The sequence below is a fragment of the Paracoccus alcaliphilus genome (assembly GCF_028553725.1).
In the GTDB taxonomy this organism is placed as follows: domain Bacteria; phylum Pseudomonadota; class Alphaproteobacteria; order Rhodobacterales; family Rhodobacteraceae; genus Paracoccus; species Paracoccus alcaliphilus.
This window is the reverse complement of the sequence record NZ_CP067126.1, coordinates 172760-288102: the sequence shown is the minus strand read 5'-3', so window position 1 is coordinate 288102 and position 115343 is coordinate 172760. Positions and strand designations below refer to the sequence as shown.

Genomic DNA, 115343 nt, shown 5'->3' with positions numbered 1-115343 from the left:
AGGAACATCTGGCCGAAGGCGCAATCCTTGACAGCGTGTTCGTGAACCAATGACGGTTTCGGCCCCCCTTGCCAGCAATGTCCCGGTGCGCGCCAAGCGCGTGCTGCCGGGCTTTGGCCTGACCATGGGCGTGACGCTCAGCTATCTGGGCATCATCGTCCTGCTGCCGGTGATCGCGCTGGTGCTGAAGGGGGCCGAGATCGGGCCGCAGCGTTTCATGCAGATCATCACCGCGCCGCGCACCCTTGCGGCGCTGCAACTGACGCTGCTGGCCGCCACCATCGCCACGATCTTCAACGCGCTTTACGGCTTGCTGATGGCGTGGGTGCTGGTGCGCTATGAGTTTCCGGGCAAACGGCTGCTGGATGCGCTGATGGATGTGCCCTTCGCGCTGCCGACGGCGGTGGCCGGTCTGGCGCTGACGGCGCTGTTTGCCGCGAACGGGTGGTATGGGGCGCTGCTGACGCCGCTTGGCATCAATGTCGTCTATACGATCTGGGGCGTGGCGCTGGCCATGTCCTTCACCTCGATCCCCTTCGTGGTGCGCACGGTGCAGCCGATCCTGGAAGACATGGACCCGCAATATGAGGAGGCCGCGATCACCCTTGGCGCGACCCGCTGGACGATCTTCCGCCGCGTGGTCCTGCCTGCGATCCTGCCCGCATGGCTGGTCGGCATCACCCTGTCCTTCGCCCGTTCACTGGGAGAGTTCGGGGCGGTCGTCTTCATCGCCGGCAACCTGCCGATGAAGACCGAGATCGCCTCGCTGCTGGCCGTCATCCGGCTGGAGGAATACGACTATAACGGTGCCGCCGCGATTGCGCTGGTGCTGCTGGTGATCGCGCTGGTGCTGCTGGCGGCGTCCGGTCTGTTGCAGGCGCGGGCGCAACGGTATCAGGGGAAATCGGCATGAGGCCCGCCGCAGCCCCCGGCGCGCTGGCGCCACGCCCCGACCGCCGCGCAGCTCAAGCACTGATTGGTGCCGCCGTCGCGCTGACGCTGGTGGCGCTGGTGGTGCCGCTGGTCTATATTTTTTATCGCGCGTTCTCAGCCGGTTCACAGGCGTTCTTCAACAATATTCTGGATCCAAACACGCTGCATGCGATCATGCTGACGGCGATGGTGGCGCTGCTGACCGTGCCGTTCAACCTGATTTTCGGCGTGGCGGCGGCATGGGCGATTGCGCGTTTCCGCTTTCGCGGGCGCAGGCTGCTGCTGGTGCTGATCGAGATTCCGTTCTCGATCTCTCCGATCATCGCCGGGATCTGCTATCTGCTGCTGTATGGCCGGCAGGGGCTGATGGGGTCGTGGCTGATGGCCAATGACATCCAGATCCCGTTCGCGCTGCCGGGGATCGTGATGGTGACGATGTTCGTCACCTCGCCCTTCGTGGTGCGCGAAGTGCTGCCGCTGATGCAGGCGCAGGGGTCCGAGCAGGAACAGGCCGCCGTCACCCTTGGCGCCAGCGGCTGGCAGGTGTTCCGCCGCGTGACCCTGCCCAATATCCGGTGGGCGCTGCTTTATGGTGCGGTCTTGTGCACCGCGCGGGCGGTGGGCGAATTCGGCGGGGTCTCGGTCGTGTCGGGGTCGATCCGAGGTCAGACCAACACGCTGCCCCTTCAGATCGAGCTGCTGTTCAACGACCTCAACATCGCCGGAGCCTTTGCCGCCGCCTCGACCCTGACGGTGATCGCGCTGGTGGTGATGGTACTGAAAACCGTCATGGAATCGCAGCGCGGCTAGGGGCGCGTCATTCCTTCGTTACGTCACCGCCTTAACAGGGCGGCATCGGCATGTTGCACATGATCGACCGCGGTGAAGAGGACAGCAAGATCATTGCCGAGGCCTGGCGCGCGCAGGACAGCCAGACCCCCAGCGCCAACTGACGACAGCCGTTCCGGGCGTTGTGACATCGCCCGGTCGCCGCATTTCGGGTTGTGATCCTTCCCCTGTCTATTTATGTTATGTTATATCATAATTGGATGGTGGAAAGGAGACGACAATGACGGATGACAGGCTTCCGGTGACGGTGCTGTCCGGCTTTCTGGGGGCGGGCAAGACGACGCTGCTGAACCATCTGCTGAACAACCGCCTCGGACTGCGCATCGCGGTGATCGTCAATGATATGTCCGAGGTGAATATCGACGCCGACCTGATTGATGCGGGCAGCCGGATGAACCGGGGCACGGAAACGCTGGTCGAGATGTCGAACGGCTGCATCTGCTGCACCCTGCGCGAGGATCTTCTGGTCGAGGTGCGCAAGCTGGCCGAGGCGGGGCGCTTCGATTACCTGCTGATCGAATCCTCGGGCATATCCGAACCGCTGCCGGTGGCCGCGACCTTCGAATTCACCGATGCCGATGGTCGCAGCCTGTCGGATGTGGCGCGGCTGGACACGATGGCGACGGTGGTCGATTGCGTCAACCTGCACAGTCACTTCGGCGGGCAGGGGGGTGATGCCGGGCTGATCGGATTGCTGACCGAACAGATCGAGTTTGCCGATGTGGTGATCCTGAACAAGAGCGGCGATGCCTCTGCATCCCAGCGCGACGCGGCCCGCAAGATCATTCGCAGCCTGAACGCCGATGCCCGCCTGATCGAAACCGACTTTGCCCGCGTCTCCGCGGACCGGATCCTTGATACCGGGCTGTTCGATTTCGACCGCGCGCACAGCCATCCGATGTGGGCCAAAGAGTTGTATGACCACGCCAGCCACACCCCCGAGACCGAAGAATATGGCGTCTCGTCCTTCGTCTATCGCGCCCGCCGCCCGTTCGAGCCGCGCAAGATCCATGACCTGCTGGGCGATACACTGCCCGGTGTGATCCGCGCCAAGGGCCATTTCTGGATCGCGACGCGGCCTGACTGGGTGGCCGAATTCTCGCTGGCGGGGGCGCTGGCCAGCGTCCGGCCACTGGGGCGCTGGTGGGCGTCGATCCCGCAGGATCACTGGCCGCGCCACGACGGCGCCCGCGCCTTTCTGGACCGCAACTGGGCCGAGCCCTGGGGCGACCGGCGGCAGGAACTGGTCTTCATCGGCAGCGGCATGGACGAAGATACGCTGCGCGCCCGGCTGGATGCCTGCCTGATCCTTGATGAACAGGTGGATGATCCGCAGCAATGGGGCGGGTTGACGGACCCCTTCCCTGAATGGCGCCCCGAGGCCGCATGAGCCGCGCGGTGGAACCCCGCGCCGGGGGCAATCTGGGCGCGACCCCTCAGCCTGCCCGGCGTCGGCGTGGTTGTCCGATGGCACGTTATGACGCGCTGCCGCCGCCTCTGCGGCAATGGTTGACACAGGCGGCGCTGCCTTGGTCGCCCTCGTCCTGCCGCCGGTTGTGGCGGCAGGCACTGGCGGCGGGGGCCTCGCCCGATGAGGCGATCGAGCGGTTGAACCGCGCGGAACAGGCGGCGCTGAGGCGCGCGGTCTAGGCCCCCGCCACCGGCTGGATACGGCGCAGGCGCAGGGCGTTGGTCAGCACGAAGACGCTGGACAGCGCCATCGCTCCTGCCGCCAGCATCGGCGACAGCATCATGCCGTTCACGGGATAGAGCAGCCCCGCCGCCACCGGGATCAGCGCGGTGTTATAGCCGAAGGCCCAGAACAGGTTCTGGCGGATATTGCGCATCGTTGCCCGGCTGATCTGAAAGGCGCTGGCCACCGCGCCCAGACCGGAACCCATCAGCACCACATCCGCGCTCTCGATGGCGACATCGGTGCCGGTGCCGATGGCGATGCCGATATCGGCGCTGGCAAGGGCCGGGGCGTCGTTGATGCCGTCGCCGACAAAGGCCACCGGCCCATGCGATTGCAGGCGGCGGATCGCCTCGACCTTGCCGTCGGGCATGACATCGGCCACGACCTCTGTGATCTGCAACTGGCGGGCCACGGCGTCGGCGGTGCGCTGCCCGTCGCCGGTCAGCATCGCCACCCTGATCCCCTGCGCGTGCAGATCGGCGATGGCGGCGCGGGCGCTGTCCTTGATCGGGTCGGACACTGCGATCACCGCCGCGATCCGCCCGTCCTGCGCGGCAAACAGCGCCGTATGCCCGTCTGCCGCCAGCGCGGCGGCGCGGTCGCCAAGCGGGCCGGTCTCGATCCCCTCGCGCTCCATCAACCGGCCTGCGCCGATCAGGATGTCATGGCCATCGACCGTCGCCCGCACGCCCAGCCCGGTTAGCGACTGGAAGCCTTCGGGCGTGGCGGAGATCAGCCCCTCGGCCCTTGCGCCCTCGACCACGGCGCGGGCGATGGGATGTTCTGAACGATCCTCGACCCCCGCGATCCGGGCCAGCAGCGCGTCGCGGTCGATGCCGGGGACGGTCTCGAAACCGGTCAGCGTCGGTCGGCCCTCGGTCAGTGTGCCGGTCTTGTCCAGCGCCACGGTGACCACGCCCTGCAGCGATTGCAGCGCGTCGCCGCGACGGAACAGCACCCCCAGATCGGCGGCCCGGCCAGTGCCGACCATGATCGAGACCGGAGTCGCCAGCCCCATCGCGCAGGGGCAGGCGATGATCAGCACCGCCACCCCGGCGACCAGCGCATGGGTCAGGCGCGGCTCGGGGCCCAGGATCAGCCAGACCGCCACGGTCAGCACCGCCACCACCAGCACCGCAGGCACGAAATACATGGTGATGCGGTTGACGAGCTCCTGAATCGGCAGCCGCGCGCCCTGCGCCTCTTCGACCATGCGGATGATCTGCGACAGGACCGTATCCGCGCCGATCCGCGTGGCGCGAAAGACCAGCGCGCCATTGCCGTTCACCGTGCCGCCGGTCACTTCGGCGCCCTTGGCCTTGTCCACCGGCACCGGCTCGCCCGTAATCATGCTTTCATCTACCCATGACTGCCCCGATACCACCACCCCGTCCACGGCGATCTTTTCGCCGGGGCGGACATGGATCAAATCGCCGGTGACGATCCGGTCGATGGGAAGTTCGGTCGTGTCGCCACCCCGTTCCACCCGCGCCGTGCGCGGACGCAGGCCGACCAGCCGGGCGATGGCGGCGCCGGTGCGGCCCTTGGCGCGCGCCTCGATAAAGCGGCCCAGCAGGATCAGAACGACGATAACCGCCGCCGCCTCGTAATAGACGGCACGGCTGGATTCGGGCAGCAGACCCGGCAAAAAGGTCGCGACGACCGAGAAACCCCATGCCGCCGCCGTCCCGATGGCGACCAGAGAATTCATGTCCGGCGCGCCGCGAAACAGCGCCGGGAACCCCTTGGCATAGAAGCGCCGCCCCGGCCCGATCAGAACCAGCGTGGTCAGGACAAATTGCAGCAGCCAAGAGGTCTGCGTGCCGATGTTATGTGCGATCCAGTGATGCAGGGTAGGGATCAAATGCCCGCCCATCTCGATCACGAAAACCGGCAGGGCAAGGATCGAACCAATGACAAGATCGCGGCGTAATTCATTGATTTCACGCGTGTTCCGATCATCTGCGGGCTGATGCCCCCCGGCCTGATGGGGATGGGCGGGATAACCCGCCTGCGTCACCACCTGCGCCAGATCCGCCGCGCTGACCGTATCCAGATGGCTGACCACCGCCCGGTTCGAGGCCAGATTGACAGTCGCCGACAGCACGCCCGGACTGGCCCGCAGCGCCTTTTCCACCCGCCCCACACAAGAGGCGCAGCTCATATCCGCGATATCCAGCGTGGTCTCGGCCAGCCGCGCGGGATAGCCGCTGCGGTCCAGCACCTGCGCCACATCATCGGCGGCAATGCTGCCGTCGTGATGCAGGGTGGCGGTTTCGGTGGCCAGATTGACCTCGGCCCCGGTCACGCCCGGCATGGCCTTCAGCGCCTTTTCCACCCGGCCAACGCAAGAGGCGCAACTCATCCCCTCGATACCAAGTTGCATGGATTGGTCGGTCATGGCGGTCTCCGGTCGCTTCATCAGGTCTTGGCATCTCAGATAGGGGCTCCAGTAACGGGAGGGTAAAGGGGTCGGCGCAAAAAATCCTTGCCGAAGCTGAAAATCCTTGACCCTCCAGCGGCTGGACACCCCATCTGGGCAGAAGAAACGCAAGAGCTGAGGACGATATGAGCGACAATTCCCAAGCCACATTCACCATTGCCGACATGACCTGCGGCCATTGCGAAAAGACGCTGCGCGCGGCCTTTGCCGAGGCGATGCCGGGGGCCAAGGTCAGCATCGACCTGCCCGCCCATCGCCTGACCGTCACCGGCGATACCGCCCGCGCGCGCGAGGTCATTATCGGCGCGGGCTATACCCCGGAAGCGGCCTAGCCCCGCAGATTGCGCCAGACCACCAGCGCCGCATCGCTGAGATCGCCAAGGCGCGCCATCAGATGCTCTCGCTCGGGCAGGGCGCCGCTTTGCGGATCGGCGGCATCGAGGCGAGTCAGCAGGCGCTCGATCCGCCGGCGGTGGGTGCCGGTCAGGACCTGCAACGGATCGGCCAGCAGCCCCGCAAATGTCGTCACGACCGAGGCGATCAGCGTCAGAACCGTTCCCGTCAGCAGCAGTTGCATCCACGATTGCCGGACCGGAAAGGCGCCATACCACAGCCGGCCAAGGCCGCGACCCAGCGCGAAATCGTCGATCGCCTGATTTTGCGCCCGCATCTCGGCCACCGGCCCGGCCAGCGAAATCACCCCCGGCGTGGCCAGTTCGAACATGGAAAACCCGGCCAGCAGCACCAGCGCCGAGGTCGTCATTTCGGCCACCGCATTGCGCGTGCCAGCGTAATCGGCGACCGCCCGCGCGACCGTTTCGGGCGGGGCGGCGACCCCTGCGCCCTTGCTGTCCAGATCGGCGATAAAGCGGTTCAGGTCGGATTCCACCTGCCGGGCGATGTTCGATGTCAGAAATATCTGCCGCGCGCCCAGCCATGCCGCCGCCCGCCGCAAACGCACCAGATTGAGCAGCCCGGCGATCATCCGCACCAGCAGATACAGCGGCGACAACGCGACATTCAGCGGCGCGCGCAGCAGGTCCAGCCCCAGCGCATGGCGATGCAGCCGCAGCGATCCCAGCGGGCCGAAACGCGCCCGGACAAAGCGGCGGATCCCGGCCCGGCGCATCACCGAGACCGGATCGCGCGCCGGAGTAATCAGGGCGCCGGGAATCTGCGTCATCAGGCCCCGTTCAGATCGCGGGCACGGTCACGCAGCACGAATTTCTGCACCTTGCCGGTCGAGGTCTTGGGCAGTTCCGTGAACACCACCGATTTGGGCACCTTGAAGCCGGCCATATTGCTGCGGCAGAAATCGATGACCTCGGCCTCGGTCAGATCGGCGCCGGGTTTCAGCGTGACGAAGGCGCAGGGGGTTTCGCCCCAGCGTTCATCCGGGCGCGCCACCACCGCCGCCTCGAGGATCAGGGGGTGGCGATACAGCACGTCCTCGACCTCGACCGAAGAGATGTTCTCGCCCCCGGAAATGATGATGTCCTTGGATCGGTCCTTGATCTCGACATAGCCGTCCGGGTGCATCACCCCCAGATCGCCCGAGGCGAACCAACCGCCCCGGAATGCCTTGGCCGTCGCGCTGGGGTTTTTAATATAGCCCTTCATCACGTTGTTTCCACGCATGAAAATTTCGCCAATGGTCTGGCCGTCGGCGGGCACGGGATCGAGGGTATCGGGGTCGGCCACCATCAACCCCTCCAGCGCCAGATAGCGCACGCCCTGCCGCGATTTCAGCCGGGCGCGTTCGTCGCCGGTGATTCCGTCCCATTTCGGCTGCCACGCGCTGACGACCGAGGGGCCATAGGTCTCGGTCAACCCGTAAACCTGCGTTACCTCGACGCCCATCGCCTCCATATTGCCGATCACGGCGGCGGGGGGCGGGGCGCCTGCGGTCATCACCTTCACCTCGTGGGTAAAGTCCTTCAATTCGTCGGGCGCATTGACCAGCATGTTCAGCACCACCGGGGCGCCGCAGAAATGGGTCACCTTTTCATCGCGGATCAGCTGGAAGATCGGCTCGGCCCGGACGGCGCGCAGGCAGACGCACAGTCCCGCATTGGCGGCAATCGTCCAGGGAAAGCACCAGCCGTTGCAGTGAAACATCGGCAGCGTCCACAGATAGCGCGCGTGATGCGGCATCCCCCAGGTCAGGATATTACCCAGGGCGTTCAGCGCCGCGCCGCGATGGTGATAGACGACGCCCTTGGGATCACCCGTCGTGCCCGAGGTATAGTTCAGGCTGATCGCGTCCCATTCATCACCGGGCAGCGACCACTCAAAAGCCGCATCGCCCTCGGCCACCAGCTCGTCATAGGTCACCCGCCCGACGCGCGGCGCATCGGGCAGGGCGGGGTCGAGAATATCGACCACCAGCATGTCGGGGCGATGCGCGATCCTGATCGCCCGTTCCGCCATCTCGGCGAATTCGGGATCGACGATCAGCACCCTGGCCTCGGCATGGTTCAGGATGAAAGCCACGGTTTCGGCATCCAGCCGGGTGTTGATCGTATTCAGCACCGCCTGCGCCATCGGCACGGCGAAATGCAGCTCGAACATCTCGGGGATATTGGCGGCGATGACCGAGACGGTATCGCCCTTGCCGATCCCGCGACGGCTCAGGGCCGAGGCGATGGCGCGGCAGCGATCATAGGTTTCGGCCCAGTCGCGCCGCACATCGCCGTAAACCACCGCGGGCAGGTCGGGATAGACCGCGGCCGTGCGCGCGATGAAGGACAGGGGCGACAGCTGCACGAAATTTGCGGCGTTCTGATCCAGCCCGATGTCATAGATGTTTGCCCCGGCGCTCATTGCCATACCTCCGGCTCCGCTGTTTCGCTGTGGCGTCAGGATGGCCACGACAGCGGGCGAAGGTCAATCCGGCTTGCCCGTGCTGCGATGCCGCCCGATGGGCAGCATCATCGGACGGTCCGAGACCGGATCGGTGATGATCCGGCTGTCCAGCCCGAAGACATGGCGGATATTGGCCTCGGTCAGCACCGTTTCCGGGGTGCCGCTGACATGCAGCCTGCCATCGGCCATCGCGACCAGAAAATCGGCATAGCGGGCGGCAAGGTTCAGGTCATGCAGCACCATGACGATGGTGGTGCCGCGCGAACGGTTCAGGTCGGTCAGCAGGTCCAGCACCTCGACCTGATGGCTGATGTCCAGAAATGTCGTCGGCTCGTCCAGCAGCAACAGATCGGTCTGCTGGGCCAGCGCCATCGCGATCCAGACCCGCTGGCGCTGACCGCCCGACAGCTCGTCCACCGGACGTTCGGCCAGCGCGGTGGTGCGGGTGGCCTCCAGCGCGGCGGCGACGGCCTCGTCATCCTTGCGGCTCCAGCGCGACAGCATGCCGTGATGGGGGTGGCGGCCCCGGCTGACCAGATCGGCGACAGTGATGCCTTCGGGGGCGACGGGCGATTGCGGCAACAGCCCCAGTACCTGCGCCAGCCGCCGTGGCGGGGTGCGGTGGATCGACCTGCCATCCAGCAGCACCTGCCCCCGGCGCGGCGACAGCAACCGCGACAGGCTGCGCAGCAAGGTCGATTTACCGCAGGCATTCGCGCCGACAATGGCGGTGATCCGGCCCGGTGGCACTGTCAGATCCAGCCCGTTCAGGACCGCGCGGTCGCCATAGCCCGCCGACAGATCGCTGGCGGTCAGGATATGGGCGGGCAGGGAGCGGGTGTTCATCACAGGCCTCGGTTGCGATTGCTGCGGATCAGCAGGAAAATCAGATAGGGCGCCCCCAGCGCGCCGGTCACCACCCCCACGGGATAGCGCCCGGGCAACAGGAACTGCCCCACATAGTCGCCCAGCAGCACCAGCACCGCGCCGACCAGCGCCGCAGGCAGCAGCAGCGATCCGTCGCGCCCCAGCAGCCGCGCGGCGATGGGACCGGACAGGAAGGCGACAAAGGCGATGGGTCCGGTCACGGCGGTCGCCACCGCGATCATGCCGACGGCGGCGACAATGACCACGATCCGCAGCCGCCCGACCCGCACCCCCAGCGCGGCGGCCATGTCATCGCCCAGCCGCAGCGCCTCCAGATCGCGGGCGCGGGCCAGCAGCAGCAGGCCCAGAACCCCCAGCGACAGCAGCAGCGGCAGCGCCTGATCCAGCCTTGCGCCGTTCAGGCTGCCGGTCAGCCAGCGCATGGCCTCTTGCAGGTCCCAGGCGGGGGCGCGCGACAGGATATAGGAAATCACGCTGTCCAGCATCGACGACACCGCGATGCCGACAAGGATCAGCCGCGCCCCGGCCACCCCGTTACGAAAGGCCAGCCCATAGATCGCCAGCGCCACGCCCAGTCCCGCCAGAACCCCAAAGACCGATACCAGCGGACCATCCAGAGACAGCACGACAATGGCAAAGACCGCCGCCGCGCTGGCGCCGGAACTGATGCCGATGATGTCGGGACTGGCCAGCGGGTTGCGCAGCATGATCTGGAAGGCCGCGCCCGCCATGCCGAAACCCGCGCCCGCCAGCAGCGCCAGCACCGCGCGCGGCAGGCGCAGCTGGCCGACGGTAAAGCTGGCGCCCTCGACCGGCTGGCCCAGCAGCACGCGGATCACATCGCCGGGCGGGGTCAGGCTTTGCCCCAGCATCAGCGTCAGCGCAAAGCCCGCCGCCAGAATGGCCAGCAGCAGCCCGATCAGCCGATGCCGCCGCCGCAGGCGGTGGCGGCGGCTGGCGGCGATGGCCCCGGCGGTGATATGGGTCGCGCTTGTCACAGTTCCCGCACCCTTTGACGGCGGACGATCCAGATGAAGAACGGCGCGCCGATGATGGCGGTGACGATGCCCACGTCCAGCTCGGCCGGGCGGGCGGCAATGCGGCCCAGAATATCGGCGGCCAGCAGCAGGCAGGCCCCGGCAAGACCCGAGAAGGGCAGCAGCCAGCGGTGATCGACCCCCACCAGCAGCCGGCACATATGCGGCACGACCAGCCCGACAAAGCCGATCGGCCCGCAGACCGCCGTGGTCGCACCACATAACAGGATCGCCCCCAGCGCCGCCATGGCGCGGGCAAGGGCCACGCGCTCTCCCAGACCGGCGGCCAGTTCATCCCCCAGCGCCAGCGAGTTCAGCCGCCGCGCCGACAGCAGCGCCAGCGCAAACCCCGCCGCCAGAAACGGCAGCACATGAGAGATGGCGTCGAAGGTCGCCCCGCCGACGCCGCCGATCTGCCACGAGCGCACGCCGCCCGCGATATCGCTGCGCGGCAGCACCACCGCGATCACCAGCGACGAGAACGCCACCGAGGTCGCCGCTCCGGCCAGCGTCAGCTTCAGCGGCGTCGCCCGTTCGCGCCCCAGCGAGGCGATGGTATAGACAAAGACCGCCGACAGCCCCGCGCCCAGAACCGCCGTCCAGACATAGGCCTGCGCGGAGGAGATACCGAACCACACGATCCCCACCACCACCGCCAGCGAGGCCCCCATATTCACCCCAAGGATGCCCGGATCGGCCAGCGGATTGCGCGTCACACCCTGCATCACCGCGCCCGCCAGTCCCAGACCCGCCCCCGCCAGCATCGCCAGGGCGGTGCGCGGAATGCGGGTCGCGACCGCCGCCTGCCCGATACTGTCGCGCGCGCCAGCAAGTCCCGCGATCACATCCTGCCAGCCGACCGGACGCGCGCCGATCCGGACGGACAGCATGCACAGCAGCGCCAGACCGGCGACCAGCGCGGCCAGCCACAGCGGCCTGAACCGGCCCGAACCTGCTGCGTGGCGCAGGCTCATTCGCTGTTGTTGGCCGCGCGGGCCAGCAGGGCGACGTAGTCCTTCAGCACCCATGAAATCGCCAGCGGGGTCGGATTGGCGGCGGTGCCAAGCGGGTCGCGGCCCAGCATCACGATGGCGTCGTTCTGAACGGCGGGCATATGCGACATCAGCGGATCGGCCTGCATCGCCTGCAACAGACTGTCCGAGCCATAGGTGACGACGATATCCACATCGTCGAAGGCGTCGATCCTCTCGGCGCTGATCTGGCCCGAGAACTGCCCGCCATCCGAGGCGTCCAGCACGCTTTGCGGCGCCTTCAGCCCCAGATCGGCAAAGAATTTCACCCGCGTGTCATGGACGGTATAGAAGCTGACGGTGCTGAGATTGGTCGTGTCCAGATGGGTGACGAACATCGCCGTGCGGCCCTGCAAGGCGGGATGGGCGGCGGTGGCCTCGTCGATTTCGGCCTCGATCCGGTCGATCAGCGCCTCGCCCTCGGCCTGCATCCCCAGCCCGGCACTGTTCAGGCGGATCATCTGCCGCCAGTCGGTCGCCCATGCCGCATCGGGATAGGCCACCACCGGCGCGATCTGGCTGAGCGTTTCGTAATCCGCCCGGCTGAGACCGGAATAGGCCGCAAGGATCACATCGGGCCGGGTCGCCGCGACCGCCTCGAAATCGATGCCGTCGCCCTCGTCGAACAGGGCAGGGGGTTCGGCCCCCAGTTCCTGCAGCCGCGCGGCCACCCAGGGCAGCAGCCCGTCGCCATCGTCATCGCCGAAATTCGCGGCGGCAAAGCCGACCGGAACCACGCCAAGCGCCAGCGGCACCTCGTGATTGGCCCATGACACCGTCGCCACCCGTTCCGGTCTGGCCGGAATGACGGTGGTGCCAAGCGCATGTTCGACGGTGACGGGAAAGCCGGGCTCCTGAGCCATGGCGGCGCAGGCGGCCAGCGCGGCGGCACCGAAGGCAAGGGCGGCGAGGGGACGGACAGACAGCAGCATCGGACGGGTTCTCCATGTCGCTTTTGGCGCGGCTTTCCAGTTTCGCCCCTTGGCGTCAACCCTGCAGGGCAGGTCCGGGGCAGGGGGACGATCAAGTTTCCGCGCTATCCGACAAAAACCGTAGGATTCTTCAATACAATCCCCGCCCGGCAGGCTAGGAGGCGCGTCAAAGGACGCCGGCCACCGATGCCGCCTTACGCGACATGTCAACCTTGTGGAACCCGATTCATGTTCAGGGAAAGAAAACGCGGCCGGGTCGGCCTTCATGCCGTCCTGCTGGGATGCTCGGCCCTGGTGGCCGTCGTGCCGACCGGCCTGATGGCGCAGCAGGACACCACCATGCTGTCGCCCATCATGGTCGAGGGCATCGCCGGCGATGACGACCGCCGCAGCATCGTCGCGACCCGCAGCACCGCGGGCAGCAAGATGGAGGCCGATATTCTGGATATCCCGGCTTCGGTCTCGGTCATCACCTCGCGGGAAATCCAGCGCCGCGGCGCCGACACGGTCGAGCAGGTGCTGCAATACAGCGCCGGGGTGGTCACCGACATGTATGGTTCGGACGACCGTTTCGACATCTTCAAGGTCCGTGGTCTGGATGCCTATACCTATCGCGACGGGCTGACCCTTGGCCGCGCCTTCGGATCGGTGCGCGAAGAGGCCTATGCCTTTGAGCGGGTCGAGGTGCTCCGGGGCGCGAACTCGACCGCCTTCGGCATCTCGGACCCCGGCGGCATGGTCAATTACGTCACCAAGCGCCCCCGCGACGAACGCTTTGGAGAGGTCTATGCGACCGGCGGATCGTTCAACCGGGCCGAGGTCGGCTTTGATTTCGGCGACCGGCTGAACAGCGACGGCTCGCTGACATGGCGCCTGACCGGCAAGCTGCGCGATGCGGATGGCGAATATGACCATTCCCGCGACGACCAGAAATTCCTGATGGGCGGCCTGACATGGCGTCCCGACGATGCCACCAGTCTGACCCTCGTCGTCGATCATCTGGACAGCGACGGCGTACCCACCAGCGGCGGCCATCCGATGGGTCTGGATTTCGACCGCGAAACCTTCTTCGGAGAGCCGGATTTCTTCTATCGCTCGGTCGAACGCAGCACCGCCAGCCTGATGTTCGAACATGATTTCGGCGGCGGGCTCAGCTTCAGTTCGAACGCGCGTTACAGCGATGCCGATACCGGGCAGGGCTATGCCTATATCTCGGCCACGCCCACCGACGGCTCGACGCTGGCAAAGCGCAGCTTCATCCGCAACAGCGGCTGGGCCCGGGCCTTCATTGCCGATGCGCGGCTGCAATATGACACGCAGTTTCAGGGCATCGCCAGCCGGACGCTGATCGGCATCGAATATCGCGACGCAAGGTCGGAATCCGAAAGCTTCTATGGCGCCAGCTCGGCAGGTGTCGGCGAGGGGATCGACTGGACCAACCCGATCTATACCGGCGCGCCGGATGACATTCCGCAAACCGGCCATTCCCGCAGCGATCAGGAAACGAAATCCGTCTATGTCCAGCAGGAACTGACCTTCGAGCGGCTGATCGCCTCGGCCGGGATCAGGCATGACTGGATCGACACCACTCAGACGAACCTGATGGCGGGCACCGCCGACAGTGGTGATGTCAGCGAAACCACCGGCCGTTTCGCCCTGACCTACAAGATCACGCCCGAGATTTCGGCCTTTGCCAGCTATGCCGAGTCGGTGGTGCCCGCCGCGCTGACCGTCGAGCCCGAGCGTGGCAAGCAATATGAGCTTGGCGTCAAATACCAGCCCGCCGGTTCGAACACGCTGCTGACGGCGGCAATCTATGATCTGACCAAACACAACATCACCCGCACCAATCCGCAGACCCAATTGCCCGAAACGATTGGCGAGGTTCGGGTGCGTGGTCTGGATATCGAAGCGAAAGCGGAACTGGCTGACAATATCAGCCTGACGGCGGCCTATGCCTATATGGACAGCGAGGTCGTCGAAAGCGGCACCACCGACATCAATGGCAATCGCCTGTCGCTGGTCCCGAAACATGTCGCCTCGGTCTGGGTGGATTACACGCTGGCGGGCAACGGCATGCGCGGCGACATGACCTTTGGTCTGGGCGCGCGCTTCAACGGCCAGCTTTACGCCGAGGACGCCAACAACTTCTCGATCGGCGGCAATACGATCTTCGACGCCGCCTACAGCTATCAGGTCAACGACAATACCCAGCTGTCGCTGAATGTCAGCAACCTGTTTGATCGGGAATATGTGGCCTATACCGGCTGGGGCGCGGATTTCTATAACCCCGGTCGCGAGGTTTCCGCCACCCTGCGCCGGACGTGGTGATCGCCGGTCCCGCGCCCCGACGGGTCACGCCAGCAGCCGCGCACGCCGCCACGCGGCTGGGGTTTCGCCAGTGATCTGACGGAAGGTTCGGGTCAGATGCGCCTGATCGGAAAATCCCAGCTGGGCGGCAATGTCGGCCAGCGACAGATCGCCCTCGACCAGCAGGGTCTGGACCCTCTCGATCCGCTGGCCCAGCTGCCATTGCAGGGGCGTCTTGCCCGTCGTCTTCTTGAAGGCATGGGCAAACCAGCTTTCCGACAACCCCACCGTCCGGGCCATTTCGGCCACGCTTAACCTGCGGTCGTTGCGGCTGGCCAGCCGGGCATCCAGCCGCTTCATCTGCGCCGCCGTCAGCCCGCCCTGACAATGGTCGGGGTTTCGGTCCGGGATCTCCAGCAGGCCCGAGGCAATGCTGCCCACCAGGTTTTCGGCAAAGACCGCATGGCGCGCGGGTGCCACCACCTCGTTGACCAGCAACCCGGCAAGGGTCTCGATGGGATCCACATCCTCGATCTCGACGGGACGGCGCAGGGCGGTCAGCGCCGCCGATCTGCCCACCGAAGGCGACAGAAAGCGCAGCAACCGGTCCTGATGGATATGCAGATCCAGATGCGAGAAACGGTGCCGCAGATGGGTCCGCGTCCACAGCGGCACCCCCGCCGGAACATAGATCGCCCGCGTCATCGGCCGACAGTCCCGGCCGATCCCGTCGCTGCGGTTCGACATGCGGATATGCGACGAAACATCGTTGAAAAACAGCATGATACGAGGGTCAGGTGACAGGTAATAGCCGGTCGCACCGGTATCCGCCTGCGCCTCCCAGAACACGCTGACCAGACCGTCCAGCCCGCGCCACTGAACCGGCGCTGTCCGCTGGATTCCCTCGGTATAGCACGTCATCGAATGCCGATAACTCATGGTTGCAAGCCCCATTTGTCGGTTGGATGCGTGATTGCATACCTGCCCGACGCTATCCGCGCGGCTACAAGCCTGCGCCGTCAGGTTCTGGGGAGCGATCCACGACGACGGATATTGCGTGATCCGCCGGTGATTTGCAATCCTGATGCGGATGGCTTCCGCCGCCGCGCAGAAATGCCATAGCCGCCGCCACAAAGGCGCAGGCCGCAAGCAGTGCTTGCAGATGATGCAAACCCGGCGTAACCGAAGGGGATCATTTTGCGAATCCCGACATGGCAGCCCCAGCACAACGGCCACTTCTTGGCATTCTTTTGAAATGCGGCAGCGTCACCGTGTTCACGGCAATGGCGGCGCTGGTCAAGGTGACCTCGGATGGCGGGCTGGGCGTGCCGCCGGGGCAGCAGGTGTTTTTCCGCTCGTTCTTTGCGCTGCCTGTGATCCTGCTGTGGCTGGCCGCGCGGGGTCAGCTGCGCGTCGGGCTGAAGACCCATCGCCCGATGGGCCATTTCTATCGCGGCATCGTTGGCACCACATCCATGGCGCTGGGTTTCTGGGCACTGGCGCTGCTGCCATTCCCCGAGGTGACCGCCATCGGCTATGCCGCGCCGCTGCTGGTGGTGATCTTCGCAGCGATGTTTCTGGGCGAGGATGTGCGCATCTTTCGCCTCGGCATGGTCGGGCTGGGGCTGACCGGCGTGCTGATCGTGCTGTCGCCGCAACTGGGGACCTCTGGCGCGCAAGACCCGCTGCGCACCCTTGGCGCGATCCTGGCGCTTGGCGCGGCCTGCTGCGCGGCGCTGGCACAGATATTCGTGCGCAAGCTGGTGCAGGAAGAGAGGATCTCGGCCATCGTCTTCTGGTTCTCGGTCACATCAACGGTTCTGGGGCTGGCAACGCTGCCATTCGGCTGGGTGCTGCCCGACCCGCAAACGGCGGCGCTGCTGGTGATGACCGGATTTCTGGGCGGGCTGGGACAGATCCTGCTGACCTCGGCCTATCGCTTTGCCGATGCCTCGCTGGTGGCGCCGTTCGAATATTCCTCGATGGTTCTCGCGCTGCTGATCGGCTGGTTCATCTTCGGCGAAGCCCCCACCAGAGTGGTCGTGACCGGCGCGACACTGGTGATCCTTGCCGGTATCCTGATCATATGGCGCGAACGGCAGTTGGGGATCGAACGCACCCGCCAACGCAAGGCCATGACGCCGCAAGGGTGACGGCAGACAAGAATATTCCATAATCTTAGTTATTTGCGATAATCAACCAGCAAGCGATCTCATATCGAACAACTGAAATAATGGCCATTCGGGTGAACCGACGGCCAAAAAGAAGCCATTTCGTCCGTTTCGGCGACCATTGGTTGGCCAAATGTTTGCCATTGGACCGTCGACCTGATCGACGTTGATATATTTCAAGAACTTACAAGCAAGGCCGACTTCTCGCTCTCCCCTACCAACCGGAGGCCGAGGCCAGTGCGAAACTCGAGCCGCCCGATTGACGCAGTGGGAACATTTCAGCAACACTTCAGGCACTGACCAGCGATAGCCTCGTAGCACTGGCTGGCCAGCTACAATGTCGTCGCTGCTGCGTCGGAGAATCTTTTGTTCCCTGAACGGCAGTTTATGCTGAAAGATCCGCTGAAGATGCTATCCCGCTCTATCGACTCACTCGCTCCGGCTGCCGAGCAGTTGCCGCCATCCCTTCACGGCTACTCAAAGGTCACAACAGCCCGTGCATCGATCGTCGAAACGCATTTCGGGCGCATTCTCGCCTTGCTTTGCGCATTCTCGCCTTGCTCCAATGATCTCGCACACGCGATCGTCCTTGAGGCCTGGCAGCCCTGCCTTTCCATGCAAGGGTTTCCTGCGCTTTGGGGAGTTCTGATGAATGATCCCCGCCTCGGGCGCCGCCCTGTGTTGACACCGCGACTGCTGGTGATTGACCGATCTGCTGGCTGGGCCCGCAGCTTGCAGGGCTTGATCCGTCTGGGTCTGTTGGATGTCACCGAGAACTGACCCGGCATTTTCACCAAGATCTGACCCGCCCGGTTGTTATGTTTTCTGGTTCATGCTGGTGTCAATGCTGGTGTCTCCTTTCGTTTCTTCTTCGCCGTCTCGGAACTGGCCTTGAAGCGATAGCTGTCATTTCCGGTCTCGAGGATATGGCAGCGGTGGGTGAGACGATCGAGCAGCGCGGTGGTCATCTTGGCATCACCGAAGACGTTGGCCCACTCACTGAAGCTCAGGTTGGTGGTGATGATGACGCTGGCGCGCTCGTAGAGTTTGCTGAGAAGATGAAACAGCAGCGCACCGCCCGAGGCGCTGAAAGGCAGGTATCCCAGCTCGTCGAGGATCACCAATTCGGTCTTCACCAGTGCATCTGCGATCTTTCCGGTCTTTCCCTGCGCCTTTTCCTGTTCCAGCGCATTCACCAGCTCGACGGTCGAGAAGAAGCGCACGCGTTTGCGGTGATGCTCGATGGCCTGGACGCCGAGGGCGGTCGGCGACACCCGCTTGCTGTGCTCGACATAGCCATCGAAGACCGTGGGCAGCGGCATCAGCGCAGGCTTCTCGGCCTCCCAGACATCGGCGATGCTGCCGGGCAGGCTGCCATGCGCAGTCTCGGCCCACAGCGCCTTGCAGCGCTGTTCCAGCCACTGGTTCAGCGCATCGAGATCCGGGAAGGCGGGCATCACCTGCCAGAGCCGGTGGCGCGCATCACGCACGTTCTTCTCGACCTGGCCTTTCTCCCACCCCGCCGCCGGGTTGCAGAAGTCGGGCTCGAAGACATAGTGGCTGGTCATGGAGAGGAACCGCGCATTCACATCGCGCTTCTTGCCCACGCCCACGCGGTCCACCGCCGTCTTCATGTTGTCGTAGATCCCGCGGCCAGGCACGCCCTCAAAGACCCGGAATGCATGCAAATGCGCATCGAACAGCATCTCGTGGGTCTGGAGCAGATAGGCCCTGACGAGGAACGCCCGGCTGACGGTTTACGTCGGAGGCCAGAAACTTCAGGTTGGTGCGGTCCATCCAGGTTTTGAAGGTGTCACTGCGCGCGAATGGCTGGCCGCGAGGCGCGAACTGCGAGGGGCGGACCCGCAGCGCAAGATCCATGATCGCCAGATTGTCCTGCAAGCTGTCGATGTGATCCGTAAGCGTAGCACATCCGCGACGACCCTTACGGGTCTGATCGCCGAAGATTGGTCTTCGGCCCGGATCAAACAGGAAGAGGATCGGCTGTTTATCGGCTTCGATATGACCGCCAATCGGCAGACGCCGCGCGCTGCCTCCGATGGGTTCGGCCAGGTGATCCCCGATCAGGACTGTGACGATGATACCGCCATGGCCATTGCCAGCCGCCCTGCCCCGACCCGGACAACTGTGCCCCCTGCGGCCACTCCTGTCGTCACCACCCCTGACACGCCCGGCAACATGCCGCAGTCGAAACCCTGGAAGTTCACGGAGTAATCCCATGCCCAGCCCCGCTCAATAGTCGGTTCTGAACAACGCGATTATGCCGCGCCCTGCATCTGAAGTGGTCTGTTAACGACCACGATGATGCCGAGGATTAAGCGGATGACGAAGGCCCAAAAGGCCCTGATATGGGCGAGGATCTTGCGGATGTTGTGGCCGCAGGCGCAGAGCACGGCGAAGATGGCATCACCAATCCTGCCCTTGAGGGGGCATCTGGCCAATCTGCCGTCTGATTTCATATGGCCGATCTCGGGCTCGATGGCGCTGCGCCGTTTGAGGAGCTTCGCCAGCGCCGGGGTGATACCGCGCCGCTGGCCGCTGATCAGGACGCGGGTGGTCTCGATGCCATGCCCGCGATAGCCGCGGTCGACCAGGGCGAGTGTGGGCCTCGTATCGGTCAGGATTTCGACCTGTTCGAGGGCCGGTGCCAGGGTGTGGCCGTCATAGGGATTGCCGGGAAAGCTGCGGGCGCCAACTATGAGGCCGCCAACAAGGGTCGTGGCGAGGCTGACCTTGGTGCCAAACTCGTATCGCACCCGTGCCTTGCCTTTGGAGATGCAATCGACCTCGGGCTCGTGCAGGGAATAGACCTTGTCGCGGCTCTTTGGTCCCTGTTCCAGCAGGCGGCCGACCAGCCAGAGGGCGTCCACAACCCTCTCGCGCAGGGGGCTTTGCGGGATGTCCTGCAGGTGCCGGCGCAGATCGCGACGCACCCGGCCGACATGGCCCTTGAGTTGGCGCAGCGCCTTGCGCATGCGTTTGAACTGGCGGGCATGGGCGTAGCGCCCGACCTGGATCGCCAGCCGCGGTGCAAGACGGGCATAGCTCTGGCGCAGTTCGATCCCGGCCCTCTTCGCCAGACCAACCAGCAGGGCGCGGGCCCGCTCGTAGAGCCGGGCGTCCGTCGGATGGGCGATGTTCTTTTCCATGACCGTCGTATCGACCACCACCCGTTTCAGGACCTTGTCGGTGATCGTCCCGGAACTGCGGCCAGCCTCGATCGTCTTGGTCAACAGCCATTCCACGCGTTCGGCGTGGCCTTGAACCAGTGGCGGCTCACGCCTCACTCACCGATCCTCTTGCGCCAGCGCACCAGCGATGACGGATCAATAGGCGGGCGATGCTGAAAGAAGGTCTCGCCGGTGAAATGCTGGTAGTAGGGGTTCTCGACCCAACGGGCGACCACCGCCTCGTCCGACAGCTTGAACGCATGCTGCAGATACATCAGCCCGGCGATCAGACGCGGAGAAGTCGCCGGGCGCCCCGTCGCCGAGGGGAAGAACCCGGCCCATTCCCGCTCGAAGAACTCCCAGTCGATCAGCGCCGCGAGCTTCACCAACTCGTGGCGCGGATCGATCATATCCACCAGCCTGGGGCGCAGAAGATCATCCTGTTCGGCGGTCCGGAAATGGGGCTTCATTGGCGATCACAAATTGCAGGGTTTCTGCGTCAAGATTACAAAATCCTGCAAGAAAACACCAACAAAACTGCAGGATGATCACGCAATATCAACGCGTTCCGCGTTGGTCAGAGTCGACTCAATAGTGACCATTCCGGCCCCTTTTTTGACCATATATACAATCATTTAATGGCCATTACCACGGCTTGATCTGAACAAAATCATTTGATTTCAATTTATTGACGGAATCCGGCCGACCGTCGCCTGCGGTTGCGATTCGTCATCCGGCCGCGGACCTTACCCGTTGATCGTCCGGATACTGACCGGTAAGGTCGCCGCAATCTCATTTGGAGCGATAGGAACGGCCTGAAGCTCGCCAGACCTCCGCAGTTTCCCGACCACCGCGTTTCCGCCGGAATGCGCCGCTTCTCCGAACGGCGGAGCCATGTCTCGAAGGTCGATACGATGTCGCAATATGAAATCCCTCCAGGCCCTGGACAAGATACCCCTGAGGCCCAGGCGCCATCACGGCCCTGCCCGGCCCGGATTCCCGCTCACACCCGCTCACACCCACTGAGCCGGACGTCGGCCTCGCACCCCTGTCCAGAGCCATCCCTCCCTGCTCGGCCGGTTTCCGGCTGCTGGCGCCGCTTTGCCGAAAGGAGTCCCCATGTCCCGCATCCCGTTTATGGGGCCCGTTTTTTCAATCCGAACGAGTGCCGGGTCGAACTCGATCTTGCCGTAGAGGCGCGCATCCAATGAATATCCTGATCACGGCCGACCTACACGTTGACCTCTGGGCTCACGCCGGGCACGATCCGTTTTCCGGGATCGTGCCGGTGTTGCGTGGTCTCGACGCGCTGATCACCGCGGGCGATCTGGCCAACGATCCGCATCGGAATTGGCCCTAGGCGCTGTCTCGGCTCGGGCGGCTGGTGCCGCCCGCGCGGATCTGGGTTATTCCCGATAACCATGACTATATGGCGCCACGCTCGACGACACGACCCTGGTCCGGATCGCGCAGGCTGCCGGGGTGAGCTTTGCCCAGAAGCGGGTTCTGACCTTCGGCAACTGTCGGCTGCTGTGCTGCACGCTCTGAACCGACTTTGCACTGCTGGGCGATCCGGACACGGCGATGAAATGTGCGGCGCGGGCAATGCCTGATTACGGCCGGATCCGCAGCGCCAGTGGGGAGTTCATCACGTCCGAAGATATCGTCGCGATTCACTTCGATCACCTGTCTTGGCTCACGCGGAAGATTGCCAGGCCCTGGCCGGGACAGGTCGCCATTTTCACTCATCACGCCCCAGGCGCGGCGGTCTCTGGTCATGCTTCCGCCCTCTGCCCGGCTTTCGCCTCGGATCTTGTTGGCTGGATCGAGGCGCACCGGCCCGACTACTGGTTCTGATCTCCTTTTCGTCGAAGATCAGCAGACTGCAAATCATAGCTTATGTCAGTGCCCAAAAAATCGGGGGGTAGCTCAATGGCCAGGAATGGCGGTGAAAATGGACAAGCCTTGAAAATCGCAAAATACATAAAGTAAAATCAATATCTTAGTTTATTCTTCACATCAAAAATGGTCACTATTTCGTGGTGACGACATAGAATTGTCACCTCTGTCTTGGTGGCTGTCGGCCGAGTTGGCGCGGTGGCTTCTGAGAGGCTAGGTGGTGGACCAATCGCGCTCTGAACCGTGTATTGTCTTTGGAAAAGCCCGACGCAAGCCGGGCTTTTCCCTTGCGACTTACCCCTCGGTCTTTTCGCTGATCTTGTCCTGCGTCCGGGTCAGGAAATCCGAGGCGTCATGGCGTTCCCACAGCTGTTCGGCAGGCTTGCCCGAGGTCTTGTTGACCATGATCCCGCGCCGAACGGCGGGACGTGCGGCGATCTCGTCATACCAGCGACGCACATTCCCGTAGATCCCGGCGTCAAGGAAGGTCGCCGCATCGCCATAGGCCTTGCCCGCGATCAACTGCCCGTACCAGGGCCAGGTCGCCATATCGGCGATGGAATATTCCTCGCCCGCCATGAAACGGTGGTCGGCCAGATGCCGGTTAAGCACATCAAGCTGCCGCTTCACCTCCATCGTGTAACGGTCGATGGCATATTCGATCCTGACCGGCGCATAGGCGTAGAAATGCCCGAAACCGCCGCCAAGGAAGGGCGCCGAACCCATCTGCCAGAACAGCCAGTTCAGTGCCTCGGTCCGTGCAGCGGGATCACGCGGCAGGAAGGCGCCGAACTTCTCGGCCAGATAGACGAGGATCGAGCCGGATTCGAACACCCGCCGCGGTGGCGTGACCGAATGATCCATCAGCGCCGGGATCTTGGAATTAGGGTTCGCCGCCACGAAACCGCTGCCGAACTGGTCGCCTTCACCGATGCGGATCAGCCACGCATCGTATTCGGCATCGAACCCGGCCTCCAGCAGCTCCTCCAGCATGATCGTGACCTTCTGCCCGTTGGGCGTGGCCAGTGAATAAAGCTGCAGGGGATGCTGACCGACCGGCAGGTCCTTGTCATGGGTCGGCCCGGCGATGGGGCGGTTGATGCTGGCGAACTCGCCGCCGTTGTCTTTTTCCCATTTCCAGACCTTGGGCGGGGTATAGTCGTCTTTCATGTCATCTCCTGTCGCTGTCTGATCTCAAGATGTGGGGGATGGTGCCGAACATCAACCGCCGCACGGCTCGGGCCAACCATGCTGTCCTGCTTTTCGGGATATGCATCAGCCTCGGCCTGGGGAACAATGAGCGCGGGAGGAACTGGACATGACATCCGACATCTACATCGTTGGCAGTGGCCACACGAAATTCGGCCGCCTGCAGGAAACGCTCGAAGAACTGATTGTCGCCGCCGCACAAGAGGCGATCACCGAGGCCGGGATCGACCCGGCCGAGATCGACGCGGTGTTTCTGGGGCATTTCAACTCGGGCCTTGTGCCGGACGGTTTCGCCTCGTCGCTGATCCATCAGGCCCATCCCGCCCTGCGGTTCAAGCCTGCTGCGCGTTGCGAGAATGCCTGCGCCTCGGGCGCGGCGGCGATCCATGCCGGGCTGAACATGATCCGTGCCAAAGGCGCGCGCAACGTGCTGGTGGTGGGGGCCGAAAAGATGACCCATCGCAGCACGGCGGATGTGACCACGGCCCTTGCCGGGGCCGGCTATCAGAACGATCCGGGCGAGGCCGCGCTGAGCTTTCCGCAGGTATTCGCGCTCGCGGCGCAGGCCTATGCCGGGCGATATGCCGATCCGCTGGACGCGATGGCCCGTATTGCCGCCAAGAACCACACCAATGCGATGAAGAACCCGCTGGCGCAGATGCACAAGCCATTAAGCTATGAATTCTGCCGTGAGGTCAGTGAGAAGAACCCGCTGATCGCACCGCCGCTGCGGCTCTCGGATTGCTCGTTGGTGACGGATGGCGCCGCCGCCGTGGTCCTGACATCCCAGCCGTCGGCGGCCCGGCGCGTCCGGATTGCCGCAGCCGGGCATGTCTCGGATTACCTGCCGATGGGCCGCCGTGAATTCATCGCCTTCGAAGGGCCAGAGAGGGCGATCCGGCAGGCTTATGAGGTTGCCGGGATCACCGTCGGCGATCTGGACTTCGCCGAGGTGCATGACTGCTTCACCCCGGCCGAACTGCTGATCTATGAGGCGATGGGCCTGACGCCCAGGGGACAAGGCGCGCGCGCCATCGAGGATGGCACGGTGATGGCCGATGGCCGGACCCCGGTGAATCTCTCGGGAGGTCTGAAGGCCAAGGGTCATCCGGTGGGCGCGACGGGCGTATCCATGCACGCGCTGGCGTTTCGGCAACTGACCGGACAGGCAGGGGACATGCAGCGCAAGGGCGCCGAATGGGGCCTGACCTTCAATATGGGGGGCGCGGCGGTCGCCAACTATGCCACTGTGCTGCAAGCGGTGGGGATCTGATGAATGAACATTGCGAACTGGCGTTACCGGACGGTGGCCGTCTGGCCGAGGGATCGTAAAGCGCCGCGATCGAGTCGATGTCGAATGCCTTTCCGATCAGGGTGGCGTCCAATGCCCGGGCAGATAATGCCGTTCCCGTTCACCACGCCCTTCACCTTCAGTGCAGGGCTGCTTGGGCGCCTCTTGATTGTCGGCGTCAAGACCCCCGCCCTACGCCGCGAAAAGGCGGTGCGGATGCTGGCGGCACAGCGCCCATCCCGCCGACGGTTTCTCGCTTGGCTATAGCGATGATTGGAACGCGACCGAAGCCATGATCGCCCGCGCCGGGCTGCTGCGGCCGATCCAGCCTCTGCCCGCACCGGCGATGCGGCAGCTTGCCGCCGCGCTTGAAGGATTGCCTGATGAAGCCTGCCAATAATGCCGCCGCGTATCGGGCCGCATACGCGCCTTCCCTGCCCGGCCGCCAGCGGCGGGCAAACCGCAGACGGCAAAGCGGAGCCGCTTGACGCTGTCGCCCGTGGGTTGTGCAGAGGTCACGCGGCGGTCGCCGCAGTCATGGTCCAATGGACAGACCGCAGACCAGCCCCTCGCGACACCTTGATTGCGACGAGGCAGAACCTCCGTCGGCATCAATCCGGTCGATACCGTTTCGCACCCCGCATCGTGGCCGGATTTGACCACATGCCGCCCATCCCGAAACCGTGATCTTTCTGCATCATATTTCATGACACGCAATCACGAATGGCTTGCGGAAGGGGTTACACAGGCCTAACCGCCAGCCAATCACCCAGGAAGGTGCGGGCGAATCCGTATCGACTCAGGCAGCCTTTTCGAACTCGCCAAGAGGTTTGCCATGTCTTCCAAGTTTCCGCCCCGTTCCGGCAAGGGGCGCAATCTGCGCGCCGTATTGCTGACGCTGACCGCCCTCAGCACCCCCGTAATGGCCCATGCCCAGACAGAGTTCGATGCAGAACCTGTCGTTCTGGACGAGATTTTGGTGACCTCGGCCTCGTCGATCGCAACTTCGGTTCAGGATGCGCCCGCCTCGATCACCGTGATCGATCAGGAAAAGATCCAGGCCAGCGGCGCCCGCGATGTCCGTGACGTTCTGCGCACGGTGCCGGGGCTGAACCTGACCCGCGGCAATGACGGCAATTCCAACGTGTCATTCCGCGGACTGGCCAACAGCCGGACCCTGACGCTGATCGACGGCAAGCGGATCAATGGCCGCAATACCTTTTCGCGCCATTATCAGGGCGACCTGCAGATCGTTCCGGTCGATGCCATCGAGCGGATCGAGATCGTGCGCGGCCCCATGTCCACCCTCTATGGCTCGGACGCCATGGGCGGCGTGATCAACATCATCACCAAGAAGGCCACCGATATCTGGTCCGGCTCGGTCACCACGGATTTCGGCTTTGGCGATGAAAGCTCGACCGCCGACAGCCGCTCGATTTCGGCCTATATCTCGGGGCCGCTGGCGCAGAACCTCAGCCTTTCGGCCTGGGCCAAGCTGTCGGAAATCGATTCCCCCGATCCCTATGGCTATACCGAAAGCCGTGGCGAGCTGATCCCGCAATACGGCTCGAACGGCACCCGCACCACGACGCTGGGTGCGCGGCTGACCTGGACCCCGCTGGACGGGCAGGAATGGGGGTTCGAAGCACAGACCTCGATCGACGACTATCTGGCGGAAGACGGCGACCATGACACGAACGAGGTCAGCAAGGAAAGCATTGCGCTGACCAATGACTGGCAGATCGGCGGGGGTTCGCTGTCCAGCTATCTTCGTTATGAAAATGCCGACAACAAGTCGTGGAACTCGACGGACGGCATCTGGAACGAGGCCATCGATTACGAAACCGTCACGCTGGAGTCGCGCTATACCGCGCAAACCAATGTCGGCGGACGGGTGCTGGACTATACGGTGGGCGGCCTGATCTCGCGCGAGGAACTGAACGATCCCAACACCTCGACCGAGGTGATCGCAGGTTCGGTCAACGCCTCGGCGCTGTATGCCGAGGGCCGTCTGCAGGTGAACGATGCGCTCAGCCTGACCGGCGGGCTGCGGCTGGATCATCACGAGCGTTACGGCAATCACCTCACGCCGCGGATCTATGCGAACTATGATTTCGGCAATGGGCTGATGCTGTAGGCGGGCTATTCGCAGGCCTTCGTCGCACCCGATCTGCGCAGCCTGAACCCGAACTATCAGATGGGATCGCGCGGCAATGGCTGCAAACCCTATCAGGGGTCATGCACGATCATCGGCAACCCGGATCTGGACCCCGAGACCTCGGACAACTTCGAGATCGGCCTGAACTATCAGGGCCAGAACACCAGCTGGGAAGTGACCGCGTTCTATAACGACGTGGACAACATGCTGAGCGCGCGGCGTACCGGCGATCTGACCGAGGACGGCACGCCGATCTTCCAGCGCGACAACTTCGATTATGGCAAGACCGCCGGGATCGAGGCCGGGTTCGAACATTACATCAACGACGACCTGATCTGGACCACCTCGGCGACCCATATCGCCAAGTCCGAGTTCAAATACGGCGATTTCGATACCGCCTATCCGATGGCGACGACGCCGAAATGGAACGTCACCACGGGTCTGGCATGGCAGGCGACGGATCAGTTGAACCTGTCGGGTCAGGTGACCTATGTCGGCAAACAGGCGGGCTATGTGGTCGAGGACGGCCTGGTCGTGGGCGATGGCGAGCAGGCCTCGGTTCCGGCCGGTCAGAACAGCAAGGCCTATTATCTGGTCAATGTCGCGGCGGCCTATGACCTGAATGGCAGCACGACGCTGCATGCAGGGATCGACAACCTGTTCAACGACCAGCCCGAGGCCGACGTTGCCTATCGCGAAAACGGTCGTCTGTTCAAACTGGGCCTGACCACCCGTTTCTAAGCGGATCACCCCGCAAATCAGGCCCGCCCCGCAGATGACGGGACGGGCCGACCATCCTTCATCAGCTTCCCCCGCGCGCGAGGCCGAGTTCAACCCGTCCCCAAACGATCCGGCAAACCCGGGGCGTGTGTGGATACCCCCGGTTTGGCAAGCTAAATCTTCGGTTTGTCGGCGGGGTCTTCGATCGGACGTGTGTCAGGCCTCTCAGCGTGGCCTTCCACGACGCCACGGGCCGGTATGCTGTTCGGAAGGCTGGGTTCACATCGGTTCAGAGAGCTGCATGCGCTCGAGCCCCGGGACTGAATCTTCCTGCCTTGAACTTCGAAGTCCGTGTCGCCTACTCCTCGTCGATCGCTCACCCCGGCCTTTCGGCCATGCCGTGCCGTCGCCCCTTTCCGGGCTCGGGTCACGCCATTCTGTAATCCTGTTCTTTTGTCGTCAGCGCCCAGATCATCCGGGCCATCTTGTTCGCCAGCGCAACGGCCGCGACCATCTTCGGTTTGCGCATCACCAGCGCGGCCAGCCAACGGTTCGCGCTGCCCCCCTTGCGGACAACCCAGCGGATCACACTCATGGCACCGACGATCAGCAGGCGGCGGATATCGGTCTGCCCCATTTTGCTGACCGAACCCAGTCTGGTTTTTCCACCCGTCGACCTCTGTTTCGGCACCAGGCCGAGCCAAGCGGCAAAATTGCGCCCACTGTCGAACGTGGCAAGATCCGGTGCGAATGCCGCAACAGCTCCGGCGGTGACCGGGCCGATCCCGGGGATGGTGCACAGCCGACGAAGTTGCGTATCTGTCCTTGATGCGGCCTCGAGTTCTTCCGCCAGTCGTCCGATCACCTCTGTCAACCTCGCGATCTGCTCGACGTAGATCGCGCCCATCTCCCGAACATGGCCTGGCACATCGCTGGCCGGATCTGCCAGTGCATTCTCCAGAACCTTCAGGCTCGCGGGCCCCTTCGGCGCCACCAGCCCGAACTCGGCCAGATGTCCGCGGAGGGCGTTGATGAGCTGCGTGCGCTGCCGCACCAGACATTGATGCGTCCGAAACGCCACTGCGCGGCCCTGCGTCTCGGCACTCTTCACGGCCACGAACCGCATGGTCGGGCGCGACGCGGCCTCGGCGATGGCTTCGGCATCCGCCTTGTCGTTTTTCTGTCGTTTCACGAACGGTTTCACATACACCGCTGGCACCAGACGCACCTCGTGACCGTGGGACTGCGCCACCCGGCCCCAGTAATGCGACGTGGCGCAGGCCTCCATCGCCACCACGCAGGCCGACTGTTCGGCAAGGAGATTCGTCAGACGGGTCCGCGACAGCACACGGTTATATAGAACCGCCCCGTCCAGCCCGATCGCGCAGACCTGGAAACTGCCCTTCGCCAAGTCGATCGCCAACATGCTGATCGTTGTCATCATTGATGTGCCCTCCGTTCGGTTTCGATGCAACCATCATGGCATAAGAGATGCCGATGGGTGGGGGCATCCACCGCATCAGTTCAGAGCCGTATAACCCGATTCGCCCCATGCAAGCAGCACACAGGCCGACGCCAGTTCGGCGGGCTGCCGGTGACGGAAGCATGTGGACTGATCGGTACGCTTGTTTGTCGCCGGCGTTTGTCAGCATTTTGAGTTCATACGAAAACCATGACGCGCCGTTGGATGGGCCGACCTGCTGCGAACTGCCGATCCACCAGATCCCGCGACTGAACTGCTGATCTGGACAGGTCCGTAGTTTTACCTATATATGCGCCGCATGTGGACAAGCATCAAAACGATTGTCGGCGGGAACACCGTGCCACACGATTGGACGGTTTGCCGCGATGGTGTCCCGGTTGGACGTGTCTATTACTCCAAGCAGGACGCCGGTGTCGGTTCGTGGTTCTGGGAGGTCTGGAACTCTCCGGGCGCTTCCGGGCAGGCATGGACCGAAGAGGCTGCCATCAACGCAGTCAAGGAAAACGTCTCACGCGACGAAGCAGAGCCAGCCTGACTGCGCCAAGCGATGCCGGGGGGCGGCCATCTGTGGCCCCTCGGCCAATGACCCCTTGCTTTCCGTCGGGGGTGGTCCCATATGGGGCTGATGATAGAAATAAGCTGGGGCAAACCCCTCACACTCGTCGCCGAAAATGGTGACACCGTACAAATCTCGACAATCGAACAGGCGAAATACTGGCTGCGCAAGCGCTGGCCGGTCGTGGATGACGCGCGCCACAGCGCGGTCGCAGCCATCCAGGGCGCGATGGAATGCATGTTGCCGGTTCAGGCCGCACGCCGCGCCTTTCTTGTGGCGGCACAGACCGCCGGGTTCAAACCCCTTTTGAAGGCGGCCTGACGCCGGGCGGCTCGCGCGGATGTGTTCGGGCGGGCCGCAATTCGCAGGAACATGCGGGGGATCTTCTTGTTGGGGGCGTGCGAAAGCCCACTAAACGCCAACAGGAGGAAAGAATGTTCGTGAAACTCTCATCTTCATATGTGGCTGCCACCGCAGCGGCGGCGCTGATGATCGGCTCTGCCGCGTTCGGTCAGACGGCGGTCGGGGGTCAGGATATATCCGACGCCGATCTGCCCGCCGTGACCGAGCATTGTGAAACTCTGGCGACCGGCGCAGATGCCAGCGTCGATCCCGGCTCGGGCAATCCGGACGCCGAGGATACCGAGATGTCCACAATGGAAGCCACGCCTGACGACACGATGCCGACCGACGGCACCGAGGGCAATGCCGATGCGGATGCCGCCGAGATCATGCCCGACACGGCAGAGGCCACCGATGGCGCGGACGGGGCTGACGGCAATGTCGATGCCGATGGCTTCACCGGCATAAACCTTCAGGACATCACGCTGGAAGATTGTGAAGCCGCCGGGCTGATCTGAACCGGCCAGTGATCTGCGACGATCCGCGGCGGCGAAGGTGCATCCTGCCCTTCGCCGCCGTCTGTTATGCTGGCTTACCGTCTGCCCATCACGAAGCCGTCAATAAGTTTCTACGCCGCGTCACGTCAATGTGACGGTGGTGTAACAAATATACAACGCCCCTGAATGGAGGCTTTCCTGAGCTTCTGGATTGTCCGATCCGGCGGGCCTAGGTCGGGCTTCTGATGAATGAAGGAGACTATCCATGAAAACTGTTGTGTTGTCGGTCGCCGCATCCTTGGCCGCCACCGCGTCCTTTGCGGGTGGCTATGTTGCGCCGGTGGTCGAGCCGGCCCCCGTGATCTCGCCGGTCGCACCTGTGGAAGTGGGCACCGACTGGAGCGGCTTCTATGCCGGTCTGCAATATGGTGTGGGCAATGCCGAATTTTCCGGTTCCGGCGACGAAGACGATTTCGATTATGACAGCTATGGCGTTCATGCCGGTTATCTGCACGACTTCGGCCGGTTCATCCTTGGCGGCGAACTGGATTACAACAAGGTCGAACTGGATGACGTCGATGTCGATGGCGACCTGATCCGCCTGCGGGGCCGCGCCGGTTACGATATGGGCAGGTTCCAGCCCTATGTGACGCTTGGCGTTGCGCGTATTTCGGCCGATGGCGAAGGCCTCGATATTTCGGAAACCGGGATCACCTATGGCGTCGGCGCCGAATATCTGGTGCATGAGCGTTTCTCGGTCGGACTGGAATACAGCCGCAACGATTTCTCGGATATCGTCGAGAGCGAATCCGGCAGCGTCGATCTGGACACGGATCTGGTGCAGGTCCGGGCGACCTATCGCTTCTGATCCTTTCACGATCGCATGACAAAAGGAAACGCGGACCGGCGACGGTCCGCGTTTCTTGTTTGACGACAGGGTCCCCGGTTCGGGACGATCCGGTCACGGGATCAAAAGACGCCCACCAGATAGAGAACGATAATCAGCACCACCGGCACCCCGAGAAACCATGCGATAAGTCCCTTCATGGGATTTCCTTTCGATTGAACATGCAAGGTAAGTCGGCAGCTGGCCCGGAAGTTCCGCATCCCATGTGGCGATTTCGCGCATCCATATTCGCCGATTCGGCGTTACATCAATGAAAGCGAACGGAATCCACGGGGAAAGACCGGCATGGAACAGCGCGAAAGCAAGGTGGCGATCACCCGGGGGCTGCTGAGCAAATGTCCCTGCTGCGGCGATGGGCGCCTGTTTCACGGCTATTTGCAGGTCTGCCCGGAATGCGAGGCCTGCGGCACGGCGCTGGGGCGCTATCCCGCCGCTGACGGCCCGGCCTTCTTTACCATGACCATCGTGCTGCTGCTGTTGATCCCGCTGATCGGCTTTACCTGGATCCTGTTCCGGCCAAGCCCGCTGATGCTGCTGATCATCGTCGGGCTGATCACGATCCTGCTGACGCTGGTGCTGCTGCGCCTCGTGAAGGGGGCGTTCGTCGGCTATCTCTGGGCCAAGGATGAGCAGGACCGGGGCGCCTGATCGCGCCCATCACCGGCACGCCGGGGGCTAATATTCTCTTACGGTGCGGTTCGGGAAACAGAACCTGCCACATTCCTGCCCTTCTTTGGAATCGCCATCGTGCCGGGTTCCGGTTAAAACACGACCTGAGAACTCGTGATATGAGGAACGCCATGACCCAACGGATCGCCGGATTTCCCGCGTCACTGAATGCGCTGGCCGCGACGGCCATGCGGCGGATCGCGCGCGGGGCCGGATCGCGATGTCGGGACGCGCTGACCCGCACCGCCTGACGACACCCCTTCCCCTTTGCTGTCCGTGATGAACCCGCCTGCGGGACCGGACAGGCATATCCTGAAAAGACGGAGACAGACATGACCCGCAAGATCAGACTTGGCGCGTTCCTGCCCGGCGGCGGGCAGCATATCGCCTCGTGGCGCCACCCCGATCAGCCCGCCGATGGCGCGGTCAGTTTCGAATTCCACAAGCAACTGGCGCAGACCGCCGAACGCGGATTGTTCGATGCCTATTTTCTGGCCGACGGGCTGGCGACGTCGATCGGGGGCACGTCCGAGGGTGGCCCGGCCCGTGTCGCCGGGTTCGAGCCGGTGACGCTGTTTGCCGCGCTGGCGCCGCTGACCACACATCTGGGCTTTATCGCCACGGCCTCGACCACCTATGAGGAACCGTTCAACACCGCGCGCAAATTCGCCTCGCTCGACCTGATCTCGCAGGGGCGCGCGGGCTGGAACGTCGTCACCACCGCGACCGAGGCGGCGGCGCGGAACTTCAACCTTGACCAGCAGCATCCGCACGCCTTCCGCTATCGCCGCGCGGCCGAGCATATCGAGGTGGTGCGCAAGCTGTGGGAAAGCTTCGAGGACGACGCCTTCATCCGCGACAAGGACAGCGGCGAATTTCTGGACCATGACAAGCTGCACCCCGCCGATCATCGCGGCGAACATTTCAAGGTCGCGGGGCCGCTGAACGTGTCGCGCTCGCCGCAGGGCCATCCGGTGATCGTGCAGGCGGGCCAGTCCGAGGACGGTCGCGCCCTTGCCGCCGCCAGTGCCGAGGTGATCTTTACCGCCCATCAGCGGCTGGATACGGCGCAGGAATTCTATCGCGACATCAAGCGCCGGGCGGCGGCGAACGGGCGCGATCCCGATCATGTGCTGGTCATGCCGGGCGTGTCGCCCTTTGTCGGCCGGACCGAGGACGAGGCGCGCGAGAAATACGAGGCGCTGACATCGCTGATCCGCGACAAGGACGGGGTGGCCCTGCTGAACGGGCTGTGCGGCGGCACGCTGGATCTGACCGGCTATGACCTTGACGCGCCGCTGCCGCCCGCGCCCCCGACCGAGGGCATGAAATCGCGTCAGGCGCTGATCCGGCAGATCGCGGATGAAAACAACTTCACCATCCGCGAGCTGTTCCGCTGGATCGCCTCGGCGCGCGGGCATTACACCATCGTGGGTTCCGCCACCCGGATCGCCGACATGCTTCAGGAATGGTTCGAGAACGAGGCCGCCGACGGCTTCAACATCCTGCCGCCGTGGCTGCCGACCGGGCTGGAGGATTTCGTCGATCTGGTCATCCCGGAACTGCAACGCCGTGGCCTGTTCCGCACCGGATACGAGGGCCGGACGCTGCGCGAAAATCTGGGCCTGCCCTTCCCCGTGAACAGCCACACGCTTGCGCGCGCCGCAGCGCAGGCAGCGGAGTAACCGCGATGAGCATCGAGACAATCGACACGGTGGCGCGGCGCAAGCCCCCGCGCCTGCCCGCCCTGCCGCGCGAACGTCTGCTGGGACTGGCATCGCGTTACGGTCTGGTCGCGGTGTTTCTGGTCCTGTGGCAGTTCTCGGGGCGGCTGGGCTGGGTCAGCCCGGCGGTGTTCCCACCGCTGGACCAGATATTCGCCGCGCTGTGGCAGGGCCTGTCCAGCGGTGCGCTGCTGGACGATATCGGCATCAGCCTGCAACGCGCGGGCATCGCCTTTGCCGCTGCCGTGGCCCTTGGTATTCCGCTGGGGCTGCTGATGGGGCAGCTGCCCTGGGCGGAACGGGCGCTGGACCCGATCCTGCAACTGTTCCGGCAGACCTCGGCGCTGGCGCTTTACCCCGTGTTCATCCTGCTGCTGGGTCTGGGCGAGGCCTCCAAGGTTTTCGTGATCTTCTGGGCGACGCTGTTTCCGATCCTGCTGGCCACCATCGGCGGCGTCAAAGAAGTGGACCAGAAGCTGATCGAGATGGCCCGCAGCTATGGCGCGAACCATCTGGCGACGTTTCGCCGCGTGATCCTGCCTGCCTCGGTCCCGTCGATCTTTGTCGGGCTGCGGCTGTCGGCCACCACCGCGCTGCTGCTGCTGATCGCGGCCGAGATGATCGGCGCCAACAAGGGGCTGGGGTTTCAGGTGATGAATGCGCAGTACAACTTTCAGATCCCGGCCATGTTCGCGGCGATCTTCCTGCTGGCCTTTCTGGGGCTTGCCGCCAATGCCCTGCTGGTCGCGTTGCAGCGCCGCCTGTGCCGCTGGTCGCTGACCGACCGCTGACCCCCATATTCAAGGACAAGACCGATGAAACACGTTCTGATTTCGCTGGCCCTTTCGACCGCGCTGACCGCGCCGGCATGGGCCGAAGATGTGGTGATGCGCCATATGCCCAGTCACGGTGGCATCAGCGCCCATGAACTGGCGCAGGAACTGGGCTGGTTCGAGGGCACCGGCATCACCTTGCAGGACCGGGGCTATGCCTCGGGCGGGCCGGAATCGCTGATGGCGCTGGCCGGTGGCGCGATCGAGATCGGCAGCGCCGCGACGGCTGCGGTGCTGAATGCCATCATCGGCGGCAATGACTTCATCGCCGCCTATCCCACGCAGGGCATCAACGAGCAGGTGCAGTCGATCTTCTATGTGCTGGAGGACAGCCCGATCCACAGCATCGAGGACCTGGCCGGCAAGACCGTCGCGGTGAACACGCTGGGGGCGCATCTGGATTACACCGTGCGTGAGGCGCTGCATCAGCGCGAGCTGCCCGAAAACGCCGCTAATCTGGTGACCGTTCCGGGGCCACAACTGGAACAGGTGCTGCGGTCCAATCAGGTCGATGTCGCCGCCTTCGGATACTGGCAGACCACCTTCGAGGGCGCGGCGCGGCAGAATGGCGGGTTGCGCGCCGTGTTCGGCGATACCGATGTTCTGGGCGATATTGCGGGCGGCTTTGCCGTGCTGCGCGGCGACTGGGTCGAGGCCCATCCCGAAGCCGCGCGGACCTTTGTCGAGACTTCGGCCCGGGCGCTGGACTATGCCCGCGAAAACCCCGAGGAAACGCGCGAGATCATCGCCCGCGTGCTGGAGAAACGCGGCGAGAACCCCGAGGTCGCGCAGTATTTCGCAGGCTATGGCGTGCGCGAGGGCGGGCTGGCCGTGGACCGCGACCTGCAATTCTGGATCGACGTGCTGGTGCGCGAGGGCAAGCTGGCCGAGGGCAGGCTGAACCCGCGCGACATCCTGTTGATCTCGCAGGACGAGGTGGCCTCGAAATGACCGCGACCGACATTCTTCAGGGAGAGGTCGCGCTGCGCAACCTCTCGAAATCCTACAGTCTGAACGGCCAGTCCCTGCCGGTGCTGCGCAACCTGTCGCTGAACATCCGCGGCGGAGAGGCGCTGGCGATCGTCGGCCCCTCGGGCTGCGGCAAGACCACGCTGCTGCGGCTGCTGGCCGGGCTGGAGCCCGCCGATGGCGGACAGGTTCTGATCGACGGGCAAGAGGTCTCGGGCGTCGGCACCGAACGCGCGGTGATCTTTCAGGAACCGCGCCTGCTGCCCTGGCTGAGCGTGCGCGACAATATCGGCTTCGGGCTGGAACTGCGAGGCCAGCCGCGCAGCGCGGCGCGAGAGCGGGCGGAACGCTTTATCCGGCTGGTCGGGCTGGCGGGGTTCGAGGATGCCTGGCCGCGGCAACTGTCCGGCGGTATGGCGCAGCGTGTCGGCATTGCCCGCGCGCTGGCCGTTCAGCCCGAAATCCTGCTGCTGGACGAACCTTTCGGCGCACTGGACGCCATGACCAAGCTGACCATGCAAGAGGAACTGACCCGCATCTGGCAAGAGCAGGCCGTGACCATGGTGTTGGTCACCCATGATCTGGAAGAGGCGATCTTTCTGGCCGACCGGGTGCTGGTCATGTCGCGCGACCGCAGCGCCCCGCGCCTGATCGACATCGCCCTGCCCCGTCCCCGCGACCGCAGCCACCCCGATTTTGTGGATATGCGCCGCCAGCTGATGGCGCAATTCGGCCTGCATTGAACGGCATGGGAAAGCCTGTCCTCTGGCCCGTGGGCTGCGGGGAATATCCTGCTCTGATCCGGGGCGGCTTTGGAATGGTCTCTGGCGACATGGCTGCAATAGTGGGCCCGCGCCAGAAGTGACGCCGCAACGACAACAGCAAGAACGGAGCGCCGGCGAATGCTGATGCAACAGGACACAAGGCTGCGGGCCGGGGGACGGCTCGCCGATGGGCCTGCGGATGATCTGCTGATCTGTTCCTTTCACACGACGGATGATTACTATTCGCAGGCGGCGGCGCGCTTGCGGCAATCGCTGGACCGGCTGTCCATCCGCCACCGCATCGCCCCGGTCGAAAAGGCCCCGGACGAGGAATGGCCCGAGATCTGCCGCCGCAAGGTGCCCTTCCTGCATTCGGTCTGTCTGGCCAATCCGCGCAGCAAGGTCTTCTGGATCGATGTGGATTGCGATATCGATTATCTGCCCGGCTTCATTGCGGGGTTTTCGGCCGATATCATCGGTTTTCAGCGCGGTTTCGGCCATCCGCTGCGGATCGGCTATGCCAGCAGCGCCCGCTTCTGGGAGCCGTGCTTCTGGGGCATCAACACCACCCCCGCCGCCCGCGCCTATATCGCCGATGCGAATGCGGCCTGCACCGCCATGACCATCCGCGCCACCGACGATTACTTCTTCGAGGAGGCGTGGCGCAAGAATGCCGACCGGCTCAGCTTTCAGGTGATCCCTTCGGCGATGCTGCTGGGCCGGGCGGATCGTCCCGATACCGGGCAGAAACCGTTCTTCTATTTCGGAACCAGCGGCAATGTCGCCACCTATAAGGGCGTGGCCGCGCAGCACAAACGCAACGGGCAACCCGCGCAGGCGGCATCCACGTCGCCCTCGCGCGGCAGGGTGCTGGCACTGAATGCCGCACGCCAGATTCAGGGCGCCCTGCCCGCCCCCATCGCCCGGCCGCTGCGGCAGCTTTCGGACCGGATCGGCGTGACCGAGTTCCTGTCGCCCTCGCTGCCCACCGCGCCGCAACTGTCGGCGCGCAGCATCTATCACATCATCCACGACGCGCGGCAGGGCCGGTCGGATATGGTGGCCAGGCGGTTGCAGGACATATCGTCGCGACGGCTGCTGTCGGCCACCGATCAGGCGATCATCTCGGCCGCCGATGCCTATCTGGATTATGCCGATACGGGTGAGGGCGACCCGCTGCGGCTGATGTGGTGGGACAAGCCCTATCCCGGCAATTTCGGCGACTGGCTGTCACCGCTGATCCTGTCCACCGCCACCGGCAGGCCGGTCAGGTTCCAGCCCCCCGATCAGCCGCAGGCATGGCCGCATCTGGTCGCGGTGGGGTCGATCGGGCGGTTCGCGCAGGCCAGCTCGATCCTGTTCGGAACCGGGGTCAGCCGCAGCGATGCAGCCCTGCCGCCCGATGCAACCTATGTGTCGCTGCGCGGCCCCTATTCGGCGCAGGCAGTGGCCGAAGCGGGCGGCCCGAAGGTGCAGCGTTTCGGCGACCCCGCCGCGATCCTGCCCCGGCTGATCCCCTTCGCCCGCCCGGCCCGGACCAATGGCCGGATCGCGCTGGTCCGCCATTTCGCCCATCGCGGCATATCGCTGCGCCTGCCCGAGCATGTCGATGAATATCCGGTGCTGCGATCCGGCAGGCAGCAGATCGAGCAGCTGATCGGCACGCTGATGGAATATGATGCGGTGCTGACCAGCGCGATGCATGTCAACATCATCTGTCAGGCCTATGGCATCCCCGTCGGCCTGATCAGTTTCGAGGGTTTCGAGGACGCGGTGCATGGCGATCAGATCAAGTATCGCGACTATGCGGCGGGCGTCGGCCTGCCTGAACGGTTGCCCCTGCCCATCGACCACGACCTGCGCCACCGCGATCTGGACGCCCTGATCGGCGACGACCGCATTCCCGTGCAGGCAATGACCGAGATCGAAAGCGCGATGCGCGATGCGCTGGCCGCCTATGATCTGGCTTTCAACGAACGTCGCCAGAAACTGGCAAGGCGGCAGGCATGAAGGATCTGGAGGTTCCGCAGCCGGTCCGTTCGGCCAATCCGCGTATCCCGCCGCCGGTCGGCCGGTCGGGCTGGAAATCGCGCCATACGCTGATGGTGCTGGGCTTTGTGCTGATGTGCCTGCTGCCCTCGGCGCTGATCACCGGCTATATGTTCCTGATCGCCAGGGATCAGTATGTGTCCGAGGTCTCTTTCGTGGTGCGCGATGACGAGACGCCGAATCTTGGGCTGCTGGCCGGGCTGGGGCTGTCTTCGGTGGGCAATACCACCACCGACGCCAAGATCCTGTATGAATATCTGCGCAGCCCCAATTTCGTCGCCCGCACCGATGACCAGCTTGACCTGCGCGCGATCTTTACCCGCGTCAGCGGCGATCCGGTCTTTGCGCTGAGGCAGGGCGCCACGCTGGAGCAGCTGGTCGATTACTGGCGCCGCATGGTCACGATCAGCGTCGATTCCGCCACCGGCATGATCGGGATCGAGATCCGCGCCTTCGATCCCGACGACGCCCACCGCATCGCGCAGGCCATCCATGCCGGGGCCGGACAACTGGTCAATGATGTGTCCGACAAGGCACGGGTCAATTCGCTGCGCTATGCCGAGAACGACCTGCAAAAGACCGAGGACCGTCTGGCCGAGGCGCGCATCGCCATCGCCCGCTTTCGCGACCGTCACAAGCTGATCGACCCCGAGGCGGCGGTGAACATCAACTCTGCCGTGATCGCGTCGCTGTCGCAGGAACTGACCGAGGCGATGCTGCAACTGGAGACCCTGCGCGAACAGGGTTCTGCCGATGTGCGCGTGGCGCAGGCCGAGACCCGTGTGAACATCCTGCGTCGCCGGATCGAGACGGAACAGCAAAGCTATGTCGGCGCCGAGATGGGCGATGTCAGCTTCAGCACCGTCATCGACGAATACACCACGCGGGCGCTGGATCTGGAACTGGCCGAGAAAAGCTACAGCCTCGCGCTGGCCGGGGTCGAGGCCGCGCGCTCCAAGGCCGAGCAGGACAGCCGCTATCTGGCGACCTATGTGGAACCGACCCGGGCGGAAACCGCGACAAGACCGCGACGGCTGATGATCTCGCTGCTGGCGGTCGGGTTCATCTTCATCGGCTGGCTCAGCGTGGTTCTGATCGGCTACAGCAATCGCGACCGTTACTGATGATCCGGCTGGAGAACCTGTCCAAAAGCTTTACCGTCAGCGGCCGCACCACGGTCGTGGCCCGCAACGTAAGCGTGACATTCCCCAGCCGCGAGGCCATCGGCCTGCTGGGTCACAACGGCGCCGGCAAATCGACGTTGCTGCGGATGATCGCAGGCGTCGTGCGCCCCGATCGTGGCCGGATCGTCACCACCGGCAGCGTCTCGTGGCCGGTCGGTTTCGCGGGCAGCTTCCATCCCGATCTGACCGGCGCGCAGAACACCCGATTCATCGCCCGCGTCTATGACGCCGATGCCGAACGGCTGCTGCAATTCGTCGCCCATTTTTCCGATCTGGGCCATCATTTCCACCTGCCCTTTCGCAACTATTCGTCCGGGATGCGGTCGCGGCTGGCCTTTGGCGTGTCGATGGGGATCCATTTCGACACCTATCTGGTCGATGAGGTCACATCGGTCGGCGACGGTTATTTCCGTGAAAAGAGCAAGGCCTATTTCCGCAACCGGCTGCTGAACAGCGGCACGATCATGGTGTCCCATTCGATGAGCATGATCCGCGCCATCTGCACCTCGGCCGCGGTGCTGCATCAGGGGCGGCTGCGCTATTTCACCGATGTCGATGAGGCCATCGCCACGCATCAGGCGAATATGGGCGTTTCCAGCGATGAGGATGACGATGAATGAACCCATCACCCGCCGCCACCCGCTGAGCCGCGCCCCCGGACTGCGCACCCTGTCGGCGCTGATCCTGCGCGAGATGTCCACCTCTTACGGCAGATCGCCGGGCGGCTTTTTGTGGACCATTCTTGAGCCGGTGGGCGGGATCGCGCTGCTGACGGTGATCTTTTCGCTGGCGGTGCGGGTGCCGCCGATGGGCGACAGCTTTGCGCTGTTCTATGCCACCGGGCTGCTGCCCTTTCTGATGTTTCTGGATATCAGCCGCAAGATCGCGCAATCGCTGTCTTTTTCCAAGCAGCTGCTGTTCTATCCCGGCGTCACCTTCGTCGATGCCATTTTCGCGCGCTTCATCCTGGCCTGCATCGTTCACGCCATCGTCTTTGCCGTCGTGCTGTGGGGGATCATCCTTTACGACAATGTCGATCTGATCCTTGATCTGCCGGGGGTCGTGCGGGCCTTCATCATGGCGGCGGGGCTGGGGCTGGGGGTCGGCTGCCTCAACTGTTTCCTGATGCGGCGCTTTCCGCTTTGGGCGAATATCTGGGCCATCGTGACGCGCCCGCTGTTTCTGGTGTCCTGTATCTTCATCCCCTTCGATGCCGTGCCCGAAAGCTTTCGCGATGTCCTGTGGTTCAATCCGCTGGTCCATATCGTCGGCACCAATCGCGCGGCCTTCTATTCCACCTATCGCGCCGAATATGTGCAGCCGGTCTATGTGGCGCTGTTCGCGGCGGTGGTGTTCGGGGCGGGACTGGCGCTACTGTTCAAGTGGCACCGTGATCTGGCGCTGCGCTGAGGTCTCAGTGCCGCGCCAGCGCCGGTTGCGGCTGATGCCGCGACAGACCGGCCGCAATCATCGGCGTGGCCTGCGCCTTTTCCTCCAGCCAGTCGCGGATCAGCTTGCCGCCGGGCCAGGGTCCGAAACCCGAGGCGACATTGATATGCCCCACATGGCCAAGATCCAGCAGATCCGCGCCCCAGCGCCCGGCCAGATATCCGGCCTGCGCGAAGGTCATCCACGGATCGTCATGGCTGGCCACGACCACGGCGGGAATGTCAAAGCGGCTTTCGGGCAGCGGGTCAAACCGGCTCAGCCGTTCCGAACTGGCGGGGTTGGCGGGCGCGACCAGCATCGCCGCGCCGATCCGCAGATCGGGCCAGCGCGCCAGCATCCTTGCGATCAGCACCGACCCCAGCGAATGGCCCACCAGAATACTGCCGGGATGGCGCAGGATCATCCCGGCCAGCTTCGCCTCGTCGCGTTCGGGCGCGGGGCGGTGCGGATCGTCGAACTCGACCATGATCGCATTCGGATCGGTTCTGGCCCACCAGTCTTGCCAGTGGGGCGTGGCAGAGCCGTCAAGGCCGGGCACAATAATCGTCGTCGTCATGGCGTTTTCCTTTCCTTCGCCCATTAAGACTACCAATCCGGTCGTGTATTGTACTTCCGTTCTTGCCGATCCGATTGGAAGGATCTTCTCGGCACGCGCCATGCGGGATGAGATATGCAGCCATCGGTCCCGGACGCGCCGGGGTTGATTCGGTGCGGCGGTGTCGCCCGACCTATGCCAGATCGGCCATCGGCATCAGCGCGCCAGGATGGCCCACGACCTGCATCGCGATCTCGTGCCCGCGCCGGACCGCCTGCTCCGCCGGGGCGCCCGTCAGCCGCGCCGCCAGATAGCCGCCGTTGAAGCTGTCGCCCGCCCCGGTCGTGTCCACCGGCTTCACCCGTTCCATCGCGGGCAGGCGGCGGATGGTGCCGCCCTCGGCCAGAACCATCTCGGCCCCGCCATTCTTGACCAGCACCTCTGACGCGCCAAGCGCCAGATAGCGTTCCGCCGTCGCCTCGACCGAGGCATCGCCGAACCATTGCGCCTCGTCGTCATGGCTGGGCAGCACGATATCGGCCAGCCGCGCGGTTTCAGTCGTGGCGCGGCACATCGCATCGCCGTCCGGCCACAGGCGCGGACGCAGGTTCGGGTCGAACACCACCTGCCTGCCCTTTGCCCGCGCCCCCGACAGCGCGGCCCAAAGGTTCGCGCGCCCGGCATCATCCAGAATCCCGATGGTGATCCCCGAGACATAGATCACATCCGCATCTGCCAGCGCGCCCTTCAGCCATGCCGGATCGTCGGCCAGCGTGCGGGCGGCGGAATTGTCGCGCCAATAGGTAAAGCTGCGCTCGCCGTCCTGAAGCTCGATCATGTAAAGCCCCGGCACGCGCGAGGGGTGGCGCCGGATCCCGCCGGTCCCGATCCCAGCCCCGGCGATGAAGCGCAGCATCCGCTCGGACAGGGGATCGTTGCCGATTGCGGTCAGATAATCCACGGTCCAGTCGGCAGGCAGCAGCGCGCGCGCATACCATGCGGTGTTCAGCGTATCGCCCGCAAAGCCGCTGCGCCACAGATCCGCGCCTGCGCCCGACAGCTCGACCATGCATTCGCCAATGGAAACCAGCTTCATAGGACCCCCCCGGTGTTTTGCGCCGTTCTGGGCCAAGCGGCGGGATGACGCAAGCCCGTCATCCACCCTTTGGCGGGGTCAGGTCACAGCCCCGCCCGCCCATACCAGACCCGCGCCCGGGGCTGGGCGCACAAAACCGGCCGGGGCGGGGTCTCGGACGCCTCGAACGCCGCCACCATCCGCGCCAGCCTGTTTTCGCTGGCCGCGATCAACGAACGATAGCGGCGATTGCTGAACCCCCAGGCAGAGGATTCCAGCCCATCAGCGTGATCGACAAGGAATGGCAGGGTCGTGACCACGCGCATCCGAGGCATCGCCTCCAGATGCCGGTCGATCGGCACGCCCTGCCGCGCGGGCGACCAGCTGGCCAGCCAGTCCAGCGCGCGCGGGCTGAAGATGTTGAACACCATGCCGGTGGTCCGGTTCAGATGCACGAAGGTCTGCCCCCGGAAACGCTGCACCGCCGTCACGCGATAGCTGGCGTCGATATCTGTCGAAAGCCCGGAGAAAACATCCCAGCCGGTCTGGTCCAGATAGGCCAGAACGCCCTCCAGCCGGTCCTCGAAATCGCTGCCGGCGATCAGGTCGTCCTCGCACAGGATGGCGCGCCCGGCGCGGGCCGCAAGGCAGGCACGGGCCATCGTGCGAAAGCCGACCCCCGCCCCGATCCATCCCGGATTGCGGCGGATACCGGCGACCAGCCGAAAGCCGGGCAGATCCTGTTGCAGAAAGAACCCCTGCCGCAGCGGCGTCTCTGGCAGGCTGAGGCACAGGCGCGGCACCTTCGGCAACTGGTGCAGATCCGCAAGGCGGCGCCAGTCGGCATCGTCTGCGCCGATGGTCCCGGTGGCCAGCAGAAAGCGGTACAGATCGCGGCGCAGGGTCTTGCGCCCGATCAGGAACAGCTTGCCCGCCGGGATGCCCAGATCCAGCCACCGGGCCAGCCGGTCCTGCCGCGTCTCGATGATGGAGTGGCAGCGCCCGGCCTGACGCAGCAGCGCGACGGGATCGCCGACCGGGCGCGAGAGGACCAGAATGTCATCATGGCCAAAGTCGCGCCCGCTCAGATCCGGGTCGATATGGAAGCGGCTGCGACGGCTTGGCAGCAACCGCAAGGCGGTCTCGGACAGGCGGGGATGCCCCAGCGCGCTTAATGCCGCGCCCAGATCCGTCGCGACACCGCCGTGACCTGCGATCCAGACATTGCGGGTGATCGCCGTGACCTGCGGCTGGCTGACCCGCCGCTTGCGATAGCGCAGGCGCGACCACAACCCGCGACAGCCCTCCTGCCCCACGATCTGCCGCAACCGGCGCAGCGCCGTGACAGAGCCACCCGTGGCCAGTCCCTTTCCCGTCGCAACCGACATCCTAGAACGAGGTCGGACGGCCCCTGCCCGTTTGCCCCGTCTCGGGCGCCGGAATGCTCCACCCGTCGGCATCGCGTTGCCGGGGGCGGGACAGGCGGATGACGGCCTCCAGCTGCGCGATCTCGGGCGTGGACCAGCCGTGGCGGATCAGCCGCCGCCGGTCGTCCTCGGCCACATGACCGGGGCGCAGGATCAGCAGCCACGCATATTCCAGCGCCGCCGCGACCCGGTCGCCAAGCCGTTCCTTCAGCCGGTCGGGGCAGCGATAGCGGGCCTGCCCGGCACCGATGATGCGCTCGGCCTCGGACAGGGCGGCGCGGGTCAGGTCACCCCCTGACATGAAGCCACCCGCATCGTCGCGAACCGCATCATCCTGCGCCAGCAGTGCCCGGCTTTGGGCCAGCAGCCCGCCATCCCCCGCCAGCGTGGCCGCAAGGGCGGCGATCAGGCGGCGTTCCCACAGGCTGAAGGTGCCGGGACGGGCGGGCGACAGCAGATCAGCGGCGCCCGGCCCATCCGCTTGCGGCGCCGCACGACCGGCCACCACCTTGCGGATCAATTGCCCCAGCACACCCAGAGACCAGACCGGCGCGGCATTGCTGTCGCGCGCCGCGATGTCCAGAGCCATGCCGACCGGGAAACCGGCCATCCCCGCCGACGCCATCGAATATGCCGAATCCAGACGATTTCCTTGCATGGGCTTCCCCTTTTCTCCGTATCCCCGCACAGCATGTGCAGAGAGCTGATCCGGGAACCCTAACAAATCACGATGGAATAGGTCGTTTTAAATAGTTAACGGCGGGAGAACAGCTTTCTGTTCCGCCGCCGTCAGGGGAATGGTTGTTCTGCGCCGTCGCTGCCGGGCGAATCCCTTGCGCGATCAGGCCCCGACCCGCACCAGCTTCGCGATCCGGCGGGCAAGGGCAGCGGTCTGGACGCGGATATCGGGGATCGCCGTGATCTCCCAGAAGGCCGCGCGGGACACCGGGCCGATGGCCAGAATCCGCGACGAAGCCCGGTCTGCCGCGTCGATCAGCTGGCATGTCGCGTTGACCTGCAAACCGATGCGCAATTCATCGACCCGCGCCCGGCCGCTGGCCAGCAGATCGGCAATCAGCGGCGTGGCGTTATATTCGGGATCGTTGCGGATGCCTCGACAGTCGATGATCCTGGCGGCCTCGATCACGGATTCGTCGGTCTGGCCGTGGGGACGGATATATGCGCGCAGCAAGCCGTTTTCGCCACGCTCGGCCCGCAGGAAGGCGCCGCGGCGATGGGTCAGCTTGCCGCTGGCGACGGCATCGGCGATCCGCCGGTCCGAGGCGGCGGGAATCCGGTGCCGATGAACATCCCACCACGACACCAGATGGCGCAGAAAGCGCGCGCGTTTCTCGACCGGCATCACCTGCCAGATGGCCGAGACATGCGGGCGCAACCCGTCGATCACATCGCGCCATGTGCCGCCATCCGCTTCGACCCGCGCGATCCGGCCCCGCAACCAGCGCAGCAACTGGCTGAGCGGCTGATCCACCGGGATCTCGTCCAGCCGGATCGGGTCGGGCCGGGTCGGCGCATGGGGCCGGGGCAGTTGCCCCCGGCGCGACAGGGTTGTGATCGGGCCGCGATGGCCCGATTTCATCAGCGACAGCACCTGATCGACCATGGACAGGCCCGAGCCGATGATCAGCACCCCCGCATCGGGGTCAAGCCCGCAGACGCCCTCCCACGCCCCGGTCAGCAGCCCGGCCGGATCGGGCCGGGGCAGGACATGGCCGGTCGCCAGAACCGCGATCTGCGCCCCGATCACATCGCCGCCCTCCAGATGGGCCAGCACGCCGTCGGGTCGTTCCTCGATGCGGATGCATTTGCGCCGCAGGCAGGTCAGGCGCCGCTCTTCCTCGGCCAGCGACCACGGACGCAGCAGGTCGGACAGATAGGCGCCGTAGGTCGCGCGGCTGACGAAGGAGTGTTCATCCAGCCCTCTGCCCTCGCTGCGGCCCTGCAACCAGCGGTGAAAGTGGAACGGATCCTCGGGAAAGGCGCTCATGTTATGGACGCGGGTGTTCAGCAGATGGTCCGGGTCGCGGGTCGAATAGGCCAGACCGCAGCCCAGCAGATTGGCCGATTCCAGGATCGTGACGCGCAGTTTCTTATGGGCCGACAGCAGATGCGTGGCCATCAGCACGCCGCTGGCGCCGCCGCCGACGATCAGGATATGCCCGGCATCGTCGCCGGTCGGCAAGGCAGAGGTGAATACGGGATGCTGGCTCATCATCGGCTCCGCGATCTGGTGGACGCGGGCTATACTCTAGCCGAATGGTCGAGATTTTATATTCCAAATCATGCCCGCAACCGAGAAAATTTTTCCCGCTTCACGGAAATTCCATGACCGCTGTTCCCGGATCGGGTGGGGTCAGTCGGTCGGCGCGGCGCACTCGGGCAGGTTCAGCAACTGATACAACAGCCCCTGCCGCGCGGTGATATCCGCCAGCGTATAGCGGTCCAGAACCGCCAGAAACGCCTCGGTCGCCTCGGCAAAGATCGAGGGCAGCGAACAGCCCGGCGTCAGCACACAGCCCTGACAATCGACCAGCCGGATATCGCCCTCGGTATGGCGCACCAACCCGCCAAGCGAGATCTGATCCGCCGCCCGCGCCAGCCGCAGCCCCCCGTGACGGCCCCGGACCGTCTCGACAAATCCTGCGTGGCCAAGGCTTTGCACGATCTTCATCAGGTGGTTCTGAGAGATCCCATAGACCCCGGCGATCTGCCGGATCGAGACCAGACCATCGCCGGGCCGGGCCAGATAGATCATCACGCGCAGGGCATAATCGGTATGGCGGGTCAGCTTCATTTTGTCACATTAGATGCATTTTGTTTGCATGTATAGATCGACCATAATACATGCAGCACAAATGCATGTATGAAAGAGGAACGCCATGTCCACACAGCTGTCCGCCTCGACGATCGAACTGGTCAAAGCGACCGTGCCCGCACTGGCCGCGCATGGGCCGCAGATCACCGAAGTCATGTATCGCCGGCTGTTTCAGGACGATCACATCGCGCGGCTGTTCAATCAGGCGAACCAGAAAAGCGGCGCGCAGCGATTCGCGCTGGCCTCGGCGGTGCTGGCCTATGCCGAGAACATCGACAATCTGGCCGCGCTGACCACCACCGTCGAACGCATCGCGCAGAAACATGTCGGCTATGCCATCCTGCCCGAACATTATCCCTATGTCGCCGACGCCCTGCTGGGCGCGATCAAGGAGGTTCTGGGCGATGCCGCGACCCCGGAAATCCTGGCCGCATGGGGCGAGGCCTATTGGTTCCTGGCCGAGATCCTGAAGGCGCGCGAAGTGGAAATCCGTCAGGACATCTCGGCCCAGCCCGGCGGCTGGACCGACTGGCGCCGCTTCACGATCACCGAGCGGCGCGCAGAAAGCGACACGATCATGTCCTTCACCCTGCGCCCCGAGGACGGCAGCCGCGTCATCGCCCACCTGCCCGGCCAATATCTGACGCTGCGTTTCGACACGGCGGGCCTGCCGGGCGTCATCCGCAACTATTCGATCTCTTGCGGGCCGAATACCGACCATTACCGCATCACCGTCAAGCGCGAGCCGCAGGGCGAGGTCTCGCCCTTTCTGCATGACAAGGCGCTGACTGGCACGGTGCTGGAATGCACGCCGCCTGCGGGCGATTTCCACCTGCCCATCGCGCCGGAACGTCCCGTCGTGCTGCTGTCGGGCGGTGTCGGGCTGACGCCGATGGTCAGCATGCTGGAAGAGATCGTGACCAGCCACCCGAACCTGCCAGTCTATTACGTCCACGGCACCACCAGCCGCGACACCCATGCGCTGGACATCCAGATCCGCCATCTGGCGCGGCGTCACGGCAAGGCCACCGTCGCCACCTTCTATGAACAGCCCGATCCGGCAGGCAATGCCCGCGAAGGGTTCATCACGCTGGACTGGTTGCAGGAAAACGTACCGCTGGCCGATGCCGATATCTATCTGTGCGGGCCCAAGCCCTTCCTGCGCCATTTCGTGCTGGCGCTGACCAATGCGGGCGTGTCCCCCGCGCGCATCCACTATGAATTCTTCGGCCCGGCGGACGAGACGCTGGCTGCGTGAACCACCACCGGGCGGGGTCGTCCCGCCCGCCTTTCAGGGGGCGAGGATGAGCCAGACGCATCGCTATCAGGGACCGGCCTTTTTCAGCCACGGCTTTCGCCCCTTCTTTCTGCTGTCGGCCCTGTGGGCAGGTCTGGCGATGCTGATCTGGATCGCGATGCTGGGCGGGCGGGCCGTCCTGCCGGTCGCCTTTGATCCGTTCAGCTGGCATGCGCATGAATTCCTCTATGGCTATCTTGGCGGCGTGATCGGCGGCTTCGTTCTGACCGCCGTGCCGAACTGGACCTCGCGCCCGGCGCTGGCAGGGATGCCGCTGGCGGGGCTGGTCGCGCTGTGGCTGCTGGGCCGGGGGGCGGTCGCGGTCTCGGGCCTGCTGGACTGGCGCCTGGTGATGCTGGCGGATCTGGGGCTGGGCATCGCGCTTTGTGCCTATCTGGCGCGGGAAATCCTGCGCGGCCAGCATTGGCGCAACCTGCCGGTGCTGCTGCTGATCGCGCTGCTCACCGCCAGCAATGCGCTGTTCCATCTGGACGCGAGCGATGGCGGCCCCGCCTTCGAGGGGATCGGGCTGCGCCTTGGCCTTGCCGCGGCGGTGGCGCTGATCTCGCTGATCGGGGGGCGCATCATCCCGACCTTCACCCGCAACTGGCTGGCCAAACGCGACGCGGACCGCCCGCCTGCCGCCTTCGGGCGCGGCGATGCGGTGGTGCTGGCGCTGACGATCCTGGCGTTGCTGTGTTTCATCATCCAGCCGCAATCTGCGCCGACCAGTTGGCTGATGCTGGCGGGGGGCGCGGCGCATCTGTGGCGCCTGTCGCGCTGGCGGGGGCTTGCCACCCTGCCCGAGCCTTTGCTGTGGGTGCTGCATCTGGCCTATGGCCTGCTGGCGCTTGGCTTCTGGGCCGAGGCCGCCGCCGGCTTTGGCTGGATCGCGCCTGCCGCCGGGCGTCATGTCTGGCTGGCCGGGGCCATCGGGTTGATGACGCTGGCGGTGATGACCCGCGCCAGTCTGGGCCATACGGGCCGCGCGCTGCATGCGGGCGGCGGCACCACGGCGCTGTATCTGGCGCTGGCGGGCTCGGTCGTGGCGCGGCTGCTGGCAGGGGTCTGGCCCGGCCAGCTCTGGGTCCTGCATTTGTCGGGCACGCTGTGGCTGCTTGCGTTCTTCGGCTTTGCGCTGCTCTATCTGCCGGTGCTGACCCAACCCCGGCCCGCGACGGCCTGAGGGTTACGCCGCGGGCAGCCCGGCGGCGCTGACGGTCAGTTTCGCGATCTGCCGCAGCAGACCCACCCGGGCCGAGCTGCGACGCCAGACCATGCCGATGGTCCGGCTGGGGGCGGGCTGGTCGCGAAACGGCACGAAGCGCAGCTTATCACCTTGCGACAGCGGCCCGCAGGTCGCCAGTTTCGGCAGCAGCGTGACCCCCATTCCCGCCGCCACCATCTGCCGCAGGGTTTCCAGACTGGTCGTGCGAAAGCCGGTGATCTCGTCCGCGCCCCAGCGGTGACACAGGCTGAGCGCCTGATCGCGCAGGCAATGGCCGTCCTCCAGCAGCATCAGTTGCTGGCCCGACAGATCATCGACAGAGATCGTCTGTTGTCGGGCCAACGGGTGATCGCAGGGGGCAGCCAGCAAAAAGGGTTCCTGAAACAGCGGTGTCACCTGCAAGGCGGGATCGCGAACCGGCAGCGCCAGCAGCGCGGCATCCAGCCCACCCGCGCGCAGCCGGTCCAGCAGCAGTTCGGATTTCTCCTCGAGCAGTTGCAGTTGCAGTCCCGGAAAGCGCCCGCCGATCAGCGGCACCAGCAAGGGCAGCAGATAGGGCCCCAGCGTCGGAAACACCCCCAGACGCAGCCGCCCTGCCCCGCTTTTGCGATGCCGGACCGAGATATCGACGATGTCCTGAACCCCGTTCAGCACCTCGCGCGCGCGGGCGACGATTTCCTCGCCCACCGGGGTCAGCACGGTCTGGCGCGGGTTGCGTTCGACCAGCGTGACGCCCAGTTTTTCCTCCAGCTTGCGGATCTGGGTGGACAGGGTCGGCTGACTGACGCCGCAGACCTCGGCCGCGCGGTGGAAATTCCCCAGCCGCGCCAGTTCGACCAGATATTGCAATTCGCGAAGGGTCATGGCGTCCGTTCAAAGCATCCGAAAGGATGCCCTTACAACGGAACCGCCCGCCCCGGAATGGGGCGGGTTGGCGCAGCAGGCAGATCAGGCCGCCTGTTCGTCGGGCAGGCTGGTGCGGATCAGGTGATCGAAGGCCGCCAGCGAGGCTTTCGCCCCCTCGCCCATCGCGATCACGATCTGCTTGTAGGGCGTCGTCGTGCAGTCGCCCGCCGCGAACACGCCCGGGATCGAGGTCGCACCATGATCGTCCACCCGGATTTCGCCGCGCGGAGTCAGGTCCAGCGCATCCTTCAGCCAGTCGGTATTGGGCAGAAGGCCGATCTGGACGAAAATGCCGCTCAGCGCGATCTCATGCGCCTCGTCGGTGGCGCGGTCGATATAGGCCAACCCGGTGACCTTCGCGCCATCGCCCCTGACCTCGGTCGTGCGGGCATTGGTGATGATGCGCACGTTCTTCAGGCTGCGCAGCTTGCGCTGCAACACATCGTCGGCCCGCAGGTTGCGGTCATATTCGATCAGCGTCACATCGGCCACGACGCCGGCCAGATCGATGGCCGCCTCGACGCCCGAATTGCCGCCACCGATCACCGCGACGGATTTGCCCTTGAACAGCGGGCCGTCGCAATGCGGGCAATAGGTTACGCCCTTGTTGCGGTATTCCTGCTCGCCCGGGACCCCGATGGAACGCCAGCGCGCGCCGGTGGACAGGATCACGCTGCGCGCGGTCAGCGTCGCGCCGCTTTCCAGCCCGACATGGATCAGATCGCCCTGACGCGACAGCGACGCGGCGATTTGCAGCGTCATGATGTCCACGTCATATTCGCGGATGTGGTTCTCCAAAGCCTGCGCCAGCTTCGGCCCTTCGGTCTGCGGGACCGAGATCAGGTTCTCGATCGACATGGTGTCCAGCACCTGACCGCCCAGACGCTCGGTCACGATGCCGGTGCGGATGCCCTTGCGCGCGGCATAGATCGCCGCCGCAGCACCGCCCGGACCACCGCCCACGACCAGCACGTCGAAGGCCTTCTTGGCGGCCAGCTTTTCGGCCTCTTTCGCGGCCGCGCCGGTGTCGATCTTCGACAGGATCTCTTCCAGCCCCATGCGGCCCTGACCGAAGACCTTGCCGTTCAGATAGATGGTCGGAACCGACATGACCTGCCGCGTCTCGACCTCGGCGCGGAAGTCCGAACCGTCGATGGCCACATGCCGGATGCGCGGGTTCAGCACCGCCATCAGGTTCAGCGCCTGCACCACATCGGGGCAGTTCTGGCAGGATTGCGAGAAATAGGTCTCGAAGGTGAAATCGCCGTTCAGCCCCTCGATCTGTTCCAGGATCTCGCGCTCGGCCTTGGGCGGGTGACCACCCACCTGCAGCAGCGCCAGCACCAGCGAGGTGAATTCATGCCCCATCGGCAGCCCCGCGAAACGCAGCGAGATATCCTGCCCCGGACTGGTCAGCGCGAAAGACGGGCGGCGTGCGTCGGTGCCATCCTCGCCCACCGAAACCCTGTCCGACAGTTCCGCAATCTCGTGCAGCATCGCGACCATTTCCGCCGATTTCGGCGTGTCATTGACCGAGGCGGTGATGACAACCGGGCGGGTCAGCCGCTCCAGATAGGATCTCAGCTGGGTTTTCAGATTGGCGTCAAGCATGGGAGGACTCCTTGAAACGGGACGTATCCCCTGCGCCTGGCAGCAAGCGCAGGGGACGGGCCGGTTTCCCGGCCACGGCTTCGCATCCGGGCGAAATCGTCAAACAAACACCGGGACATGGGCCGCAAGCAGCCCGCGCACGGACACGAAAACGAGATCAGATCTTGCCGACCAGCTCCAGCGAGGGGGCCAACGTCTGTTCGCCTTCCTGCCACTTGGCGGGGCAGACCTCGCCCGGATGGGCGCGGACATATTGCGCGGCCTTGATCTTGCGGACCAGATCCTCGGCATTGCGGCCGATGCCTTCGGCGGTGATTTCCATCGCCTGAATGACGCCATCGGGATCGACGATGAAGGTGGCGCGATCGGCCAGACCTTCCTCTTCGCGCATCGCGTCGAAGTTGCGGGTGATGATGCCCACCGGATCACCGATCATTGCATATTGGATCTTGCCGATGGTGTCCGAGGAATCATGCCACGCCTTGTGGGTGAAATGCGTATCGGTCGAGACCGAGAACACCTCGACGCCCAGTCGTTGCAATTCGTCGTAATGGTCGGCGACGTCGCCCAGTTCGGTCGGGCAGACAAAGGTGAAGTCGGCGGGATAGAAGAAGAAGACCGCCCATTTGCCAGCGATATCCGCGCTGGTCACGTCGATGAACTTGCCTTGTTTGAAGGCCTTTGCGGTAAAGGGTTTGATCTTGGTGTTGATCAGGGCCATCGGTTCCATCCTTCGCTGATTTCCGTTGTCGGCCCGGACGACTCGGGAGGTCCGGGCTGCTGCGTTGCAGAATAGATGCTGCAACTGCGAAGGTGAAATAGATCGGAGGCGGCGATTCGATAGGCTGCGCCTATCAGATTGCGGCGATCAGAACCGCATCCCCAGACCGGCGCCGATGGCCAGTTGCGATCCGGCGTCATGGCCCACGCGGCCATCCATGAAGACCCAGCCCGACGCATCGGGTGCCAGCTGCATTTCCGCCGACAGCCCGATCCGCCCGAACGAGTCATCGGCGCCGACCAGCGCCAGTTCCCGCTGGGTGCCCAGACTGTCGGTCAGGGTGATCCGGTCGGCGCGGCCATCGGCCAGTTCGCGCACATAGGCGGCCCGGGCCGACAGGGTCACAGACCTGCCGGACAGCTCCAGCTGCTGGCTGACCTGCCCGCCCAGATGCAGCTCCAGGCTTTCGAAATCCTGTTCGTCGAAATGCATGGCGCGGCGGTCACTGCCGGATTCGCCGAAGCCTGCGACGCGGGTGCGGTTGTAATCCAGCCCCAGAACCGGCCCATAGCGCAGCCCGCCCGGCGTGGTGAAATCATAGCCGCCCTCGACCCGCGCCCCCAGCGAATAGGCGTCGGTGTCGAAATCGAAATCGCGGCGCAGGATCTCGGTCCCCAGACCCGAGGTCATGGCAAAGCTGCGCGTGCCCGACAGCCCGGTCTTGGCAAAGCTGGCGCTGGCCACGGCCCACACGGCATCGCGCTGCCATGCCATGTCCAGCCCGATGCCGACGCCCCGCGCCTCCATGTCGCCGCCCGCCTCGGGGTCGTCGCCACTGTGCTGCGAGGTGATCGTCGCGCCAAAGCTGAGGTTTTCGTCCAGCTGATAGAAACCGCCCGCAAAAACCGACAGCGCGCTGCCGCCATCGGTGGCAAAGGTGGAACTGTCCCGCGGCAGGGCCAGCCCCTGAACCGCGATGGTCGGGGTCAGGCGACCGATCTCGCCCGGTTGCGCCAGCCGGGCACGCGCGCCCTGCGCCATGCGGTCGGCCAGCTCGTTCTGCTGGCGGATTACCAGATCGCCCATCAGCGCCGCGCCGCGCGCAGCATCCGCCGCCGAGGCGATCAGGTCGGCGCCGGTTTCCTCGACCAGCAGCCGGGTCAGCAGCAGCGCATAGTCATGCAGCCGGTCGGGAATGCGATCCTCGCCAAAGGCGGCGGTCAGCACGTCCCAGCGGTCCAGTTCGGGATCATGCCAGGTCATGCCCCCGGGAATGGCCGGATTATCGGTCTGTTGATAGCCGTCCAGATCGCCCAGCTCCCAATTCGTCGCCTCCAGCCACAGGATCGGAATGTCCAGATCCTGAAACGGCGCGGCATCCGAACAACAGCCGGTATCGGCGGGATAATGCGGGTTCAGACCGGGGTTGGATTTCAGCTCTATATCCAGCTCGTCGGCGATGGCGTGGATGCGGGTCCAGAAGGATTTCAGGTCGGGATTGTCCAGATGGTTGGTGCCTGCATGGGCATACATGAAATCTCCGGTAATCAGGCTGTCGATATTGATCATCCCGGCGATATTGCCGCGCTCGGCCCCGGTCATGGTCTCGACATAGTGGCGGCTGCCCAGCAGGCCGATCTCTTCTGCGCCAAAGCCTGCAAAGACCAGCCCGGTGTCGGTCTCCAGCCCCGACATATGGGCCGCAAGCTCGGTCAGGACAGCAGCGCCCGAGCCGTTGTCATCGACGCCTTGCAGATCCTCAAAGCTGCCCGCCGTGTCGAAATGCGCGCCGACGACGATGAAGTCGTCGCTTTGGCCCGGCATCTGCACCAGCAGGTTATGCGACGGCCCGCGTGAGGTGTCGAATTCCTGCCGCGTGACCTGATCGCCGCCGAAACCCAGCCGCGTCGCCATGTAGTCGCTTCTGTGGTTGCCGCCCGTAGTGCAAGAAGCTTTTAACCCTATTAGCGCGTGATCGAGTGCGAACTTCTGTTAGGCCTTTATGATGCGGCGTTTCCAGAAGCCGCGGGCCGGGATGGTGATCAGCAGATTGGATCCAAATCTGACCTTCGAGCTCATTGCTCGTAGCGACTAGCTGGTTTTCCCAATCCAGATCTGTTCGATCATTTTGCCCACTCAGGTCGTCGTCTTCTCACACTCCCCTCGGCACCGGCCCTAGCGGTTCGACATGAGCATCATGCCATGACCGCCATTGCCGGATCTCTGTAATCTTTATTCGTTGTCAGCATCGCCCAGATCTGGCGTGCCATCTTATTGGCGAGCGCGATCGCGACCAGCATCTTGGGTTTGCGCATCAACATGCGTGACAGCCAGCTACCCTCTACAATGGTGCGCTGTCCAGGCCAGTTCAGTCGCGACATTGCGCCGATGATCAACAGGCGCCGGATATCGGCCTGACCAGCCTTGGTCATGCGACCAAGGCGCTCCTTGCCTCCGGAAGAATGTTGCCGAGGCACAAGGCCCAACCAAGCCGCAAAGTTGCGCCCAGTTTTAAAGTCCGCCATGTCGGGACCGAACGCTTCGACTGCAACAGCCGTCAGCGGTCCAACACCCGGCATCGTCTGGAGCCGGCGTGCTCTGTCTGACTGGGCAGCCAGCGCCTTGAGCTTCGTGGTGCGCGCAATGATACGCGCGGTTTTCTCTGCGATCTGCACGAGTAAGTCCAAGCACTCTTCCCGGATCAGTGCATGCAAGTCGCCGGTCTCATCCTGCACAAACGCCGTCATGCGAGCGAGGTGGGACATGCCGATTGGAAACACATGGCCATGCTCATAAAGGAGCGCCCGCAACGCATTCACATCTGCGGTCCGCTGATGCACCAGGCGTTCCCGGGCACGGAAAACGGCCGCGCAAGACTGCTGCTCGACTGTCTTGGGCTCCACGAAACGCATCTCAGGCTGGCGTGCCGCAATGACAATCGCCTCGGCATCAGCCGCATCATTTTTCTGCCGCTTCACAAAGGGGTGCACGTATTGCGGTGCGATAAGCTTTACCTCGTGCCCCGAAGCTTCCATCTCACGGGCCCAAAAATGCGCGCTGCCGCATGCCTCGAAAATTACCATGCTGGGCTCTTGCTGCGCCATGAATGCGGGGAATTGCTTCCGAGTCAGCTTCTTGCGGAACTGGACCTCCCCCGTTCGAAGGGCACCATGAACTTGGAAAACTACCTTTGCCAGATCAACCCCGATCATCATATTCTTCATCTCGCCGTCCTCCTCTGCCCGTGGCGTTGAACACCACGACCCTGGCACATTGCGATGCCGTCTAGGGAGGGCGGCAACCACTCCATCTGGCCTCGGGGAAAACCGTGCTGCCGGTAAAGCGGCCCGGATGGTCGAACACCAGAACCTCCAGCGTTTCATGGGCATAATCGCCAAAGCCGCCGGACATGGCCGGGGCGGCCAGCAGCGCCGAGGATGCCAGAAGGGTGGCAAGGCGTGATCGCATGATAAGCTTCCCTGTTGGTCTGAATGCAGTGGAAACCCCGGACAGGGCAGACCCACGATTGCAGCTTTGGCGCGCGATGCAAGGCGCAGGGGATCACCCGCCGGGCGACGGGCGGCAAATTGCCCATCACGCGCGCCCCGCGCCCATTGGCAGGCAAATGCCGATCCCGGTTGCCGGGCCCAGGGGCAGGGTTGCAAAGCCGATAGGCGGATGCTCACATGCAGATGATGCAATTTAATCTTTGACCCCGTTTCCCGCGATCAGCGGCCAGACGACCCAAAGCCGCATCACGGCCCTGACGGCCCGCCCGGATCGCCGGACCCGCCGCCACCGCGTTGCGATGCGCCAAGGCAGGGAGGAACGCATGAACACGATATTGCGCAGCTTTCTGGACAGGTTCATCGGCAGGGGCGACCTGACCGTTATCGACAGCCGCGGCACTGCGCACCGGCTGGGCGACGGCAGCGGTGCCAGCGTGGTGCTGCGCTTCAACTCGGCGCAGGCGGAACGCGCTGTGGCACTGAACCCGGCGCTGAAACTGGGCGAAAGCTTCATGGAGGGCGAACTCGATATTCTTCAGGGCTCGATCTATGACCTGATCATGCTGGCCTATGAAAATGCCGGGCCGGAACTGATGCCGGCCTTCTGGATGAAGGCGTTCGAAAAGATGCGCATCGCGAAACGGCGCTTGCAGCAGATGAATACCCGGCTGCGGGCGCGCGGCAACGTGAAACGGCATTATGATTTGTCGGCACAGCTTTACCGCATGTTCCTCGATCCCGACATGCAATATTCCTGCGCCTATTTCGCTGACGCGGATATGCCCTTGGCGCAGGCGCAACTGCTGAAAAAGCGTCACATCGCCGCCAAACTGCTGCTGCGCGACGGGATGGATGTGGTCGATATCGGCTGCGGCTGGGGCGGCATGGGGCTGTATCTGTCGCAGGTCGCCGGGGCGAGGGTGACGGGAGTCACGCTGTCGGATGAACAACTGGCCGTGGCGCGGGACCGGGTGGCGCGCGAAGGCATGGAGGATCGGGTCGATTTCCGCCTTCAGGATTACCGCGACATTTCCGAGACCTTCGACCGGATCGTCTCGGTCGGCATGTTCGAGCATGTCGGCATCAATCATTACGACCGGTTCTTCCGCAAATCCGCCTCGATGCTGCGCCGCGACGGGGTGATGCTCTTGCACAGCATCGGCCGGGTCGAACCGCCGGGCGCGACCAATCCCTTTCTGCAACGGTACATCTTTCCCGGCGGCTATATCCCGGCCCTGTCCGAAGTCATGCGCTCGGTCGAGAAATCCGGCCTGATCGCCACCGATATCGAGATTCTGCGCATCCATTACGCCGAAACCCTGCGTCACTGGCGGCTGGCCTTCATGGCGCATCGCGACAAGGCGCTGGCGCTTTATGACGAGGCGTTCTGCCGGATGTGGGAGTTCTATCTGGCCGGCTGCGAGGCGTCGTTCCGCGAGGGCAGCGTGGTCGTGTTCCAGATCCAGCTGGCGCACCGGCTGGACGCGGTGCCGATCACCCGCGACTATATCCCCGCCGAGGAACAACGGCTGGAACGGCTGGAGGGTCAGCGCGGCATCCCCGGCCCGGCATGGCCCACCGAGGGCCGCTTCCCCCACATCGCGTCGCCATGAATCGGGGCGCGCGCAAGCGGGTCGGCTGATCAGTCGGCAGGATCGGCGGCTTCGGGCTCCTCGGCCTCCGGTTCGGCGGGTTCTTCCGCTGGCTCTGGCGTAATCACCACCAGATCGACGGCCGGGGCGGCACCCGCCGCGCGCAGTTCATCCAGCACACGCGGCAGCAGTTCCGCCGCCGGACTGGCCGCAGGCGCCGCCGCGACCGAGGCCAGCGCCACATCAGATGCCAGCGCCGCCAGCAGATAGGGCTGTCCCCCCTCGGCCATGCCGACCGAGATGCCGAAACGGTCGCGCCCGTCATCGTCCCGCGTGGCCTGCGCCGTCAGATCATAGACGGCCCCATCCGGCGCGACCAGAAACAGCCACAGATTGCGTGCGGCCATGCCCGAGACCTCGCCTCGGATCTGGAACGCCTGCCCGCCGCCCTGCACATCCACCGACAATGCGGGTGCCGCGGCGGGGCGTCCGCTGATCTGGCGCAGGAAATCCACGGCGGGGCATTGCGCCTGCGCCACCTGCTGACTGACAAGCGATGGCCGGGTGCCGAACTGCGCCTCATAGGCGGCCAGCAGGGCAGAACCATCCACCGGCCCTGCCCCCACCGTCGCGATCATCCCGGCATTGGCGCCGCGTTCGATGCGATAAGCCAGGGTGCAATCGGGCAGGCTCTGGCTGGCCAGAAACCCCTCGCGCGTGGTCTCGTCGCGTTCGGCCAGCGCGGCGACGGGGGGCGGATCGGGGACTTCGGCCACGGGTTCGGGCCGATCCGGGCGCAGCGCCAGAAAGGCACCGGTGGCGATGGCCAGCACCGCGACGACCGCACCCCCGGCGATCCAGCGGCCCCGACCGGAAGGCCGCGGCGGATCAGAGGCCGGCATGGCGGGCATGGGCTGCGCGGCAAAGGGGCTGTCCGATTGCGTCACCGGATCGGCGGCAATGACCGTCGGCCCGGCCCCGGTATCATCAGGTGCAGGGGCCGAGGCGGACCACAAGGGCAGCCGATACTGCGCGGGCAGATGCAGCGGGTCCTCGATCATCCGCAGCACCTGCGCCATGTCGCGGGGGCGGCGCTGCGGATCGGGTTCCAGCATATGTTGCAGCAGCGGAAACAGCCGGTGCGACAGTCCGCCCAGATCCGGGATCGCCTGCCGCGCGGTCGAGGCGCTGATGACCGAATCCCCCATCGCCAGCGGCTTGCCACGCGCCACCATCGCGATCAGCAGCGCCAGCCCATAGACATCGGTCCACGGCCCGATATCGCCGCCCCAATGGCCCAGCTGCTCGGGCGCGATATATTTGAACTTGCCTGCGAAACGCCCCGCCAGCCCGTCGCCAAGCTCGGTCGAGCGGGCGATGCCGAAGTCGATCAGCACGGCCTCATCCACGCGCTCGTCGCGCAAAATGACGTTGTCGGGCGACAGGTCGCGATGGGTGACGCCGCTGGCATGGGCGCGGCCCAGCCCGGCGGCAAGGCGGCGCATCAGCGCCAGCGCGGCGTGATCGTCAAGCGGGCCATCCTCGTTGACGCGGGTGCCCAGATGGCGGCCCTCGACGAATTCCATGATCAGGCAATAGCGGCCCAGCCCGTTATCCAGAACGAAGTTGTGATAACGCACGATGGCATCGTCGCGCAGTTGCACCAGCACCCGGGCCTCGCGCCGGAACAGGTCCAGCACCGCGGCATCCTGCGCCAGATCGGGCAGGATCACCTTCACCGCCACCGGGTCGCCGGTAAAGACGTTCTCGGCCCGATAGACCTCGCCCATGCCGCCGACGCTGACCAGCGAATTGATGCGGTAATTGTTGTTGATCAGCGTGCCGGGCTGGACCAGACGCACCGCCGCCCCGCCCTGGGTCTGCGGCTGATCGCCGATCAGCGTCGGGTCGGCAGGCGCAGCGGGGGTATCGGACGGCGCGGTTTCCGGGCCGATCACGGTGCGGTCGGGAATGTCGGCAGAGGGCTGGTCAGCGATCACCGTGCGGTCGGGCGGGGGTTCCTTGCCTTCATGGTCGGGATCGGAGGTCACAACTCGTCATCCTCGGGCGGCAGCACGGCCTCGCAATCGACGACGATGACGCTGACATTGTCATGCGCCCCGCGCGCCAGCGTCTCGCCGATCAGCCGCGCGGCGATATCGGCGGCGGGCGCGGCCAGCGACAGTTCCAGCGCCAGATCCTGATCGCCCAGATGCTCGGTCAGCCCGTCCGAGCAGATCAGCAGCCGGTCACCCGGACGGACCGTGCCGCTGACCAGTTCGGGGCGCGGCTCGGGGCCGATGCCGATGGCGCGGGTGATGACGTTGCGACGCGCCGCGACGCGGGCCTCTGCCTCGGTCATGGCACCGGCGGCGACCATCTGCGCCACCTCGCTGTGATCGCGGGTCAGCGGTGTCAGCGCCTTGTCGCGCCACAGATAGATGCGGCTGTCCCCCGCCCAGATACAGGTCAGTTCTGCGCCGTGGATCAGCAGAACGGCAATGGTCGCGCCGACGGTGGCCAGCCCGTTCTGTTCGGCATGGGACAGGATGTGGTGATGGGCGCGGTCCAGCCGCTCCAGCACACGCGCGCGCTGATCCTGCGCGCTGACCGGCACCCCAAGCGAGGCCAGCTCATCCACGATCAGCCCGCTGGCGACATCGCCCGCGGCGTGCCCGCCCATCCCGTCGGCCACGGCCCAGATGCCCAGTTCCGGCAGCGAAATCAGGCTGTCCTCGTTATGCGCGCGCACCCGCCCCTTGTCGGTCAGCGCGCCCACATGAAAGCTGAAGGTCAGATCCGTTCCCGTCACGCCGTTCCTCCATCGAGATTTCCGGTCGGGGCGAAGGTGCCGCCGCCACCGATCAGCCAGCCCATCTCGGACGCGCCGGGCCAGCCCTGACAGGACAACAGGCCCGAAGGCCCCTGTTCACCATTCGCGAACCACCAATAGCTGCGCCCGGATGTGGCGTGCAGGTGGTCGGCCTCGCGCAGTTGACCCAACAGCGCCTCGACCGGCAATTGCGGGTTCACCGCCCAGAAGGTCGGCCAGTCGGGCGCGGGCTGATCGGGCGGCGCGGGCAGTTCCGCGCGCAGACGCGAGGCCGCATCGCGGGGATCGAAATGTCTGGCCTCGGCCAGCGCATCGATGGCCCGCCGCGCGGCCTGATGGAAATCCTGCCCCGGCTCCAGCACCGGACTGCCCCCGCCCGATTGCAGCACCAGCAGCGGAAACCGCCGCCCGGCCCGGTCACGCGAGGGCGCCCAGACACCGCGCAAAGGCGCACCGCCGATCAACCCCGCACCGATCCAGAAACCCAAATTCGGCGCGGCATCGAAAGCCGCCTGCCAGCCATCGCCCGCCGCTGCGCGCCAATCGCCCAGCACCGCCTGCAACCAGTCGCCAAGCGTGGCAAAGACCGCCTCGGGCAGGCCCGCCGCGATGAAATCGCCAAAGCCCGGATGCTTGCCATAGAGCCCCGCCTCACCGGTCGTCAGTCGATGCTCTGTGGACATTCGAACTCTCTGATCTCGGACATGGTGAAGGGGTTGGTGACGGCGTTGACGGTGAAGTCATAGGTGATGTTGCGCCCGCCCAGAACGAAGGTCGCGCGCAGCACGTCGCCGCGCTGTTCCTTATAGGTCGCCGCGTCCAGAAACTGCATGAAGGTCCATGAACTGCCTTCGAACCGCATCACCGATTCCCGTTGCAGGGGCGGTGACAGTTGCAGGATCGTGGAACGCCCCTCGCCCGGCCAGACCACGGTGCGCGACAGCGATCCGGTTGCGGTCTGCACCACCGCGTCATTGATCGCCAGAACCGCCGCCTGAACGGACGGATGGGCATCGACCTGCGCCACCGTGATCTCGACCGAGGGGCTGCTGCCGCCGCCCGCGAAAAAGGCGCGGCGGATCATCTCGGCCCGCTCGAACTGTTTCAGGGTGGCGGTGGACAGGCGGCTGGTCATTTCCTTGTCCGCTCGCCATGCCAGCCCTTCCGGGCTGCGCTCGACATAGGGTTCCAGATATTCGGTGAAATAGCGGTCCATCTCTCCGCCCGGCCCGAAAAAGCGCGAGAAATTGTCGATGGACAGGCTGCGCGAGGCATTGGTGAAGGGATAGGCCGAGGTGATCGTGTCGCGGCAGAAAAAGCTGATGCGGTCGGTCAGCGCGCGGTTCATCACCTCGATACTGGCATCCGACGCGCCGGATCGGAAATCGCCTTCGGCCCGTGTGACCATCCGCGCCAGCGGATCGGGCAGTTGCGAATTATACTGCGTCAGCCGGTTCAGCAGCGTCGGCAGCTCGGCCGCCGACTGGTCGGGGTTATGTTCGGCCAGCCGCAGATTTTCCCAGATCAGCCCCAGATTGCCCAGCAGCGTATCGACCGGACGCTGGCCCGGCTCTCCCTCGGCCAGCATATGCCAGTTCTCGAACGCTTTCGAGATCGCGTCGATGGGCGCGGTGACGCTGTTGGTCTGCTCGCCGCCCCCGCCGCCGCCGCTGCCCGCGCGCAGGGCATTCGCCCCACCCTGCTGCGCGGCGGCATCCAGCAGGATCCGCTGCACCCCGCTGGAGCGTGACTGAACCCGAGAGGCCAGCTGCTGACCAATGGCCCCGGCCACACCGCCGGCGCCGCCTTCATCGCTTTCGCCCTCGGCCTCCAGATCCACGCCTTCCAATTGCTCGTATTCGCGCGACAGGCGGGTCTGGGCCGAGACCTCGCGCACCAGCACCAGAATGGGCGAGGCCGAGGCCGAGGCCGCATTGCCAAGCGCCGCATATTGCGGCTTGTCGGCAACCATCGAATTCAGCGTCAGATTGTCCAGCAAGCCATTCCACGCGCCGATGAATTCGCTGCGATAGCGTTCCAGCAGATCGCGGTCCAGACGGGCCAGCCGCCCCTCGATCTCGGTCGTGTTGGCCAGTTCGCCCAGCACCCACTGATCGCGGCGCAATTCATCGCCGACAACGGCAAGCTGGTCATAGAAATAGGACCAGAAGCCCTCATAGGTATAAAGCCCCGGCACCACCAGCGCCCCCAGATCCGACCCGTCGCGGGTGGCAAAGACCTGAGCGGCGGCGCCCCCGCCCACGGCGGATTCAAGGCGCCAGTCGTCCAGCCCGCGCGCAATCGCGCCGTCCATGATGATGGCATAGGCCTGTTCGTCCAGCGGCAGCTGCGCGATGGCGGCGCGGGCGCGTTCGACCGTCGCCTGATCCAGATCCACCAGCAATTGCCGGTTGTCGTCCAGCCGCAGCATCGCCGTCAGATGCGCCTTCAACTGGTCGATCATGTCCAGCCCGGTGCGGCCCGGATATTCCTGCCGCCACGCCTGCTCGAACCATGCCAGAATGGCGTCGTCGTCGGTGGTGTCGCCCTGCTTGCCCAGCAGCAGATAGACCTTCAGCGCCCGATAGATATCGGTCATCTCTCCGGCGGCGATGGTCTGGGGGATGCGCCGTTCAAGGTCCAGCACCAGACGCGGGCGCAGCATCCGCTCCAGCGCCTCGGCATAGGATTCGGTCGCGACCCGGTTCAGCCGTTCGCGCTGACCAAGGCCCAGACCCTCCCAGAAGCTGGCCTGTTCGCTGTCGCCGTAACCCGCAGGCATCGACGACACCATGTTCAGCAGCGGCACCACCGGGCGCAGATCGGTGTCGGTGATGACCTCGCGGTCCAGTTCCTCGGCGGCGGCGCGCTGATAGGCGGCGGTCTGCGCCTCGGCCATGCGCACCAGTTGCAGGTTTTTCCAATAGGAATAACCCAGCGCCGCCGCGCCCCCCAGCGTCGCCACGATGATCGCACTCAGCGCGACGGTGCGGATTGCCAGCGCACGGCGGACGGCCTTCTGGTCCTGCGACACCCAGCCCTGTTCGGGAATCACCACGCCGCGCAGCAGGTCATGGATGAAATAGCTTTTCCCCTTGCCCGACATGAACGCGGCCTGAAAGCCCGGCCCCAGCACCGCATCGGGCTGCTGGATCGCGCCCAGCACCTGATCCACCGGCGTGCCCTCTTGCGTGCCCGAGGTGAAATAGAAGCCGCGCAGGATCGCGTTGGTCTTGTAGCGCGTCGGCTCGAACACCCGGCGCAGAAAACCCGAGACATTGTCGCGCAGAATCGCCATCTGCCCCGGCAGCCCGAAGATCGCGATGCGGGCCACGCCGTCGGGTTCCTCGGACAGGCGGTCGATGATCTCGTCGGACAGGCGCGACACCAGCCGGTCGAATTCCTGCGGCACGGCCTCGTGGGTGATGGCCTTGCGGTCCTTGGTCTGGAAGGTCACGCCCCAGACCAGCTTGCGCCGGTTCAGGCTGAAACTGGCGAAATATTCACGGAAACCGGCGATCAGGTCGGCCTTGGTAAACATGACATAGACCGGAAAGTCGATCTTCAGCTGTTCGTGCAACTCGGCCAGACGGGCGCGGACGGTCTCGGCATGGGCGGCCAGCGTCGCGGGGTCGTCCCGCATCATGTCCTCGACCGAGAAGGACAGGATCACGCCGTTGATCGGACGGTTCGGGCGGCTGCGTTTCAGCAGACCAAGGAAGGCGTCCCAACTGGCCTTGTCGGCCACCACATCGCTGTCCTGCGTGGTATAGCGGCCCGCGGTGTCGATCAGCACCGCATCCTCGGCGAACCAGAAATCCATGTTCCGCGTGCCGCCAAATCCCGAGATCGCCTGACTTTGCGCCAGCGGAAATTCCAGCCCGGAATTGGCCAGCGCGGTGGTCTTGCCCGCGCCGGGGGGGCCGATGATCACATACCACGGCAGATCGTAAAGCGAGGCCGCGCCGCCCGATTTCTTCAGCACGGCCAGCGCCTCGGTCATCTTTTCGGCCAGCAGCTTGCCGTCGCCTTCGGGCTCGGGCGGGATCAGCGCATCCTCGATCTGGCGGGCGGCCCGGACGCGGCGGCGCCAGCGCACCAGCAACACGGTCAGGAACACACCCAGAATGACGCCGATGATCGCCAGCCGCAGCCACAGTCCGGCCAGCGGCGCCCATCCCGTCATCGGGCCGCCGAACCAGACCGCCAGACACAGAGCCAGCAGCCCGAGGATCGTCACCGTCCAGCGCCACCATCCGTGGCGGCTCCAGCGAGGGGTCGGAACATAAAGGCCAAGCAGTCTCAATTCGCGGTCTCCGTGCTGTCCGGCGCCTGACCCTCGGGGTTCGGGATCAACTCGCGCTGATCCGCCCCACTCGCCTGACCCGGGGCCGACTGGTTCGCCGCCTCCCCATAGGTGCCCTCGCGCGCCAGCAGGATCTCGACCCGGCGGTTTTCGGCCCGGCCTTCCTCGGTGGCGTTTTCGGCCACCGGCTGATCTTCGCCCCGCCCTTCGATGGTGACGCGCCCCGCATCGGACAGCAGCGGCGACAGCACGCCCGCCACGCTTTCGGCCCGCGCGGTCGAGATCTGGTAATTGTCCTTGAACCGCCCGCGCCCGGTCAGCGGCACATTGTCCGTATGGCCCTCGATCAGGATCGGCCCGCCCTCGGCATTCAGAACCTCGGCGATGCGGCTGGCCAGATCGGCAAAGCCCGGCTTGACCTCGACCGCGCCCAGATCGAACAGTTGCAGGTTGCCGACCCGGATGGCGATGAAATCGCCCTTGGTCTCGACCCCCACGCGCCCGTCGGAAATCTCGGAGGCGAAGGCATCGCGGATCCGGGCCAGTTGCGGCACCTCGGCGACATAGGCCGGGCCGGGATCGCTGCGGTCGATCTGAAGGACCGGCATGTCCAGATGCAACTGGCGCATCACGCCCGCCGCCTCGGCCCCATCGCGGTTGATCAGCGTCACGAAGATGGCAAAGATGCCAACCAGCATCGCCGCCGATACCCCCAGCACCGCCGGAATCGGGACGCTGGCGAAACGCCGCCCGCGCCCCTGCACCACCGGCTGCCACATGACCGAGATGTCCTCGTCCGGGCGCTGATGGACGCGGCGCAGGCTTTCATAGATGGCGCTGCGGATGCGCGCCAACTCGGCCGCGCCGTTGGGCATGGTGCGGAACTGACCCTCGAAACCCAGGGACAGGCAGACCAGCATCAGCTCCAGCAGGTTGTATTGCTGGGCCGGGGCCTGCATCGCCTTTTCGGCCTCTTGAAAGAAGCCGACGCCGGAATCGCGCTTGTGAAAGAACCGCGCGACCATCGAATATTGCTGCCAGTCGCCCCGGTCGCTGCCCGGCAGGTTCTGCACGATGTCATCCGCCGTGCCCGACAGCGCATATTTCGCCACCAGCGCCTCGTGCGGGTTCACCCCCGCGCTCAGCGCGTTACGCTCGAAGCGGTCGATCTCGCGGGTGACATGCTCCATCAGCGGGGCGACCTGCAATTCGACCAGCCCGGTGCGCAACCGCCCCAGCAGGATCAGCAGGCTGGCCGCCGCCGCCAGCAAGGGGTTCGAGGACGAGGCCGCCCCCAGTTCGCGCACCTGCAACGCATCATGCAACGCGATACGCGGCGCCTGCCGGACCTGCTGCTGCGGCCTAGCGCCGAATTCGGGAAAGAAGCCGCGATTGTCGCCCCCTGCCCGCCCGATCTGCGCCGGATCGCCATAGGATGGCGCGGGCGAAGGCGCGGGACGGCCCAGCCATGTCTGCCCGCCGCCTCCGCCCTGATCGAAGGGCGAGGCAGAGCCGGGCGCCGGAGCCTGTCCGGGCCGCCCGATCACGGTGCGTCCATCGTCACCCGCAGGGCCCGGACGCCCCCAGCCATCGCGGCCTTGTCCCCCGCCCTGCCCATCGGGGCGGGGACCCGGCAGGGGGCCTCCGAAAACCGTCTTGTCGTCGTCCTTGCCTGCCATCACGACCTCTCGGGCACGGCCCACAGTTCCATCTTCAGATGCGGCCAGTCACCGGCGAAATGCATCCCGATCGCCGGGGCGGTGGAAAACTCGCGCCACAGCGGCGAGTTCTTCTCCAGCCGGAAATAGACATTCGAGGACAGCACCCGGATCTGGCGCGGCGGGTTCGGCAGGTGCTGCAAGGCGATGCCGGGCAGGTTGTTGTTGACGATCTCGGACATGCGCGTATTGGGGCCGACCTTACACAGTTCGGGGAACTGGCTTTGCACCTGCGTCAGCGGCTTGGCGCTTTCGACTTCAAGGATGAAGCTGGCCTCGCGGAACAGGTTGCGGTCGCGCACTTCGGCCAGATAGGAGTTCTGGCGCACCTCGCGCAGCGGCAGACGGATGGCCCGGCCCACATCGCGCGACAGCAGCCGCTGGATGTCGGCCACGATCTGCGAAAAGGATTCCTTCAGATCGTCATGGTCATAGGCCGGGTAATCCGGCGCATGGCGGCTGCCGGTATCGAATGTCGCCAGTTCCCCGGCCAGCGCGACCAGATCGCGATAAAGCGCCTCGGGGTGGATGGCGAAGGTGCGCGACAAATGACGCAGCACGCCGATATGGCGGTTCAGCACCATCAGCATCAGGTAATCGCTGGCCTGCAAGCCACCCCCGGCCGAGGGGTCGGTGGCATAGCGCGCAAGGCTTTCCAGCCGGGCCTCGATCCAGCCGATGACGCGGGTCAGATAGCCAAGGATCTGCGGATGCGCGCCGATCACCAGCGAGGGCGGCGGGAAGGTTTCGTCTAGTGTGACGACGCCGTCACGGATCTCGGTCACGCGGGCCAGCCGCAGGTTCTGATAACCCGGGCGCGGCGTCTTGCGGATCGCCAGTTCCAGCCGCGGCACCGCCAGTTCCAGCACCTGTTCGGTGCGGACCCCGCTGCTGACATCGCTGACAGTCTCGGTCACGATGCCCCAGCGGGTGGTCGCGCCCTCTTCCTCATAGGGGGCGGTGTCGCGCATGTTGGGCGAGGTATCGGGCAGCGTCAGCCAGACGAATTGCCCCGCCGCATCATCGGGCACCGGCACCGCCAGCGGCAAGGGCCCGGTCCCCGGCGCGTCGAAGGGCGTGCCGTCGGGCATGATCCCCGACACGGCGCGCAAGGCCAGCATCCCCTGCTGCGCCTGATCGCGGTCGATGGCCAGTTCGCCCACGCCCCAGGGGTAAGGGGTGATCAGGCGGGTGCGGGCATGAAGCAGATGCTCGTGATAGCGATCCGCCTGTTGCAGATGCTGGGGCTGCATGAACAACCCCTCTTTCCAGGCGACCTTGCTGAACCAGGACATGCGGAGTCAGGCTCCTTGAATCATTCAATCAATAGTGGGGCAAGCGCGCCCCTTTGCAATCTTGAGGTCAGGGCCCCGGCGGCAATTCGCCCGGCCCCGACAAGCGGCCACAGTAAGCAATGACCCCGGCGAAGCCAATCAGAATTGCCAGCGCATCTGCCCGGTCACCCCGACACTGTCCAGCCCGTCGCCATAGCGCGCATCGATCCGCGCACTGGTCGAGAACTGGCGGCCCCGGCCCGTCGCACTCAGAACCTTGATGTAATTGGCACCAAAGCTGATCTCTCCGTAAGCACCCAGATTGTCGGAAACCAGACGCTGGCTGTCCTCGGCATTGGTTCCCCGGCGCGAAAAGACCGAGACGGTGGGATCGGCGAAATCCTTGTAATAGGTGCCGGTCACAAAGGCATAAAGCGCGGCATTGTCCTCGGGCTGAACATAGGTCCGCGCCAGTGTCGCGCCGACGAAGCCCACCTGACGGTCGCTGTCCTCAAGGCTCAGCCGGTCGCCATTGTCCAGCTCGATCGCGTCGGTTGACATGCGCGACCATGCAAAGCCCGCCGTCGGCACCACTGCCCAGCCCTGTTCCCCCAGCGGCATCGCATAAGAGACCGAGCCGCTGAGCGTATGCGCCCGGCTGGAGAAATCGACATCGTCCAGCCCCAGCCCGGTGCCGACCACCGCCCGGTTGCTGATGGTGAAATCGGTGTTCTCATAGCGGTATTGCAGATCCGCCTGAAACCGTCCGCGGGTCGCGGTGGCATAGACGCCGCCATAGACTTGGGTGAAATCGGCGGTGGTGACGCTGGTGATCGTGTCCAGCGTCTCGCCCGTGGCGCCGTTCACGGCATAGACCGGCTGATAAGTGTCGCCCTGGTTGACGCCGCCCAGCACGCCAAGGGCCATGTCCCAACCGCCGTAACGCCCGTCGAAACAGGCCAGATCGCTGCCGACCTGCATGCCATAGTAATCGGCGCGGATTTCGCTGTCGAATCTGGCATCGCCGTTATCGGTGGCACCGGTTGCCGTTGCATGACCGCCCGTCACCCGCGCCCAAGCGCCGGGGCCGCAGGGCCTTTCGCTGTCCTCATAGGCCAGTCCGGTGACGAAGGGGCTGGTGGGTCGGTTGATGACCGAGCCGATCAGCGATTGCGTCAGGGTAACGTTGCCGAACAGCGCGCCCAGACCCGGATTGACCCCGCTGTGCAGCGCCAGATCGCCATTCGCGGCGGTCTGGTCCACCCAGAAGATCACCCGCTCGGAGCTGAAGCCGACCTCGTCATAGCTGAAGCTGAAATCATTGGCCGCGCCCTGCGTCTCATCGACATCCAGCAGGGTCGTGATCAGACCCGGCTGCGCGGTGATCTGCGCCGACAGGTTGTTCATGGTGAAGTGGTGATTGCCTTGCGCCGCCCCGCCGCGAACGACGATGCTGTCGCTGGTCATCTCGGCCAGATCGACATCCAGCGCATAGCTGCCATTGCCCTGCAACCCGCCGACCTGCAACACCGTGCCCACCTGCCGGTCCGTGGTCAGATCGACATGGCCCGCATTGTGCATCTGGCCGCTGACCACCGCATTGCCGGTGGCGCGCATCGTGCCGTTGTTGCGCAGCGCCCCGTCCAGCGTTCCGGCAAAGCCGAGGGTCACGTCATCGCTGACGATCATGCGCCCGGCGGACAGGCTCTGCCCCGCTGCGATGTCGATATTCCGGCCAAGGGTGAAATCGCCGCCGATGGCTAGCCCGTCGCGCAGCACCAGATCGCCCGCGACATAATCCACGTCGCCACTGATCTGCCCGCCAAGCGTCGCGCTGCCACGGGTGGTCAGCGAGCCATCCAGCGTGCCGGTCTGCTGGTAACTGCCGCGGTTCAGCACATCGCCCGCCAGCGTGCCATCAACCACCAGCGAGGCATCGCGGCGGTTGGTGACGCCGCCATCGGCGCTCAGCCGGTGGCCTTCCTGCACATTGAGGCTGGCCCCCCCGCCATCCCGGCCGTTATCGACCGCGCCCGCGATGGCCACGTCGCCCGTCGTGCGGACCGAGCCGAGATTGCCCAGATTGCCGCCGATGCTGCCGCCCCAGTCCATCTGACCGCTGTTGCTGACATTGCCGGTGATCTGACCGCTGCCGTCCAACTCGCCCACCGTCACCAGACCGGCATCCAGAATGCCATCGACGGTCATGTGCTGATTGTTGCTGACCCGGCTGTCCGAGGTCAGACGATGCCCATCGGCCACCGCCAGCGTGCCGTCATTGGTCAGCCCGGTCACGTTCAGCGCCCCACCGGTCGTCAGCGTGCCGCTGCTGGTGACGTGCCCCGCCTGCCCTGCCAGCATGGCGGTGCCGCTGTTGGCAACATCGCCCATCCGCCCGTTCAGCGTGGCCGTGCCGCTGTTATCCACATCGCCGACCGTGCCGGTCAGATTCACCACGCCGCGGTTGTCCAGCGATCCGTCGATATCACCGCTGCCGGTCAAGCGACCCGCATTCGCGACATCGCCACCGATCCGGCCATCGACCAGTTGAACCTGCCCGCCCGCCGCATTGTCCAGACCCGATTCCAGCGTCCCGGCGATCCGCATCTGACCGCCGTCGAGGTTCTGCGTATCCCCGGCACCGACGCTGCTGCCGGCGGCGATCCGCAACACGCCCGAATTGCTGAGGTTGCCGATATCCGCGATATTTCCGGTGCTGCCGTCAACGCTGTCCACGATCAAGGTGCCGCTGTTGCCGATATTGTTGCCCGCCGCATCCAGATCGGCGGTGACCCGGACATTCCCGTTGTCGCCATTGCGCAGGGTGCCGGTCAGGGTCGCATCCTCGGCAAAGCGCAGGTTGCCCTCGTTGGTGACGGCCCCGATCAGTTCGACCTGCCCGCCATCCACGTCCGAGCCTTCCTCAAGCGCGATCACATCGGCCTCGATGGTCAGCTGCCCGCCGCCGCTGGCGGTGACCGCGCCGCTGTTGGTGAAGGTGCCGCCATCGACATGCAGCCGCACATCGTCGCTGGCCGCGCTCATGTCGATATCGCCACGGTTGGTCAGATCACCCTGCACCAGCGAGCTGGAAACGATGTCGATCAGCGCGCCCGAGGCATTCACCACATCGCCGATGACCGTCGCGCCATCCATGCGGATGGTGCCGCCGTCAAGGTTGCGGATATCGCTGCCCTCGCCGGTGACCTCCAGCCTGCCATCCAGCGCGATGGTGCCGCTGTTGCGGATGTCGCCCTGACTGCGCAGCTGGTCATCGGCGCCGATGCCGGTCTCGCCGCTGTTGTTCAGGCTGGCCACGTCCAGCCTGCCATCCATCGTCAGCGCGCCGGCATTGTCCACCGCGCCCACCGATCCGCCAAGGGTCGCCTGACCGTTGTTGTCCAGCGCCCCGCCGATGGTGGCGCGACCGCTGATCGTGCCGTCATTGACCACATCGCCCGAGATGCCGCTGCGGGGTCCAAGCGTCGTCGTCGCATCTGCGCTGTTGCGCAGATCGCCTTGCAGATTGCCATTCAGCGTCAGCGCCTGGTTGTTCGTCACGCCCCCGGCCGCCGTCAACTGATGCCCCGCGCCGACCGTCGCCTGCCCGTCATTCGTCAGCTGGCTGACGGTCAGATCGCCCGAGGTGGACAGCCCGCCCGTATTGCTGACCGCGCCCGCGCTGCCCGAGATATTGGCGGTGCCGTTATTCGTCAGCGCCCCACCGATCTGGCCGTTGCCCGTCAACTGCCCGTCATTGGTGACCGCGCCGGTGATCCTGCCAGTGTTCAGGGTCAGATCGGCACCGGCCCCGTTCGCCACACCCGCATTCACCTGCCCCGCCACGATCATCGAGCCGTCATTGCCCACGGTCGAGCCCGAACTCAGCCGGTGCCCGTTCGCCACCCGCAGGCTGCCGCTGTTCTGCACCGAACCTGCGGACAGATCGCCCTCGGTCCGCAGGCTGCCATTATTGGTCACCGCGCCGCTGACCGCGCCTGCAAGGCTGGCGGTGCCGTCATTCAGCAGATCGCCGGTCAACTGCCCCGAGCCGCTCAGCGTACCCGCATTGGTCAGCGCCCCGGTGATCTGCCCACCCTCCAGCAGCACCGAGCCATCGGCGCGGTTGGTCAGCGGCGCATCCAGCGCCCCGGCGATGGTCAGCAACGCCCCGGCTTCGTTGATCGCCGCATCCGCCTGAACCGAGCCGTCATTCTCGATGGTGAAAACATGGCTGTTGGTCAGCGTGCCGACATTGAACAGATTGCCGTTGCCCTCGCTTTGCACGATGAAGGTTCCGGCATTGCTGACGTCGAACCCCGCCGCATCGACATTGGCCCGCACCCGCGCCAGTCCGCTTTCGGCATTGGCCAGATCGCCATTCAGTTCGGTGTCGCTGCTGAAATCAAGCTCTCCGCCATTCAGCACCTCGCCGATCAGATCGACATGGCCGCCATCGACGTAAGAGCCGCTTTCCAGAATGATCTGGGCCGAATGGATCGCCAGCCGTCCCGCACCGGACCCGGTGACCCGGCCCCAGTTGTGGAAGGCGCCGCCCTCGACGGTCAGACTGGCCGCGCCATTGCTCTTGTCGATGATGCCGCGGTTCTCAAGGTTTCCGGCGATGCTGGCCGTGCCCGAAACCTCCAGCCGCGCATCGGCCTCGTTGTTCAGCCCGGCCTCGATCCGGCCGCCATCCAGCGCGATCCGCCCGCCGCCATTATTGGTCAGCAGGGCATCGACAGAGGTGATCTCCAGCAGCCCCGACAGCGAGATGGTGCCGTCATTGGAGATATCGCTGGCCGAGCGCAGAGTGTCGTCGCCGCCGATCTCGACCTGACCGGTATTGCCCAGACCGCCGACCGTCAGCAGATCATCGACGCGCAGCGTGCCCCGGTTGGTGACGTCGCCCCCGATCGCGCCGCTGCCCGCCAGCAACCCGCTGTTGCTGACATCGCCGGAAATCTGCCCCTCATCCAGCGTGACGCTGGCCTGACTATAGTTTTCCAGATCGCCGGTCAGGCTGCCCGCGATATGCACCTCGCCTTCCGCGCGATTGGACAGCAGGTCGGCCTGAACCGAGCCGCCGCGACCGATGGACAGATGATCGCGGCTGACCAGCGTGGTGACATTCTCCAGCCGTCCGCCGGGCACGGTACCGGCATCATCCTCGGTTTCGGCGGCAATGATCATGGTGCCGCGGTTCATCACCTCGGTCCCGTTCGCGTCCAGCGTGCCGGCAATCGTCGCCAGACCAAGGCCCCTATTCACCAGATTGCCTGCCAACGTCGTCGTGCCGGAATAGAGCAGCGTCGCTTGATTGAAGATATCGCCGATCAGATCGATCACGCTGCCATCGATCCTGGCATCGCCCTGCAATACGATTTCGCGAGCAAGGATGCTGAAGCGGCCCGCGCCGGTCAAAACGATCTCGCCGCTATGGGTCACGGTGCCGTCGACGGCCTCCAGACTGTTGGCTGTATCGCCCTGAACTTCCAGTCTGCCGCGGTTGGTGACGGAACCATTCACCTCCACCGCATCCCGCAGCTCGATATTACCGCCTTCATTATTAATCAGGTCACCCGACAGCGATGCCCCATCCAGCGCCAGCACCCCGCCACTGTAGTTGCGCAACCCGCGACCTTCCTGAACAACCGCCAGTTCGCCCGCAATCGACATATCCCCGAAATTGTGAACCCAGAGTTCCGACTGCAACCGTTCACCAGCCGCGACCGCAAGCTGTGCGTCTTCACGGTTCCAGATCCGCGACGCCGCCAGTTCGCCATCAACGTCCAGCGTACCACGGTTTTCAATTTCGCCCGTCGAACCGCCAAGTTCGGCGATTCCGTCATTCTCAACCCGACCATTGATCTCGCTGACGCCGCGAACCTCGCCAGTTTCACTGATATTCACCCCGCCCTCATGGGTACCGCTCAACAGCGCGGTGCCATCGACCTCCATCAATTGCCGGGTCAGGCCCTCGCTGATCAAGGTCGCACCATCGCCGATATAAAGACCGTTCGTCCCGGGCTCCTCGGACAAGTAATGCAGCGTCCCCTCGCCGGTGATCCGGATATATCGACGCAGGATCGAACTGACGGTCAGGGTGCGCTCTGCCGCGATGTCAAATGTCAGCTCGCCGCCGAAGGAATTGATCTCGCCGCCGCTCAGCGTGTAATCGCCGGATTCAAGGCGCAGCGCATCGGCCTGGACCAGCCCATCAATGGTCAGTTCGATTGCCGCCTCGGGATCGGAATGGTGCAGGATACCTGTCGTGCCCGCAGTCAGAACGCGCGGCTGCCACACCCAGCGAGGTTCCCAGATCTCGCTGTCAGCCGACCATGTGCCGCTGATCGGATCTCCGCCGTCTGGATTGTTGTCCAGCCAGGCTTGCTGCGCATTGGCCCCGTCGGGCATGAATATCAGCGGTGCCAATCCGATCAGCGCGGTAGAGAGCAGCAACCGGGCGCGGCTGGCAACACGAATGGAGCGGTGCGAAATCTCGGTCATCATGAAATATCTTCTCTAAATCGGAGCGGCCAGGCCGGGCAGGGAATCCGCCATATACTGGATAACGCGACGTTTGCGGTCAAAACAAGCTTTCTGTACCGTCTCGAAACCGTCACATCTCGGTCTGTGTCCCCCCTGCCTGCCGCAAACGGTCCATGGCGCTGACATAGGCGCGGATTTCAGCCGAGACCGGCGGTGCGACCACCGCTGCCACATGACCGGCCCCCGCCCCGGCCATCTTGCGATCCGCCCAGGCATGCAGATCGGCAATGCGCCAGCCGCGCAGGAACGGGTTGGCCGACACGACCGCCGGCCCCATCACCTGCCCGACCGAGGTCCCAGGATCGGCCCGCAGCGCCTGATCTGCCCCCGCCGGTCCCAGAAAATGCGCCAGATACAGCCGCCCCGGCGTGATCGCGTGACCGGCCGCGCGCAGATAGGCCTCGTTTTCCTGCGCCAGATGCCGGACCATCAGCCGCGACAGGTCCGGGTCCAGCCGCAGATCCAGCAATTCGCGGCGCGACAGGTTGCGCGCCATGTCGGGGCGATAGCTTTGCATCATCCGCAGCCATGTCGATTCGATGAACTGCCCCAGCCCCGTCGCCGAGGACAGCGGATTGCGCGCCGCCGCATTGCCCGCGCTTTCGACGGTGATGATGCGCCCGATCAGAAGCTCGATCGCGTCCGAGGCCAGAACCTCGCCCGCGCCGCTCAGATATGGCATCGGATCGACCGGCACACCATCGGACAGCAGCTGAAAGACCAGCCCCGGCTCGGACTGGCCCGGCGTGCGTCCGATGGTGCCGATCACCGTGCCGCCAGAAATCTGCGCATCCACCGCCGCCGAGGCCGACAGCCCCGCCAGCCCGGCATAGCGGCTGACCATGCCGCCCTCATGCGTGATCTCCAGCGTCGCGCCGCTCTCATCGACGGTGCGCGCGGTGATCCGCCCGCTGCCTGCGGCCATGACCGGGCTGCCATCGGGGGCCGACCAGACGACCTGCCCGCGACCTTCCTCTGCGCCATCGGCGGGCGGCACGAAACGACGCGACAGCACGCCCGCGACCGGCGGCACCAGCTGCGCGGCGCGGTCACGCTGCTGCACCCGGGCCGAAGGGGCGTAGCACTCGAAGCCCTCACCGCCCTCCGCAGGCACGACATAGCAGGGCCGGTCCCCGCCTGCGCCGCTGATGCCGATGAACAGGATCGTGCCGGGGCTGGCCGGTCCCGTGCCCGGCGCATAAACCAGCGTCAGGCGGTCGGAATCTTCGGCATGGCTGTCAAGGTCATAGACCTTGGACATCATCGCCAGCGCCTCGCCGATCAGTTCGGGCGGCACGTCATTGCGCAGGCCCGCCGAATAGATCAGATCCAGCAGCCGTTGCCGCCCCGCGCCCTCGTCACCCTGCCGCGCCAGCAGATCGTCCAGCAGCGGCTGATCGGCCCAGGCATCGGCCGAGGTGACCAGTTGCCCCGCCGGGTTCATCGCCAGCGACCCGACATAGCCTTCGGGACCATAAAGCGACAGCTGGATGATTTCACGCGCCTCACCTCGCAGGCGATAGCGCAGCGCCAGAACCGAACGCGCGGCCAGATCGGGCGCAACGCCGATCTGGCTTTCGATCCGCGCGGCCAGACGTTCGGCTTCGGGCCCCGAGAAACCGTTATCGCCCAGCAGTTCCGCCAGCCCGACCTCGCGCGTGGTTTCAAGGATCAGGTCGCGCCACAGCGCCGGGCGCATCCGCGCGTCACGCAGAAAGGCCACGCCGCTGGAGGCGCGCTGATCGGCGGGCACCTCCAACCCCGTCGTCTGGGACTGGAACGAGGCATCCATCAGCCGCACGCTGCTGCGTTCGGCGCGGAACATGGCGAATTCCTCGCGCGTCGAGGGCAGCATGGCCACCAGCCGCCGGTTCGGCTGCATCAACCGGCTGTCCAGCATGGTCACGGACCGCCCCCCGGCGATGCGCCCGGCCAGTTCGGCCGGGGCGGGAAGATCGCGGCTGTCGCGTGGGCCGGAATCGTCGGGGGCGGCGATGATCAGCGGATCGCCCGGAATATCGGTGAAGGTATCGGCCCGCACCGCCGGGGCGATGTCGAACTGGCTTTCGACCTGCACCAGCCCCTCATCCAGATCGCCGCCGCGCCAGAACGACAGATCGGGCCGCCACAGCCACCCGCCAAGCGCCACCGAGACCGACAGCACTGACAGCCCCGCCCCCCAGCGGATCGCGGCGACCCGCTGGCGACGGCGACGCGCGCCCTGCCCCATCTGGCGAAAGCGCGGGTCGATCTCGATCGGGCGCATCAGCGGAACATGCCCGACCCCATCAGGCCGGGATTGATCCGGGGTGGCCCGCTGGCGGGTTGCGCGGCGGACGGTTCCTGTCGCGGCGCCGTATTGGCCGCCGCAGCCTGCCCGCCGCCGCCCCCGCGCGACGGATTGCGGCTGGCCTGTGTCGCGGGGGTGCGGGTCGTGGGGGCGGCGACGCGGACCTCGGGGCAGGTGACGGCCTCGTTCCCGGCGATGGTGCGAAACAGCGACAGATCCGGCGCCGTCGCGGCCTCGGCCGAACCCAACGCCTGAAAATAACGCGCCAGCGCCGAGGCCGAACCCGCGCCCCAGCTGCCGTCGATACCGCCGCCATAGCAGCCCATCTGCCCCAGTTCGGTCTGCACCGCCGCCGTGACCTGCGCCTCGTCAGGGTCAAATGCGCCCTGCGTCAGCAACCGCCGGAACATGGCCGGATCGCGCTGGCGGATCGCCTCGCGCGCCGGGCGGGGCGTGCCAAGGGGGCCGCGTTCCGCCGTGGTCATCAGCACCGCAAGATCGCCAAGGATGATCGAGGGTTCGGGCAGCCCGGCCCGGCGCGGCGCATCGGGCGCGGGCAGCGCGGCGGCGATCCGATCCGGCGCGGGCAGGTCAGGGGTGGGCTGGTCGGGTGCGGCCGTTGGCTGGCTGGCCTCGATCACCTCATTCATCGTCAGCGGTTGCAGCGGCTCGGCTGGCAGGGTCGAGATCACCAGCCCGCCATTCCCCCCCTCATCCGCCGCAGCCGCGACTGCCCAGATCAGCAGCGCGGCACCAAAGGCGGAATGGGCAAGGCGGGTGGTCATGGTCATCCAGCTCACATCTGGCGCGGCGTCACGAAGACGGTCCAGCTTTGTTGCTCCTGCGTATCCACTTCCAGAAAGCGCGCATCCAGAAACCCGCGCAGCAGGCAATCCTGCTGGCCCGAAATCTCGAAACGGCGGGGTGCCACGCACATCGGAATCGCCCCTGACAGCACTTCATTACCGAAGATATCGGCTGCAAAGACATAATAAAACCGTGACCTCAGGGCATCGCGTTGCAAGGTGGCGCATTGGTTCGGCGCCACCCGCCACCAGCCACGGGTGGTGAAATCGCCCTCGGCCGGCGTGGCGATGGCGACATTCAGCACGTCGAATGACTGGTTGCACAGCCGCAGCCCGGCCATCGCCGCGCAGGGCAGCAGCCAGCCCACCGATGCCAGCAGCAGAGCCAGGGAAAGACGCGACAGTTTCATAAAATCATCTATGGTCGAATTGAGCGGGCAGGCAAGTCGTGCTAAGTCTTTGTCAAACGGAGTTCAGGCAACATGAGACTCATCCTTATCGCAGGTGCAACCGTGTTGACCGCCGGGGCGGCCTTTGCCTTTGCCCGCGCGGTGGATCAGCTGGCCCGCCCGCCGGTCATGGACGCCCCCGCCGCCGCCATCCAGACCGAACGTCTGCTGCCCCAGACCACGCGCCGTCAGGCCCCGCAGGTTCCGGCCACAACCGCCCATCAGCCGCAGACAGCGGCCGAGGTGGCCACGCCATCGCCCGCCGATCAGCCCGCCGCCGCGATCCGCAAACAGGCCCGGAATGTCGCGCCTCTGGCGGATCGGTCCCATGCCGTTGATGAAAATACCATGTTTTTTCTGCCTCCCGGAACATCCACCGCGCCTGACGCGGATGAACCCGTGCGGCATTATGATTTTGTGAATTTGCCCCTGACCGGGGTCTATCGCTGATTTCAGAAAGGTCTTGCGATGCGAGGCATTGCCGCGGCGATATTGACAGCCGCATTCCTGCCTTTTTCCATGACGGCCCTTTCCGCGCCGGGCGCTTGGGCGCAGACCGGCGACGGCATCCTGCTGGAACTGAACGCCGCCGCGCCGTCCGAACAGGGCGGCTGCCGTCTGACCGTGGTCGTGACCAACGGATTGCCGCAGGGGCTGGAACGGGCCGCATGGCAGGTGGCGATCTTCGATGCGGCGGGGGTGGTGCAAAGCCTGCCTGTGCTGGATTTCGGCCAGCTTGTCAGCGGCAAGACCAAGGTCGCCATGTTCGAATTGCAGGGCCGCCCCTGCGACCAGATCGGGCGCATCATCGTCAATGATGTCGCCGAATGCCGCGCCGATGACGGCACGGATATGCGCAACCCCTGTCTGACCGGGCTGGCCACGCGCGCCCTGACCGACATCGAATTCGGCATCTGACCCTCATGTTGGACACGATCCCCAGCGACCTGCCGCTGATCACCATCCTTGTTTTTGTCGCGCTGATCGCGCTGTCGGTGCTGACGCTGACCGTCGCCATCTTCAAGGTGATGCAGTTCCGCCGGATGGGCGTCGGGCGCCACAATCAGGCCGAGGCGATCCTTGACGACTGGCTGAACGGCCGCCCCGACGAGGCGCAGCGCAAGGCCGGGGCCACCCGCTCGGTTCTGGCGCGGGTGATGGTCGCAGTCATGTCGGGGATGCGCGCGCGTCCCGGCGATCCGGCCTATGGCGAGGAACTGGCCCGGCAGGTGGCGCTGTCGGAACTGGTGCAGATGGGCGCGCGGATGCGCCTGCTGGAGGCCGTGGTCCAGATGGCGCCGATGCTGGGCCTGCTGGGCACGGTGATCGGCATGATCGACGCCTTCGGCAACCTTGCGCTGCAAAGTCAGACCGCCGATCCCTCGCTGCTGGCATCCGGCATCTGGACCGCGCTGACCACGACGGCGGCGGGGCTGGCCATCGCACTGGTCGCCTATTTCGCCGCCGCATGGCTGGAGGGCCGGATCGAGGACGAACGCCAGACGATCGAGATCGTGATCTCGGCCGCCATTCACGGGCGTCTGGGCCAGCCCGGGCAGGGCTGATCCATGCCCGCCGCCCGGCCCGCCCGTATCCAGTTGCCACAGCGGCGGCGGCGCTATGGGTTCTCGATGACCGCGATGGCCGACATGCTGTTCCAGCTGCTGATCTTCTTCATGCTGTCGGCCAGCCTGACGCCATTCGCCATGCTGGACGTGCGCACCGGCGTGCTGGGTGGCGCCGGTCCGGGCGCGTCCGAGGCAGGCGACGGGGCCGCCAATGCCACCGATATCCGCGCCACCGCGGTCTGGACCCTGACGCCCGAGGGGCTGACCGCCAGTGGCCAGCGCTTCGGGTTGGACAGCGTGGCAACGCTGGCGCAGGCGCTGACGGCGCAGGGCACGCCCAATGTGCTGGTGGTGCTGCGCCCCGATGTTCCGGTGCAGAATGTCATCACCGTGCTGGAGGCGCTGTCGGCGCGCGGCATCGGCTCGGTCCAGATCGCGGACGGGTCGATCAGATGAGCCTGAACCTGCCCCGCCGCGAACCGCACATGCGCCTGGACCCGGCGCTGGCCATCGTCAATATCGTGCTGCTGCTGATCTTCTTCTTTCTGGCCGCCGGGCAGGACAGCCCTCCGCCGCGCGATCTGCAACTGGCCGAGACCAGCGAGCTGCCAGCGGGCGCCCTGCCCGCGCCCGTGCTGGAGTTGCGCGGCACCGACCAATGGCTGCTGGACGGCGACCCCATCCTGCCCGACCTGCTGGCGGCGGCTCTGGCCGGGCAGGATGGGCCGCTGCATGTGGTGATCGACCGTCAGGCGCCGTCCTCGCTGCTGCTGGAACTGCTGCGCCGGCCCGAGGTCGAAGGCCATGACATCCGCCTTGTCACCCGCCATGTCGGGGTGGCAGAATGATCGGCGCGTCACAGGCACAGCGCGGTTGGGCGGCGGCGGGCGCGCTGTCGGTGCTGCTGCATGGCGCGGCGGCGGTGGCGCTGGTCTGGCAACCGCAATGGCCCTGGCCCGCTCCGGCTCAGGACCAGCCGGTCAGCTTGCAACTGGACCTGACCAGCCTGCCCACCGCCGCCGTCGATGCCCCGACCCTGACCCCGGTCGAGACCGCAGTGGCCGATGCAACGGGTGGCGAAACGCTGGCCCCCGTCTCGCAGCCCGATCAGCCCGCGCCGGACAGCCCGTCGGCGGTCCTGTCCCCGCTGCTCAGCGATCCGCCGTTGGCGATGGTGCAGACCCTGCCCGACATGCCCGGCGACATCGCGGGTGGCGACCCCGGCCCCGCGCCGCAGGACAGCGCGCCGGCCGATCCCCGCATCAGCCAGCTGTTCGACCGTATCCGCGGGCGGCTGAGCGAATCCTGCCTGCTGGCCCTGCCCGCCATGCTGGGCGAGGATCAGATCCAGCTGGGCGTTCTGGCCGCCGATGACCGCCGCATCTCTGGCCTGATGGACGAACTGACGCAGGATCTGGACACGCAGATCGTCGAATCCGCCGTGCTGCTGGACCGCCGCCAATGCCCCGCGCTGGATTTCGCCCGGCGCGATCCGCGCTATCCGGTGCTGGGTCTGGGGCTGCAACTGGACTCTCAGGACGTGGCCAGCGGCGGCAATTTGCGCGGCAGTGTCGCGGGGGCGGCGGGGATGTACACGACGCTGCTGCTGATCGACGACAACGGCGTCGTCCATGACATGCGGCGCTTTCAGATCGCCTCGGCCGGGCAGACGCATTTCGACGTGCCGCTGGCCCGCAGCGGCCCGGCCCGCGACACCCACCAACTGGTCATGGCCATCGCCAGCCCCTCGCGCCCCCGCGCCGTCAACGCCCATGCAGGCGAGTTGGCCGAGGATTTCTTTGACCGGCTGACGTCGGAAATGGCAGCCGATACCCGGATCGGCATCGGCAGCGTCTATGTGCGTTGAAGCATATCGGTTTTTACCGGATCGATTTGGTTTTCCGGTTTGCGGCCTTGTGGCCCAGCATATGTATTGGTGAAAGATGCCGGAACGGCTGTCTGGACCTGTCCCGGTTCCGTTCCCGTTTTCTGAGCTGTCATCAAAGGAGGCAGGATATGGCAGCGACACACCGCGAAGAATTCAAGCGGGATGCGGTTGGCAACGCGCTCAGCAGCGGTCTGGCACGGCGTCAGGTTGCGTCTGATCTTGGGGTCGGACTTTCGACGCTTGGGAAATGGATCCGGGCAATTTCCGATGAGGCAAAGATGCCTGACCACATCACCGGAACAGAACCGGGACAGGTCCAGTTGTATTGTAGCCAATGGTCGAGGCTGGCGAGGATCGGGGCGGACCGCTCTTGCCGCGCGGCCAGTCGGGTGGCGGAAGTGCTGCCACGGATCTCGGCCTCGATAGCGTAGAGATCGCGGATGAGGGTCACGCCTTCCTCGGCAATCGGCGCGGGGCCGGTGCGGGTGATCTCGATCAGCTTGCGCCGGGCATGGGCCCAGCAATGTGCCAACTGGATGTCGGGACCAATCCGGCCCGGCGCGATCAGGCGGTTGTATCCGGCATAGCCGTCGATCTGCAGGATGCCGCCGAAGCCCTGTAATATCCGTTCTGCATATTGTACGCCGCGACCGGGGGCATAGGTGAAGACCACACCCGGTGGAACCGTGCCGCCCCAAGGTCGATCATCGCGAGCCAGCGCCCAGAAGTATCCGGTCTTGGTCCGTCTGGCCCCTGGATCAAGGACCGGGGCGTGGGTCTCGTCCATGAACAGCTTGGTTGATTGCTTCAGGTCGGCCGTCAGCGCGTCATGGACGAGGCGAAGCTCGAAGGCAGCACGACCCACCCAATCCGCAAGGGTGAAACGGTCGAGGACAACGCCCTGACGGCTGTAGATCTGGGCCAGACGGTAAAGCGGAAGGTGGTCGGCGTTCGGAATGGTGCTTGAACCGATGGCGCATCCACCCCTCACTTGCTGACCAGCACATGCGCGACCGTGGCCCCGCTCGGCATGCCGCCCGGGATCAGTCGCGCTTGGGCAGGGGCTTGCGCGACCCGTGCAAGACCGGCAGGCATATTTGGGTCGACGGGTCACGATGGTACAGAACCGGGCAGGCACGATGTCCGGCCGTTCCTTCGGTCATCGCTCGAACGATTGGCGCGACGGCCTCACCATCTTCACCGATGCAATGCAGACAGCCGCCGCAGGCGCAGGTCAGACTGTCTGGCTCGATCACTGTTTCGATGCGTGGCAGGTGCTTGGGCAGCGCCCCGCGATTGGCAGCACGCGGCCTGGCGGGGCGTTTGGCGGCCCGATCCTCGGCATGAATGACCGCCATGGCGGTTTCCAGATCCTCCAGCGCCAGTTCGAACTGGCCCGGATCGCTCTTCTCCGACCGCCGCCCGAAGGCTGCCTGCCTGAAGGCCGCGACCAGCTTGCCCTGCCGCGCCAACGTCCGCCACGAGGACCTTCACCCCGTGCCGTCGCGCCACTTCGTTCACAGTGACGCCCGGCATCAGCGTCTCGGCCACGATCCGGCCCTTCGCTTCAGCCGACCAACGCCGCTTTGCCGCCCGCGCCGCCAAAAGCTCCACGAACCCAATCGCCTCTATACTGCGCTCCCGATGACCTCCCAATGAAACCTACCGTGCAAATCTCTGCGCAGGCCGCATCGCACCTTACAGATTCAGCAGGAAGGTGGGGGCAGGACATCGCTTACAGATCAGCGGACTGCAAATCATAGCTTATGTCAGTGTCCAAAAATCAGGGGGTAGCTCATCGGATCAAACCAGATCGTCAGAAAGCCGCGGCGCCTGAGCGCCTCGTTGGAGTTCGGCCGGTTGGGGCCCTGTAGCTTGACGGCATCGGTCGGCTCATACGGCTCGTCTGCCATCCCGGGTGCGCGCGGTGATCCCCAGCAGGCCATTTGTGAAACAGAACTGCCTACACCAGAAGTGTATTCATGAATCGGGCAACAGTGGATCGGCCCAGTTCCCGGTGTCGCGGTCGGTCACCGGCAATGGAGCGACGAGCGCCCGAACTTCCTCGTCCCCGGCCTGTGCCTGGGGCAGGGCTTTGGTCTGATGCCGGTTCAGCAGGACGAAGGGGCGCCCCCGACCTGTGCGACGTCGGTGCGGATAGCCCCGACGTGACAAAGATCTGGACCACGGTACCAGCCGGATCGCCCTTCCACCAGCTCCCCCACATCATGGCCACCGATGGCTTCAGAGGTTGACCTGAACGATCCACCGCCCTTCACAACAGCATCGCCAGCGCGACCACCCAAAGCGACAGGATCGCCCCCATGACCAGTATATAGACGCCGTTCCAGCCGATCCCGGCCTCGCGGGGGGTGACCCGGCCAAGCGTGGCGGCGATCAGCACCGAGGCGGTGAAGGGCGAGGTCGTCCCGGCCAGCGCCCAACCCCCGGTAATCGCTGCCACCAGAGCGGCGGGCGGGATGCCCATCGTCTCGGGCGAGGGCAGCAGCGGCACCAGCAATGAGACGGCAAGGATCGGGTTCATGCCAAGCTGGCCGGTCAGCGGTACGATCCAGATGATCGAGACGATGATCAGCAATGGCGGCAGCGCCCCGAAATCCAGCCCCTGCGCCTGCACCAGCGGCAGCAGCAGGAAAGAGCCGAGGCTGCCGATGAAGCCCGCCATGAACAGCAGCACGATCTCGCCCCGGTAATGGGGAACATCGCGGGTGACGAACAGCATGACCCGGTCAGCGGTCCATGACATCCGACCGGTGCCGCGCGGTCGGGGCTGTATGGCGATCCACAGGATGGCGGCGGCGGGGACCAGCGACATGACCGCGCCGATCACCTCGACCCCGGTCAAAAGGTGCAGCGCCAGAACGCCCGAGATGATCACCGCCAGCAGCACCAGCAGCGGCCGCAACTGCACCAGCCAGCGCCCGGTTTCCGGCAGGCGCGGCGGTGGGGGCGTGGCAAGGCGGGGCTTGAAGATCGCGTCCAGCGCCCAGCCCGTGGCCATCATCAGCACGGCGCTGATGACGCAGGGAATTGCGACCGACGACCAGCTTGCGCCCGGCACGATGGTGATGGTGATCGCCATCGAAAAACCCAACGGAGACCAGCACAGGGTCGAGGCGAAGCCGCGCTGAATCGCCACCATCATCCGGCGGATCCGGTGGCGGCGCAGCTCGGCATCGGCTTCCTTTGCGGTGCTTTCGGCCGCCAGCGAACCCAGCAACGAGATCGAACCATAAAGCAGGATCAGCCCGAACAGATGGCCGCCGATCGTCAGCGCGGTATAGCGCAATCCGGGTGGTTGCCGCGCCAGAAAACGACCGCAGGCGAGAATCCCGGCCGAGCCCATCGCCGCATTGCGAATGGCCGACAGCGCGGTGAACAGTGCGACGATCATGGCCCCGCGCTCCAGCGCGGTCAGGGTGGCCTCAGTCCAGTCCGGCCGCGTGACCGCCGCCCATACCGTCAGCCCCGCGCCGATGGCGACAAAAGCCAGCCGCGACGTCTGGATGCGGGGTGCAAAGACCATGACGCTCAGGACGGAAAAAGCGCCTGCCAGCCCGCCAAAGATATGCGCCTGCGTGTATTCCAGTGCGATCATGCACAACATCACACTTACCGGCAGCAGGCCCGCAAGGCTTGCAGGCAGCGGCGCATGCCCCGTCGTTCCGGCTGTGCTTGGCTGATGGTTCAAGGCGTTTCGGATCCGAGGCGGCAAAAGAAAGGTTGGTTTCTGGCACTGGGTGATGTGCCCGACGATGCGTTGTACCCGCAAGCCCCCACAAGTGTCATTCGCCTCGACGCGAACCCGGGCACAGCCGGCCAACGACCTGTTTGCATGTCAGGCCGCGGCCATATGTTCTGTGACCCTTTCGCGCCCCGATCAGGCGGCCAGCAGGCGGACGATCAGGAAAACCAGGGCAGACAGGATCGCGGTGGCAGGCACGGTAATGACCCAGGCGGCGGCGATGGTCAGCACATGCGCGCGGCGCACAAGCTTGCGGCGGCTGCGTTCCTCGGGGCCGACGCGGGGGCGGTTCAGTTCCTCATGCGCCAGTTTCAGCCGCCGCTCGGCATCCCATTCGCGGAAAAATCCGACGCCGAAGATCGCGCCGACCGCGATATGGGTCGAACTGACCGGCAGGCCCAGCCAGCTGGCCAGAATGACGGTGATCGCCGCCGACAGCGCCACGCAATAGGCGCGCATCGGGTTCAGCTTGGTGATCTGGCTGCCGACCATGCGGATCAGTTTCGGCCCGAACAGGAACAGCCCGAAAGAGATCCCAAGCGCACCGATCATCATCACCCACAGCGGCAGCCCCACCGACTCCGAGACCGCGCCCGACTGGCTGGCATGAACGATGGCGGCCAGCGGCCCGACTGCGTTGGCCACGTCATTGGCCCCATGCGCAAAGCTGAGCAGGGCCGCCGAGATCACCAGCGGGATGCCAAACAGCACCTTCAGCGACTTGTTGCGGTTCTCCAGCCCTCGCGACTGGCGGCGGATGACGGGAATCATCACCAGCCATATGGCCAGTCCCAGCGCCGCGCCGATGGTCAGGGCCATTCCCAGGCTGATATCGAGAACGCGGTTCAACCCCTTCAGCGCCAGATAGGCGGCGAACGTGCCCGCCATGATGCCGACCAGCACCGGCACCCAGACCCGCGCGGCGGCGATCTTGTCAGGGCGATGGATGATGCGCGCCTTGATGAACCACAAAAAGCCCGCCGCGCAGACCCCGCCCATCACCGGAGAAATCACCCAGCTTGCGGCAATGGCGCCCATGGTTTGCCAGTTGATCGCGCCCACGCCCGCCGCGACGATCCCAGAGCCGATGACGCCCCCCACCACCGCGTGGGTGGTCGAGACCGGCGCACCGATCCAGGTCGCCAGATTGACCCACAGCGCCGATGCCAGCAGCGCGGCCATCATGGCCCAGATGAAGACGCTGCTATTTGTCATGCTCTCGGGCGCGACGATCCCGGACGAGATGGTCGAGACCACGTCCCCGCCCGCCAGCAGCGCGCCCGCGCTTTCAAAGACCGCGGCGATGACGATGGCGCCGCTCATGGTCAGGGCGTTGGCGCCCACCGCCGGCCCCATATTGTTGGCAACATCATTGGCACCGATATTCAGCGCCATATAGGCCCCGAAGACGGCGGCACAGACCACGATCAGCGTATTGCCGCCCTGATCCAGCAGCAATGCCGCCGTCAACCCGGCCAGAGCGATGAAGACGAAGGCGATGCCGGGCCCGACCAGCGGCCGCGCGACATAGCCAGTGGCCAGCTCAAGCTTCGAGAACCGCCCGAGATCGCGGTCCAGGGTTTCCAGGTGGCGGGCTTCGAGATCGGTTCGTGCCATGATTTCCCTCGTTATCCGGCAAGGCTGCCTAAGCGGCTTTGGGCGCGGGATCAACCGTCTGCCTGTCATCGGCGCCGAAGCGCACTGGCTGTCGGCCGGTCTGGTCGCCCCGAGGGGTCGGCCGAAGTTTGCGTGATCTGGTCATGCCGGGCGTGCTCGACCCGCTTGTCGAATTGTTGAATGTGAGGGTATTCGCCGTCCTCCAAAATAGTCAGCACTCTGTATAGGCATCTGAAAGGCCGACGGCAGGACATGATGGTACGCCGGATCTTGACACTTCCCCCAAATCATAACATATGTTGTTACATGAGACGGGACAGCCGCCTTTCCTCGGTCCTCCATGCCCTGCTGCACATGGCAGAGCATGACGGCCCGATGATCCCCGGGACGCTTGGGTATCCGGTGGTGGTGCGCCGCACCAAGGGGCTGTTGCGCGATGTGACGCTGGCCGATCTGGCGCAGGATTTTGCCCGGCGCCATGCGCAGAGGCGAACCGCCAAGGAGTAGGATATGCAGGATGTGATCGTGATCGGGGACAACCGTTTCTCCCCCCGGTTTGGCCCCGGGGGTGAATGGACATGACATCAGCACCTGTCACCGATCCGGGCGAAGCGGCCAGCTATGCCGAACGCGTCGCCCGACATGTGCCCGGGCTGTGGGATCTGCATCGCATGGCGGGGCTGCTGCTGGCCGAGCATGTGCCGGATGCGGGCCGGGTCCTGGTCCTCGGCGCCGGGGGCGGGCTGGAACTGCGCGCCTTTGCCGGGGCACATCCGGGCTGGCGTTTCGACGGCGTGGATCCGTCGCCCGAAATGATCGCACAGGCGCGGCGGCTTCTTGGTGCAGACAGCGACCGGGTGACCTTTCATCAGGGCTATATCGACGCTGCCCCCGCTGGCCCTTTTGACGGCGCGACCTGCTTGCTGACCCTGCATTTCCTGCCGCTTGACGAGCGCCTACTGACGCTGCGCCAATTGCACGCCCGCCTTCGCCCCGGTGCGCCCTTCGTGGCGGCCCATCACAGCTTTCCGCAGGCGGACGGGCAGCAGGATCTGTGGCTGCAGCGCAACGCGGACTGGCTGATCTCGGGTGGCGTGCCCGAGGCGCAGGCCAAGGCAGGCATCGCCACGATGAAAGAGCGTCTGCCGGTGCTGACGCCCGAAGAGGATGCGGAACTTCTGTGCGCGGCGGGCTTTTCGGATGTGCAGCTGTTCTATGCCGCCTTGACGTTCAAGGGGTGGGTGGCAAGGGCGTGACGGGTCGTGCGGCCCCGGATGCCTGAAGCAGCATCACCCACAGGTCGGGATATTCGGTGACGGCCCCGAAGCCACGTCATAGGCCAGATGGGCGGCATTTCCGCCATGATCGAAAACAGTTGTCCCACCGATGCTCCAGCCATCGTCGGTCTGGACGAACCGACAGGCGTCATGTCCTTCCCGCATGAGCCGCTTCCAAAGAACGGTGTACATGAGGCCTCGATCATGCAGGATCCTTCCGGGCAAGCTTAAGCGATCTGCCGCAGGGCAGCAAAGGCGCGATAATGGCGCGGGACCGGTTCGGGGGGCAGAATGAAGGACCAGTCGCAGGTGACCGGGGCGCACGGAACGCCGAAAGAGGTCTTTGCAACCTTTCTCAAGCTGGGCCTGACCAGCTTCGGCGGGCCGATTGTGCATCTGGGCTATTTCCGTGACGAGGTGGTGACGCGGCGCGGCTGGCTTGGCGACAGCGCCTATGCCGATCTGGTGGCGCTGTGCCAGTTCCTGCCCGGCCCGGCCTCCAGTCAGGTGGGGTTCGCCCTGGGGATGATGCGGGCCGGTTGGCTGGGGGCGCTGGCGGCCTTCACCGCCTTCACCTTGCCCTCGGCGCTGATGCTTGTGGTCTTTGCGACGATGGCGACCGGCATTTCCGGGCCCGTGGGGGTCGGGGTGCTGCATGGGCTGAAGATCGTCGCGGTGGCGATTGTCGCACAAGCCGTCTGGGGCATGGCCAAGACCCTGTGCCCCGACAAAGAGCGGGCGGCGATTGCCGTCGGTGCCGTCGCGGTGCTGGCTTTCGCGCCGGGCGCTTTCGGCATGGTGGGCGCGATCCTGCTGGGTGCGATGGCGGGACTGGTGCTGCGGCGCGGGACGGGCGCGCCCGTCGGCGGGCATATTTCCGTGCCGGTCCCGCGCGGGGTCGCTGTGGCGGCGCTCATCGCGTTTTTCGGCTTGCTGGCCCTGCTGCCGGTGGTCGCGGATCGCAGCCAGACATTGGCGGTCATCGACAGCTTTTACCGGGCGGGTTCGCTGGTCTTTGGCGGCGGGCATGTGGTGCTGCCACTGTTGCAGGCCGAGGTGGTGCTGCCCGGCTGGATCACGCCGGACGAATTTCTTGCCGGCTATGGCGCGGCTCAGGCGGTGCCGGGCCCGCTGTTCACCTTCGCCGCCTATCTGGGCGCGATGCTGGAACCCGGGCCGAATGGCCTGATCGGCGCGACTTTGGCGCTGCTGGCGGTGTTCCTGCCCGGCTTTCTGGTCCTGATCGCCATCCTGCCCTTCTGGGACCGGTTCCGGTCGATGGCCACCGCGCAATCGCTAATGCAGGGGGCAAATGCGGCGGTTGTGGGGATCCTCGGCGCGGCGCTCTATTCGCCGGTCTTTACCAGCGCCGTCGGGGATCTGCGGGACCTCACACTGGCGCTGATCTGCTTTGTCCTGCTGGTGGCATGGAAGCTGCCGCCGTGGTTGGTGGTCATTGTTTCGGCACTGGGCGGGGCGGGTCTTGCCTTCATGGCCTGAAGGTTCCCTCGAATCCTGTGACACCGTCAGCTTGCCCGGCAAACGGGGCAGAGACCCTGCGGCGCGGCAAACCTATCCGGGAACGAGGCCGATGCGGCGGCGTATCGTCTCGTCCCTCAGGGAAACCTCGTCGCCCAGAAACGCGTCTCCGCCGGGGCCGCACAACCAGACAAGTGCCCGCGCGGGCCATTCGGGCGGGATATGCACCGACCAGTCAAGCTGGCTGACGGGGTTGATCCCGCTGGACCGGATCGCCGCCTGCATGTCGGTCGCGACCGTTCCCGGCGACAGGCTGATCGCGCGGATGCCGTCGGCGCGTGCCTCGTGATCCAGCGTGCGGGTCAGCATGTATGCGCCCGCCTTGCTGGCGCAATAGGCGCTCCACCCTTCCTGCGGAGCATGGGCGGCGCCCGATCCGACCGTCAGGATCGTTCCGCCACCCTGCGCGCGCATCACCGGAAGGGCCGCACGCATACCGTGAAAGACCCCCTTGAGGTTGACGTCAATCGCTTGCCCCCACGCCTCGGGGTCGGTGGCGGCGATATCCCCGATCGGCCCGATGACGCCGGCATTGTTCACCAGAATGTCGAGCCGCCCGAACCGTTCATGCAGGGCAGCCACCGCGCGTTCCACATCCGCCGCCCGGGAAACATCGCCGGACAAGGCCATGCCACCGATCCCGGCGGCAAGGGCGCGGGCGGCGGCCTCATTTCGGGCCATCACCCCGACCAGCGCACCCGCTTTTGCGAACGCCCGCGCTGCTGCCGCCCCGATGCCACGGCTTGCTCCGGTGATCAGAACCACCTTTCCTTCAAGGTTTACCATCTTGTCCTTCCCGCCATGCATATTCGCCAGTACCCGCCCCGCGATTGTTACCCTGCGCCGACAAAGCGCGCCAGCTTGCCCAGGGTCTGCTGCCCCAGTTCCACCGCACCGAAGCCTTTGGCCTGCTGGAACTCGGCCTCTGTGCTGAAGACCATGCCAAGCGTGACCTTGGTCGCGCCGTCCGCTTCCTCGAAGAGGGCCCAGGCATCCGCATGTTTCGGCCCGTTCTCGCCCCAGAGCAAGGTATAACCAAGCCGGTCTTCGGCCCGGACCTCGCCGTAAAGGTGGTGGTTGGGAAAGACCGTGCCGTCCGGGCCGATCATGTCGAAAACCCATTCGCCGCAGGCTCGCAGATCGATCCTTTTCGTGCGGCAAGAGAACCCCTCGGGCCCCCACCATTGCGGCAGGGTTTCCGGGTTCATCCATGCGCCCCAGACCAGTTGTCGCGGCGCCCGGATCACACGTTCCAGCACCATGGTGCGTTCGGCCACGCCCGCCAGATTGTCCAGCCCCGCATCGAAGCCCTGCCGATAGCCCGCCTCCATATCGCCCTCCAGCGAGGAAAGCTGCACCGTCACCGCCAACCGGCTGCCCCCATCCGTGCCTTCGATATCCGCCGTCACCAGCGCCGCCGATTGCGTCACGCCCGCGGACGAGATCACTTCGTAATTCGCGCTGCGCCGCCCCGGTTGCAACTCCAGCCAGCCGCATTCGCAGCGGATGTCGGGCTGCCCTTCCACCTTGCACAGCGACACCTCGCGCCCGCCCACCCGGGTATCGGCCTCGAGAAACTCGACCGTGACCGAAGGCGCAGGCGAGGCCCAGATGGCCCGCGCGGCAGGCGCCGTCCAGGCCTGCCACAGGGTCGCGACGGGCGCCGCCACCTGCCGCTCGAAACGCAGCGTTGCGAAACGGCTCATCCCGTCAGCCCCTTGGCATAGGCTTCCAGCTGCGTCACCACCGTGCCCCAGCCGTCGAAAAAGCCCATGTCTTCATGCGCCTTGCGGGTCTCGGGGTTGCGGTGGCGGGCGATCGCCGTATAGGTCGTGCCGCCGCCGGGCGCATCCGACAGCAGCAGGATCGCGGTCATGAACGGCTTGGGCGCGGGTTTCCAGCCTTCGGTATAACCATCGGTAAAGACCAGCTTTTCATTCGGCACCAGTTCCAGATAAACGCCGTGATTGTCCATCACGTTGCCTTCGACATCGAAACTGGTGTTGAAGCGCCCGCCGACGCGCAGGTCGATATCCACCGCCGTCACCTTATGCGGGGCGGGAACGAAGAAATGCGGGATATGTTCAGGCCGCGTCCAGCATTCCCAGATCAGCTGCCGCGGCACGGCCAATGTGCGGGTAAAGCTCAGGTCGGTTTCGGGATCGAGTTCGAGGGTCATTTCGCGCGTTCCTCCATCAATTTCATCACGTAATCGTCCAGCCGGTCGAGCCGGCTTTCCCAGATGGCCCGCTGCTCATCCAGCCATGTCCGCACCGGCGCCATTGCCTCGGGTACGATGGTGCAAGAGCGTACCCGCCCATCCTTCGAAGTGGCGATCAGCCCCGCCTCCTCCAGCACCGAAAGATGCCGCATCACCGTCGGCAGCCGCAGCCCGGTGGGCTTGGCCAGTTCGGACACCGGCGCAGGCCCCTGGGCCAGCCGCGACAGGATCGCCCGCCGCGTCGGGTCCGAGAGCGCATGGAAAAGGAGCGAAAGGTCGGGGTCATGCTTAGCCATATTGCTAACCATAACATCACGGATCATTGCGGCAAGAGAAAACTTCGCAAGATGGCTAAGTTTTGCCGCCGAACCTGCCGTTTCTGTTCAGGGACCCGAAAGATCGGCGGGGCGCGAGCCTTTGGTGACCAGGCGGGCATTGGCAAGGTCATTGGCCAGATGCGCCTGCACCGCCGCCGCGTCCTTGCCCAGCCCTTGCCAGCGCGCCTCCAGACGCCTGCGCAACTCGGCCTCGGGCACCGGCAGGCCGATGGTCAGGTCATAGCGGACCCGGTTCCACGGCGCGGCGTCCAGCAGCAGGTAATTGCCCTCAAGGACCACGATCCGATGCGCGGGTTCGACCACCCCCGCCCCGGCGATGGCGATTTCGCGCAGGCGGTCGAACAGCGGAAAGACCACCTCGCGCCCGGGCTGAGTCAGACGGGCGGCCAGCGCCGCGAAGCCATCGGCATCGAAGGTTTCCACCGCCCCCTTGCGCGCCAGAAGCCCGCGCGCCGCCAGCACCCGGTCATCCAGATGGAACCCGTCCATCGGCACCAGAACCGCATCCGCCAGCCGCGCGACCAGTGCCTCGGCCAGGGTCGATTTCCCCGATCCCGGCGCCCCGGCGACGGCCACAAGCACCCGCCGACCCGGCAGATCGGCTATCCGCCGGATCAGGGCCTGCCCTTCATCAGTGTCGAAATACCCCTGCAAGGGGTCGCGGGACGAAGGGCGGCGCCCCTCTGTCCCGTCAACGCGCGCTGTCACGCGGCGATCCCCTCTGGCACCCGCGCGCCGGTCATATAGGCGACCGCATCCGACATCGAATGTTCCTTGGGGTCGATGACGCAAAGCCGCCGCCCCAGCCGGTGGATATGGATCCGGTCCGCCACCTCGAAGACATGCGGCATGTTGTGCGAGATCAGCACGATCGGGATCCCGCGCGAGCGCACGTCAAGGATCAGGTCCAGCACCCGGCGGCTTTCCTTCACCCCAAGCGCGGCGGTCGGCTCGTCCAGAATGATGACCCGGCTGCCAAAGGCCGCGGCGCGGGCCACCGCCACACCCTGACGCTGGCCGCCCGACAGGGTTTCGACCGGCTGGTCGATGTTCTGGATCGTCATCAGCCCCAGTTCGGACAGTTTCTCGCGCGAGAAGCGGTCCATGGCGGGCTTGTCCAGCATCCGGAACCACTGGCCCATGACGCCGGGGCGGCGGATCTCGCGCCCCATGAACATATTGTCCGAGATCGACAGCGCGGGCGACAGCGCCAGCGTCTGATAGACGGTCTCGATGCCCGCCCGCCGCGCCTCCAGCGGGCTGGCGAAACTGACGGGCTGGCCGTCCAGCCGGATCTCGCCCTCATCGGGCTGGACGGCACCGGATATCGCTTTGATAAGGCTTGATTTCCCGGCGCCATTATCGCCGATGACGGCAAGGATTTCGCCCGGATAAAGGTCGAAATCGGCGCGATCCAAAGCGGTCACACGGCCATAGCGTTTGACCAGATTGCGGGCGTAAAGAAGCGGTTCGGTCATGACGAGATCTTCCTGATCCATTGGTCGATGGCGACGGCGACGATGATCAGCCAGCCGGTCGCGAAAAGCTGCCACAGCACGTCCACCCCGGCCAGCCGCAGCCCCGAATTGAAGACGCCGACGATCAGCGCCCCGATCAGCGGCCCCAGAATCGAGCCGCGCCCGCCGAACAGCGAAATCCCCCCGATCACCACGGCGGTGATGGATTCCAGATTGGCCTCGAAGAACGAGGTCGGGCTGACCGACCCCACGCGCCCGATCGAGGACCAGGCGGCCAGCGCGCAGATCACCCCGGCGACGATATAGACCGACATCAGCACCTGCTTGGTCTGGATGCCCGCCAGCGCCGCCGCCTCGGGATCGTCGCCCACCGCATAGACGCGCCGCCCCCAGGCCGTCTTGTTCAGCGCATACCACAGCACCGCAAAGACGATCAGCATCAGCACGACGCCCCAGGTCAGCACCGCGCCCCAAAGGTTGAAGCGTTCGCCGAACAGCTTCAGCAACGGCGCCTCGGCGTCCAGTGTCTGGCTGCGGATGGTTTCGCGCCCCGACAGGTAATAATTCAACGCAAGGAAGATATTCCATGTTCCCAGCGTGGTGATGAAGGGCGGCAGCTTCAGCCGCGTCACCAGCAGACCGTTCAGCGCGCCGGTCAGGCCGCCGCATCCCAGCCCGATCAGGATCGCGATCGGGACCGGAATGCCGAAATCCACCGACAGCTTGCCCATGATGACCGAGATCATCACCATCACCGCGCCGACCGACAGGTCGATCCCGGCGGTCAGGATGACCAGCGACTGGGCGGCAGCCAGCGTGCCGACCACGGCGACCTGCTGCATGACCAGTGACAGGTTGAAGGCCGAGAAGAAATTGGGCGAGACCATCCCGAAGACGATCAGTGACAGGACCAGCACGATGACCGGAACCATGGTCGGATAACGGTGCAGGAAATGCTGCAACCGCTGCAACGGGCTGCGCGCGTGGTGGTCGAACCGGGCCACCTCGTCGGCCGGGTTGCGATCCACCACGGGGTCGGGACTGTCGGACATCGAAATAACTCCTGAGGGCAAGGCGGCGCGGCGGGGTGTCCTGCCGCCGCACCGGGTCTGTCAGGTGGCAAGCGGGCCGGGGCGCGTCAGCCCCAGCACTGCTCGGTGCCTTCCTCGATGCTGATCGAGGGCACGCCGTCCACCGGCTCTCCGGTCACCAGATTCACGCCGGTATTGACGAAATCCAGTCCCTCGGTGCTTTCGGGCTTCGTTCCGTCCTCGGCAAAGGCGGCAATCGCCTCGATCCCGTGCGCAGCCATCAGCAGCGGATATTGCTGCGAGGTCGCGCCGATGATGCCCGCCGCGACATTCTCGACGCCGGGGCAGCCGCCATCGACCGAAACGATCAGCACGTCCTGCTCTTTACCAAATGATTTCAAGGCCTCATAGGCGCCCGCCGCGGCCGGTTCGTTGATCGTATAGACGACGTTGATGTTGGGATCACGCTGCAACAGCGCCTCCATCGCACCAAGGCCACCCTCTTCGTTGCCCGAGGTGATCTCGTGGCCGACGATGCGCGGGTCGTCCTCGTCGCCGATGACATTCTCATTCTTCACATCGACGCCGAAGCCTTCCAGAAAGCCCTGATCGCGCAGCACATCGACCGTTGCGCCGGCGGCCGACAGGTCGAGCATGGCGATCCTGGCATCCGCTGCCGCGTCGCCCAGCTTGCCCGCAGCCCAGGCCCCGATCAGGCGCCCGGCCTCGCGGTTATCCGTCGCGAAGGTCGCGTCCGCCGCGTCGATCGGCTCCAGCGGGGTGTCCAGCGCGATGACCAGAATCCCCGCATCACGCGCCTGGCTTACGGAATCCACGATCGCCTTGGTGTCCGAGGCCGTGATGAGGATACCCTTTGCCCCGGCCGCGATGCAGCTTTCCACCGCCTGTTGCTGGGTTTCGTGATCGCCGTCGATCTTGCCGGCGAAGGTCATCAGCTCGATCCCCAATTCCCGCGCCTTGGCCGTCGCGCCTTCCTTCATCTTGACGAAAAAGGGGTTGATGTCGGTCTTGGTAATCAGGCAGGCCTTGACCGGAGCCTGCGCCTGCGCCGCCCCGGCAGCCAGGGCCAGCGCAGATGCGGCCAGCGAAAGGCGAAAAACGGTCTTGATGGTCATTGATGAATTCTCCTCCCAGATTCGCGGATACCTCGTCCGCTTCGATTGTCAGAAAGCCCGATGAAAAGGCGCTTGTCAATAAATCAATCATGTTGATTAATGCAGAAAAGGAGGCCCATCAGATGGCGAATGACAGCCCGGCACGCGATCACAGCCGGAACGAGCGGCTGATCCTGTCCCTGATCCGGCGGCACGGCCCGCTGGCGCGGACGACACTGGCGCAGCGGACGGGACTGTCGGCGCAGGCCATCACCAACCTGACCAGAAAGCTGATTTCCGAAGGTTTTCTGGATCCCGGCAAGGTGGTGCGCGGCAAGGTCGGCCAGCCCTCGACACCACTTGCACTGGCACCGGACGGAGCGTGGTTTCTGGGCCTCAAGCTGGGGCGGCGCCTGATCGAACTGGCGCTGGTCGATTTCACCGGCGCGGTGCGGATGCACCGGCAAGAGGTCTGCCCCTTCGCTCATCCTGATCGGGTCATCAGTTTTGCACGGCAGGGCATAGATACGCTGACGGCCAGCCTGCCTGCCGGGTCGCAGGGGCGCATCACCGGGCTGGGCATCGCCGCGCCGTTCCGGCTGTGGGACTGGGGCGACGAGATGACTCCGTGGCGCGGGCGCGATCTGCGGGGGGAACTGGCCCGCGACCTGCCCTTTCCGGTTTTTCTGGAAAACGACGCCTCGACCGCCTGCGCGGCGGAACTGGTCTTCGGCCGCGCCGCCCTGCCGGCCGATTTCCTGCATCTGTATATCGCGCATTTCGCGGGCGGCGGGGTGGTGCTGGACGGGCGGCTGCGGCTGGGACCACATCGCAATGCCGGCGCGCTGGGGTCGCTGCCGATGCGCGACGGGCGGCAATTGCTGGAAATCGCCTCGGTCGCGACGCTGGAGACGCGGCTGGGCCACGCCCTGCCCCCCGATGACGCAGGCTGGAACGTGCCGCAGTCCATCGAGGCCGAATGGGCGGCAGAGGCCGGCCACGCGCTGGCCTTCGCCGCCATGTCCGCAACGGCGCTGCTGGACCTGTCGCTGGTGGTGCTGGACGGCGCTGTGCCTGCGGCCACGCGCGCACAACTGGTCGAGGCAACACGCCGGGCGCTTGCCGCGATGCCCGCCGCCGGCATAGACCGCCCGCACATCGCCGAGGGCACATTGGGCCGCAGCGCCCGGATGCTGGGTGCTGCGGCCCTGCCGCTGTCGCATTTCTTCCAGCCCGACGGCAAGCTGGGCTGAGACCTGCGAAAATCCATCGAACGGGACGTCCGGCGGCATTGTCACATCTGGACCTGCTGGGGTTCATCATGGGTTGATGACGGCGGCTGCGATGCAGACCTTTGAACCCCTTCAATTTGCAAAAGAAGTTCTCGGTGAAATGGCGGCGGATGCAGATGTCGGCCTCCATCCAAAGCTTCTGTGCGCGGGCGGGGTGCTGAGAAATCCCATCCGGGCACCATGATCGTTCAGTTCGGCGCCCAGTCTGCCAGAGGTGATGCTGTCGAAGTGCTGCCCCGGCAGGAGCCGGAAGTGATCAAGTTGCCCAAGCACCGGTGAGCGCCGGGATCCTTGGGACCTACCACCTCTGGAACGCCCCCTCGCCTGATCCTGCACCCCCTTCCGGATTGCCCCGCCTCCATGAACCGCCGGTTGTTCGTCCCGCTGTATCCAGAGGCGCGGGCTTACCCGGACAATGCAGCTTGTGAACCCCCACAGGCGCCATCCTGATTCGCCCCGGTCGTTATAGCGTTCAATCAGTTGAGCCAGGTTCAGGATCCGCGGGCAAATCGTGACCTGCGTGAATCACTCAACCCCTTGGCTTGAAATGGAAAGGTATAGAGATGAACTCCACGCAAGCCTTGACATTCCCGACCAACCATGACGATAGGTATCATATGCTCCCGTAATTCAACGTAACGGCCCGATTGTTCTTGCAGTTACCCACAAGTGGTGCGGCGAATTGATTCACCCACCAGACTTGGCCTTGCCTGAGCACAAGCGATCATGATTCGTCATGTGGCACCGAATAATTGAGGTGCAGACATGGGACAGAGTTGGGTGGAAACGGAAACGGCCGGATGCGATCTGGGAGATGTCAGGCTGAACAGGCGGCTTGAGGCAATGCTCGAGGCCCTCGGGGAACGGCCGGGAAAATCGCTGCCGACGGCATTCCAGGACTGGTCAAATACCAAGGCCGCCTACCGCTTCTTTGCTAACGGCAATGTCAGCGAGGACAAGATCCTCGAGGGCCATTTCGCTGCCTCTGCCCTGCGCATCCGGGCAACCGATGGTCCCATCCTGATCCTGCAGGACACCACGGAATTCTCCTTCAAGCGTTCGGCTCCGGAGAAGGTGGGGTTCACGACGGTGTCGACTGGACGCAAACTGAAGGAAGGTCGCTATCAGAAACATGCGGTCTGCGGGCTTTTGATGCATGCCAGCATGGCCATCACGCCGGATGGGCTGCCGCTCGGCCTGACGGCGGCCAAGTTCTGGTCGCGCAGCAAGTTCAAGGGAACCGCCGCTCTTAAACGGAAGATCAATCCGACCCGGGTGCCGATCGAACAGAAGGAAAGCATGCGCTGGCTCGACAATCTGCGCCTGTCCACCGAACTGACAGGGGTGCCAGAGCGCTGCGTGCATATCGGTGATCGGGAAAGCGACATATACGAACTCTACTGCCTGTCCGAAGAACTCGGGACCGGGTTCCTCGTCCGCAGCTGCGTCGACCGTCTGGCGGAGGATGGCGGCACGACCATTGCCAAGGTGATGGCAGAGGTGCAGTCCAGCGGCACCCACGAGGTCCGGTTCCGCGATGCGCAGGGCAAGGATCATTGCGCCGTGCTCTCGGTCCGGCACGCTACAATGACGGTCCGCCCGCCGATCGGAAAGCAGCGGAAATACCGGCATCAGAATCTTCAGATCATCCATGCCGAGGAGCTTGACCCGCCGGAAGGCCGGGTGCCCGTCTTCTGGAAGCTGATCACGAACTTGCCGGTGGCGACCCACGCGGACGCAATCCACAAGCTCCAATGGTATGCGCTGCGCTGGAAGATCGAGACATTCTTCCGGACCCTGAAGACCGGGTGCCGGATCGAAGAGCTGCGCCTGGCCACGGCTGATCGACTGGCAAACTGTATCGCGTTGTGCTGCGTCGTGTCCTGGCGCGTGTCATGGATGACGATGCTCGGCCGAGAGGTGCCGAAAGCATCGCCTGCTGCCGTCTTCACCGACGCCGAACGCCAACTGCTCGAGCGCACAGCGCCCGAGAGCAAGCAAAAGCTTCCGCGTGACCTCGATTTCTATGTCAGACTCGTCGCGCGGCTGTAAGCGCGACGTTGCGGCCCTATGCTGCGAGGCTTGACGGCTGGTTGAAGCGCCATGGCATGAGGTCTTCGATACCGCTTTGTGGGTGACCGTCGAGGATGGCGCGCAGTGTGGCGGCGAGATAGTCGACCGGGTTCACGTCGGACATCTTGCAGGTAGCGACCAGCGAGGCGAGCATAGCCCAGTTTTCGGCGCCGACTTCATTCCCGGCGAAGAGTGCATTTTTTCTTGTCAGGGCAATCGGCCTGATCTGGTTCTCGACCGGGTTGGTGTCGAGCTCCAGCATGCCGTGCTCGAGGAAGCGGATCAGTCCGGGCCAGTGCGCGAGGGAGTAGCGGATGTCTTCGGCAAGCTGGGATTTCTGCGGTATGCGCGAGAGTTGGGCTTCCAGCCAGGGTTTCAGCGCCGCGATGATCGGGGCCGAATGCTCACGCCGGGCAGCAAGGCGCATAGCGGCCTCCTTGCTCCGCACGGACTTCTCGATCTGATAAAGCAGCGCGATCTGGCGCAGCATTTCCTCGGCAATGGGTGAACCATCGCTCTCGAAGCGCTTTACGAAGCGGCGGCGGACATGGGTCCAGCAATAGACCAGTTGCCACGGGCCATTGTCGCGCGCGATCTCGGTCATCGCGTTGTAGGACTGGTAGGCGTCGCATTGCAGGAAGCGGCCGTGGTATCCGGCGAGGAAGTTCAGCGGATGCGCCTTACCCCGGCCAGGGGCATAGTGGAAGAGCACGATGGGTGGGCCAGCCCCGCCATGGCCGCGATCATCGGATACGACGGCCCAGAAGAATCCGCTCTTGGTGCGTTTCAGGCCCGGTTCCAGCACCGGCGCGCGGGTTTCATCCACGAAGATGCGGTCTGCGCCACGCAGATGGGCACGCATCTGGTTGATGACGGGCATCAGGTGGAAACAGGCGCGCCCGACCCAGTTGCCGAGTGTGCCGCGGTCCAGATCGATCCCTTGCCGCTTGAAGATCTCGGCCTGCCGATAAAACGGCAGGTGGTCACCGAACTTCGAGACGATAATCCAGGCGATGAAGAGTTCCGTGGGCAGCCCGCCGGGCACGACATGCTCGGGGGCATGGGCCTGCGCGACAGCTTGCGAGCAACGGCGGCAGGCGTATTTCGGGCGCCGCGTGACCAGCACCCGGAACTGGGCGGGGATCACGTCGAGACGTTCGGACACGTCTTCCCCGATCCTGGACATCTCGCCGCAACCGCAGGGACAGAGCGTGCTGGCAGGCTCGATCACGCGCTCAACCCGAGGCAGATGGGACGGCAGATGCCCGCGGTTGCGCTTGGGCTTGCGGGGTGTTTCCCCGCGCGCCCGCTGCATCGCCGCTTCGGCCTTTTCTTGTGCTGCCTCGAGCACACCTTGAGCAAATTCGGCATCTTCCAGGGGCAGGTTGAACTGGTCGGGCGAGAGCTTTTCGGAGCGCTTGCCGAATTTCTCGCGCTGCGCCGCGTGCAGGATATCCTGCAGCCGCCGATTGGCCTCTTGCGTCTCGGCCAGCGTCGCCTCCACCTCGGCGAGGCGGGCCTTCAGCAGGGCGTTTTCGCGCGCAAGATCAGCTGTTTCCATGGCGGGAAGTGAATCACAGGATGCCCTTGCAGGCCAGCAAAAACAGGCGTTTCGACGCAGCCTGCCAGTCACCCCGCCGCCAGCGGGCGCCGCGCCCGTTCGGGTCGGACCAGCCGCCAATCCACGCCCTCAAACAGCGCTGCAAACTGCGCTCCGGACATGCGCATGACCCCGTCGCGCACCTGTGGCCAGACGAACTTGCCGCCCTCGAGCCGCTTGTGAACCAGCACCATCCCGGTCTGATCCCAGATCAAGAGCTTGATCCGATCCGCCCGCTTCGCTCGGAACACAAAGGCGGCTCCGCAGAACGGGTCCATCCCGAACATCTCCTGCACCGCCAGTGCCAGACCGTCGATCCCCTTGCGAAAGTCGACAGGCCGGGTCGCCACGAAGACCTTCACCGGGCCGCCCTGGCCGAACATCACGACGCCGCTGCCCGTGCCGCGCGGATTGCCCGGGTCAGTTGGCCCTCGTCGACACCAGGACCCGCGCGGATGACGATGTCGCCCACCACGATTTCGAGATCAGACCCGGGGACGGCCGCCGAAGCCTCAGTCGCGCTGTCATCAACCACCAGTTCCGCGAAGAACGGCAAGGCCGCCACGCTTTCGGGCACCACCAAATTACCTTTGCGTATCTGCTTGCGCCAATCGTAAATCTGCCAGCGGGTCGTGCCGTGCTTGCGCGCAGTATCTGCGACCGTCACCCCGGGCATCATGCTCTCCGCCGCGATCCGCGCCCGCTCTGCCTTCGTCCGCCGCCGACGACCGCTTGGCCCCCCGATCACCTCAAGCCGCGAGACCCCGACGCCTATAGAGCCGTCCAATTGGACGCCCATTTTGCCGTCTCTCTCCAAATCCAAAACCTCCGCTGCACATGTCCAGCGGAGAATGAAGGCATCAACTCAAAAATGGCAGGAGGGGATCGGCGTCGCGCTTACGCGCGGCTCGGCGGCTATCTCGATCGGACCTCCGATGCGCCACCAGGAACCACCGTCATATGGCGCGGCCTCTCACGCCTCGCCGATCTTGTCGAAGGCGCTCGCATCGCCGAAACACCATCATCCGAGACATATGGGTAACTGCAAGAACAATCGGGCCGTTACAATGATGCACAGGATAGCGGTCCGCAGCATCGCAAGGGCCAAGGTGTGGTGACCAGCATTCCCGCCCGCTGAAGAGACCTGCCCTGCATGATCGGGGCAGTGTGGATAACTTTGTGGATATCTCAAGGAAAGTTTGTGAGTAAGATTCTCACGGCCGCGTTCTTTAGATCTAGGTGGCGGCTCAAGAATGTCCGTAATAGGCTATCAATCACCCTTAAGAGAGCAGGCCCAGTGCATCACTAAATAATTGAAATTAAATAAATAAATGGCGACCCCGGGAGGAATCGAACCCCCAACCCCAGACTTAGAAGGTCCGTGCTCTATCCAGTTGAGCTACGGGGCCAACAAGAGTTGATACTCGTTCCCAAGCAGGTTCGCAACGCTTTGACCGAAAATGGAATCGTCTGACTTTGTTGCTTTTTGCAGGACGCCTGCCGGGTCGTGTGATCTGGGCTGGCGCCGCGCTTTCCACATAGCTAGCGGTGCCAGCCCAGATTACACGAATGTGTATCAACCAAAAGAACGGAAAAAATATTAAAAACAATACTCTAAAGAATTCGATAATGTATCTAGTTTAGATAAAGGTTCGGGTCCTGCCGGGAGCGCCACCATCAATTTTTAGTGTGCTAACGAGGCATAAGAGTGCACGATTCCGGGGTTTTTCGTGCACACCCCTGTCAAGTGCGAACCCCGGAACGACGAATCGATCAGAATATTGCTTTGATTTATAGTGATATTTTTATGTGAATTGGCTGAAGTTCGGATTTTCAGGCCTGCGAAGGTCATTTCACCGCTTCTCCCTACCAGACGCCGTGAGGAGGACCGGCATCGCCTCCTGGCGCAGATAGATGGGGCCGAAATCGAGCCCCTCCGGGGCGAACACCCCGACGCTGGCTGCCCTCAACAGCGACAGAATCGAGTTCCGATGAAGGCCGGTTTCAGCCTGCATGGATGTCAGGGTCAGGAATTTTTCATGGAACGAGGCGATATGCGCTTCCGTCATCCGCAGCTGCATCCGCCGGGTGACGGGGTGTACCGTCTCCAGCGCCTCCGCATGTCCGGCCTCGATCAGCGCCTGAAACCTCCGCTTATCCCGCAAACCGATGGAACGCGCGAATTCCGCCGCGGACATGACGTTGGGCAAGGCGTCAACCGCGCGCATCGCGTGATCGGCACGGGCTTTCAGCCAACGATCCACCGACAACTTCCGGACCGAGAATCCGTGATAGCTTTCGTCTGCCGCAACCCGGCCGACCTGCAGCTCGCCCGCACGGATGGCCGAGATGAAGTCGCCGACCGGCATGTGCGCCCGGGCGCTCGCCGCCTGCAGGCGTTCCCAGCCCTGCCCGCCTGAGGGGTTCGGCACCGCCAGCGCCTGCAACTCGGCGTTCAGGGCCAGACCATCCTGAATCCGCCATTTCAGCTTGATCGACGCGTTTTGTGTTCGCGGTGTCAGAACCCCTCCCCGGATCAGCGCCTCGACCTCGCCTCTGGTCGCGCCCATGGCCTGTGCCAGACCGATGGCGGTGACCAGCGACGCGACCTCGGCCAGCAATGGCGCGTAGATATTGGCGGGAAAGGTCCTGCGGCTGCGCGGTCGGTCATCGCCCGGGGTGAAAGCGCCCGCCTCGGTCAGGAACTGTTCCAGCGCCACTTCCCCGACACCGGTTTCCAGAGAGGCGGTTCTGACCGAGTGCAGGCGCCGCTCAGACACCTCGCGGCCCAGCAGGAATTCAGCCACGTGCTGCGTTGACTGCGATCAACTGTAAGGTGGTGATTTGATTACTACCCAGTCGTGGATGACCGGAAACCATACCCCAGAGGATCAGGTCGCCGCGGTGGGAGATCAGGGGGCGCCAGCAGTCAAGAACCGGTGCATCAGCCAGGTCGGCTTCCGAGGGGGCGGTCTCGACGGCTGAGATGGCGGCCAGCACCTTGCTGACCCAGATACGCTGATCGGGGGTGAGTTTCATAGTGGTCTCCTGATAGGAAGAGGGGGAGGGTCTGGTTCAGTGCAGGGATGGTCGGTTTTCGATGTCAGCCGCCCGTGTGAGCATGCGGATCACGACCCTCAGGCTGGGCGGGCGACCCCGCCAAAAAGGATGTTCCAGCGCTTCAATGAGCGACGCGATGGCGGTATCTGACAGCTTCCGCCGCAGGCCTTCGCGTCGGACGAAATCCACAAGTTCCGGAAAGCTGGGATTGCGCATCATCAGCGGCGGACAACGGCTGAGCAGCGGTTCCGGCAGCAATCGATGGTTGTTGCTGGTCAGCACCCACATCACCCAACTCATGTCGAACCGCACCTGGAAATAAGGACAACTCCAGCGGCGCGCGGTCATCGGTTCAAGAAGCGGCAACAGAGCTTCAGCGAGACCGAAAGTCAGGCCTTTGGTGGAGGTGGGGGTGCCCGCCTTTTCAATCTCATCCACGACGACGACAGGATTGGCGATACGGTTTTGGATGATGGTTTCGATGACCCGTCCCGGGCAGGAGCCACCCCAGCCGCGCTGTGATCCGACCACCCCAAACGAGGCATTCTCGCCCGTTGCTTCGATCACTGTGGTCGGTGCGGCAATCGCCTCGCCCAGCAGGCGCGCCCAGTGGCTCTTGCCGATGCCCGGAGGACCATCCAGCAATATGGGCGACAAACGCAGGCCGGGCCAGCCCTCGCGGACCGATCGGCGCATCGCGTGCCAGACGAGGTCTGTAGCCAGCGCCATCCAGGGCATATCGGTGTGAATCGACGCCGCCAGTTCGTCGGCGTGGTGCTCACTGCAGACCCAGAACAGCTTGGCCCCATCCCGGAACACCCCCAACCGCACGCGATCTTCCTTTCTCAGGTGATCCAGGCCAGAAGCGGCCTCGCGGCACGCCAGGATGCGCTTGGCGTGCCGCTGGATCCGATGCATGTCCTTGATGTCGAGATCAGGTTCGAATGCCTCAATACCGTTGCTCTCTTCGCGCAGATGCAGATGCGGCGCACGAAGCTTGCGCAAATGCACGGCAAACCGGCATTCCAGTGCATGTCTGGTTTCAGCGGGATCGAAGAAACGGGCCTCGATAAAGGGAATGCGTGTCATGTGCGTGCTCCTTTTCAGGCAAAGTTCCGGCAGCGGACGGGATGACACCCGGCCGGATAAGAGGCACTGTGGGATTGAGTCAGAGGAAGGTGGGCTTGTTCACCTTGGCAGCAACGACCTGGGTCCAGTCGATGCCCTCAAACAGAGCGTCGAACTCGACCTTGCTGAGTGTGACCGGACCTGTCTGCGGCTTCGGCCATGTGAACCGCCGACCGTGCAGGCGTTTCATGATCAGCACCAGGCCGGTGCCATCCTAGACCAGCAACTTCAACCTGTCGGCCCGGCGCGATCGAAAGACGTATATCGCCCCGCAGAACGGATCGAGGTCGAATCTGTTGGCCACATGGGCCGCTAGCCCGTCCATACCCTTGCGAAAATCGACCGGTTCGGATGCGAGAAAAATGCGGAAACTGCCGGAAGGAGAGATCACTGCGAGGCCCTCACGGCACGCAGGATCTCGGTAAGATGAGCGGCGGGATAACCAGGCGGTATCGCAATATCGGCATCACCGATACGGATCCGGCAGGATGCTGCATCATCCGCCACGGCTGGGTTGGATCTGGCGTTGCGGCCCGGTTTCGCCGTTGTCGGCGGCAGGACCTCGAAAAACGTCGGCGCGGCATCAACGGGTCTGGCGTTCTTGACCCATACCGCTACCAGGGACTGGTGCGCGCCAATTTCTTCAGCGATCTCACGAACATTGGCGCCGGCCTCGATCCGTTCGACTGCCATGGCGCGGAGCGCCTCGGGCCATTTTCGGCGCCCGTTGGGCATGGTCGGGACGGCAAAGCCCCAGACAGTTTCAACCTCTTCCGGAACCTCTCCGTCCAGCATTGTCACCTCCTTTGATCAGGTGACACCAGTATCGCTAAGTCATTGATTTATGGAAACATGGGGTCTTTGCACCGCTTACGGTCTGCTGCGCGTTCAGATCGCGGGGATGTGGCCGGTTGCCAGCAGCGCGAAGATCGCCATCCCCAGAACGATGCGATACCACACGAACGGCTGATAGTTGCGGGTCGAGACCAGTCGCAGGAAGAACACGATCACCACATAGCCGACGCCGAAGGCGATCAGCGTTGCCAGCGCGGTCTCGCCCCAGCCGACCGGGTTCACCTGTCCGATGCTTTTGAACAGCTGATAAAAGCCCGAGCCGAAGACGGCGGGCACCGCCAGCAGGAAGGAATAGCGCGCGGCGGCCTCTCGGGTATAGCCCATCAGCAGCCCGGCGGTGATCGTGCCGCCCGACCGCGAGACGCCGGGAATCAGCGCCATCGCCTGCGCCAGCCCGAACAGGATGCCGTGGGTCCATGTCAGTCGTTGCAGGGGCCGTTGCTTGCGCCCGATCCGGTCGGCGATGCCAAGGATGACACCGAAGACGATCAGTGCCGTCGCGGTGATATAGAGGTTGCGCAATCCGGTCTCGATCTGGTCCTTGAACAGCAGACCCAGCACGACGATGGGCAGCGAGCCCACGATGATCAGCCAGCCCATGCGCACGTCATCGGCGTTTGCCGCGTGGTCGCGCGCCAGCACGCGGCCCAGCCAGGCGCCCGCGATGCGGCGGATATCGGGCCAGAAATAGACCAGCACGGCCAGCTCGGTTCCGATCTGGGTGATGGCGGTGAAGGCGGCGCCCGGATCGGCGCCCGAGGGCAGGAATTCCCCCGCGATGCGCAGATGGGCGCTGGATGAGATGGGCAGGAACTCTGTCAGGCCCTGCAACAATCCCAGAAACGCCGCTTCCAGCCAGCTTACCGCCATGTCCCGTCCCCTTCGTGTTTTTCTGGCGATGGTCTAGAGCCGGGCGCCGCCGAAGAAAAGGCCGGGACAGGCGCACAGGCGGCGGGGATTTGCGCGGTCCCGCCGTCGCCGCGCTAATTTCGCTTGTACCTCTGGGGGATAGATCGGAATCGAGCCCGCCCGCAGGATCGCAGCAACAGCCCGGGCCTGACCGGCAGAAGAAGGATGCCGCCATAAGCCGGCCCCATTGCGGACCTGCGCCGCACCTGCCGATCCCGCTTGAGTATCCCCGGCGCTTCTGGCAGTTTGCGCGCGCAATCGGCAAGCAAGGTTGCCTCGCGCCTTTGGCTGGTCCATATGCGCCCGGCCAGCCACAGCCAGCCCTTCCCGGACAACCAGCGCCACAGCGCAATCGCGACGAGATTCGGAAGGAAGCGGATGAACATTCGCACAATCGATACCGAGGGTGACATTCACCCGGCGCAAGAGGGATGCCTGTTCTCGTTCGATGGGCCCTATGGCGCATTGCGGGGCATTGGCGCCGCACAGCCGATTCCGCGTGGCCGTGGCGATACGCTGGAATCGCGACTGGCGGGGCTGGCGGGCATGATCGGCGGGGCGCTGCCCTTCTCGGATCAGGACGAGGATTGCCTGTGGCGGGCGGATTCGGTGCTGACCTCGCAGGCGCTGCCGATCGCGTCGCAGATGGCGGCGGCGCTGCTGCCCAAGGTTCGTTCGATGCAGCCCGAACCGCCGGTCGGGGATTTTGCCCGGGCCGTCGCGCATGCGCTGCGGATCATGGGTGACAGCGCCGGGCAGGATCAGGCGCTGACCAAGGTCGTGCTGTCGCGGACGCTGGCGCTGACCACCGACCGGCCCATCCCCGCTGATCTGGTGATGGCGCGGCTGGCGCAGGACCGGACCGTGACCACATTCGCCACCCGCCTGCCCGACCAGCCGGGACAGGACGGCCCCCGGCTGCTGATCGGCGCGACGCCGGAACTGCTGTTGCGCAAATCCGCGGCGCAGATTGTTTCCCATCCGCTGGCCGGGTCCGCCCCGCGCAGCGCCGATCCGGTCCGTGACCGCGCCGCCGCCAACGGGCTGCTGCAATCGGACAAGGACCGGCGCGAACATGCGCTGGTCGTCGAATATATCCTTGATGTGCTGGCCCCCTTCTGCGCCGATCTGGGCTGCCCCGAGGGCACGACGCTGACCCATACCGGCAGCATGTGGCATCTGGGCACCCGCATTCAGGGGCGGCTGCACGACGAAAGCCTGCCCTCGATCCTGCTGGCCTCGCGGCTGCATCCCACCCCGGCGATCTGCGGGTTGCCGGTGCGCCGCGCCGCCGACCTGATCCACCAGCTGGAGCCGGTGCCGCGCGGCTTTTACGCCGGGGCGACCGGCTGGAACGATGCGCAGGGCGACGGGGCGTGGTTCGTGACCATCCGCTGCGCCGAGATCTGCGGCACGACCGCGCGGCTTCACGCCGGGGCGGGCATCGTTCCCGGTTCCGACCCGATGGCCGAGGCGGCCGAGACCGGCGCCAAGTTCGGTGCCCTGCTGGACGCGCTTGGCCTGCCGCGCGCGGCGGGCATGACCGGCATTCACACTGCAAGCTGACGAAGGACGACCCGATGGCCCTGCCCGCGATCCCCGCCTATGACCCGCCCGCCGACGATCTGCCGCGATCGCGGGCGACATGGGATCTTCAGCCGGACCGGGCGGCGCTGCTGGTCCATGACATGCAGCGTTACTTCTGCCGCGCCTTCGGTGACGATGGCGGACCGCTGGCGACCACCATTCCGAATATCGCCCGGCTGATCGCGGCGGCGCGCAAGGTGGGGATACCGGTATTCTATACCGCGCAGCGCGGCGATCAGTTCCGCCCCGATCGCGGGCTTCAGGCCGATCTGTGGGGTCCAGGGATGAGCGCCACCCCCGATCACGAAGAGATCCTGCCTCAGCTTGCCCCTGCCGAGGGCGATCACGTTCTGCTGAAACACCGCTACAGCGCGTTTCAGCGGTCCAATCTGGAGCATCTGATGCGCGCGCGGGGTCGCAGCCAACTGATCGTGACCGGCATCTATGCCCATATCGGCTGCCTTGCCACCGTGGCCGAGGCATTCCAGCGCGATATTCACCCCTTTGCGGTCTCGGACGCTCAGGCCGATTTCAGCCGCGATCAGCATGAGATGGCGATGCGCTGGATCGCGGATTGCAGCGGCGTGGTGATGAATACGCGGCAGGTGCTGGCCGCGCTGGGGATGCAGGAGGAGTTGGCATGAAGCTGACGGGTTTTCAGGACCGGCTGGCCTTTGTCACCGGGGCCGCGGGCGGCATCGGACAGGCGCTGGTCGCGGCGCTGCAAGAGGCCGGGGCCATGGTCGTCGCCACCGATACGCCCGGGGCTTTGGCGGCGGGCGATTTCATCGACGGCGACCGGCTGATCTGGCAGGCGCTGGATGTCGGGCAGGACAGCCCCGATGCGCTGATCGCCGAGGCCGAGGCGCGGTTCGGTCCGCTGATGCTGGGGGTTCACGCGGCGGGGGTTCTGTCCACCCTGCCCATGCTGGAGGCCCCGGCGCAGGAATGGGACCGGGTCATGGACGTCAATGCGCGCGGCACCTTCAATGTCACCACGGCCTTCGGGCGGGCGATGGTGGCGCATGGCAAGGGCGGCGCGATGGTGACCGTCAGTTCCAACGCCGCCGGGATCCCGCGCATGAACATGGGCATCTATGCCGCATCCAAGGCGGCGGCGACGATGCTGACCCGCTGTCTGGGGCTGGAACTGGCCCGGCACGGCATCCGCTGCAATATCGTCGCGCCGGGCTCTACCCTGACGCCGATGCAGACCGGCATGTGGCAGGACGACGACGGCGCGGCGCGGGTGATCGCGGGCGACGGCGCAAGTTTCCGCGCCGGGATTCCGCTGGGAAAACTGGCCACGCCCGAGGATATCGCGGCGGCGGTCATGTATCTGCTGTCGGAACAGGCGGGCCATGTGACCATGACCGACATCTATGTCGATGGCGGCGCAACGTTGCGGGCCTGACGGCCCGCGTTACTCTGCCCCCTCGACGATCATGATATTGGCGATGCCCGCATCGCGGCGATGCTCTTTCGCAGCCTGATATTCGGGCGAGTGATAGCAGTCCAGCGCCGCCTGCATGCTGTCGAACTCGATCACCACATTGCGGGGGTGGCCCTCGCCCTCCAGCTGGTTGACGGTGCCGCCGCGCGCCAGAATCCGGGCGCCGTATCTGGCAAAGGCCGCGGACGCGCCAGCGGCATAAAGGGCATAGGGTTCGGGATCGGTCACCGTGACATGGGCGATCCAATAGGCCTTGGGCATCCTGTTTCCTTTCGGTCGGACAGCTTTGCGATCCGCCGATCATTCCACCAACATCCCATGAATGCAGCAAGATTCTGCATGGATTCCGTGCGCCGGTAAAAATCCGCACCCGGCACCGCCACAGAATTTTTCCATTTGATAAAATTATGTTTGACAGATTCGCAGCACAGGGCGCAGTCTTTCCAACAGGGAGAGAGGACCATGAACATGCCGATGCCGGACGCCGACAGTCCGCGTATCCTGCCGCAGCATCTGGATGACCTGCTGGGCGAAGCGGCGCGGATCCGCGACACGCATTGGGGTCGCACCGTCACCTATTCGCGCAAGGTCTTCGTGCCGCTGACGAATATGTGCCGCGACACCTGCGGTTACTGCACCTTCGTCAAGGACCCGGGTTCGCCGCAGGCCAATATCATGACCCCCGATCAGGTGCTGGCCAGCGCCCGGCGGGGCGAGGCCGAGGGTTGCAAGGAACTGCTGTTCAGTCTTGGCGAAAAGCCCGAACTGCGCCACGAAGCCGCGCGGGCCGGGCTGGCGCGGCTGGGTTACACGCGCATGACCGCCTATCTGCGCGACATGTGCGCGCTGGTGCTGAACGAGACCTCGCTGCTGCCGCATGTGAACGCGGGCACGCTGACCGACGCGGAACTGGAAGAGTTGCGCCCGGTCGCGGCCTCGATGGGGATGATGCTGGAAACCGTCAGCCGCCGCCTGATGCGCAAGGGCGGGCCACATCACGCCTGCCCCGACAAGGTGCCGCTGCAACGGCTGCGCACGCTGGACCGCGCCGGGCTGCGGCGGGTGCCCTTCACCACCGGCCTGCTGATCGGCATCGGCGAGACATGGGCCGAACGGCTGGAGGCCCTGCATGCCATCGACGCCGCCCACCGCCGCCACGGCCATATCCAAGAGGTCATCATCCAGAACTTCCAGCGCAAGCCCGATATCGCGATGGCGAACCACCCCGAGCCATCGCTGGAGGACATGCTGCGCACCATCGCCGCCGCGCGGATCATCCTGTCGCCCGATATCAGCCTTCAGGCGCCCCCGAACCTGTCGGCGCGCCACATCGCCTATCTGGGCGCGGGGATCAATGACTGGGGCGGGATTTCCCCGGTCACCATCGACTTCATCAACCCGCAGCATGAATGGCCCGAAATCCGTACGCTGGCGGCATCCTGCGCCGAAGCGGGGTTCGAGCTGCGCGAAAGGCTGACGGTCTATCCGCGCTTCATGCAGGGCGGCGATTTCATAAGCCCGCCGGTGCTGGCCCGCGTCTCGGCGCTTGCCGGAGCCGAAGGGCTGGCCCGCGACCAACGCCATATCGGAGAGGTGCAATGACCCTGCCAACGGGCGATCTGTCGGAACTGCGCCACGCCAGCCCCCCGGTCCGCGCGATCCTCGAAAAGGTCCTGTCGGGGGGCGAGGTTTCGGAAGCCGAGGGCGTCATCCTGTTTCAGGCCGAGGGCGCCGACAAGCCCGCCCTCTATGCCAGCGCCGACGAGATGCGCCGCCGCGCCAATGGCGACAGGGTCAGCTTCGTGGTGAACCGCAATATCAACTTTACCAACATCTGCTATATGGGCTGCCGCTTTTGCGGTTTCGCCAAGCGGGCCGAGGAAACCGGCGCCGAATGGCTGAGCCTTGAGCAGATCACCGCCCGCGCCCAGCAGGCCTGGGACCGGGGCGCGACCGAGGTCTGCATTCAGGGCGGGCTGCATCCAAAGATGGAGGGCGATCATTACCGCCGCATCATCACCGCGATCAAGGACGCCCTGCCCGACATGCATATCCACGCCTTCTCGCCCTTCGAGATCTGGTATGGCGCGACCAAATCCCGGCGCGGCTATCACGATTTTCTGGCCGAGTTGAAGGCGGCGGGTCTGGGCTCGATGCCCGGCACGGCGGCGGAAATTCTGGATACCGAGGTGCGCCAACAACTGACCAAGAACAAGCTGTCCGCCGAGGTCTGGGTCGAAATCATCCGCGCCGCGCATGAGGTCGGCATCCCGACCACCGCCACCATCATGTACGGCCATATCGACGGGCCTGAACATTGGGCCGCGCATATCGCGCTGCTGCGGCGGATCCAGAAGGACACCGGCGGATTCACCGAACTGGTGCCGCTGTCCTTCGTGCATACGGAATCACCGCTTTATACGCAGGCCCCCGACCGCGTGCGCCCCGGCCCGACCGAGGACGAGGTGGACCGGATGCACGCCGTCAGCCGTCTGATGCTGGCGGGCTGGATCGACAATATTCAGGTGTCGTGGACGAAACTGGGCGCGGCCCGGGCGCAGCAGATGCTGCATCGCGGCGTCAACGATCTGGGCGGCACGCTGATGAATGAAAGCATTTCCCGCGCCGCAGGGGCCAGCCACGGGCAGGAAATTACCGCGCATGAACTGGTGCGGATGATCCGTGCCGCCGGACGGGTGCCGGTGCGGCGCAATACGGTCTATGACATCCGCGAGGTCTATGACGATCACGACCCGGCGGCACTTGCCCCTCTGGTCGCGCGTGGCGGTCGCGACCCGCTGGATTTCCTGGAAATGTTTCCCCGGCGCATCGAGGCCGCGGAATGACCCGCGTCACCCTGCTGGCCGGTGGCGTCGGCGGCGCCAAGATGGCCGAGGGGCTGGCCGCCCTGCCCGATGTCACGCTGACGGTGATCGGCAATATCGCCGATGACGACGAATTTCACGGGCTGTGGGTCTCGCCCGATATCGATACGCTGACCTACAGTCTTGCCGGGCTGATCGACCGCAGTCAGGGCTGGGGCGTCGCCGACGAGGGCCACCGCGCGCTGGAGGTGCTGTTCCGGCTGGGGCAGGATTGCTGGATGTCGCTTGGCGACCGCGATTTCGGGCTGCATATCTGGCGCACCATGCGGCGCGGGCGCGGCGACCGGCCCAGCCTGATCGCGCAGGATGCGGCCCGGGCGCTGGGGGTCGGCCCGCGCATCGTCCTGCCGACCGATGACCGGGTGCAGACGCGGGTGCGCGCCGATGCCGGCTGGCTGAGCTTTCAGGAATATTTCGTGCGCGAGAAATGCGCTCCCGAAATCCGCGAGCTGCGTTTCGACGGCATCGACAGCGCCCGCCCCACGCCCGAGGCTCTGGCCGCGATCACCGGGGCCGATCTGCTGGTGCTGGCGCCCTCGAACCCACTGGTCAGCATCGCGCCGATCCTTGGCATCAACGGCATCACCGAGGCCTTCCGGGCCGCGAAGGCGCCGAAACTGGCCGTCAGCCCCTTCATCGCGGGCAAGGTCGTCAAGGGTCCGGCGGATCGGATGATGGCGGCGCTGGGAATGCGGGCGGATGCGCTGGGGGTGGCGGAACGCTATGCCGGGCTGATCGACCTGCTGGTGATCGATGCTCAGGACGCGGACCTGCGCGACCCCATCACGGCACTGGGGATGCGGGCCGAATGCCGCCCGATCCTGATGCGTGATCAGGCCGACAAGCAGCGGCTGGCGGGCGAGTTGCTCGAACTGGCGCAGGTGACGGCATGAGCGCGCGTCTGGTCGTGGTGCCGATGAAGGACCCGGCGCGGGCCAAGACCCGGCTGGGCGCGGTGCTGCCCCCCGCGCGGCGGGCACGGCTGGCCAGCCTGCTGTTCACGCGCGTGCTGCACCGGCTGCAAAGGGCGCAGGCCGATGCCACCCACCCTTTCGAGATCGCCACCGTCACCGCCAGCCCGGCGATCGCGGAGCTGGCGCACGGGCTTGGCGTCCGGGTGATTCCCGAGGGCGCAACCGGCGGCCTGAACGGTGCCATCCGGCAGGCAGCCGGATGGGCCGTGCTGCGTGGCCATCACGGCATGGCGGTGCTGCCCGGCGATCTGGCCGCGCCGACGCAACGGGATCTGCTGGCGCTGCTGGACCGTCCGGCCGACCCCGACCGGGTGGTGATCTGCGCATCCGCCGATGGCGGCACCAATGCGCTGCTGCTGCCGCTGCCTGCGCGGATGGATTTCCACTATGGCCCCGGCTCTTTCATGGCCCATTGCGCGGCGGCGCGAGCGGCGGGGCTGGATCCGGAGACCCCGGCGCTGGCCAGCCTGCGGCACGATATCGACCGGCAAGAGGACCTGTCCGCCCTGCTGACCCACCCCCTACGCGCCACATTGGCCGAGGTGCGGCCATGACACCGCCCGCGCCCGTCAGCCTGACCGCGATCCCCGGCATCCCCGACATCCAGCCGGGCGACGATCTGGCAACGATCCTTGCCACGGCGCTGGAGGGCGCGGGGCTGGCGCTGGCCGATGGCGATATCCTGTGTGTGGCGCAGAAGGTCGTCTCGAAGGCCGAGGGCTGCCTGATCCCCTATGACAGCGTGACGCCCTCGGACCGGGCCCTGCAACTGGCGCAGGAACTGAACAAGGATCCCCGCAAGGTCGAGGTCGTTCTGCGCGAAACCCGCCGCATCCTGCGGGCATGGCGCGCGCCCGGCGCGCCAGAGGGCGTGATGATCTGCGAACACCGGCTGGGCTTCATCTCGGCCAATGCCGGGGTGGATGAATCGAACCTTGGCCAGCGGGATGCCGCGCTGACCCTGCCCGCCGATCCCGACGCAAGCTGCCGCAGGCTGGCCGATGCGCTGGCCGCCCACTTTGGCGCAAGGATCGGGGTGGTGATGACCGACACGTTCGGGCGGCCGTGGCGCATGGGTCAGGTGAATGTCGCCATCGGGCTGGCCGGGGTTCCCGCGACCATCCGCGAACAGGGTAACCACGACGCATGGGGCCGCCCGTTGCAGGTCACCGAACCCGCGCTGGCGGACGAGATCGCCGCCGCATCCGGGCTGGTGGTGCGCAAGAATGCCCGCACGCCTCTGGTGCTGCTGCGCGGGCTGGACTGGCGCCCGGATCCGGCCAGCCGCGCCACCGACATCATCCGCAAACAGCAAGAGGATCAGTTCAGATGACCATTGCCATCATCGGCGGCACCGGCCCGCAGGGACAGGGGCTTGCGCTGCGCTTTGCCATCGCGGGCGTGCCGGTCGCGCTGGGATCGCGCGAAGGTGCGCGGGCGGCTGACATCGCCGCCGAATTGACCGCAAGGCTGCCCGACGGCGCGGCGGTGATTACCGGGCATGACAATGTCGCGGCGATCAGGGCGGCGGATGAGATGGTCATCCTTGCCGTGCCCTTCGCCGCCCATGAGGCCACGTTGCGGGCGCTGAAACCGCATCTGGCAGGCAAGGTGCTGGTCGATATCGTGGTGCCGCTGTCGCCCGGCGATCCGAAAAAGGTCTCGATGCCGCCCG

At 65.1% G+C, this 115343-nt stretch carries 104 protein-coding genes, 1 tRNA gene and 7 pseudogenes (2 of these 112 running past the window's edge); 52 read left to right on the top strand and 60 right to left on the bottom strand.

Annotated features, from left to right (window positions below):
- The 6 genes from JHW40_RS21715 to JHW40_RS24345 form a co-directional block, all read left to right on the top strand.
- Positions 1-53 carry the 3' end of a sulfate ABC transporter substrate-binding protein gene (locus JHW40_RS21715; protein ID WP_090613353.1) on the top strand. Its footprint begins 940 nt before the window's first position, so 53 of the gene's 993 nt are visible here — the last part of the coding sequence; the start codon falls outside the window, past its left edge; it ends in the stop codon at positions 51-53.
- Entirely contained in the window at positions 50-913 is an 864-nt protein-coding gene (cysT, locus tag JHW40_RS21710) for a sulfate ABC transporter permease subunit CysT (protein WP_090613354.1), read from the top strand. Before JHW40_RS21715 ends, cysT begins: the two co-directional genes overlap by 4 nt.
- Positions 910-1743, top strand: a complete 834-nt coding sequence (gene cysW / locus JHW40_RS21705; RefSeq protein WP_090613357.1) for a sulfate ABC transporter permease subunit CysW — start codon at positions 910-912, stop codon at positions 1741-1743. Before cysT ends, cysW begins: the two co-directional genes overlap by 4 nt.
- Positions 1744-1793: 50 nt before the next feature.
- On the top strand, positions 1794-1886 hold the full coding sequence (locus JHW40_RS21700) for an inorganic diphosphatase (protein ID WP_139208173.1): 93 nt from the start codon (positions 1794-1796) through the stop codon (positions 1884-1886).
- Positions 1887-2002: 116 nt separating this feature from the next.
- Complete coding sequence (locus JHW40_RS21695) at positions 2003-3172, top strand: GTP-binding protein (protein ID WP_090613359.1); 1170 nt, start codon at positions 2003-2005, stop codon at positions 3170-3172.
- Positions 3151-3432, top strand: a complete 282-nt coding sequence (locus tag JHW40_RS24345; RefSeq protein WP_473094006.1) for a DUF6525 family protein — start codon at positions 3151-3153, stop codon at positions 3430-3432. The genes JHW40_RS21695 and JHW40_RS24345 overlap by 22 nt, the downstream gene beginning before the upstream one ends.
- On the opposite strand, the gene JHW40_RS21685 is transcribed toward JHW40_RS24345, so the two are convergent.
- Positions 3429-5879, bottom strand: coding sequence for a heavy metal translocating P-type ATPase (locus tag JHW40_RS21685; RefSeq protein WP_170851841.1), 2451 nt, complete (start codon positions 5877-5879; stop codon positions 3429-3431). The genes JHW40_RS24345 and JHW40_RS21685 overlap by 4 nt on opposite strands.
- A gap of 167 nt (positions 5880-6046) precedes the next feature.
- On the opposite strand from JHW40_RS21685, the gene JHW40_RS21680 reads away from it, so the two are divergent.
- Positions 6047-6253: a heavy-metal-associated domain-containing protein gene (locus tag JHW40_RS21680; protein ID WP_090613363.1), complete on the top strand. Its 207-nt coding sequence runs from the start codon at positions 6047-6049 to the stop codon at positions 6251-6253.
- On the opposite strand, the gene JHW40_RS21675 is transcribed toward JHW40_RS21680, so the two are convergent.
- The 6 genes from JHW40_RS21675 to JHW40_RS21650 all read right to left on the bottom strand — a co-directional run bounded on the left by JHW40_RS21675 (position 6250) and on the right by JHW40_RS21650 (position 12674).
- On the bottom strand, positions 6250-7104 hold the full coding sequence (locus JHW40_RS21675) for a DUF6635 family protein (RefSeq protein ID WP_244519237.1): 855 nt from the start codon (positions 7102-7104) through the stop codon (positions 6250-6252). The two genes, JHW40_RS21680 and JHW40_RS21675, sit on opposite strands and share 4 nt — an antisense overlap.
- Positions 7104-8744 carry an acyl-CoA synthetase gene (locus tag JHW40_RS21670; protein WP_090613365.1) on the bottom strand — a complete coding sequence of 547 codons (1641 nt, stop codon included), beginning with the start codon at positions 8742-8744 and terminating at the stop codon, positions 7104-7106. The genes JHW40_RS21675 and JHW40_RS21670 overlap by 1 nt, the downstream gene beginning before the upstream one ends.
- A 63-nt stretch (positions 8745-8807) precedes the next feature.
- Positions 8808-9632, bottom strand: coding sequence for an ABC transporter ATP-binding protein (locus JHW40_RS21665; protein WP_170851842.1), 825 nt, complete (start codon positions 9630-9632; stop codon positions 8808-8810).
- On the bottom strand, positions 9632-10672 hold the full coding sequence (locus JHW40_RS21660) for a FecCD family ABC transporter permease (protein WP_090613368.1): 1041 nt from the start codon (positions 10670-10672) through the stop codon (positions 9632-9634). The genes JHW40_RS21665 and JHW40_RS21660 overlap by 1 nt, the downstream gene beginning before the upstream one ends.
- A complete protein-coding gene (locus JHW40_RS21655) occupies positions 10669-11685 on the bottom strand; it encodes a FecCD family ABC transporter permease (protein ID WP_170851843.1) in 1017 nt (338 codons plus the stop codon). The genes JHW40_RS21660 and JHW40_RS21655 overlap by 4 nt, the downstream gene beginning before the upstream one ends.
- Positions 11682-12674, bottom strand: coding sequence for an iron-siderophore ABC transporter substrate-binding protein (locus tag JHW40_RS21650; RefSeq protein WP_090613372.1), 993 nt, complete (start codon positions 12672-12674; stop codon positions 11682-11684). Before JHW40_RS21650 ends, JHW40_RS21655 begins: the two co-directional genes overlap by 4 nt.
- Positions 12675-12902: 228 nt before the next feature.
- On the opposite strand from JHW40_RS21650, the gene JHW40_RS21645 reads away from it, so the two are divergent.
- Positions 12903-15005, top strand: a complete 2103-nt coding sequence (locus JHW40_RS21645) for a TonB-dependent siderophore receptor (RefSeq protein WP_090613374.1) — start codon at positions 12903-12905, stop codon at positions 15003-15005.
- Positions 15006-15029: 24 nt separating this feature from the next.
- Here JHW40_RS21645 and JHW40_RS21640 read toward each other — a convergent pair whose 3' ends face one another.
- Positions 15030-15923: a helix-turn-helix domain-containing protein gene (locus tag JHW40_RS21640; RefSeq protein ID WP_211657318.1), complete on the bottom strand. Its 894-nt coding sequence runs from the start codon at positions 15921-15923 to the stop codon at positions 15030-15032.
- A 272-nt stretch (positions 15924-16195) separates the two neighbouring features.
- Here JHW40_RS21640 and JHW40_RS21635 point away from each other — a divergent pair, with 272 nt between their 5' ends.
- Both JHW40_RS21635 and JHW40_RS21630 read left to right on the top strand, forming a co-directional pair.
- On the top strand, positions 16196-17137 hold the full coding sequence (locus JHW40_RS21635; protein ID WP_090613376.1) for a DMT family transporter: 942 nt from the start codon (positions 16196-16198) through the stop codon (positions 17135-17137).
- A gap of 405 nt (positions 17138-17542) precedes the next feature.
- Positions 17543-17935 (top strand): DUF6634 family protein, encoded by a 393-nt coding sequence (locus JHW40_RS21630; protein WP_272849124.1) that lies wholly within the window; start codon positions 17543-17545, stop codon positions 17933-17935.
- A 50-nt stretch (positions 17936-17985) separates the two neighbouring features.
- Here JHW40_RS21630 and istA read toward each other — a convergent pair.
- Positions 17986-18906: pseudogene (istA, locus tag JHW40_RS24275) on the bottom strand (IS21 family transposase); the annotation flags it as partial.
- A gap of 160 nt (positions 18907-19066) precedes the next feature.
- Between istA and JHW40_RS21615 the strand changes: the two are divergent.
- On the top strand, positions 19067-19390 hold the full coding sequence (locus JHW40_RS21615) for a hypothetical protein (RefSeq protein WP_090613379.1): 324 nt from the start codon (positions 19067-19069) through the stop codon (positions 19388-19390).
- A gap of 44 nt (positions 19391-19434) precedes the next feature.
- Here JHW40_RS21615 and JHW40_RS21610 read toward each other — a convergent pair.
- Positions 19435-20816: pseudogene (locus JHW40_RS21610) on the bottom strand (IS5 family transposase).
- A 737-nt stretch (positions 20817-21553) separates the two neighbouring features.
- Between JHW40_RS21610 and JHW40_RS21605 the strand changes: the two are divergent.
- Positions 21554-21706 (top strand): hypothetical protein, encoded by a 153-nt coding sequence (locus JHW40_RS21605; RefSeq protein ID WP_244519403.1) that lies wholly within the window; start codon positions 21554-21556, stop codon positions 21704-21706.
- A 65-nt stretch (positions 21707-21771) separates the two neighbouring features.
- Here JHW40_RS21605 and JHW40_RS21600 read toward each other — a convergent pair whose 3' ends face one another.
- Both JHW40_RS21600 and yghU read right to left on the bottom strand, forming a co-directional pair.
- A complete protein-coding gene (locus JHW40_RS21600; RefSeq protein WP_244519404.1) occupies positions 21772-22125 on the bottom strand; it encodes a hypothetical protein in 354 nt (117 codons plus the stop codon).
- Positions 22126-22539: 414 nt separating this feature from the next.
- Positions 22540-23415 carry a glutathione-dependent disulfide-bond oxidoreductase gene (gene yghU / locus JHW40_RS21595; RefSeq protein ID WP_090617944.1) on the bottom strand — a complete coding sequence of 292 codons (876 nt, stop codon included), beginning with the start codon at positions 23413-23415 and terminating at the stop codon, positions 22540-22542.
- Between the two features lie 148 nt (positions 23416-23563).
- On the opposite strand from yghU, the gene JHW40_RS21590 reads away from it, so the two are divergent.
- A complete protein-coding gene (locus JHW40_RS21590) occupies positions 23564-24727 on the top strand; it encodes a thiolase domain-containing protein (RefSeq protein WP_090617946.1) in 1164 nt (387 codons plus the stop codon).
- 853 nt (positions 24728-25580) lie between these two features.
- Positions 25581-27644 (top strand): annotated as a pseudogene (locus tag JHW40_RS21585) (TonB-dependent receptor domain-containing protein).
- 406 nt (positions 27645-28050) lie between these two features.
- Here JHW40_RS21585 and JHW40_RS21580 read toward each other — a convergent pair.
- Positions 28051-29064: an IS110 family RNA-guided transposase gene (locus JHW40_RS21580; RefSeq protein WP_272848955.1), complete on the bottom strand. Its 1014-nt coding sequence runs from the start codon at positions 29062-29064 to the stop codon at positions 28051-28053.
- 379 nt (positions 29065-29443) lie between these two features.
- On the opposite strand from JHW40_RS21580, the gene JHW40_RS21575 reads away from it, so the two are divergent.
- The 13 genes from JHW40_RS21575 to JHW40_RS21515 all read left to right on the top strand — a co-directional run bounded on the left by JHW40_RS21575 (position 29444) and on the right by JHW40_RS21515 (position 41010).
- The gene (locus JHW40_RS21575) at positions 29444-29641 is read left to right on the top strand and encodes a hypothetical protein (protein ID WP_244519265.1); all 198 of its coding nucleotides are present in this window, start codon (positions 29444-29446) and stop codon (positions 29639-29641) included.
- Positions 29642-29722: 81 nt separating this feature from the next.
- The gene (locus JHW40_RS21570) at positions 29723-29983 is read left to right on the top strand and encodes a DUF982 domain-containing protein (RefSeq protein WP_244519264.1); all 261 of its coding nucleotides are present in this window, start codon (positions 29723-29725) and stop codon (positions 29981-29983) included.
- A gap of 113 nt (positions 29984-30096) precedes the next feature.
- Positions 30097-30522 (top strand): hypothetical protein, encoded by a 426-nt coding sequence (locus JHW40_RS21565; protein WP_090614304.1) that lies wholly within the window; start codon positions 30097-30099, stop codon positions 30520-30522.
- Between the two features lie 244 nt (positions 30523-30766).
- Complete coding sequence (locus JHW40_RS21560) at positions 30767-31369, top strand: outer membrane protein (RefSeq protein WP_090614302.1); 603 nt, start codon at positions 30767-30769, stop codon at positions 31367-31369.
- A 324-nt stretch (positions 31370-31693) separates the two neighbouring features.
- Complete coding sequence (locus tag JHW40_RS21555; protein WP_090614298.1) at positions 31694-32056, top strand: DUF983 domain-containing protein; 363 nt, start codon at positions 31694-31696, stop codon at positions 32054-32056.
- 353 nt (positions 32057-32409) lie between these two features.
- The gene (locus JHW40_RS21550; protein ID WP_090614295.1) at positions 32410-33762 is read left to right on the top strand and encodes an LLM class flavin-dependent oxidoreductase; all 1353 of its coding nucleotides are present in this window, start codon (positions 32410-32412) and stop codon (positions 33760-33762) included.
- 5 nt (positions 33763-33767) lie between these two features.
- A complete protein-coding gene (locus JHW40_RS21545; RefSeq protein WP_090614293.1) occupies positions 33768-34592 on the top strand; it encodes an ABC transporter permease in 825 nt (274 codons plus the stop codon).
- Positions 34593-34616: 24 nt separating this feature from the next.
- Complete coding sequence (locus tag JHW40_RS21540; RefSeq protein WP_090614290.1) at positions 34617-35585, top strand: ABC transporter substrate-binding protein; 969 nt, start codon at positions 34617-34619, stop codon at positions 35583-35585.
- Positions 35582-36346, top strand: coding sequence for an ABC transporter ATP-binding protein (locus tag JHW40_RS21535; protein WP_090614288.1), 765 nt, complete (start codon positions 35582-35584; stop codon positions 36344-36346). The genes JHW40_RS21540 and JHW40_RS21535 overlap by 4 nt, the downstream gene beginning before the upstream one ends.
- Positions 36347-36505: 159 nt before the next feature.
- Positions 36506-38377 carry a polysaccharide pyruvyl transferase family protein gene (locus tag JHW40_RS21530; protein WP_090614286.1) on the top strand — a complete coding sequence of 624 codons (1872 nt, stop codon included), beginning with the start codon at positions 36506-36508 and terminating at the stop codon, positions 38375-38377.
- The gene (locus JHW40_RS21525) at positions 38374-39540 is read left to right on the top strand and encodes a KpsE/RkpR family capsule polysaccharide export protein (RefSeq protein WP_090614283.1); all 1167 of its coding nucleotides are present in this window, start codon (positions 38374-38376) and stop codon (positions 39538-39540) included. The genes JHW40_RS21530 and JHW40_RS21525 overlap by 4 nt, the downstream gene beginning before the upstream one ends.
- Positions 39540-40220: an ABC transporter ATP-binding protein gene (locus tag JHW40_RS21520; RefSeq protein ID WP_090614280.1), complete on the top strand. Its 681-nt coding sequence runs from the start codon at positions 39540-39542 to the stop codon at positions 40218-40220. Before JHW40_RS21525 ends, JHW40_RS21520 begins: the two co-directional genes overlap by 1 nt.
- Positions 40213-41010: an ABC transporter permease gene (locus tag JHW40_RS21515; protein WP_090614277.1), complete on the top strand. Its 798-nt coding sequence runs from the start codon at positions 40213-40215 to the stop codon at positions 41008-41010. Before JHW40_RS21520 ends, JHW40_RS21515 begins: the two co-directional genes overlap by 8 nt.
- A 4-nt stretch (positions 41011-41014) precedes the next feature.
- Here JHW40_RS21515 and JHW40_RS21510 read toward each other — a convergent pair whose 3' ends face one another.
- The 6 genes from JHW40_RS21510 to JHW40_RS21485 all read right to left on the bottom strand — a co-directional run bounded on the left by JHW40_RS21510 (position 41015) and on the right by JHW40_RS21485 (position 46901).
- On the bottom strand, positions 41015-41605 hold the full coding sequence (locus JHW40_RS21510; protein WP_090614272.1) for an RBBP9/YdeN family alpha/beta hydrolase: 591 nt from the start codon (positions 41603-41605) through the stop codon (positions 41015-41017).
- A gap of 172 nt (positions 41606-41777) precedes the next feature.
- Complete coding sequence (locus tag JHW40_RS21505) at positions 41778-42680, bottom strand: sugar kinase (RefSeq protein WP_090614269.1); 903 nt, start codon at positions 42678-42680, stop codon at positions 41778-41780.
- An 83-nt stretch (positions 42681-42763) separates the two neighbouring features.
- On the bottom strand, positions 42764-44047 hold the full coding sequence (locus tag JHW40_RS21500; protein WP_090614267.1) for a hypothetical protein: 1284 nt from the start codon (positions 44045-44047) through the stop codon (positions 42764-42766).
- A 1-nt stretch (position 44048) separates the two neighbouring features.
- A complete protein-coding gene (locus JHW40_RS21495; protein WP_090614264.1) occupies positions 44049-44744 on the bottom strand; it encodes a hypothetical protein in 696 nt (231 codons plus the stop codon).
- 183 nt (positions 44745-44927) lie between these two features.
- Positions 44928-46319, bottom strand: coding sequence for an FAD/NAD(P)-binding protein (locus JHW40_RS21490; protein ID WP_090614323.1), 1392 nt, complete (start codon positions 46317-46319; stop codon positions 44928-44930).
- Between the two features lie 141 nt (positions 46320-46460).
- Positions 46461-46901, bottom strand: a complete 441-nt coding sequence (locus tag JHW40_RS21485; RefSeq protein ID WP_090614261.1) for an RrF2 family transcriptional regulator — start codon at positions 46899-46901, stop codon at positions 46461-46463.
- 85 nt (positions 46902-46986) lie between these two features.
- On the opposite strand from JHW40_RS21485, the gene hmpA reads away from it, so the two are divergent.
- Both hmpA and JHW40_RS21475 read left to right on the top strand, forming a co-directional pair.
- Entirely contained in the window at positions 46987-48180 is a 1194-nt protein-coding gene (gene hmpA / locus JHW40_RS21480) for an NO-inducible flavohemoprotein (RefSeq protein ID WP_090614258.1), read from the top strand.
- A gap of 46 nt (positions 48181-48226) precedes the next feature.
- A complete protein-coding gene (locus tag JHW40_RS21475) occupies positions 48227-49405 on the top strand; it encodes an NnrS family protein (protein WP_090614256.1) in 1179 nt (392 codons plus the stop codon).
- Between the two features lie 3 nt (positions 49406-49408).
- Here JHW40_RS21475 and JHW40_RS21470 read toward each other — a convergent pair whose 3' ends face one another.
- From JHW40_RS21470 to JHW40_RS21445, 6 genes are all read right to left on the bottom strand, one after another.
- Positions 49409-50311 carry a LysR substrate-binding domain-containing protein gene (locus JHW40_RS21470; protein WP_090614253.1) on the bottom strand — a complete coding sequence of 301 codons (903 nt, stop codon included), beginning with the start codon at positions 50309-50311 and terminating at the stop codon, positions 49409-49411.
- Between the two features lie 84 nt (positions 50312-50395).
- Positions 50396-51964, bottom strand: a complete 1569-nt coding sequence (gene ahpF, locus JHW40_RS21465; protein ID WP_090614250.1) for an alkyl hydroperoxide reductase subunit F — start codon at positions 51962-51964, stop codon at positions 50396-50398.
- Between the two features lie 157 nt (positions 51965-52121).
- Positions 52122-52685: an alkyl hydroperoxide reductase subunit C gene (gene ahpC, locus JHW40_RS21460; RefSeq protein ID WP_090614247.1), complete on the bottom strand. Its 564-nt coding sequence runs from the start codon at positions 52683-52685 to the stop codon at positions 52122-52124.
- A 147-nt stretch (positions 52686-52832) separates the two neighbouring features.
- The gene (locus tag JHW40_RS21455) at positions 52833-54599 is read right to left on the bottom strand and encodes an autotransporter domain-containing protein (protein ID WP_090614244.1); all 1767 of its coding nucleotides are present in this window, start codon (positions 54597-54599) and stop codon (positions 52833-52835) included.
- 281 nt (positions 54600-54880) lie between these two features.
- Positions 54881-55909 carry an IS110 family RNA-guided transposase gene (locus JHW40_RS21450; protein WP_090614242.1) on the bottom strand — a complete coding sequence of 343 codons (1029 nt, stop codon included), beginning with the start codon at positions 55907-55909 and terminating at the stop codon, positions 54881-54883.
- A 61-nt stretch (positions 55910-55970) separates the two neighbouring features.
- Positions 55971-56153, bottom strand: coding sequence for a hypothetical protein (locus JHW40_RS21445; protein WP_090614239.1), 183 nt, complete (start codon positions 56151-56153; stop codon positions 55971-55973).
- A gap of 364 nt (positions 56154-56517) precedes the next feature.
- Between JHW40_RS21445 and JHW40_RS21440 the strand changes: the two genes are divergently transcribed.
- On the top strand, positions 56518-57807 hold the full coding sequence (locus JHW40_RS21440; RefSeq protein WP_090614320.1) for an SAM-dependent methyltransferase: 1290 nt from the start codon (positions 56518-56520) through the stop codon (positions 57805-57807).
- Between the two features lie 29 nt (positions 57808-57836).
- Here JHW40_RS21440 and JHW40_RS21435 read toward each other — a convergent pair whose 3' ends face one another.
- The 10 genes from JHW40_RS21435 to JHW40_RS21390 all read right to left on the bottom strand — a co-directional run bounded on the left by JHW40_RS21435 (position 57837) and on the right by JHW40_RS21390 (position 77975).
- Positions 57837-59837: a serine/threonine protein kinase gene (locus JHW40_RS21435; protein ID WP_090614236.1), complete on the bottom strand. Its 2001-nt coding sequence runs from the start codon at positions 59835-59837 to the stop codon at positions 57837-57839.
- On the bottom strand, positions 59834-60598 hold the full coding sequence (locus tag JHW40_RS21430; RefSeq protein ID WP_244519263.1) for a PP2C family protein-serine/threonine phosphatase: 765 nt from the start codon (positions 60596-60598) through the stop codon (positions 59834-59836). The genes JHW40_RS21435 and JHW40_RS21430 overlap by 4 nt, the downstream gene beginning before the upstream one ends.
- The gene (gene tagF, locus JHW40_RS21425) at positions 60595-61302 is read right to left on the bottom strand and encodes a type VI secretion system-associated protein TagF (protein ID WP_090614234.1); all 708 of its coding nucleotides are present in this window, start codon (positions 61300-61302) and stop codon (positions 60595-60597) included. Before tagF ends, JHW40_RS21430 begins: the two co-directional genes overlap by 4 nt.
- The gene (gene tssM / locus JHW40_RS21420; protein WP_090614231.1) at positions 61281-64925 is read right to left on the bottom strand and encodes a type VI secretion system membrane subunit TssM; all 3645 of its coding nucleotides are present in this window, start codon (positions 64923-64925) and stop codon (positions 61281-61283) included. The genes tagF and tssM overlap by 22 nt, the downstream gene beginning before the upstream one ends.
- Positions 64922-66604, bottom strand: a complete 1683-nt coding sequence (gene tssL, locus JHW40_RS21415; protein ID WP_090614315.1) for a type VI secretion system protein TssL, long form — start codon at positions 66602-66604, stop codon at positions 64922-64924. The genes tssM and tssL overlap by 4 nt, the downstream gene beginning before the upstream one ends.
- On the bottom strand, positions 66604-67938 hold the full coding sequence (tssK, locus tag JHW40_RS21410; protein ID WP_090614229.1) for a type VI secretion system baseplate subunit TssK: 1335 nt from the start codon (positions 67936-67938) through the stop codon (positions 66604-66606). Before tssK ends, tssL begins: the two co-directional genes overlap by 1 nt.
- Positions 67939-68076: 138 nt before the next feature.
- The gene (locus JHW40_RS21405; protein ID WP_090614226.1) at positions 68077-74430 is read right to left on the bottom strand and encodes a hypothetical protein; all 6354 of its coding nucleotides are present in this window, start codon (positions 74428-74430) and stop codon (positions 68077-68079) included.
- A 109-nt stretch (positions 74431-74539) separates the two neighbouring features.
- Positions 74540-76735, bottom strand: coding sequence for a murein hydrolase activator EnvC family protein (locus tag JHW40_RS21400; protein ID WP_090614223.1), 2196 nt, complete (start codon positions 76733-76735; stop codon positions 74540-74542).
- A complete protein-coding gene (locus JHW40_RS21395; RefSeq protein ID WP_090614220.1) occupies positions 76735-77550 on the bottom strand; it encodes a hypothetical protein in 816 nt (271 codons plus the stop codon). The genes JHW40_RS21400 and JHW40_RS21395 overlap by 1 nt, the downstream gene beginning before the upstream one ends.
- Positions 77551-77555: 5 nt before the next feature.
- Positions 77556-77975, bottom strand: a complete 420-nt coding sequence (locus JHW40_RS21390) for a DUF1036 domain-containing protein (protein ID WP_090614217.1) — start codon at positions 77973-77975, stop codon at positions 77556-77558.
- Positions 77976-78047: 72 nt separating this feature from the next.
- Here JHW40_RS21390 and JHW40_RS21385 point away from each other — a divergent pair, with 72 nt between their 5' ends.
- The 7 genes and pseudogenes from JHW40_RS21385 to JHW40_RS21355 form a co-directional block, all read left to right on the top strand.
- The gene (locus tag JHW40_RS21385) at positions 78048-78464 is read left to right on the top strand and encodes a hypothetical protein (RefSeq protein WP_139208199.1); all 417 of its coding nucleotides are present in this window, start codon (positions 78048-78050) and stop codon (positions 78462-78464) included.
- Positions 78465-78533: 69 nt separating this feature from the next.
- Positions 78534-78932 carry a hypothetical protein gene (locus JHW40_RS21380; protein ID WP_139208198.1) on the top strand — a complete coding sequence of 133 codons (399 nt, stop codon included), beginning with the start codon at positions 78534-78536 and terminating at the stop codon, positions 78930-78932.
- 5 nt (positions 78933-78937) lie between these two features.
- Complete coding sequence (locus JHW40_RS21375) at positions 78938-79579, top strand: MotA/TolQ/ExbB proton channel family protein (protein WP_090614210.1); 642 nt, start codon at positions 78938-78940, stop codon at positions 79577-79579.
- A 3-nt stretch (positions 79580-79582) separates the two neighbouring features.
- Entirely contained in the window at positions 79583-80038 is a 456-nt protein-coding gene (locus JHW40_RS21370) for an ExbD/TolR family protein (protein ID WP_090614207.1), read from the top strand.
- On the top strand, positions 80035-80430 hold the full coding sequence (locus JHW40_RS21365) for a hypothetical protein (RefSeq protein WP_090614205.1): 396 nt from the start codon (positions 80035-80037) through the stop codon (positions 80428-80430). The genes JHW40_RS21370 and JHW40_RS21365 overlap by 4 nt, the downstream gene beginning before the upstream one ends.
- On the top strand, positions 80427-81449 hold the full coding sequence (locus tag JHW40_RS21360; RefSeq protein ID WP_090614202.1) for a hypothetical protein: 1023 nt from the start codon (positions 80427-80429) through the stop codon (positions 81447-81449). Before JHW40_RS21365 ends, JHW40_RS21360 begins: the two co-directional genes overlap by 4 nt.
- 149 nt (positions 81450-81598) lie before the next feature.
- A pseudogene (locus JHW40_RS21355) lies at positions 81599-81739 on the top strand (transposase); the annotation flags it as partial.
- Here the strand turns inward: JHW40_RS21355 and tnpC (JHW40_RS21350) are convergent.
- The 5 genes and pseudogenes from tnpC (JHW40_RS21350) to JHW40_RS21330 all read right to left on the bottom strand — a co-directional run bounded on the left by tnpC (JHW40_RS21350) (position 81673) and on the right by JHW40_RS21330 (position 86853).
- Entirely contained in the window at positions 81673-82584 is a 912-nt protein-coding gene (tnpC, locus tag JHW40_RS21350; RefSeq protein ID WP_244519262.1) for an IS66 family transposase, read from the bottom strand. The pseudogene JHW40_RS21355 and the gene tnpC (JHW40_RS21350) sit on opposite strands and share 67 nt — an antisense overlap.
- A complete protein-coding gene (locus JHW40_RS21345; protein ID WP_244519261.1) occupies positions 82514-82942 on the bottom strand; it encodes an IS66 family transposase in 429 nt (142 codons plus the stop codon). Before JHW40_RS21345 ends, tnpC (JHW40_RS21350) begins: the two co-directional genes overlap by 71 nt.
- Positions 82943-83269: 327 nt before the next feature.
- Positions 83270-83367, bottom strand: a pseudogene (locus JHW40_RS24270) (IS5/IS1182 family transposase); the annotation flags it as partial.
- A gap of 378 nt (positions 83368-83745) precedes the next feature.
- Positions 83746-85089 carry a hypothetical protein gene (locus JHW40_RS21335; protein WP_244519260.1) on the bottom strand — a complete coding sequence of 448 codons (1344 nt, stop codon included), beginning with the start codon at positions 85087-85089 and terminating at the stop codon, positions 83746-83748.
- Between the two features lie 282 nt (positions 85090-85371).
- Positions 85372-86853 carry an inorganic phosphate transporter gene (locus JHW40_RS21330; protein ID WP_090614191.1) on the bottom strand — a complete coding sequence of 494 codons (1482 nt, stop codon included), beginning with the start codon at positions 86851-86853 and terminating at the stop codon, positions 85372-85374.
- Between the two features lie 306 nt (positions 86854-87159).
- Here JHW40_RS21330 and JHW40_RS21325 point away from each other — a divergent pair.
- A pseudogene (locus JHW40_RS21325) lies at positions 87160-87291 on the top strand (transcriptional regulator); the annotation flags it as partial.
- 134 nt (positions 87292-87425) lie between these two features.
- Positions 87426-88109 carry a class I SAM-dependent methyltransferase gene (locus tag JHW40_RS21320; RefSeq protein WP_419182487.1) on the top strand — a complete coding sequence of 228 codons (684 nt, stop codon included), beginning with the start codon at positions 87426-87428 and terminating at the stop codon, positions 88107-88109.
- Positions 88110-88142: 33 nt separating this feature from the next.
- Here JHW40_RS21320 and JHW40_RS21315 read toward each other — a convergent pair whose 3' ends face one another.
- The gene (locus JHW40_RS21315; protein ID WP_170851876.1) at positions 88143-88295 is read right to left on the bottom strand and encodes a hypothetical protein; all 153 of its coding nucleotides are present in this window, start codon (positions 88293-88295) and stop codon (positions 88143-88145) included.
- 126 nt (positions 88296-88421) lie between these two features.
- Between JHW40_RS21315 and chrA the strand changes: the two genes are divergently transcribed.
- Positions 88422-89630: a chromate efflux transporter gene (gene chrA, locus JHW40_RS21310; protein ID WP_090614184.1), complete on the top strand. Its 1209-nt coding sequence runs from the start codon at positions 88422-88424 to the stop codon at positions 89628-89630.
- 72 nt (positions 89631-89702) lie between these two features.
- Here the strand turns inward: chrA and JHW40_RS21305 are convergent, their stop codons facing one another.
- The 8 genes from JHW40_RS21305 to JHW40_RS21270 form a co-directional block, all read right to left on the bottom strand.
- Entirely contained in the window at positions 89703-90455 is a 753-nt protein-coding gene (locus JHW40_RS21305) for an SDR family oxidoreductase (RefSeq protein ID WP_090614312.1), read from the bottom strand.
- Positions 90456-90502: 47 nt separating this feature from the next.
- Positions 90503-91375 (bottom strand): SRPBCC family protein, encoded by an 873-nt coding sequence (locus tag JHW40_RS21300; protein ID WP_090614182.1) that lies wholly within the window; start codon positions 91373-91375, stop codon positions 90503-90505.
- Positions 91372-91848: an SRPBCC family protein gene (locus tag JHW40_RS21295; protein ID WP_090614179.1), complete on the bottom strand. Its 477-nt coding sequence runs from the start codon at positions 91846-91848 to the stop codon at positions 91372-91374. Before JHW40_RS21295 ends, JHW40_RS21300 begins: the two co-directional genes overlap by 4 nt.
- A complete protein-coding gene (locus tag JHW40_RS21290) occupies positions 91845-92186 on the bottom strand; it encodes an ArsR/SmtB family transcription factor (protein ID WP_090614176.1) in 342 nt (113 codons plus the stop codon). The genes JHW40_RS21295 and JHW40_RS21290 overlap by 4 nt, the downstream gene beginning before the upstream one ends.
- An 87-nt stretch (positions 92187-92273) precedes the next feature.
- Positions 92274-92936 carry an AAA family ATPase gene (locus JHW40_RS21285; RefSeq protein WP_336390197.1) on the bottom strand — a complete coding sequence of 221 codons (663 nt, stop codon included), beginning with the start codon at positions 92934-92936 and terminating at the stop codon, positions 92274-92276.
- Positions 92933-93706 (bottom strand): ATP-binding cassette domain-containing protein, encoded by a 774-nt coding sequence (locus JHW40_RS21280; RefSeq protein WP_211657346.1) that lies wholly within the window; start codon positions 93704-93706, stop codon positions 92933-92935. The genes JHW40_RS21285 and JHW40_RS21280 overlap by 4 nt, the downstream gene beginning before the upstream one ends.
- A complete protein-coding gene (locus JHW40_RS21275) occupies positions 93703-94758 on the bottom strand; it encodes an ABC transporter permease (RefSeq protein ID WP_090614171.1) in 1056 nt (351 codons plus the stop codon). The genes JHW40_RS21280 and JHW40_RS21275 overlap by 4 nt, the downstream gene beginning before the upstream one ends.
- Before the next feature lie 86 nt (positions 94759-94844).
- A complete protein-coding gene (locus JHW40_RS21270; RefSeq protein WP_090614169.1) occupies positions 94845-95873 on the bottom strand; it encodes a sugar ABC transporter substrate-binding protein in 1029 nt (342 codons plus the stop codon).
- 122 nt (positions 95874-95995) lie between these two features.
- Between JHW40_RS21270 and JHW40_RS21265 the strand changes: the two genes are divergently transcribed.
- Positions 95996-97105: an ROK family transcriptional regulator gene (locus JHW40_RS21265; RefSeq protein WP_090614306.1), complete on the top strand. Its 1110-nt coding sequence runs from the start codon at positions 95996-95998 to the stop codon at positions 97103-97105.
- An 804-nt stretch (positions 97106-97909) separates the two neighbouring features.
- Positions 97910-99196, top strand: a complete 1287-nt coding sequence (locus JHW40_RS21260) for an IS4 family transposase (RefSeq protein WP_272849137.1) — start codon at positions 97910-97912, stop codon at positions 99194-99196.
- A gap of 16 nt (positions 99197-99212) precedes the next feature.
- On the opposite strand, the gene tnpC (JHW40_RS21255) is transcribed toward JHW40_RS21260, so the two are convergent.
- The 3 genes from tnpC (JHW40_RS21255) to tnpA form a co-directional block, all read right to left on the bottom strand.
- On the bottom strand, positions 99213-100778 hold the full coding sequence (gene tnpC, locus JHW40_RS21255) for an IS66 family transposase (protein WP_272848971.1): 1566 nt from the start codon (positions 100776-100778) through the stop codon (positions 99213-99215).
- A gap of 68 nt (positions 100779-100846) precedes the next feature.
- On the bottom strand, positions 100847-101200 hold the full coding sequence (tnpB, locus tag JHW40_RS21250) for an IS66 family insertion sequence element accessory protein TnpB (protein ID WP_119752217.1): 354 nt from the start codon (positions 101198-101200) through the stop codon (positions 100847-100849).
- A complete protein-coding gene (tnpA, locus tag JHW40_RS21245) occupies positions 101200-101616 on the bottom strand; it encodes an IS66-like element accessory protein TnpA (protein ID WP_119752218.1) in 417 nt (138 codons plus the stop codon). Before tnpA ends, tnpB (JHW40_RS21250) begins: the two co-directional genes overlap by 1 nt.
- Here tnpA and JHW40_RS21240 point away from each other — a divergent pair.
- Positions 101605-101859, top strand: a complete 255-nt coding sequence (locus JHW40_RS21240; protein ID WP_272849136.1) for an IS4 family transposase — start codon at positions 101605-101607, stop codon at positions 101857-101859. The genes tnpA and JHW40_RS21240 overlap by 12 nt on opposite strands.
- A gap of 290 nt (positions 101860-102149) precedes the next feature.
- On the opposite strand, the gene JHW40_RS21235 is transcribed toward JHW40_RS21240, so the two are convergent.
- The 7 genes and pseudogenes from JHW40_RS21235 to JHW40_RS21205 form a co-directional block, all read right to left on the bottom strand.
- Positions 102150-102226, bottom strand: a tRNA-Arg gene (locus tag JHW40_RS21235).
- Between the two features lie 444 nt (positions 102227-102670).
- Entirely contained in the window at positions 102671-103537 is an 867-nt protein-coding gene (locus JHW40_RS21230; RefSeq protein ID WP_272849135.1) for a hypothetical protein, read from the bottom strand.
- Between the two features lie 79 nt (positions 103538-103616).
- Positions 103617-103856, bottom strand: coding sequence for a DUF6634 family protein (locus JHW40_RS21225; protein WP_090611461.1), 240 nt, complete (start codon positions 103854-103856; stop codon positions 103617-103619).
- Positions 103857-103892: 36 nt separating this feature from the next.
- Positions 103893-104966 carry an AAA family ATPase gene (locus JHW40_RS21220; RefSeq protein ID WP_090611460.1) on the bottom strand — a complete coding sequence of 358 codons (1074 nt, stop codon included), beginning with the start codon at positions 104964-104966 and terminating at the stop codon, positions 103893-103895.
- 79 nt (positions 104967-105045) lie between these two features.
- Positions 105046-105396, bottom strand: a pseudogene (gene tnpB / locus JHW40_RS21215) (IS66 family insertion sequence element accessory protein TnpB).
- Positions 105393-105800, bottom strand: coding sequence for a transposase (locus tag JHW40_RS21210; RefSeq protein ID WP_090611457.1), 408 nt, complete (start codon positions 105798-105800; stop codon positions 105393-105395). Before JHW40_RS21210 ends, tnpB (JHW40_RS21215) begins: the two are co-directional and overlap by 4 nt.
- Before the next feature lie 93 nt (positions 105801-105893).
- On the bottom strand, positions 105894-106730 hold the full coding sequence (locus JHW40_RS21205) for an undecaprenyl-diphosphate phosphatase (protein WP_090611456.1): 837 nt from the start codon (positions 106728-106730) through the stop codon (positions 105894-105896).
- A 417-nt stretch (positions 106731-107147) separates the two neighbouring features.
- Between JHW40_RS21205 and JHW40_RS21200 the strand changes: the two genes are divergently transcribed.
- From JHW40_RS21200 to JHW40_RS21190, 3 genes are read left to right on the top strand one after another with little or no spacing between them, the layout of a single operon-like run.
- Positions 107148-108335, top strand: coding sequence for an isochorismate synthase (locus JHW40_RS21200; RefSeq protein WP_090611455.1), 1188 nt, complete (start codon positions 107148-107150; stop codon positions 108333-108335).
- A 14-nt stretch (positions 108336-108349) separates the two neighbouring features.
- The gene (locus JHW40_RS21195; protein WP_090611454.1) at positions 108350-109000 is read left to right on the top strand and encodes an isochorismatase family protein; all 651 of its coding nucleotides are present in this window, start codon (positions 108350-108352) and stop codon (positions 108998-109000) included.
- Positions 108997-109770, top strand: a complete 774-nt coding sequence (locus JHW40_RS21190; RefSeq protein WP_090611453.1) for an SDR family oxidoreductase — start codon at positions 108997-108999, stop codon at positions 109768-109770. Before JHW40_RS21195 ends, JHW40_RS21190 begins: the two co-directional genes overlap by 4 nt.
- 9 nt (positions 109771-109779) lie before the next feature.
- Here the strand turns inward: JHW40_RS21190 and JHW40_RS21185 are convergent, their stop codons facing one another.
- Positions 109780-110070 carry a DUF1330 domain-containing protein gene (locus JHW40_RS21185; RefSeq protein WP_090611452.1) on the bottom strand — a complete coding sequence of 97 codons (291 nt, stop codon included), beginning with the start codon at positions 110068-110070 and terminating at the stop codon, positions 109780-109782.
- A gap of 201 nt (positions 110071-110271) precedes the next feature.
- On the opposite strand from JHW40_RS21185, the gene cofG reads away from it, so the two are divergent.
- The 6 genes in view from cofG to npdG are tightly spaced (each overlapping or abutting the next) and all read left to right on the top strand, a layout consistent with a single transcriptional unit that may run on beyond the window.
- Positions 110272-111411: a 7,8-didemethyl-8-hydroxy-5-deazariboflavin synthase CofG gene (cofG, locus tag JHW40_RS21180; RefSeq protein WP_090611451.1), complete on the top strand. Its 1140-nt coding sequence runs from the start codon at positions 110272-110274 to the stop codon at positions 111409-111411.
- Positions 111408-112655 carry a 5-amino-6-(D-ribitylamino)uracil--L-tyrosine 4-hydroxyphenyl transferase CofH gene (gene cofH, locus JHW40_RS21175; RefSeq protein WP_090611450.1) on the top strand — a complete coding sequence of 416 codons (1248 nt, stop codon included), beginning with the start codon at positions 111408-111410 and terminating at the stop codon, positions 112653-112655. The genes cofG and cofH overlap by 4 nt, the downstream gene beginning before the upstream one ends.
- Complete coding sequence (locus JHW40_RS21170) at positions 112652-113587, top strand: 2-phospho-L-lactate transferase (RefSeq protein WP_090611449.1); 936 nt, start codon at positions 112652-112654, stop codon at positions 113585-113587. Before cofH ends, JHW40_RS21170 begins: the two co-directional genes overlap by 4 nt.
- Positions 113584-114222 (top strand): 2-phospho-L-lactate guanylyltransferase, encoded by a 639-nt coding sequence (gene cofC, locus JHW40_RS21165; protein WP_090611448.1) that lies wholly within the window; start codon positions 113584-113586, stop codon positions 114220-114222. The genes JHW40_RS21170 and cofC overlap by 4 nt, the downstream gene beginning before the upstream one ends.
- Complete coding sequence (gene cofE / locus JHW40_RS21160) at positions 114219-115001, top strand: coenzyme F420-0:L-glutamate ligase (RefSeq protein ID WP_090611447.1); 783 nt, start codon at positions 114219-114221, stop codon at positions 114999-115001. The genes cofC and cofE overlap by 4 nt, the downstream gene beginning before the upstream one ends.
- Positions 114998-115343: the 5' portion of an NADPH-dependent F420 reductase gene (npdG, locus tag JHW40_RS21155; RefSeq protein ID WP_090611446.1), read on the top strand. 323 nt of this gene lie beyond the right edge of the window; the window shows 346 of its 669 coding nt (coding positions 1-346); the start codon lies at positions 114998-115000; the stop codon falls past the right edge of the window. Before cofE ends, npdG begins: the two co-directional genes overlap by 4 nt.

Coding starts and splice junctions, on each gene's coding strand:
- cysT (WP_090613354.1), top strand. CDS start 50: ATGACGGTTTCGGCCCCCCTTGCCAGCAATGTCCCGGTGCGCGCCAAG.
- cysW (WP_090613357.1), top strand. CDS start 910: ATGAGGCCCGCCGCAGCCCCCGGCGCGCTGGCGCCACGCCCCGACCGC.
- JHW40_RS21700 (WP_139208173.1), top strand. CDS start 1,794: ATGTTGCACATGATCGACCGCGGTGAAGAGGACAGCAAGATCATTGCC.
- JHW40_RS21695 (WP_090613359.1), top strand. CDS start 2,003: ATGACGGATGACAGGCTTCCGGTGACGGTGCTGTCCGGCTTTCTGGGG.
- JHW40_RS24345 (WP_473094006.1), top strand. CDS start 3,151: ATGGCGCCCCGAGGCCGCATGAGCCGCGCGGTGGAACCCCGCGCCGGG.
- JHW40_RS21685 (WP_170851841.1), bottom strand. CDS start 5,879: ATGACCGACCAATCCATGCAACTTGGTATCGAGGGGATGAGTTGCGCC.
- JHW40_RS21680 (WP_090613363.1), top strand. CDS start 6,047: ATGAGCGACAATTCCCAAGCCACATTCACCATTGCCGACATGACCTGC.
- JHW40_RS21675 (WP_244519237.1), bottom strand. CDS start 7,104: ATGACGCAGATTCCCGGCGCCCTGATTACTCCGGCGCGCGATCCGGTC.
- JHW40_RS21670 (WP_090613365.1), bottom strand. CDS start 8,744: ATGAGCGCCGGGGCAAACATCTATGACATCGGGCTGGATCAGAACGCC.
- JHW40_RS21665 (WP_170851842.1), bottom strand. CDS start 9,632: ATGAACACCCGCTCCCTGCCCGCCCATATCCTGACCGCCAGCGATCTG.
- JHW40_RS21655 (WP_170851843.1), bottom strand. CDS start 11,685: ATGAGCCTGCGCCACGCAGCAGGTTCGGGCCGGTTCAGGCCGCTGTGG.
- JHW40_RS21650 (WP_090613372.1), bottom strand. CDS start 12,674: ATGCTGCTGTCTGTCCGTCCCCTCGCCGCCCTTGCCTTCGGTGCCGCC.
- JHW40_RS21645 (WP_090613374.1), top strand. CDS start 12,903: ATGTTCAGGGAAAGAAAACGCGGCCGGGTCGGCCTTCATGCCGTCCTG.
- JHW40_RS21640 (WP_211657318.1), bottom strand. CDS start 15,923: ATGAGTTATCGGCATTCGATGACGTGCTATACCGAGGGAATCCAGCGG.
- JHW40_RS21635 (WP_090613376.1), top strand. CDS start 16,196: ATGGCAGCCCCAGCACAACGGCCACTTCTTGGCATTCTTTTGAAATGC.
- JHW40_RS21630 (WP_272849124.1), top strand. CDS start 17,543: ATGCTGAAAGATCCGCTGAAGATGCTATCCCGCTCTATCGACTCACTC.
- JHW40_RS21605 (WP_244519403.1), top strand. CDS start 21,554: ATGAATATCCTGATCACGGCCGACCTACACGTTGACCTCTGGGCTCAC.
- JHW40_RS21600 (WP_244519404.1), bottom strand. CDS start 22,125: ATGACCAGAGACCGCCGCGCCTGGGGCGTGATGAGTGAAAATGGCGAC.
- yghU (WP_090617944.1), bottom strand. CDS start 23,415: ATGAAAGACGACTATACCCCGCCCAAGGTCTGGAAATGGGAAAAAGAC.
- JHW40_RS21590 (WP_090617946.1), top strand. CDS start 23,564: ATGACATCCGACATCTACATCGTTGGCAGTGGCCACACGAAATTCGGC.
- JHW40_RS21580 (WP_272848955.1), bottom strand. CDS start 29,064: ATGACAACGATCAGCATGTTGGCGATCGACTTGGCGAAGGGCAGTTTC.
- JHW40_RS21570 (WP_244519264.1), top strand. CDS start 29,723: ATGGGGCTGATGATAGAAATAAGCTGGGGCAAACCCCTCACACTCGTC.
- JHW40_RS21565 (WP_090614304.1), top strand. CDS start 30,097: ATGTTCGTGAAACTCTCATCTTCATATGTGGCTGCCACCGCAGCGGCG.
- JHW40_RS21560 (WP_090614302.1), top strand. CDS start 30,767: ATGAAAACTGTTGTGTTGTCGGTCGCCGCATCCTTGGCCGCCACCGCG.
- JHW40_RS21555 (WP_090614298.1), top strand. CDS start 31,694: ATGGAACAGCGCGAAAGCAAGGTGGCGATCACCCGGGGGCTGCTGAGC.
- JHW40_RS21550 (WP_090614295.1), top strand. CDS start 32,410: ATGACCCGCAAGATCAGACTTGGCGCGTTCCTGCCCGGCGGCGGGCAG.
- JHW40_RS21545 (WP_090614293.1), top strand. CDS start 33,768: ATGAGCATCGAGACAATCGACACGGTGGCGCGGCGCAAGCCCCCGCGC.
- JHW40_RS21540 (WP_090614290.1), top strand. CDS start 34,617: ATGAAACACGTTCTGATTTCGCTGGCCCTTTCGACCGCGCTGACCGCG.
- JHW40_RS21535 (WP_090614288.1), top strand. CDS start 35,582: ATGACCGCGACCGACATTCTTCAGGGAGAGGTCGCGCTGCGCAACCTC.
- JHW40_RS21530 (WP_090614286.1), top strand. CDS start 36,506: ATGCTGATGCAACAGGACACAAGGCTGCGGGCCGGGGGACGGCTCGCC.
- JHW40_RS21525 (WP_090614283.1), top strand. CDS start 38,374: ATGAAGGATCTGGAGGTTCCGCAGCCGGTCCGTTCGGCCAATCCGCGT.
- JHW40_RS21520 (WP_090614280.1), top strand. CDS start 39,540: ATGATCCGGCTGGAGAACCTGTCCAAAAGCTTTACCGTCAGCGGCCGC.
- JHW40_RS21515 (WP_090614277.1), top strand. CDS start 40,213: ATGAATGAACCCATCACCCGCCGCCACCCGCTGAGCCGCGCCCCCGGA.
- JHW40_RS21510 (WP_090614272.1), bottom strand. CDS start 41,605: ATGACGACGACGATTATTGTGCCCGGCCTTGACGGCTCTGCCACGCCC.
- JHW40_RS21505 (WP_090614269.1), bottom strand. CDS start 42,680: ATGAAGCTGGTTTCCATTGGCGAATGCATGGTCGAGCTGTCGGGCGCA.
- JHW40_RS21500 (WP_090614267.1), bottom strand. CDS start 44,047: ATGTCGGTTGCGACGGGAAAGGGACTGGCCACGGGTGGCTCTGTCACG.
- JHW40_RS21495 (WP_090614264.1), bottom strand. CDS start 44,744: ATGCAAGGAAATCGTCTGGATTCGGCATATTCGATGGCGTCGGCGGGG.
- JHW40_RS21490 (WP_090614323.1), bottom strand. CDS start 46,319: ATGAGCCAGCATCCCGTATTCACCTCTGCCTTGCCGACCGGCGACGAT.
- JHW40_RS21485 (WP_090614261.1), bottom strand. CDS start 46,901: ATGAAGCTGACCCGCCATACCGATTATGCCCTGCGCGTGATGATCTAT.
- hmpA (WP_090614258.1), top strand. CDS start 46,987: ATGTCCACACAGCTGTCCGCCTCGACGATCGAACTGGTCAAAGCGACC.
- JHW40_RS21475 (WP_090614256.1), top strand. CDS start 48,227: ATGAGCCAGACGCATCGCTATCAGGGACCGGCCTTTTTCAGCCACGGC.
- JHW40_RS21470 (WP_090614253.1), bottom strand. CDS start 50,311: ATGACCCTTCGCGAATTGCAATATCTGGTCGAACTGGCGCGGCTGGGG.
- ahpF (WP_090614250.1), bottom strand. CDS start 51,964: ATGCTTGACGCCAATCTGAAAACCCAGCTGAGATCCTATCTGGAGCGG.
- ahpC (WP_090614247.1), bottom strand. CDS start 52,685: ATGGCCCTGATCAACACCAAGATCAAACCCTTTACCGCAAAGGCCTTC.
- JHW40_RS21455 (WP_090614244.1), bottom strand. CDS start 54,599: ATGGCGACGCGGCTGGGTTTCGGCGGCGATCAGGTCACGCGGCAGGAA.
- JHW40_RS21450 (WP_090614242.1), bottom strand. CDS start 55,909: ATGAAGAATATGATGATCGGGGTTGATCTGGCAAAGGTAGTTTTCCAA.
- JHW40_RS21445 (WP_090614239.1), bottom strand. CDS start 56,153: ATGCGATCACGCCTTGCCACCCTTCTGGCATCCTCGGCGCTGCTGGCC.
- JHW40_RS21440 (WP_090614320.1), top strand. CDS start 56,518: ATGAACACGATATTGCGCAGCTTTCTGGACAGGTTCATCGGCAGGGGC.
- tagF (WP_090614234.1), bottom strand. CDS start 61,302: ATGTCCACAGAGCATCGACTGACGACCGGTGAGGCGGGGCTCTATGGC.
- tssL (WP_090614315.1), bottom strand. CDS start 66,604: ATGGCAGGCAAGGACGACGACAAGACGGTTTTCGGAGGCCCCCTGCCG.
- tssK (WP_090614229.1), bottom strand. CDS start 67,938: ATGTCCTGGTTCAGCAAGGTCGCCTGGAAAGAGGGGTTGTTCATGCAG.
- JHW40_RS21405 (WP_090614226.1), bottom strand. CDS start 74,430: ATGATGACCGAGATTTCGCACCGCTCCATTCGTGTTGCCAGCCGCGCC.
- JHW40_RS21400 (WP_090614223.1), bottom strand. CDS start 76,735: ATGCGCCCGATCGAGATCGACCCGCGCTTTCGCCAGATGGGGCAGGGC.
- JHW40_RS21395 (WP_090614220.1), bottom strand. CDS start 77,550: ATGACCATGACCACCCGCCTTGCCCATTCCGCCTTTGGTGCCGCGCTG.
- JHW40_RS21390 (WP_090614217.1), bottom strand. CDS start 77,975: ATGAAACTGTCGCGTCTTTCCCTGGCTCTGCTGCTGGCATCGGTGGGC.
- JHW40_RS21385 (WP_139208199.1), top strand. CDS start 78,048: ATGAGACTCATCCTTATCGCAGGTGCAACCGTGTTGACCGCCGGGGCG.
- JHW40_RS21380 (WP_139208198.1), top strand. CDS start 78,534: ATGACGGCCCTTTCCGCGCCGGGCGCTTGGGCGCAGACCGGCGACGGC.
- JHW40_RS21375 (WP_090614210.1), top strand. CDS start 78,938: ATGTTGGACACGATCCCCAGCGACCTGCCGCTGATCACCATCCTTGTT.
- JHW40_RS21370 (WP_090614207.1), top strand. CDS start 79,583: ATGCCCGCCGCCCGGCCCGCCCGTATCCAGTTGCCACAGCGGCGGCGG.
- JHW40_RS21365 (WP_090614205.1), top strand. CDS start 80,035: ATGAGCCTGAACCTGCCCCGCCGCGAACCGCACATGCGCCTGGACCCG.
- JHW40_RS21360 (WP_090614202.1), top strand. CDS start 80,427: ATGATCGGCGCGTCACAGGCACAGCGCGGTTGGGCGGCGGCGGGCGCG.
- JHW40_RS21335 (WP_244519260.1), bottom strand. CDS start 85,089: ATGATCGCACTGGAATACACGCAGGCGCATATCTTTGGCGGGCTGGCA.
- JHW40_RS21330 (WP_090614191.1), bottom strand. CDS start 86,853: ATGGCACGAACCGATCTCGAAGCCCGCCACCTGGAAACCCTGGACCGC.
- JHW40_RS21320 (WP_419182487.1), top strand. CDS start 87,426: ATGGACATGACATCAGCACCTGTCACCGATCCGGGCGAAGCGGCCAGC.
- JHW40_RS21315 (WP_170851876.1), bottom strand. CDS start 88,295: ATGCGGGAAGGACATGACGCCTGTCGGTTCGTCCAGACCGACGATGGC.
- chrA (WP_090614184.1), top strand. CDS start 88,422: ATGAAGGACCAGTCGCAGGTGACCGGGGCGCACGGAACGCCGAAAGAG.
- JHW40_RS21305 (WP_090614312.1), bottom strand. CDS start 90,455: ATGGTAAACCTTGAAGGAAAGGTGGTTCTGATCACCGGAGCAAGCCGT.
- JHW40_RS21300 (WP_090614182.1), bottom strand. CDS start 91,375: ATGAGCCGTTTCGCAACGCTGCGTTTCGAGCGGCAGGTGGCGGCGCCC.
- JHW40_RS21295 (WP_090614179.1), bottom strand. CDS start 91,848: ATGACCCTCGAACTCGATCCCGAAACCGACCTGAGCTTTACCCGCACA.
- JHW40_RS21290 (WP_090614176.1), bottom strand. CDS start 92,186: ATGGCTAAGCATGACCCCGACCTTTCGCTCCTTTTCCATGCGCTCTCG.
- JHW40_RS21280 (WP_211657346.1), bottom strand. CDS start 93,706: ATGACCGAACCGCTTCTTTACGCCCGCAATCTGGTCAAACGCTATGGC.
- JHW40_RS21275 (WP_090614171.1), bottom strand. CDS start 94,758: ATGTCCGACAGTCCCGACCCCGTGGTGGATCGCAACCCGGCCGACGAG.
- JHW40_RS21270 (WP_090614169.1), bottom strand. CDS start 95,873: ATGACCATCAAGACCGTTTTTCGCCTTTCGCTGGCCGCATCTGCGCTG.
- JHW40_RS21265 (WP_090614306.1), top strand. CDS start 95,996: ATGGCGAATGACAGCCCGGCACGCGATCACAGCCGGAACGAGCGGCTG.
- JHW40_RS21260 (WP_272849137.1), top strand. CDS start 97,910: ATGGGACAGAGTTGGGTGGAAACGGAAACGGCCGGATGCGATCTGGGA.
- tnpC (WP_272848971.1), bottom strand. CDS start 100,778: ATGGAAACAGCTGATCTTGCGCGCGAAAACGCCCTGCTGAAGGCCCGC.
- tnpB (WP_119752217.1), bottom strand. CDS start 101,200: ATGTTCGGCCAGGGCGGCCCGGTGAAGGTCTTCGTGGCGACCCGGCCT.
- tnpA (WP_119752218.1), bottom strand. CDS start 101,616: ATGGGCGTCCAATTGGACGGCTCTATAGGCGTCGGGGTCTCGCGGCTT.
- JHW40_RS21225 (WP_090611461.1), bottom strand. CDS start 103,856: ATGAAACTCACCCCCGATCAGCGTATCTGGGTCAGCAAGGTGCTGGCC.
- JHW40_RS21220 (WP_090611460.1), bottom strand. CDS start 104,966: ATGACACGCATTCCCTTTATCGAGGCCCGTTTCTTCGATCCCGCTGAA.
- JHW40_RS21210 (WP_090611457.1), bottom strand. CDS start 105,800: ATGCTGGACGGAGAGGTTCCGGAAGAGGTTGAAACTGTCTGGGGCTTT.
- JHW40_RS21205 (WP_090611456.1), bottom strand. CDS start 106,730: ATGGCGGTAAGCTGGCTGGAAGCGGCGTTTCTGGGATTGTTGCAGGGC.
- JHW40_RS21200 (WP_090611455.1), top strand. CDS start 107,148: ATGAACATTCGCACAATCGATACCGAGGGTGACATTCACCCGGCGCAA.
- JHW40_RS21195 (WP_090611454.1), top strand. CDS start 108,350: ATGGCCCTGCCCGCGATCCCCGCCTATGACCCGCCCGCCGACGATCTG.
- JHW40_RS21190 (WP_090611453.1), top strand. CDS start 108,997: ATGAAGCTGACGGGTTTTCAGGACCGGCTGGCCTTTGTCACCGGGGCC.
- JHW40_RS21185 (WP_090611452.1), bottom strand. CDS start 110,070: ATGCCCAAGGCCTATTGGATCGCCCATGTCACGGTGACCGATCCCGAA.
- cofG (WP_090611451.1), top strand. CDS start 110,272: ATGAACATGCCGATGCCGGACGCCGACAGTCCGCGTATCCTGCCGCAG.
- cofH (WP_090611450.1), top strand. CDS start 111,408: ATGACCCTGCCAACGGGCGATCTGTCGGAACTGCGCCACGCCAGCCCC.
- JHW40_RS21170 (WP_090611449.1), top strand. CDS start 112,652: ATGACCCGCGTCACCCTGCTGGCCGGTGGCGTCGGCGGCGCCAAGATG.
- cofC (WP_090611448.1), top strand. CDS start 113,584: ATGAGCGCGCGTCTGGTCGTGGTGCCGATGAAGGACCCGGCGCGGGCC.
- cofE (WP_090611447.1), top strand. CDS start 114,219: ATGACACCGCCCGCGCCCGTCAGCCTGACCGCGATCCCCGGCATCCCC.